Here is a 115,343-nt window from a genome sequence, read left to right as displayed (position 1 = left end):
CATCAACTCGACGCGGCGGTCGAGATTGCGGCCCATCCAGTCGGCGGAGGCGATGAAGATCTCGGGGTCGCCACCGTGGTGGAAGTAGAAGATGCGGGCGTGCTCCAGGTAGCGATCAATGACCGAGACGACGCGGATGTGTTTCGAGTGGCGGGCGTCGCCGGTTTTCAGGCAGCAGATGCCGCGGACGTTGAGATTGATTTCCACGCCGGCCTTCGACGCCTGATAGAGCGCGGCGATGATGTCCGGGTCCTGGAGCGAGTTGACCTTGGCGTAGATGCGCGCCGGTTCGCCCTGGCGGGCGCGCTCGGCCTCGGAGGCGATCAGGTCCAGCAGGCGCGGCTTCATGGCCGTCGGCGCGGGAACCAAGCGCTGGAAGCGCAGAAGCTTCGAGCGGCCGGTGACGGCGTTGAAGAAGAGCGAGGCATCCGCGCCGTACTCGGGGCGGCAGGTGAGCAGGGAAATGTCCGTGTAGAGGCGGGCGGTGCTTTCGTTGTAGTTGCCGGTGCCAAGGTGAACGTAGCGGCGCAGGCGGCCGTCTTCGCGGCGGACGACGAGGCAGATCTTGGCGTGGGTCTTGAGGCCCTTCACGCCGTAGACGATCTGAGCGCCGGCACGCTGGAGTTCTTCGGCGCGGAGCAGGTTGCGCGCTTCGTCGAAGCGGGCCTTGAGCTCGACCAGGACGGTGACGGCCTTGCCGTTTTCCGCCGCGCGGATCAGGGCATCGATGATGCGGGACTGTTTCGCGGTGCGATAAAGGACCTGCTTGATGGAGACGACCTGTGGGTCGTCCGCGGCTTCCTCGATGAAGCGCATCACCGGCTCGAAGCTCTCGTAGGGGTGGTGCAGCAGCACATCGCGGCGGCCAACGGCATCGAAGATGGAATCACCGGGTTCAATGTCCGGCGAGGGCTGCGATGGCCAGTCTTCGTCGCGCAGGTTATCGAAGCCCGGGGTGAAGGCGAGGTCCATGAAGCCGGAAAGAGCGAGCGGCCCGGCGACGCGGTAGGTGCCTTCGGAGGGGGCGCCGCAGACTTCCTGAATCACCTTCGCCAAGTCGCGCGGCAGGCTGGCGGGAAGCTCGAGACGCACGGTGTCGGAGAGCTTCCGGGCGGCGAGGACTTCTTCCATTTCACCGGCGAGGTCGGCGGCATCGTCCTCTTGTACGGCGATGTCGCCATTGCGCGTTACGCGGAAGCAGGCGGTGGCTTCGACATCCTCACCGGGGAACAATTCACTGGCATGGCGGGCGACCACGTCCTCGATCAGGACGAAGGAGACGCCATCGCCATCGCTCACGGAAACGCGGCGCGGGAGACCATCGGGGATGGGGATCAGGGCGTGGCGGATGGCACCGGTCTCGCTGTCGGCGATGCGGCAGGCGACGATCAACTGCAGTGCGGGCACCAGCGGCGGCTCCTCGCCCGATACGACCGCCAGCGGCGTGAGCAGCGGTGAGATGGAATCGTGGAAGGCCTCCGCGACCTTGTTCGCCTGCGCTGGAGAAAGATTCTTCGAGTCTACCAGACGGATGCCGGCCTCCTGCAATGCGGGGCAGAGGACCGTGGTGAAGAGCTTGTATTGATCCTCGATCATCCGCTGCATGCGCTTGCGGATCTCGGTGAGCTGTTGGACAGGCGTGAGGCCTGAAGGATCCGGATTCTTGCGGCCGCTGCGGCGCAGCAGCATCAGGCTGCCGACGCGGACCTGGAAGAACTCGTCGAGGTTCGAGGCGGTGATCGCGAGGAACTTCACCCTCTCTAACAATGGCAGGTCGCCCCGCAGTGCCTCGTTGAGGACGCGCTGGTTGAACTCCAGCCAGGACAGCTCGCGGTTGATGAAGGGAATCGACATGGGAAAATTCTGTTAGCCTGCGTCATCGATCACGACCTCAAGGCCGAAGACTTGTTCGAACAGGTCCGCCTTGGATGCCATCGCGAGGCGCTCCACGGCGGCATCGTTCAGGCCGGGAAGGGTGAGGCGGAGGCGGCGGTCGTCGCGGCGGACGATGATTTCGTGCACCCGCTGGTCGTGGGTTCGCTCAAGGGCATCGGCGACGCGGAGGATCGCGGAGAGCTTGGCGACGCGGATGCGGTCGACGGTGTCGAGGTCGCGGTAGTTCGGGTGATCGATGCGGGGCCCGGAGTGGCGGTGATAGCGGGCGATCATCGCGATCATGTCGATGTCCAGCCGGTCGAGTCCGAAGATCTCGCTATTGAGAATGATGTATTCCGAGTGCTTGTGATGGGCGCGCGGGCTGACGAAGGTGCCGACCTCGTGGAGGATCGCGGCGACCTGGAGCAGCATGGCATCGTGCTTCGTCATGCCGTGCAGGTCCTGCAGCTCGGTGAAAAGGTGGTGGCAGAGTTTTCCCACGTGCTCGCCGTGGCGCGGGTCGGACTGGTAACGGGAAGCGAGGATCTTCGCCGAGCGCAGCACTTCCTGGTCCAAGGTGCCGGCGAGGCTGCCGGAGACTAACAGATCCAGCAGGATGCCCTGCTCGTAGTCGCTGGCGGGAACGTGCAATTCCTTCAGGCCGAAGGTTTCGGCGATGGCGAGATTGGTTTCCAGGGCGGGTAGCAGCGCTTCTGCGGTCTGGTAGTCGATCTGGTAGCGATTGACCAAATCGAGCTCGCTCATCTGGGAGGCTTCGATCGAGAGCTTCTGGAGCGCCTTGGTGGAAACGGCGGTGCCGGCGGCGCCTCTGGTGAGCTGGCGGGCGATCTGTTGGATCTCGTAGCCGATGACCACCAGTCCTTCGAGCTCGATATCGTGGTAATCGAAGCGCATCTGGGCGAGATTGCCGGAGGTGTGCTCGCGGATGACGCGGAGCATGGAGGGGCCTTCGGCGTGGGAGGCATCGGTCGCCTCGCGGGTGCGGTGGGTGCCGAGGCGGTAGCTGGTGTAGCGGGTGATGGCGCCGTCCTGAAAGAGGAGCGCGCGGGTATTGCCGGGGCCGACGTGGACGACCAGCGCGCAGCGGCGCTTCATGGCCGGGGTGTCCTTCAGGCGGCGGCGGGTCTTGAGATAGATCAGGCGCGTCATCTCGCCGTCGTCGATCGGATTGATCGAGAGGCCGCAGGCGATGCGGATGCGATTGAGGAAGATATCGTGGTTGGTGGCCTCGATCAGGATGTTCGTGGCCACGGCGCGGGTGATCTTGCGGCCGTCGGCACCATATTCGGCCAGCGCGTTCTGGTAGTCGTGGAGGATTTCGACGATGCGCTCGGTGGTCTCGGCACTGACTTTCCCATGGCGGAAGACGTCGCGGGCGAGGGGAGCGGGCTGCTCGAGGAAATCGACCGCCTTGTGGGTGCCGTCCGGCTGGGTTTCCGCGACCATCATCGACACGGAACTGGCCCCGACGTGGATCGCGGTGACGAGCGAACCGGTGGCGTCGGAAGCGGGCGAGTCAGGCATCGCCCGAAGACAGCGCGGGAGCTCCCGGCTTTCAATGACGAATGTGTGACGGAGCCTACCGGAAATGGAAATGAGTCCATGCTTGCCAGTGCGGGGGCGCGCCCGGAACATGGAGCCCGATGAAAATCGGCGACGCGCTGAAACGCTACCGGGTGAAGCCCGGCGAGAAGTTGGACCTTTCGGCCATCGATGCCGGTGACTTCTCGCTTTTTCCGGAGGGTGGCAAGGCGGCCTCGGTGGAGCTCTTCGACCAACTGCGGGATGAGCTCCAAGCGCTGCAGAAGGTGCTGTATGCGCAGAACAAGCACCGCATCCTTATCGTGCTCCAGGCGATGGACACCGGCGGCAAGGATGGCTGCGTGAAGCATGTGTTCTCGCGGGTGGATCCGCAGGGCGTGAACGTGAAGGCCTACAAGAAGCCGAGCGAGGAAGAGCTGGCGCATGATTTCCTGTGGCGCGTGCATCCGCATGTGCCGGGCAACGGGCAGATCGTCATTTTCAACCGCAGCCACTACGAGGACATCCTCGCGGTGCGGGTGAAGAAGCTTTTCGGCGACGATGTCTGGAAACGCCGCTACCGCCATGTGATCGAATTCGAGCGGATGCTGGCGGAGGAGGGGACCACGATCATCAAGATGTTTCTCCACATCTCGAAGGACGAGCAGAAGCGTCGGCTGGAGTCGCGATTGGCCAATCCGGCGAAGTACTGGAAATTCAATCCGGATGATCTCTCCGACCGGGCTCGCTGGGATGAATTCCAGAAGGCCTACGAGGACCTGATCGAGAAGACCGCCACCGAGCAGTCGCCGTGGTTCATCATTCCCGGCGATCGCAAGTGGTATCGCAATCTGGTGGTGGCGCGGATCATGGTGGATGTGCTGCGTGGCCTGAAGATGGACTTTCCGAGCGTGACCTGGGATCCGAAGTCGGTGGTGATCGAGTGACATGAAGCGGCGCTCGTTCTCAGCTCTCGCGTTGACCCTGGTGCTCGCGGCTTGTGGCGGCGGCATGAAGCCCAAGCCACCGCCGGCAGAGGAGGAGCTGGATCCCTATCGCCCGGTGATGGCGAACCGGATCAACACCGTGATCTACTCGAAGCGCTCCAAGGAGCAGATGCTGCTCGATCTGGGGGCGCTCGGGGTTTCGGTGGGGATGAAGTTCGTGGACTTCAAGAAGGACAGCAAGATCGACGACTGGTTCGGCGAGCAGTCGGAATTCCTGCCGACGCGCTATACTTCCCTGACTTGCGGGCTTTCGCCGGTGGTCGATTCCGAGGGCAGGATCGTTGCGCTCTACCGGAACCGGAAGCTGATCGACGGGAAGATGCACGAGGAGACGGTGCTCAAGCCAGAAGGCTGAGCGGTTGGCTTCCATCGGTAATCGGGATGGGAACATCGTTTTTTTTGGCGGATGGATTTGCCCGGGCCGCTGTGTATCTTCCCCCGGTATGGTAGCCTGGATCGTCTCCCTGCGGCGTCGGCGGCTCCGGCGTTTCCTGATCATCACCGCGGCTCTCGGCTTGGGTGGCTGTGGCGCGACGACGGAGTGGGTTTCCCATGCGATCGTGCAGCCGGCTCGCAAGGGTGTGGGGGCGCATGTGCCGGATGATTTGGCCGCGCGGACTTTCGTGCTGCCGGACAAGGTGGAGATGCGCGTCTGGGAGGCACGGCCGAACGAACTGCCGAAGGCGGCGATCCTGGTCCTGCACGGGGTGGCGGACTCGAAGGCGAGCCAAGTGGAGACGCTGCGTTTCCTAGCGAGGCGAGGGGTGTATGCGATGGCACCGGATTTCCGGGCGCATGGGGACAGCGGCGGGAAATTCGCGACCTATGGCTATCTGGAGAAGAAGGATCTGACCTCGCTGCGGCGGGCGGTGGAGAAGGAGTTCCCGGGCATCCGTGTCGGGCTGTGGGGAACGTCTTACGGCGGTGCGGTGGCCTTGCAGGCGATGGGCGCGGACAAGGAGTTCGACTTCGGGATCATCGAGAGCACCTTCGCCGACCTGCGTGAGGTGGCGCGGGATCAGGTGACGATGCGGACGACGTTGCCGGTAAGCGGGCTCGGTCCGTATTTCATCAACGCGGCGGGCAGGATGGCTTCATTCGATCCCGGGGAGGTGGCGCCGGAGAAGGCGATCGAGAATGTCCATGTGCCCGTACTTCACTTGCACGGTGAAGCGGATCCGCTGATTCCGATTTCGCAAGGCTGGCGGATTGCGAGCCATGCGAACAAAGGGCCGAACTACCACTTCGTGCCGATCGCCCACGGGGGACACTATAATTTGCGGGAGGGTGATCCGGCGACGTATGAGCGCGAGGTGAATGGGTTTCTGGACCGGATGGTGGATGGGAAAAGGGATTGATTGCCTCTGGGCTCGCTGGGGAGATGTCCGCTCAACCTGAGGGCGGCCTGTCCGGTCTCGCGGCCCTTCAGGCCGCACATGGTTTGCGTCTTCTGACCCAGGGCGACGCTGCGCTTGCCCCGGGCTTAGGGATGTCGCCCCGTTGGGGCTGTTAGAGATAAGAAAACGCCCCCGAGGCTAGCAGTGAGCCAAGGGGGCGTTTGGAAGTTCAGATGAGCTTTGGCTCTCTTGCTTACATCGGCATCGGGAAGGCGCGATTGAAGGCGAAGACCTTGTCGCGGATGGCGTGGAGCTTGGCTTCGTCGCCGATGGCGGCGAGGGCTTCGGCGATGAAGTCGGCGACTTGCTCGACGTCCTTTTCCTTCATGCCACGGGTGGTGACGGCCGGGGTGCCGATGCGGATGCCGCTGGGCTTCATCGGGGTGCCGGTGTCGAAGGGGATGGAGTTCTTATTCACCGTGATGCCGGCTTCATCGAGCGCGTGCGAGGCATCGGAGCCATTGAGGCCCTTCGGACGGAGGTCTACCATCATCACGTGGTTGTCGGTGCCGCCTGAGACGATGCGGAAGCCGTGATGGGTGAGGCGTGCGGCGAGGGCCTGCGAGTTCTTCACGATCTGCTCCTGATAGGCGCGGAAGTCGGGCTTGAGCGCTTCGCCGAAGCAGACGGCCTTGGCGGCGATGACATGCATGAGCGGGCCGCCCTGGATGCCGGGGAACACCTGCGCGTCGATCTTCTTCGCGAACTCTTCCTTGCACAGGATGATGCCGCCGCGCGGGCCGCGCAGGGACTTGTGGGTGGTGGAGGTGACGAAGTCGGCGTGCGGCACGGGATTCGGGTGCACACCGGCGGCGACGAGGCCGGCGATGTGGGCCATATCGACGAAGAGATAGGCACCGACCTCGCGGGCGATCTGGGCCATGCGCTCGAAGTCGATGATGCGCGAGTAGGCGCTGGCACCGACGGTGATGAGGGCGGGCTTCACTTCACGGGCGAGCTCGGCGAGGTGATCGTAGTCGATGCGCTCGTCGTCCTTGCTCACGCCGTAGTGGGTGACGTCGTAGAACTTGCCGGAGAAGTTCGCCTTGTGGCCGTGGGTGAGGTGGCCGCCGTGCGAGAGGTCCATGGTGAGGATCTTGTCGCCGGGCTTCAGCACGGAGAAATAGACGGCGGTATTCGCCTGCGAGCCGGAGTGAGCCTGCACGTTGACGTGCTCGGCACCGAAGATCTGCTTGGCGCGGTCGATGGCGAGTTGCTCGACGACATCGACGTTTTCGCAGCCGCCATACCAGCGCTTGCCGGGGTAACCTTCGGCATACTTGTTGGTGAGCACGGAGCCTTGGGCTTCCATGACGGCGGGCGAGGCGAAGTTTTCCGAAGCGATCAGCTCGATGTTATTCCGCTGACGCTTTTCCTCGGCGACGATGGCGGCGTAGAGATCGGGATCGGTCTCGGCGATGCGGGAGCCGGAGGACTTGCAGACGCGGCGCTCGTGGCGGCCACCTTCGAAGGGGGTGGCGAGGAAGGCATCGATCATCGCCGTGGCGGTCGCGGTGTCGACCGTCTTGCCGCCGAGGCAGAGGACGTTGGCGTCGTTGTGTTGGCGGGTGGTGGTGGCTTCCTCAACGGTGCGGACATTGGCAGCGCGGACGTGGCGGTGGCGATTGGCGGCGATGGAGACGCCGACGCCGGAGGTGCAGCAGAGCACGCCGAAATCCTGGGTGCCGTCCGAAACCGAGCGGCCGACGAGATTGGCAAAGTCCGCGTAATCGACCGACTCATGACCCTGTGTGCCGAAGTCGGTGACCTCATGGCCGGCGGCCTTGAGGTGGGCGACGAGGGCATCCTTGAGGTCAACTCCGCCGTGATCGGCGCCGAGGGCAATACGCAGGGACTTCTGGCTCATAGGGAATGGCTTGGGGCGGGAGGGAAATGGACCGTGGGGGCGGGAAATGCAACCCCCGAGACGACCAGAATCCCGCCCGTGACCGGATGATGTGCCGGATGACGCGGAAAGGGTCAAAGGAGGGTCCGGGGAATGGCGGGAATTCCGGCTTTCGGGTGTCGCGTCTGCCGTTCTTGGCGCTTGGCACTGCGGCCGGGCGGCTGCACCTTCCGGCCGTGATTCCGCCGACCTGCCGCGACCGCGTCATTTCTCCCTCCCTGCTCGCTTCCGACTTTTCCCGCATCCGCGAGGAAGTGACCCGCGCCATCCATGCCGGGGCCGATTGGATCCATCTGGACGTGATGGACGGCCACTTCGTGGACAATATTTCCTTCGGTCCGGCGGTGGTGCAGGCGGTCCATGAAACGAACGACATTTACCTGGATGTGCACCTGATGGTCTCGCGGCCGGATCATTTCCTGCCGCGGTTCGTGGCGGCGGGGTCCGACCTGATCACCGTGCACGTGGAGGCAGATCACGATGTGGCGGCGACGCTGCGGGCGATCCGCCACGCCGGTTGCAAGGCGGGGCTGGCGCTGAATCCGGCGACTCCTTTCGAGGCGGTGGTGCCGTATCTGGACCAGATCGACCTGCTGCTGTGCATGACGGTGGTGCCGGGTTTCGGCGGTCAGTCCTTCATGGCGGAAGTGCTGCCGAAGATCGAAATGGCGGCGAAATGGCGGGAGGAGCATGGTCTTAGCTACCACATCGAGGTGGACGGCGGGATTGACGCGCTGACCGCGGCCCGTTGCGCGAAAGCCGGGGCGAATGTGATGGTGGCCGGCTCGTCGACCTTCCGCGCGCCGGACATGGCGCTGGCGGTGAAGGAGATCCGCGAAGCCTGAAACCGACGAATTTTGCGGGCGGCGGCGCTTTTATCGTGTCCATTAGTCCCATGAAACCCGTTGTCGCCACTGCCATCGCCCTGCTGAGCTTCGCTGCCGGCTGGGTGCTCAAGCCTGCTCCGGACGCAGCTCTTGCGAGCGGATCGACCGCCGCGGGAGGCGGCGGAAAGTTCTCCGGCAAAGGTGGGGAGAGTGACGGTGGCGCCGCTGCTGACGGGAAATACAAGGATCGCGGCCTGGTGCTCCCGAAACGCGGGGGGAGCAAGGCGACGGTGGAGGTGGACGTTCCCTCGGCCCAGCAACGATTCGAGGACACCTTCGGCAATGCCGCGGAACGGGCGGAGACGGCGCGGCTATCGCGGCTGTCCGAAGCGCTCGGCCTGAGTGTCGATCAGAAGGAGACCCTGCGGGTGCTCTTAGCGAACCGGCGTGATGGCTTCCGTGAGCTGGCGGGCAGCAACAATGATCCGGCCGCGGCGATCCGGCAGGCCAGTATTTCCGAGAAGAACTTCATGGAAGACATGAAGAAGGTGCTGGATCCCGAGCAGGTGACTGCCCTGGAGAATTTCAAGCAACGCGAGAAGGACAACGACATCGAGGCCAAGGCCCAGCGCGATGTGGCCGACCTGATCGGGCAGGTGGATCTTTCCGAAGAGCAGCGCGACCAGGCGCTGGAGGTGATGCGCAAGCTGAGCGAGACCTCGGCAGCCAAGCGGCCCGAAGGGTGGGGGCTGATGAACGAGGGCTTCGGACTGCTGGGTGGCAGCCAGGGATCGGTGCTCGAAGACCTCGGCGACGTGATGGACGACCCCGCGATCATGAAGGATCCGCAAGCGATCCAGCGCCGTCTGGTGGAGGCACAACGGACGACTGCGGAAGCCCGGATTTCCTCACTGAAATCCATCCTCACTCCCGGCCAGCTGAGTCAATACCGCGCCACGCTGGACGCTCGCTCGGCGATGATGGAGAGCTTCACCCCGCCGCCGCTCAGCAAGGACCGTTGACCCCATGCCACGCGTCAATGGCGAGCCGGTCGATCCCGCGCTGATCGAGGACACTTTCATCCGTCTCAAGGCTGAGGCGGAATTGGCGAGCGAGGTTTCGTGCTGCGAGCGGGATGACGAGTTCCGCGAGCGGGCCGAAGAGGAAGTGATCGATGGGATCTTGCTCGCGCAAGAGGCGGAGCGCCGGGTGCCGGAGCCGTCTGCGGATGAGGCGCGGGCGGCCTTCGAGGATACGCTGCGTGAATGGCGTCGCCATGGGGCGTCGTGGGATTTGCTGGATGCCCAGCGCGAGTCACTGCGGGCGGAGACGATTTCGAATCTGCGCATGCAGCGCTTTACCGACAGCTTGTGGAAGGAGCTGCCGGAGCTCACCTACGATGACCTTCGTACTTGGTATGGTGAAAACCTTGTCCGCTTCCGGACGCCTGCGGCGGCGAAGGTGCTGCACCTCGTCCGTTTTCCAGAGGGGGCGGACCCTTGGGACGACTACGCCGCGATGCTGGATTTCCGCCGCCGGGCGCTGGAGGGCGAGGATTTCGCCGAGCTGGCCGTGGGCAACACGCAGAAGAAAGGTGGCGAGATTGATCTTGGGTGGATCGACCAGCAGCGGTTGCTGAATCCCTTCGAGGCGATGCTGTTCTCGCTGCGGGAGGGTGAGATCAGCCCGGTCTTTCACTACGAGCAGGCGTATCATCTGGTGAAGGTGACTGAGGCACGCGTGGCTTCGGTGCAGCCTTTCGAGGAAGTGGCGGAGGGCATCCGGGAGGAGGTCGAGCGCGCGCGCCGGTTGCAGGTGCTGAAGGACCTGGCCGCCGAGCTGCGGGCCAAGGCGGTAATCGAGCGGGATTGAAAGGCTCGCCAAGGCTCGCGGGCGCCATTAGCAAAGCCGTGATGCCCAACCGCTTCTACGGCGCCTTCGATACCGAGCGTTTCTCCGGGAAAACGGACGCCGCGGATTTCCGCACGCCATTCCAGATCGATCGCGACCGGGTGCTGCACACGCCTGCCTTCCGGCGCTTGCAGAACAAGACGCAGGTTTTCTGGAGCGGTGAGTATGATTTCTACCGGACCCGGCTGACGCATTCGCTGGAAGTCGCGCAGATCGGACGCTCGATTTGCCACTGGCTGCAGTCGCGGGGCGAGCTGCTTTCGGAGGACTTTTTCATCGATCCGGATCTGGTCGAGGCGGCCTGCCTTTCCCATGACCTCGGGCATCCTCCCTTCGGTCACGCCGGTGAAAGGACGCTCAATCACCTGATGGCTCCCTATGGGGGCTTCGAGGGGAATGCGCAGACGCTGAGGATGCTCACGGAGCGGATCTTTTCCGCGAGGCGCACGGGGATGGACCCGAGCCGCGCCTTTCTGGATGCGGTGCTGAAATACAAGTCGCTGTGGAGCGAGCTGAAGTCGGGCGACAAGCTGCCCGAGCACCATTTCCTCTACGATTTCCAGCATGCGTGGCTGGACTGGGCGATGGCGGGGAATGACTTCCCTGCGGAGTTGCCGCCGGGCAAGGCGCGCGACTCCTTCAAGTCGATCGAGTGCCAGGTGATGGATTGGGCGGACGATACCGCCTATTCGCTGAATGATCTGGCGGACAGCGTGCGTGCGGGCTTCCTGCGGATCGAGCGCATCGAGGCGTGGGCGGAGAAGCATGGCGAATCGGTGGGCGAGGGTAGTCCGTTGGGGGAGCTCATTGCATCGATCCGCAAGCGCAAGGTGGATCCCTTCGTGGGCAAGCGCATCGGCAAATATATCCGCGCTGCCACGCTGACCACCGATGCGAATTTCCTGAGCGCGGCGAGCAATCGTTATCGCTTCCGTCTGGTCGTTGATCCCGAGGTGAAGGCGGAGTCGAAGCTCTTCAAGAAGCTGGCCTTCGAGGTGGTGTTCCTGTCGCCGCAGCTCAAGCAACTGGAGCACAAGGGGAATCATCTGCTGCATGGGCTGTGGGATGTGCTGATCAAGCGCTATGTCACCAGCGACAATATCGATGGGCAGAGCTTCCAACTGCTTCCCGAAGATGCGGCGAGCGAGATCGAGCAGGCGGATGGTGAAGAGAAGAAGGCGCGGCTGGTTTGTGACTTCCTGGCGGGGATGACGGATGGGTATGCGGCGCGGATGTACAAGCGGCTCTTTACCCCGGACTTCGGGTCGATCGGGGATTTGATCGGATAGCGGCGACTTGCGGGATGCCGGGTTTTGGGGCATGGTGGGTGTTGCCATGAAATGGAGCCACGCTCATCGAGAGCCGATTCGCTACGGGCTCACGCCGGCAGCGTTTCCGGAGTTCGGGCTGCTCTTGATCGTGGCGGTTGCGTTTGGGGTGTCCTGGCTGTTCGAGTTGATTTCCGCGTGGTTGGGCTCTTGAGGGTTTTTGAGGGAACCCCTGCTTGACCCGTGGTGTGGATTCCGTTCATCTGAACACATTCCGTGCCTGCTGTGCCCGCTAAAGTTCTCGTCCAGACACCGCTTGAGGCGCTGAAGAAGCATTTCGGGCATGGGGGCTTTCTCGATGGGCAGGACCGGGTGATCGAGCAGATCACCTCGGGGCGGGATGGCCTGGTGGTGATGCCGACGGGTGGGGGGAAGTCGCTATGCTACCAGTTGCCGGCGCTGTGCTTCGAAGGGGTGACGCTGGTGGTTTCGCCGTTGATCGCGCTGATGAAGGATCAGGTGGATGCCTTGGTGGCAAAGGACATCCCGGCGACGCTGATCAATTCCACGGTGCCGTGGGAGGAACAGAAGGAGCGTCTGGACGGGATGAGGACGGGGAAGTGGAAGCTGGTCTATGTGGCGCCGGAGAGGTTCCGCGCAGAGTCTTTCCTGAGCGCGTTGAAGGGCGTGGAGGTTTCGCTATTCGCGGTGGATGAGGCGCACTGCCTCAGCCAGTGGGGACATGATTTCCGGCCGGACTACATGCGGCTGGGCAAGGCGCTCGACAAGATCGGGCGGCCGCAGTGCGTGGCGCTGACGGCGACTGCGACGCCGGTTGTTAGAGCCGATATTCTGGAGGTGCTGAAGCTGCGCGAGCCCTTCGAGGTGGTCAGTGGTTTCTCGCGGCCGAACCTTTCGCTGGCGATCACGGCGGTTGAGAAGAAGCAGCAGAAGTACGACCGCATCCGCGATATCATCGGTGCGCACAAGACGGGCATCATCTATTGCGCGACGCGAAAGAAAGTGGAGGAGGTGGCCGAGGTGCTGGCTTCGTGGCGGCTCAAGTCGGTGGCCTACCATGGTGGCATGAGTGATGCCGAGCGGAGCGACGCGCAGAACATCTTCCTCGCGAAGAAGGCGGATGTGGCGGTGGCGACGAATGCCTTCGGCATGGGCATCGACCGTTCCGATGTGCGCTTCGTGATTCACTTCGAGGTGCCCGGCAGCGTGGAGGCCTACTATCAGGAAGCGGGGCGTGCGGGTCGTGATGGCGAGGCGGCTTCCTGCGAGCTGCTTTTCAACTACGCCGACACGCGGACGCAGGAGTTTTTCATCGATGGCGCGAATCCCAGCGCGCAGACGATCCGGGAGGTCTATCAGTATCTGCTCAACAGCGCTGACAAGGAGTACGAGATTCATCGTAGCATCGAGGACATCGCTGAAGGTGCCGGGGTTGGGAATTCGATGTCGGTTAGCAGCGTGCTCGCTACGCTTGCCCGTGCGGGTTACATCGAGCGCTTCGATGTGCCCGGGAAACGGATGCGCGGGACGCGGCTGAAGAAGCCGGATGTGTTCGCGCGGGCGCTGGAGATCGATGAAGAGGCGCTGGAGGAGAAGGATCGGCGTGACCGGGACAAGCTGAAGTCGATGGTGGAGCTCTGCTATTCGCGCGTCTGCCGCCAGCAGTGGATCCTCGCCTACTTCGGCGAGGAGGATGCCGAGCCTTGTGGGACCTGCGACATCTGCCGCAGCGAGGAAAGCCACGAACGGCGTGCTCCCGATGCCGAGGAGGAACTGATCGTCAGGAAGGCCCTCAGCGGCGTCGCCCGCATGTCGCGGAAGTCAGCGCATGGCTGGGAAGGGAAGTTCGGGCGCGGCAAGATCGTGCAGATGCTGTGCGGCAGTCGCTCGCAGGAGATTCTTTCGGGAGGTCTCGATCAGCTGAGCACCTACGGGATGCTGAAGACGCAGGGCACGGGCTATCTCAATGCGCTGTTCCGGGCGATGGGCGATGTGGGATTGGTGCGGGTGGATAGCGGCGAATACCCGCTGCTCACGCTTACCGAGCTTGGAGAGAAAGTGATGCGTGGCGCGGCGAAGTATCGCCTCGCCTGGCCGCCACCGTCGGCTTCCTCGGGTCATGTCGAGTCGCTGTCAGATCAGGGCTTTGACGGGAAACTCTTTGCGGCACTCCGCGATCTGCGCGCGGGGATCGCCAAGCGCGAGAGCGTGCCGCCGTATGTCATCTTCAGCAACAAGACGCTGGAAGCGCTGTGCCGCTACCGGCCTAAGACCACGCAGGAGGGGATGGCGGTTCCCGGGATCGGCGAGTCGAAGGCGCAGCGCTATTTGCCGGTGTTCTTGGAGGTATTGAGGGAGTGGCAGTGAGATGTTTTGCAAGTGCGAGGATTGTACTTATGAGATTGGATTCACGTTCTGACCTGCGCTTTCTCCTAACAGTATGGGGCGTTACGTTGGCTGCTGCAGCGGCTGCTCCTCCGCCGGCGGGAATTACCTTTCGCAAGGTAATCGATTCTAACGGGGTGCTGCCTGGGCAGATTGATGTGATCGGCGGATTCTTCAATCCTGCGTTGTCGGGAACCGACGTGGCCTTTCTCTCTTTTGAGCGCGCGTACAAACGCTTTTCTTTGAATGCAGAACTTGGCGGGACGCTGCGCCGGATCGCCACCAGCGGCGAAACTGAATTGCCGAACGGACAGGGAAAGGTGTCGATGTCAGTGACCAGCATGTCCCATCCGCTAATCCGAAATGGCAACGTATGGTGGGAGACTGAAATATCGGGCGCCCAAGCCTCGTCTCCGGGTGTCATTCAATACTCCCAAGGGACCCTGAGTCTTCTCATTTCTGATGCGGGCGTCGATGCGCTGGCTGGCCAGAACCTGGAGTGGCCAAGCGGGAACGAAGCTAGATTGACCGACGACGGCCGGGTGGCACGTCTTCTCGCTGACTCGGGAGGCCGGGGGTGGTTGATTGCTTGTGATAGCAACGGGCTCAAGCTTCTCAACGCGACGGGAGGCTTGAGCCCGCAGAATGTTCCGATTACCTACGATTGGTCGGTGTACGCGGAAGGATTTGCGTTTCACTATGGCAGCAACCCGCCGCGCTTTCGCCGCCAACATCTCGGCGTGGTTCAAAGCTTGGAGGCCGGGTACAATACGCTTTTTCCCACTGGGGCGATTTTAGGAGTAGATGCCATTCACGGCGATGGGCGTCGGCTTCTGGTTCAGGCGTGGCATTATCACGCTGGTAACTTCTATTCCGGTATCTATGGGTGGTCAGGAGGGCGCTGGTTTGTCGTCGCGCGTCAAGGTTACACTCTCCCTGATGGAGGGCTTTTGAACGCGTTTTCCGATACTGAGGCCGACCGCCATAGCCTCGATGGGAACTCGTTTCTGCTGCTGGGCGGGATAGATGGCAAGCGATCGATCATTCTTTATCGGGATGGAGTGCTCCGGCGCTTGCTCAGCGTTGGGAACGAGCTGGAAGACGGCGTGTTGTCGGATGTGATGATTGATCGCAATGCCTTGGATGGTGACCGGTTTGCCTTTCACGCAACATTCCAAGGTGGTCGCTCGGGCATCTATATTGGAGATTTCTCCTCACTTGTTCCCGCCTCTCAGAAAACGTTGGAAAATACCTTCGAGTCGGGACCCGGCGCACGAGGGTCGTTCGGCGTTTCGGGACGGCCCAATTGTTTCTACCACTTCCATCGAAGCGACGATCTCAAGCAGTCGTTTGTGGTGGAGTCCAAGGCGGGAGATGGGACGCCTCTGCGATTTAGTTTTGACGATGTGGGAAGTGATGCGCGGCGGCGCTTCTATTGGGTCGAAGAAGTGCGCTATCTCCCTGCGCCGTGAAGACTCGCATTCAAGTCGAAGCGCTGGCGGAGAGCTTTGTGAACTGCTTTCCTCGCTCGTCGAAATTGGCGGGATCGAGCCAGCGGTGGAAGGCTTCGCGGTGTGATGGCCATTCCTGGTCGGTGATGGAGAACCAGGCGGTGTCGCGGTTGCGGCCTTTGACGATGATGGCTTGGCGGAAGATGCCTTCGAAGGTGAAGCCGAGGCGCAGGGCTGCTGCGCGTGAGGGGGCATTGAGGGTGTCGCACTTCCATTCGTAGCGACGATAGCCGAGGTCGAAGGCACGTTGCATCATGAGGAACATCGCTTCGGTTGCGATGGTGGTGCCTTGAAGCAGAGGCGAGTAGGCGATGTGACCGACTTCGATGGAGCCGGCGCGAGGGTCGATCCGGAGGTAGCTGGCGACGCCGATGGCTTGGCCGCTTTGCCGGTCGACGATGGCGAAGAAGAGGGGATCGCTCTTCTGGCTCACTTCATCGACCCAGGTGCGGTAGGAGTCTTCCGATTCGAAGGGGCCGTAGCCGAGGTAGGTCCACATCCGCCCTTCTGAATCGTGTGAGTTGGCGGCGTAGAGTGATGCTGCGTGACGGTTTGCATCCAGCTTCTCCAAGCGGCAGAAGCGGCCTTCCATCGGATCGGATGAAGGAGGCGGTGGCGGGGTCCAGCCGGTGACGGGAAAGCCGACGGGCTGGCCGAGTGGATTCAGGTCGTGCGGAGGAGTGGTGCTCACGGGCGGCGAATCCTTGAATAGACCCGTGTGTCCCGCAAGCCGCCGGAGAGATTGCGCCGGTCGTTGCGGAGGATGCCTTCGAGTTCGAAGCCAGCTCGCTCCGCGAGTTTCCAGCTTTGGACATTGAGAGTGTCAGTGGTGAGGAAGACCCGGGTTGCTCCCAATAGATGCAGGGCATGATCGGCCAAGGCACGGACACCTTCCGTGATCAGTCCCTTTCCGGAGAAACTACTGCGTCCCCAGTAACCAACTTCGAAGTGGCGGAGATCCCAATTCGCATCGTGGAGTCCGCTGCCTCCGACGAGTGTGCGGCCGTCCTTGAGGAAGAAGAAAGCCATCAGGTCTTCGTTGCGCAGGAATCTCTCGTGAGCGCGGCGGCAGGAGTTTTCCGAGTCTTCGGGCGTGGGTGGCGGTGTTACCCAGCCGAGCCATGGGGCGAGTTGCGCCAACGACTCGGTGATTGCCTCGTGGAACACCGCGCCGTCACCCGGTCGCGCGACGCGGATGATCAGGCGATCGCTTTCGATTTGCGCGGGAAGGGTGGACTCCATGAGTTCAACGCCACCCTAACAACCGGTGATGATCGAGGCAATGTCATGCATCCGGAACCTCGGCGCCGTGGTCGAGCCAGAGGCGGAATTGCTTGGTGAATTCCTCGTGGGTGAGAGGGGGAAGGGTGCGGCCGTCGCCGGGGTTCCAGCCCCAGAGGACGAGCTTGTCCTCGTTGACGTGGTGGAAGAGTTGCTCGAGGTCTTTGCCGCCGTTCTTCTTGGGGTCCTTGAGTTGGGTGGCGAGCTCGGTGGGGGACTTGCCTTCGAAGACCATGGGCATGTTGCGCGGGGGGAGGTGCCAGTTGGGATTGCCGGGGGGCATGTTGTTGCCGGGGAGGTTGGCTTGCTGGTGGCAGTTGGCGCATTTGAGAGCGTAGATGCCTTTGCCTTCGGGCCCGGCGGTGACGTTCATGGCGTGCGGGTGGCTGTCGTCGCCTTGGAGCGGGGCTTTGCCGGCGGGGTGGCAGTTCATGCAGCGCGGGTGCATGAGGACCTTGTAGACTTCGCGGAAGGCGGCTTTGGAGACGGCGGGGTCTTTGGTCTTCGGTTTGACCTCGTCCTGGCCGAAGGCGTGGAAGGTGTAGCTGCCGAGAATCACGGCGGTCGCGCCGAGGAGTGAAATGGTGGATTTCGCATTCATGGGACCGTGGTGTTAAGCAAGTTGGCGGACGGGTAATTCGCGGACGCGCTTGCCGGTGGCGGCGGCGATGGCGTTGCAGACGGCGGCGGCGAGGGGCGGGACGCCGCATTCGCCGGCACCGCCCATTTTTTCGGTGCTGGGGACGATGTGGGTTTCGATGAGGGGGCCCTCGTGCATGCGGGCGACCTGGTAGTCGTGGAAGTTGCGTTGTTTGACGGTGCCTTTCTCCAGGGTGATCTCACTGTGAAGGACCGCGCCGAGGCCGAAGATGATGCCGGATTCCATCTGGGCTTTCACGCCATCGGGATTCACGGCGAGGCCGCAGTCGATGGCGCAGGTGACCTTGTGGACCTTGGGGATGCCGTCCTTGGAGACGGAGACCTCGGCGACTTCGGCGACGGTACTGCCGAAGCTTTCGTGGACGGCGATGCCGTGGAAGTGGCCTTCGGGGAGGGGCTTGCCCCAACCGGATTTTTCGGCGGCGAGATTGAGCGCGGCGAGGTGGCGTGGGTGGTCCTTTAGCAAGGCGCGGCGATACTCGACGGGATCCTTGCCGGCGGCTTGGGCGAGCTCGTCGATGAGGCTTTCCATGACGAAGCCGGTGTGGCTGTGGCCGACCGAACGCCACCAGAGGACGGTGATGGGATACTTCGGCGAATGGAGATCGACGCGGTGATTCGGGACGGACTTGAGGTAGGGCGAATCCGAGACGCCTTCGACCGAGGTGGCATCGATGCCGTTCTTCACCATCGCCGCTTCGAAGGGGCCTCCAGCGAGGATGGATTGGCCGACGATGGTGTGCTTCCAGCCGACGGGCATGCCGCTTTCATCGAGCGTGATCGAGGCGCGATGGAGGAAGGCCGGACGGTAGTAGCCGCCGCGGATGTCGTCCTCGCGGGTCCACATGACCTTGACCGGTTGCTTCACGGCCTTGGCGACGTGGACGGCATCGGTGACGAAGTCGCACGTCGGATTGGCGCGACGGCCGAAGCCGCCGCCGAGGAAGGTGGTGTGGACTTCGACCTGCGATGGCTCCACGCCCGCGGCCTTGGCGGCGAGCTGTTGATCCATGGTTTGGAACTGGGTGCCGGCCCAGATTTCCACCTTGTCGCCGGTGATGCGGGCCGTCGCATTGAGCGGCTCCATGGTCGCGTGGGCGAGGTAGGGGACGAAGAACTCGGCATCGATGGTCCTGGTGCCTTTCGCAGCGGGCAGGTCACCGGCCTGGGCGGCGACGGCGCCTTCGGTGGCGGCGAGCTTGCGGAACTCCTCGAGGATGGTGGCGCTATCGAGTGGTGGGCCGGGGTTCCACTCCACCTTGAGCGCATCGCGGCCGAGCTTGGCGGCCCAGAAGTGATCGGCCACGACGGCGATGCCGCTGGGGACTTGCACGACCTCGCGGACGCCGGGGATCTTTTTGGCGGCGGTGGCGTCGAAGGATTTCACCGAGGCACCGAAGCCGGGTGGGCGGGCGACGACGGCGGTGAGCAGGCCCTCGAAATGGACATCGATGCCGAAGATGGCGGTGCCGTTGATCTTGTCGGGGCAATCGAGGCGCTTGGTTGCCTTGCCGATGATTTTCCAGTCCTTGGGGTCCTTCAACGTGACGTTTCCGGGAAGGGGAAGGCGGGCGGCGTCCTGAGCGAGTTCGCCGTAAGAGGCGCGTTTGTCGCCGGAGATGACGAAGCCGTTTTCGGTGCGGCAGTCGTCGGGCTTCACTTTGAATTTGGTGGCGGCGGCTTGGACGAGCATAGCCTTGGCCATGGCACCGACCTGCCGGTAGCGATCGAACTCGGAGTGCGTGGACGTTGAGCCGCCGGTCATCTGCATGCCGAAGGCGGTGTGAGCATACTGGGGAGCGGCCGGTGCGTGCTCGGCGGAGACCTTTGACCAATCGGCGTCGAGTTCCTCGGCGATGAGCATGGGCAGGGTGGTCCAGATGCCCTGGCCCATTTCGGAGTGGGCGAGGAGGACGGTGACGCGGCCATCGGCGCCGATGCGGAGGAAGGCATTGGGCGCGGGGAGCGCGGCGGGTTTGCCGGGTGGGGAGTCGGCGGCTGCTGCGCGCTTTGGCAGCGGGACGAAGAAGCCGAGGACGAGGCCGCCGGTGGAGGCGAGGAAGCGGCGGCGACCGAGAGAGGTGGTGTTCACTTGGCACCTCCCTTCGCCTTGGCGGTGGCCGCACGATGGATGGCGCAGCGGATGCGCTGGTAGGTGCCGCAGCGACAGATATTGCCGCTCATGGCGAGGTCGATGTCCTCATCGGTGGGATCGGCCTTCTCGCGAAGGAGCACGGCGGCGGACATGATTTGACCGGATTGGCAGTAGCCACACTGCGGGACGTCCTCGGCGATCCAGGCGTCCTGAAGGGCCTTGCCGAGGGCATCGGTGGAGATGCCCTCGATGGTGGTGATGCTTTTCCCGATGGCGCGGGAAACGGGGGTGACGCAGGAGCGGACGGCCTCGCCATCGAGGTGGACGGTGCAGGCGCCGCACTGGGCCATGCCGCAGCCGAATTTGGTGCCGGTGAGATGCAGGAGGTCGCGCAGTACCCAGAGCAGGGGAGTGGAAGGATCCGCATCCACGGCGTGATCCTGTTGGTTCACTTTGAGGGAGATCATGGCGGGAAATTTTTCGGGAATCCGGCACGATGGAGCAGAAGGGGAAGTTTTCCAGCGAATCGGTGGAGCGTTTTTTGGGGTGGCCGGGAGGCTCACAACCGATTGGCGGAGCGTTGGAAATGGGTAACTGACCGCTAACGCGATCGCGTAAGGACGGGATTCCGAGTTGATCAGTTCGTCGGAAGTTGTTAATTTTCAATTCATGATCCCGCTCACCCCCCGAGCGGGAGGATCCCCCCAATCCTCCCCCCGGTTTCTCTCCCGTTGCCTTGCCTTGGCATTATGCATTTCGTCCGTGTTTGCTGGCGGACTGGATGCGCCGCAGCCGGTTGGCGCGTACTTCAATGGCGTCTTTCCCGCGACTGCGCCGGGATCGGCGACCGGGTGGACGAGTCAGAACGCTTTCCCGAACCTGACGTTCATCGATCCGATGTGGCTGGCGGAGATCCCGGGCACCAATGAGTTCCTGCTGGTGGGGAAAAACGGACAGCTCTGGCGATTTCCCAACAATCCGGCGGTGACCCAGGAGCAGGTGGTGAAGGTGCTGGATGTATCGGCGAAGACGCAGACCTCCGAGGACCAGGGCTTCTACCGTCTGGCGTTCCATCCGCAGTTCGGGCAAGTGGGTTCGCCGAACGCGAACTACGTCTACGTGACCTACAGTCACAAGCCGGCGCTGGCCGGTGCGGATGCGGATCATAGCTACTGGCGGCTGTCGCGATTCACGTGGCTGCCGGGGAGCGGGACGATCGATCCGGCGAGCGAGATGGTGCTGATCAACCAGTATGATCCGCACCGCTGGCACAATGGCGGCGGCATCTTCTTCGGAACGGATGGTTTTCTCTACACGGTGGTCGGCGATGGCAGCGAGTGGATCGATAGCAACAACACCAGCCAGCACATCGACCAAGGCCTGTTGAGCGGGATTCTCCGCATCGACGTGAACAACGACCCGGCGAAGTCGCATGCGATCGCCCGCCAACCGGTCGAAGATCCGATCTGGGGCAAGCCGGTGGGATGGCCGCAGAGCAGCACACAGGGCTACGGGATTCCCAACAACAACCCATGGCAGAACCCGGGCAACGTGCTGGAAGAGTTTTATGCGATCGGTTTCCGCAGTCCGCACACGATGCACTACGATGCGGTGACCGGTGACATCTACGTCGGCGATGTAGGGCAGGGGACGCGAGAGGAACTGACGCGCGTGACCGCTGCGGGCGCGAATGCGCAGTGGGGCTATCAGGAAGGCACGGTGGCTGGACCAAAGGCGAAGCCGGTGCCGTTGATTGGCGTGGATCAGGTGCCGTTGGTGGATTACGGCCGGGACGTTGGCGGGTGCATCATCGGTGGCATGCGCTATCGCGGCGCGAAATGGAACAGCCTGCTCGGCGGGAAGGTTTTGTATGGCGATCACCTGACCGGCGAGGTGTGGAGTGCCACGCTGGATTCGGGCGGTGGCGCGCCGGTCATCGAGGAATTGGTGAGCGGTGGATTCATCGTGGGCAACAAGGCCGGGCTCGCGAACTTCTGCACCGACTCCACGGGCGAGGTCTACATGATGAACCTCAACGGCACGAATCAGGACGGCGGGACGATCCTGAAGCTCACCACTGCCGGTGTGTCGGTGGAGCCGCCAGCGCTGCTTTCCCAGACCGGGGTTTTCACCAATCTGGCCACGCTGCAGACGGCGCAGGGGGTGATCCCGTATGACGTGGCGAATCCACTGTGGTCGGATGGCGCGGCGAAGAAGCGCTGGATGATCCTGCCGAATGATGGGACGCATGACACGCCGCACGAGGACATCGTTTTCAGTGAGGAGGGGAACTGGGTGTTTCCTGCTGGCACGGTCTTCGTGAAGCACTTCGAGATCGGGACGGATGAGAACAATCCGGCGGCGGTGAAGCGGCTGGAGACGCGCTTCCTGATCTGCACCGCGGGCGGAGGGAAATACGGAGTCACCTACAAGTGGAATGCCGCGGGCACAGATGCTGTGCTACTGACGAGCGGCGTGGACGAGACCTATAATGTGGCTCTCGCCGGTGGCGGCACGGAGACACGGACCTGGAGCTATCCCTCGCGCGCGCAGTGCTTGCTTTGCCACAATGCGGCTTCGGGCCAGGCACTCGGGGTACGCACGCATTCGCTGAACCGCAGCTTCCACTACAACCTCACCGGCCGTGATGCGAACCAGCTCGAGACTTTCAATGAGCTCGGGATGTTCGACCAGACGCTGACCGCGGAGGATCTGGCGAATTTCATCGAGGCCCGCTCGCTTGATGACGAGACCGCGCCGCTGGAGCACCGGGTGCGATCGTATCTCGATTCGAATTGCTCGCACTGTCATCGGCCGGGTGGGCCGGTGAGTTACTTCGACGCTCGTCTTGGCACCCCGCTGAATGTGCAGGGGCTGATCAACGGGATGATCCAGGGGCATTTCTCGATGGGTCCCGATGGGCGCTATTTGAAGCCGAGTGATCCGGAGCTTTCCGCGCTGCACGTGCGGCTCTCGAACGTGGGCAATGGTGCGGCGATGCCACCGCTGGCGAAGAACGTGGTGGATCAGAAGGCGGTGGATCTCTTGCAGGAGTATCTGGAAAGCCTGACCGCGGAGGAGTTCACGCTCACCCCGTCGCCACAGGCGCGCTACATCATGCTCTCCGCCTATAGCGAGGTGCATGGCTATGACTTCACCTCGGTGGGTGAGTTTTCCGTGCTGGATGGGAATGGCGTGCCAATCCCGATCTCGGAGCAATCGATCGCCTTCGTGAACAGCGAGGAGCTGGTGGATGCCTATTCGCCGGCGTCCCGGATCATCGATGGCAATATCGACAGCTTTTGGCACACCGCGTGGGAGGGCACCGGCCTGGGGCCGCTGAATCCCAACTACGTCGGCATCGACCTGGGCTCGGTGCGTTCGATTGGTGGCTTCGTTTACACACCGCGGCAGCAGCCGGTGGGCGGGCCGGTCACCGACCAGAACGGCCGCATTGCCAGCTACGACGTGCATTACAGCAACGACATGGAGACGTGGACGCAGATCGACCACGGCACGTGGCCGAACAGCAATGCCGCGCAGCGCTTCGATGGTCTGGCCGGGAAACGCAAGGCGCGCTGCCACATCGGCGGGCCGGTCGGGGCGGTGAACGGGCCTTTCGACGTGACCATCGTGTTCGACATGGACGTCGCGGATTTCACGGCAGCCGATGTTCAGGTGGCCGGAGGCACCGTGACCGGATTGCGTGGCAAGGGCTACTACTACGTGGCTAGTATCTCGCCGATCCAGCCATCGGTGACGGTAAGCGTGCCGGCGGACAAGGCGAATCTCGGCGGTCTCGGTAGCCGGGCATCGAACTCGCTCGGCATCAGCTATGAGGACCTTGTTCCGCCGGCTGCCGTGCTCACGGGAATGCCGGTGCAGGTGTCGGGAGCCTTCCTGCTCCACCTGAGCTTCGGCGAGCCGGTGACAGGGTTTGCCGCGCCGGATCTGGTGCTGACGAATGCCACGCTGAATACGATCGTGCCGGACGGTGACGAGTATGTGCTGAATCTCACCGCGACTGCGGAAGGCGCGGTGATGGTCCGCGTGGCGGACGGCGCGGTCACGGACATCGCGGGCAATCCTTCGACGGGTACCGCGGCGACGACGGTGAACTTCACCCGGTTGCTGGCTCGAAATGCCAACGAGTATTTCTACATCGGCGGTGGCATGCAGATCGTCACCAGTGCGGGTTCGCCGGTGGGGCATTACATGGTGCTGCCGGATGGCGATTACCCGAACAACCAATTGCTGCCGGTGAAGACGCAGCATCGGGCGGAGTATCGCTTCGTGGTGCCGTATGCCGGGCAGTGGCGCTTGCGCGGATTGGTTCGTCCGGCGAGCAGCAGCTCGGATTCCTTCTGGATCGAGATCGACGGCAACCAGGCGGCGGGCACGGTCTATCAATGGGACGCCAACCCGCTCGGCTCGGCCTACGTGTGGGATCTGGTGAGCAACTTCGGGGGGGCGGATCCGGTGGTGCTGAATCTAACGGCGGGCCAACACACGGTGACGGTGTATGGCCGCGATGATGGGACCCGCCTGGCTCGCCTGGAGCTGGAGAGCGTGCGTCCATTCGCCGCTCTCACTGGACCGACGGGAGGTGTGGATGGCCCGTTCCAAGCGACGCTGGAATTTTCTGAAAGCGTGACGGGTCTTGGTATCGGCGACTTCGCCGTGAGCGGTGCCACCGTGACGGCGGTGAATGGCTCGGGGAGCAGCTACACGGTATCCCTGACGCCACTAGCTCCCGTGATGACGATCTCGCTCGCTCAGAATACGGTCACCAGTGGCACTGGTGCGGGGAACTTCGCCTCGAACTCGATCCTCGTGGTGGGTTCCAGTGCCTACCAGCAATGGGCTGCGCTCCATGGCTTGGACGGCTTGGCGGGGACGCAACTGGCGGATGAGGACGGGGACGGTATTCCAAAGCTGTTGGAGTTCGCCTTCAACCTCGACCCGACGAAGGCCAAGGTGTCGATCTACAATCCGGCGCTGCTTCCTGCCTCGGGGCTGCCGCGGATGTTCCTGGCTCCCGGTCCGGTGCTAACCCTCCAGTACATCCGCCGGAAGGGGGACACGGGATTGACCTACACGCCGCAGTTCGGGTCCTCGCCGGGTGTCTTTACCAATGCGATCGGAGTTCCCTTGGTCGAAAGTCTCGATGCGGATTGGGAGAGGGTGACCATTCCGGATTCCGGTGCACCGGGTGCCACGAAGCGCTTCGGGCGGGTGCTGGTGACCTTGGCAGCGCCCTAAATCGGGTGACGATTTTGTAACGGGTGAACCGGACCGAAGCGCCGGTTCGCCCGGGAAGCCTTGCGCCGGGCGTGTTGGCCGCGCCTTGCGTAGGAACCCTACCCCATTGAGTGGCAGGCAAGCGCAGGAAATCTTTTGAAAGGTCACAGGGGGTTCGCTAGTCACTTCCGCATGATCCCGGAGAAACCCAGAAGCCGGGGGCTCGCTCGAACCACTCTCCTGGTCGCGGCATGTTTGTGGACGGGCTTTCCGTCGCATGCAGCCGCTCAGACGGGAGGGCTCGATGCGCCCCAAGCGGTCGGTGCCTTTTTCAACAACACCTTTCCCCAGTCGGCTCCCGGCTCCGTGAGCGGGTGGCAGGCGGTGAACGCGTTCCCGAACCTGACGTTCGTGGATCCGCTTTCGATGAGGGAGATTCCGGGGACGAACCAGTTCCTGCTGGTCGGGAAGAACGGGCAGCTGTGGCGCTTCGACAACAACCCGGCGGTGACGCAGGGCCAGGTGGTGAAGGTGCTGGAGTGGGTGGCGAACACGCAGTCCTCGGAGGACCAGGGGTTTTACTCGGCGGTGTTCCATCCGCAATTCGGGCAATCGGGATCGCCGAACGCGAACTACGTCTACGTCTGCTACAACAACAAGCCGGCGCTTTCCGGGGCCGATGCGAATCATAGCTTCTGGCGCGTCTCGCGGTTCACGTGGCAGCCGGCGAGCGGCACGCTCGATCCGGCGAGTGAGTATGTGCTGATCAACCAGTATGACCGCTGCCGCTGGCACAATGGCGGTGCGATGTTCTTCGGCAACGACGGCTTCCTTTACGTCGACTGTGGTGATGGTGGCGACAGTGCCGAGGGTGGAGGATTGAACGGTGCCGATGGTGCGCTCAGCCGCACGCAGCGCCTGGACTGGGGTCTCTTCAGCGGGGTCTTCCGGATCGACGTCAACAACGACCCGACCAAGTCGCATGCGATCCGGCGTCAACCGCAGAGCCCGACCAACAAGCCGGCCGGTTGGCCCGCGAGCTTCTCGCAGGGCTATGGGATTCCTAACGACAATCCGTGGCTCGATGCGGGTGGCTCGCGGCTGGAGGAGTATTGGTCGCTCGGCCTGCGCAGTCCGCACACGATGCACTACGATGCCACGAATGGTGACATCTGGATCGGCGACGTGGGCGAAGGTTCGCGCGAGGAAATGACCCGCGCGCCCAAGGGCAGCAATGCGCAGTGGGGATTCAAGGAGGGCTCGATCAATGGACCGGGTGCGGTTCCAGCGCCGGTGATCGGGACGCAGGAAATCCCGGGGTACGATTATTCGCACAGCGAGGGTAGCTGCATCATCGGTGGCATGCGCTACCGCGGGGCGAAGTGGAATAGCCTGCTCGGCGGCAAGCTGCTCTTCGGTGATCACGTGCGGGGACGGATCTGGACTGCCACGCTCGACAGCGGTGGCGGCGCGCCGGTGGTGGAGGAGATCGTCAGCGGCTTCCATACCGGCGACAAGGCGGGGCTGGGGAACTTCTGCACGGACAGTGCGGGCGAGGTCTATCTGATGGATCTCAATGGGACCAACAATGCCGGCGGCACCATTCGCAAGCTGACCACTGCCGGCATCGCCAATGAGCCGCCGCAGTTCCTTTCGCAGACGGGTGTCTTCACCAATCTCGCGACGCTCACGACGGCTGCGGGTGTGATTCCCTACAGCGTGGCGAATCCGCTGTGGTCGGATGCCGCGGCGAAGAAGCGCTGGATCATCCTGCCGAATGACGGCTCCCATAACACGGCGGCGGAGAAGATCACCTTCAGCGAGGAGGGGAACTGGGTGTTCCCTGCCGGCACCGTCTTCGTGAAGCACTTCGAAGTGGCGCTGGACGAGAACAATCCGGCGTCGGTGAAGCGGCTCGAGACGCGCTTCCTGATCTGTACGGATGCGGGCGGGAAGTATGGCGTCACCTACAAGTGGAACGCCGCGGGCACGGATGCCGAGCTCATGACGAGCGGGCTTTCGGAGAGCTACAATGTGGCCCTTGCCGGTGGCGGGGTGGAGACGCGGAACTGGAGCTACCCGTCGCGTGCCGATTGCTTGCTCTGCCACAATGCGGCTGCGGGGCAGGCGCTTGGTGTGCGGACGCACGCGCTAAACAAGACCTTCCATTACAATGCGACCGGGCGCGACGCCAACCAGCTCGCCACTTTCAATGCGCTCGGGATGTTCGATGTGACGCTGACAGCGGCGCAGATCGAGAACTTCATCGAAGCCCGGGCGATCGACGACACCACCGCACCGATCGAGCATCGCGTGCGCTCGTATCTCGACTCGAACTGCTCGCATTGCCACCAGCCGGGATCGACCGTGCCGTATTTCGATGCACGGCTGGGGACGCCGCTGAAGGTGCAGGGGCTGGTGAACGGGGTCATCCAAGGCCACTTCGATCTCGGTCCGAATGGCCGCTACATGAAGCCGGGTGATGCGGATCTCTCCGCAGTCCATGTGCGGATGTCGAATGTGAACAACGGGGCCGCGATGCCGCCGCTGGCGAAGAATGTGGTGGATCAGAAGGCGGTGACTTTGGTGCACGATTATCTCCAGGGTCTCAATAGCGCGGAATTCATCCTGACGCCTGCGTCGCCGATGGCGCGCTACGTGAAGCTGACTGCGGGAACCACCGCTGCTGACACGGAGGTAAATGGCAATGCGTGGAGCTCGGTGGGCGAGTTCAGCATTCTCGGCGGCGATGGCGCTGCCATCCCGATTTCCGTGCTCTCCGTCTATCAGGTCGATAGCGAGGAGACGGTGAATGAGATGGCTCCCGCGACCCGCGCGATCGATGGTGACCCGAATACCTTCTGGCACACCGAGTGGGGTGGCCCCGATCCAGTCGGCCCGCACTTCATCACGATCGACCTGGGGTCGCTGCGCAGCGTGGGTGGCTTCATTTACACGCCGCGCCAGAATTCCCAGAACGGGAGAATCAAGGCATACAAGGTGGAGTACAGCACCGACGCGACGAACTGGACGCAGATGACGAGCGGCACGTGGCCGAATAGCACGGCGTCGCAGACCTACACCGGCCTGGTGGGTCACCGGAGGGCTCGCTGCCAGATCGCGGGTCCATCCGCCACGGTCAGCGGTCCCTTCGATGTCACGGTGGTATTCGACTACGATGTGACGGATTTTACGGCGAGCGACCTGCAAGTTACGGGTGGCACGGTCACCGGCCTGCGGGGCAAGGGCTACTACTATGTGGCTCGTATTTCACCGACGGCGGCGAATGTGACCGTGTCGGTGCCGGCCGATGCGGTGAATCCGGATGGCCTTGGCAGCCGGGCATCTTCCGCGCTCGCGGTGGGATATGTCGATAACCAGCCACCGGTGCCGGTGTTCACGAGCGTGCCGGCGCAGGTGAACGGGTCATTCCAGGTCAGCCTGAATTTCGGCGAGGCGGTGACGGGCTTGAATGCCGCGGACTTCACGGTGATCAATGGCACGCTCGGATCGATCGTTCCGAATGGCGCGGCCTACACGATCACAGTGACCCCGTCGGTATCCGGTGCGGTGGGATTGGAGCTGCGTGATGGGGCGGTGACCGACTTGGCGGGCAACGTGATGGGCGAAGGCAAGGTGGCTTCGACAATGTTCGTGCCGTGGCGCACGGTATTCGAGGCCGAGAGCGGGACCATCACCGGAGGATTCGTCCAGGTGGCAGATGCCTCAGCCAGTGGCGGGAATTACGTGTGGGTGCCGCAGGACAGCAGAGCCGGGGTGACGACGCTGAACACGGCGCTGAAGATCAGCTACAACGTGATCATTCCGCGGACCGGCCAGTACCTTGTGCACGGTCTGGTGAGGTCCGATGACCAGAGCAGCGACTCGCTCTACATCGGCTTCGACGGTGCGACGCCTTCCGACTGGCACACGAATCAAACGGCGGGCCAGGTGGGCTCGTTGCAATTCCTGTGGGATGTGGCGAACAGCTCGCGGGCTCCGGCGACGAATCCGACGATCTTCAACCTGACGGCAGGTTCCCACACGATGGAAATCTATGGCCGTGACGATGGCACGCGACTCGATCGACTGGAGATCCGGTCGCTTCGTCCGCTGCCATTGTGGAGCGGTCCCGCGCTGGTGATCGGGGGACCGTTCAATGCAACGCTGAGCTTCTCGGAGACGGTCACAGGATTGGTGGCCGGAGATATTTCCATCACGGGAGGGCAGATCCTTTCCGTGACGGGCAGTGATGATACCTACACGGTGCAGGTGCAGCCGACCGCGTCGACGGTCACGATGATGCTGCCTGACAACTCGGTCCTCGATTCGGGGGGCAGCGGCAACCATGCGTCGGAGAACTATTCGGTGATCTTCCGGACTACGTACGAGGAGTGGGCGCTCAGCCACGGGGTGAACGGATCCGCGGCCTCGCAGCTCGCGGACGAGGACGGTGATGGCATCGCCAAGCTGCTGGAGTTTGCCTTCAACCTCAACCCGACGGCCTCCGATCGCTCGACCTACAATCCCGCCGTGCTCCCGGGCTCGGGGCTGCCGCGGATGATCGTGGGAAGCGGGCCGACGCTCTCGCTGCAGTACCTGCGGCGGAAGGGTGTGGCGGGGCTGAGCTACACGGCGCAGTTCGGGGCGACGCTGGCTGATTTCGCGAATGCGAGCGGCACGGCGGTCGTGGAGAGCATCGATGACGACTGGGAGCGGGTGACCATTTCCGATTCCGGGGCTGGCGCTCCGAGCCGTTTCGGGCGGGTGGTGGTGACCTTGGCTCCCTGAGTCTCAGCGGGGAAGGGGAGGGAAATCGTGCAACTTTCCCTTTTCCCCGGTGCTGCTCCGAGAATCTTGTAGGGGAATCCCCAACTTGATGGGCTGCGCGGGGGTTTGGAATTGATAGAAAGGGAACTCGGGGGGATACCTGCCCCCGTTCCTCCGGAGCGCTTGGGTCGACTCACCCTTCGCTCCGCGCCCCCACCCCCCAGCATATGAGTTGTTTGTCCCCCCTGTTACGTACCCTCGCGTGCGCCCTCATGGCCGTTTCTGTGACGGCCAACGCTGCCATTCCCGAATACGGGACCGCGCCGGTGATCAGCGAGTTTCTCGCGTCGAACGGCACCGGGCTCGTTGACCAATTCGGCAGCCACGAAGATTGGATCGAGATCCATAATCCGACCAGGGCTGCGGTGAGCCTCAACGGCTGGTATCTCACCGGCAATATCACCAATCTGAAGAAGTGGAAGATCCCCAACGTGACCCTGCCGGCTGGCGGCTTCACCGTGATCTTCGCTTCCAACCGCGACCTGCGGGCCACGGCGAATCCGCTCCACACTAATTTCAAGCTCGGGGCCTCCGGTGAGTATCTCGCCCTGGTGAAGCCGGATGGAGTGACGGTGGTGTCGGAATTCAATCCGACCTTTCCTGCGCAGGCCATGGACATTTCCTACGGGCTGACTCCCGTGCCAGGTGATCCGACGGTCCTGCTGGAGGCTGGAGCGCGGGCGGATGTGCTGGTGCCGTCCGGTCCGCTTCCTACGGACTGGAAGCTGCCGACCTTCGTCCCGGATGCGTCTTGGAAGAACGGGCTCTCGGGAGTGGGCTACGACACGACTCCGGTGCCCTTCGGCGGAGCGAAGATCCTTTTCGTGGTGGATAAATCCGCGAATGCCGCGGCCAAGGCCGGTGACCAGTCAGTGGTCGATCGGCTAACCAATGTGATGGGCCACATCGTCACGACGGTGGACGACAATGCGGTGGTGGCCGCCGATGCGGCGGGAAAAAACCTGGTGCTGGTGTCTTCCAGCGTCGGGTCCAGTGCGGTGAATACCAAGCTGCGCGATGTCGCGGTGCCGGTGATCAACTGGGAGCGCGGCTTGACCGATGATTTCCTGCTCAGCGTGGCCGGCTCGGCGGTGAACAACCAGACGGACATCTATGTGACCACGGCGGGGTCCACGCATCCGCTGGGTGCGAACTTTTCTCCGGGGCCGCTGACCGTGCGCCCCACTTCGGGCACCTTCAATGCTGCCGATCTTTCGAACCTGGCGCCGGATGCGGTGGTAGTGGCCACGGCGGATACCGGGAAGCCGGTGATCGTGGAAGTGGCGGCGGGCAAGCGGCTGCGGGGCAACGTGATCGCTCCGGCGATCCGCATTCACACGTTCCTCGGCGACGATGGAGTGGCTGCGCTGAATGCGAATGGCGTCGCGCTTTTCGATGCGAGCATCACGCGTGCGCTGGGCGCCAATTTCGTGCCGCCACCGCCTTATCAGGATTGGATCAAGAACAACGTCGAGGCGTCGATGCACAACTTGAGGTCGTCCGCCTGCATGCGCTTCACCTTCGTGCCGGAGTCAGTCTCGCAGCTTCGCTCGATGCTGCTGAAGATGCGTTGTGACGATGGCTATGTCGCGTGGCTGAATGGCGTGGAGATCGCGCGCCGCAATGCACCGACGAATCCGGTGTGGAATTCCACCGCCACTGCGACGAGCCTGGGATCGGACTTGGAGACGATCGATGTCAGCGATCGTCTCGACTTGTTAGTCGCGGGATCGGTCAACGTGCTGGCGATCCAAGGGCTGAATATTTCCGCGACGGACGACGATTTCCTGGTGATGCCGGAATTGGTGGCCGCCACTGGCATGACCACGAAGGAGGAGTATTACACGACGCCGACGCCGGGAGCTTCGAATGTGACCAGCACGCTGGGCCTGGTGCCTGAGGTGGTCTTCAGCAAGGCGCGCGGTTACTTCAATGCGCCGTTTTCGCTCACGCTTTCGACGGCGATGACGGAGGCGCAGATCCGCTACACGACGGACGGCACCGCGCCGACTGCCACCACGGGGACGATCTACACCGCGCCGATCCCGGTGAGCACGACCACCACGGTGCGTGCCTGTGCGTATCGGGCCGGCTATACTTCGCTGCGGCCGGAGACCCAGACGTATCTGTATTTGCAGGACATCATCCAGCAGCCGGCGACGATTGCCGGTTGGCCGAATCCCATGATCAGCACGGGTGGTGTCGCCACCCAGATGCATGACTACGAGATGGACCCGACATTGACCTCGGATCCGGCGTTTCGCGAGGAGCTGATCGAGGGCTTCTCCGACATTCCCACGGTTTCGGTGGTGGTGAAGAAGACTGACATGTGGAACGCGGCGGGGGAAGGTGGCTTCTACCGCAGCACCGACCTCGAGCGTGCGGCCTCGGTCGAATACATCGATCCCGAGCACCCGAACGATAACACGCAGGCTGACTGTGGCATCCAAGGCCATAGCCACGACCGGATGAAGCGATCGCTGCGGCTTTCCTTCAAGGCGGCGTATGGGGACACTAAGTTCGACTCGGCGATGTTCACCGGTGTGCCGTGGGGTGGCGACAGGGGCAACCGCGCGGTGGACAACATCGTGCTACGCGGTGGCAACAACCACAGCTTCGCCCGGAGCTGGAATCCGACGACGAGCACCTACGGCGAGGACGAGTGGTATCGCGCCACGCAGATCGCGATGGGCCGGCCGGGAACTCCGGGGCGCTTCGTCCATCTTTTCATCAATGGCATCTATTGGGGGATGTACAATGCCGTGCAGCGGCCGGATGCGGACTTTGCTGCCAGCGAGTTCGGCGGGGACAAGGCCGAATGGTTCAGCGTGAATCACGGTGGTGTCCACGGCGGTGACAGCACGCGCTGGGACTATCTCCTCACCACGCTGGTGACGAAGAACATGGCCAACGCGGCGAACTACGCCGAGCTGGGCGAGTATGTCGATCTGCCGGCGTTCGTGGATTACTTGCTGTGCTCTTTCTACAGCGGGATGGATGACTGGCCGGCGAATAACTGGTGGGGTGCCAATCGGAACACTCCGGCAGGGCCCTTCGAGTTCTTCGGCTGGGATGGCGAGACGGCGTGGGGTGCTGGCAATGGCGCCAACCTGACCGCCTGGGTTCATCCGACCTTCCGATCGCTCAATCCCGTTTCGAGTGATGCACCGGCGGTGAAGATCTGGCACGCGGCACGGGCGAATCCGAACTTCATCGCCCTCGTTGGCGACCGCTTGCAGAAGCACATTTCGGCTGGCGGTGCGCTCAGCACCACGGAAGCTGTCTCGCGGTGGAACCGCATCAACGGCTACATCCAAGATGCGATCTATGGCGAGTCCGCGCGCTGGGGTGACACGCTTCAGGAGCCACCGTCGCGCCCGACCGTGGAATGGCAGAATGAAGTGAACCGGGTGCGCAACGTCATGCAGACCGGCACCTCAGCCGGCACGGGCACCACCGAGAACTCGGCCATCTTGAAGAACGCGATGCGTGCGCAGGGATTCTATCCTTCGATCGATGCGCCCACGTTCAGCCAGGAGGGCGGGGAAGTGGCTCAGGGTTATCAGCTCGGGATGGTGAATCCGAATGCCGGCGGCCTGATTTACTACACGCTGGATGGGACCGATCCGCGGCAGTCCAATGGCAATAATGGCGTTGCGCCGTCCGCGATTATCTACAGCGGTCCGGCGGAGATCGGCTACTCGCTCACGGTGAAGGCCCGGGTGAAGCAGGGGAGTGTGTGGAGCGCGCTGAACGAGCGGAGCTTCGTTTCGGAAAGCCCGGCTCCGCTGCGGGTGACGGAGATCATGTATCATCCGGCGCCGCCGAATGCCGACGAGCTGGCCGAGGGTTTCTCCGATGGCGATCAGTTCGAGTTCCTCGAATTCAAGAACATCGGGACGCAGGGGATTGATCTGACGGGAGCCAAGTTTTCCAGCGGTCTCACCTTCACCTTCGGCGAGAAGGTTCTGGCACCCGGTGGCACGGTCTTGCTGGTGGGGAACGCGGCCGCGTTTGTGGCCCGCTACGGCACCGGGATCGCCATTGATGGTGTGTATGAGGGCAATCTTGATAACGGTGGCGAGCGACTGCGCTTGAAGAGCGCCGCGGGTGAAACGCTTTTCGACGTCACCTACGACGATGCATGGCATCCGGGGACCGACGGAGTGGGACACTCGCTGGTCGCAGTAGATCCCACGGCCCCGCCGTCGGCATTCGAGTCCGCGGCCGGATGGCGACCGAGTTCGTATGTCAATGGTTCGCCGGGCGAGACGGATCCGCCGCCGCCGCCGGTGGATCCCCCTCATTTGACCTTGGAGTCGTGGCGGTTGTCCGTGTTTTCCTCTGAACAGTTGGAGAATGAAGCCATCAGTGGCGCGGAAGCGGATGCCGATGGGGATGGCCTGGCCAATGTGATGGAGTACGTGATCGGGACGGATCCGCTGGTGCCGAAGTCGGCTCGTGCGGGCTATGCCGAAGGCGCCGTGACCCGTGGCGCGCCGGATCTGATCCGGACGGCAGAGGGATGGCGTCTGGTATTCTGCCGGCGGAAAACGCCGATCGAACTCGAAGGGCTTACGGTGACTCCGCAGTCCGGTCATCAGTTGAATGACTGGGCGGCGCTTGTGGCAGGGCCGGTCGTGCTCGGAAGCGATGCCGACGTGGAGGTTCTTGCCGTGGATGTGCCGCTGGATAGTTCGCCCGCGGCGTTCTACCGGCTGGCCGTGACGGTGAATGCGCCGTGATGACTTGGGTGCCGGTCCCTTGGGGCCGGCAGTTAGGGACCATTCGGCCGGCCTGGAGACCGGCGCTCCCGGGGCTTGGCGCTCCGAGGGGTGCCGGACTTAATCCAAAGGATACTCGCCGTCTTCACCGATGCCGATCCACTTCAGGCGGCCGAAGGCGCGGAGGATGGCAGGGGCGAGTTCCTCGGCTTCGTCTTCCGAGTGCTCGATGGTGGCGGAGCTGGTGAGGCCGCGCATGGACTCGATGCTGATCACCGTGCGCGAGCCTTCGAAGTGGATCCAATCGCCCCAGTTCTTCGACTCGTGGCGCGGGTAGAGCTTCTCCTTGCGGAGCGCGTCGACGACCTCCTTGATCGTGCAGGGTTCTTCGGAATCGGGCAGTTGCAGGACGGTTTCCATGTGCGGGTGACGAACGTGGTGGGATTGTTTGCGAATGGAAACTCCACCGCGCCGCGAATACAAGTCGTCTCTCGCTAACAAATTTTCCCGGCTGTGGGTGTAATTACGTGCAATGGTTTGTTGGCGGGCACGACTGGTTTTGGTAGTGGTGATGTGGGGTGGTGTTGCTGCGGCGCACACGACCCGGCCATTGCAGGATTTCATCGCGATCGGCTCCGCCCTGAAGATGTTCAAGGTAGATGCCGGGCGATATCCGACCGAAGAGGAGGGGCTAAGGGCTCTTGTGGAGGGGCCTGTCAATTGGCCCAAGGAAAGGAAATGGCCGCAGGTTATGAAGAAGATTCCCACGGATCCATGGGGACATCCCTACTTCTATATCGCCTCGCCCAGTGCTGGTGAGGATTATGGTCTCTACTCGGGTGGTAAGGATGGTGTCTCGTATTCAAAAGGGAACGATCCCGATGATTGGAACACTTGGTCGGACCATGATCCGGAGGAGCATGGGTGGCGGGATTCGTGGATGAATCGGCTGAAGAAGAATCCGGTGCCGTTTTCTTTGGCGATTGTGTTGCTGGTTTTTGCGGTGGTGGAAGTGATTCGTGTGCGGCGTGGGTTGAGCCGGAGGACGTAGCGATAGAATATAGGGCGTCGCACGTGCTTCAGTCCGGCTGAAGCCGGGACTACGTACCCTTGAAGGCGGGCCGTGTTTAGTTATTCGCGAATGGAGGCTTCGCAGAGGCGGGCGTAGAGGCCGCCTTTGGCGAGGAGGTCGTCGTGTTTGCCTTTTTCCACGAGTTGGCCGTCTTCGAGGACGCAGATGAGATCGGCCTTGCGGACGGTGGAGAGGCGGTGGGCGATGACGAAGGAGGTGCGGTCGGCGCGGAGGGTCTCCAGCGCTTGTTGGACGAGGCGTTCGGTTTCGTTGTCGAGAGCGGAGGTGGCTTCGTCTAACAAGAGGAGGGGAGGATTCTTGAGGAGGGCGCGGGCGATGGAGAGGCGTTGCTTTTCACCGCCGGAGAAGCGGACGCCGCGTTCGCCGGCGACGGTGTCGAGTTGCTCGGGGAGTTCGCGGACGAAGCGGGCTGCGTTGGCGTTTTCGAGGGCTGCCCAGATTTCGTCATCGGTGGCATCGGGCTTCGCGAGGCGGAGGTTCTCGCGGAGGCTGCTGTTGAAGAGGAAGCTCTCCTGGGTGACGTAGCCGGTGTGGTCGCGGAGCCATTCCTTGGAGAGGGACTCGATCTCGTGGCCATCGAGCAGGATCTTGCCGCGGTCGGTTTCGTAGAAGCGCGTGAGGAGATTGAGGACGGTGGATTTTCCGGCGCCGGTAGGGCCGACGAGGGCGACAGTCATGCCGGGTTCGGCGAGGAGGGAGACTCCTTGAACGGCGGGCGAGTCGGGATCGTAGGAGAAGCCGGCGTCCTGGAACTCGACGCGTCCGGAGAATGTTGAAGGGCGTTCGCCTTCGGTGAGGTTCATCTCATCCGGGAGGTCGAGGATGTCGAAGACGCGCTTCGCGGCGACTTTGCCGCCGAGGAAGGTTTGAGTGAGGGTGTTGATCCGCGAGATGGGATCGAAGAGGAACCCCCATGCGACGAGGAAGGCCATCGGGGTGCCTGCCTCCATCTTGCCGTGGAGCACCCACCACGCGCCGGAGCCGAGCATGAGGATGATGCCGGACTCGGCGAGCAGCGATACGCCGGGCCAGACGATGGCCTGGCCTTTCATCACGCGCATGTGCTTCTCGCCGACGCGACGGCTGGCGGCGTCGAAGCGATCGAGCGCTTCCGGTTCCACGGTGTAGGCCTTGATCTGGCGAATGCCGGCGAGGTTGTCGTGAAGCAGGGCATTGAGATCGGCGGATGCTTCGGAGGATTCGCGCCAGCGTGGCTCGGCGCGCTTCGAGTAGAGGGTGGTGATCAGGCCGATGATCGGCAGCGGAGCGAGAGTGACGAGGGTGAGTTCCCAACTGTTGTAAAACATCCAGCCGGCCATGATCGCGAACTGGAGCACGGCGGGGATTGCCTGGTCGATGGTTTCAACGATCACGCGGTCGGTGGTCGGGACATCGCTGGCGACGCGGGACATGATTTCGCCGGACGAGTTCGTATCGAACCACTTGATGGGGAGGCGTTGGAGCTTGTTGTAGAGCGCGGTGCGGAGGTCGTGGATGAGCCGCTGTTCGAGGGCGTTGTTGCCGTAGGTGCGAAAGGTGAAGAGAATCTGCCGCAGGAAGATGGCACCGATGCCGAGTGCTCCGGTCTTGAAGAGCAGGTCCTGCCGCCCCTTTCCGATCACATCATCGACCAGCACCTTGGTGACGGTGGGAAGCACCAGCACGAGGATGGTGCAGATGACCGCCATGAGCAGGGAGATGAGCGCCCGCCACGGATAGGCGAGGGCCAGTTTGAAGACACGGAGAAGGACGGACATTTCTCCAACAAGAAGCCGCCATAATGGCGCTCGTGCAAGCGCCGCGTTCATAAGCCTGCTGCCAAAGCAGGTTGAAGCGCTTATTGATCCCCGTCGTAGCCTGCGTCGAGGCGGTGGCGGTAGCTTTCCACGGCCTGGGTCCAGGTGGAGTGGATGCCTTCCGCAGGGCGCAGCCACACGGCGCGGTGGAGCATGAGCATGCCGGGGGCGTCGTAGAGGAGTTCGTTCTGCTCGGCCTTGGTGAGGGTCTGCCAGCCATCCATGAGGCAGCGTTCGACGACGGCTTCCTGGCCGGGAGTCATTTCGCCGGGCTCCAACAGCGAGACGTGGACGCCATTGACATAGGGGTCCACCACGGCAGCGACAACGCCATGGCGTCCGGTGGCGGTGGCATCGAGCGCGGGATCGATGGAGGCCTTCGCGACGTCGGCGAGCTGCATCACGCTGGGGGGATTGAGTTCCTCCGGGGTGGCGAGGATCTTGCTTCTGAGCAGGGCCTTCCCCCAGCGGGCGCGGCTGGTCCAGACGGAGACGGGAATGCTGAGGATGAGGCCGGAAAGGATGGGCGCCATCCAGGCGGCGAAAGTGGGGCTGATGTGCCAGGCGAGGGCTGCCCAGGCGAGGCCGAGCAGGGTGGGCATGGCATGGACGGTGGCGGCCTCGCTCCACGAGGTGCCATCGGTATCGCGATTCTGGGTGCCCCAGCCGACCGCATGGCCGAGCACGATGCTAGCGACGATGGCGGTGTGGGCGACCATCACGCAGGGCGCGAGCAGCATGGAAAGCAGGGTTTCCATCAACGAGCCGATCACCAGCGGGATCATGCCGCCGAATGACTTGCGGACGCGGGAGCACAGGATGGAGCCGATCACCGCGAGGATCTTCGGCAGGAACAGCAGCAGGAAGATGAAGCCGGTGAGGATCAGGCTCTGGGTATTACCATCGATGTGCAGCAGTCGGTCGACCGGGGTGCCGTCGTAGGCGTAGTTGCTCAGGCGGCTGCCGGCGCGATCCCAGGCCACCCACGTGCCGAAGATGAGGAACAGGAACCACAGCGGGCTGCCGAGGTAGGCCATGATGCCCATGAACAGGTGGGCACGGACGGTGAGTGGCAGCTTCCGCGCGAAGATCAGCCAGAGGTGCTGGAGATTCCCCTGGCACCAGCGGCGGTCGCGCTTGAGGTGGTCGATCAGCGTGGGCGGGGCTTCCTCGTAGGTGCCCTCGATGTCCCAGGCGAGCCAGACTTCCCAGCCCTGCGAGACCATGAGTGCGGCCTCGACGAAGTCGTGGGAAAGGATCTTGCCGCCGAAGGGCTCGCGGCCTGGAAGGTCGGGAAGCTCGCAGAAGTCCGAGAAGGGCTTGAGGCGAATGAGCGCATTGTGGCCCCAGTAGCTGCCGCCGCCGAGCTGCCACCAATTGAGGCCGCGGATGAAGAGCGGCCCGTAGAGGCGCATCGCGAACTGTTGGAGGCGGGTGAAGATGGAAGCACCGCGGATCAGCTTCGGCGGGGTCTGGAGGATGCCGAGATTCGGATACGCCTCCATGACGCGGGTCATCTTGAGGATGTCCGCGCCGTCCATGAGGCTGTCGGCATCGAGGACGACCATGGCCTCGTAGCCGCCGCCCCAGGTGCGGACGAAGTCGCCGATATTGCCGGCCTTGCGGTTCGAGTTGATCTTACGACGCCTGTAGTAGATGCGGCCGAAGCCGCCGAGCTTGCGGCAAAGATTGGTCCAGGCTGTTTCCTCCAGCACCCACAGGTCGAGGTCGCGGGTATCGCTGAGGATGAAGAAATCGAAGGCCTCGATGTGGCCGGTGGCTTCGATCGAGCGGTAGATGGCCTCGATGCGGGCGCAGAAGCGGCTGCTGTCCTCATTGTAGACCGGCATCACCACCGCGTAGCGGCGGGTGAGGGGAATATCGCCCGCTTCCTCGGCGAGCTTGGTAATGCGCACCGCCTGCTTCTTTCCTAACAGGATGTCCCATGCGCCGAAGATGGCGTGGAAGGAGCCGAGCACGAGCAGGCCATTGAGGACGAAGAAGACGATCAGCAGGAGGCCGTGGGCGCGGTGCACGCCGAGGCGCTCGAAGAGGTCGTAGAGCCAGTAGGTCGCGATGAGATTGACGACCGTGACGCTGCCGAAGAACACCAGCCGTCGCAGCCCCGCGCGGAACGGGCTGAAGAACGGGCGGACCTGCTTGGGTGAATCTGGAGAGGTCTCAGCCATGGATCACATCCGGAAGATGAACCAAAGGATGCCGCCGATGAACGCCAGCAGGAAGAGGACGAACATCTTCCGCACGATCGGGCGGCGGTCCATGGTTTCCCACCACTGGGCGGCGCCTTCGCCGATCACGTTCAGCTCGAGCGGCTGGGGCAGCATGGTGAGCTGGGCGAACTGCGGGCCGGCGGCGAGGTAGGACTTGCGCATGGCCTCGGTGAAGGCGGGCGGCCACGGCTGCGGGGTGAGGAAGACGCCCTGCCATTTGCCAGGCATGTCGGCGAGCAGCAGCGCGAGACGGCCACGGGCGGCGAGGCGGCGGTTTTCCAGCGGCTCCTCCAGGACGTCCTGGGTCCAGCTCGCGATCTCGGTGAGGGTTTCCTCCATGGCCAGCACACGGGCCGGGATGCCGGGCTCGCGGGTGCCGCGGGCGGAAGCGCGCCAGAGGATGGCGCGGACCAGTTCGGCCACGAGCAGCCGGTTGCGAAGGCGCAGTGCCTGCAGGTAAGCCTCCACGGCCGCGTAGGCTTCTTCCCATTCCGAAAGCTCGGATTCGCTCAGCGGCCGCAGCGTTTCTAGGGGATGATGCGGTAGGCCCATGTCTCGGTCAGGAAATCCTCGCCTTTTTTCAGGCTGCAACGCAACTCCTGCGGCCCTACGTCCGCGAGTTTACCGCCTTCCGCGGCGGGAGCAATCTGGAAGGCGACGCGCCAGCGCCCCTCGGGCAGCGACTGCACCGTGGTGCCCTGGATCTTGATCTTGGTGCCTTCCTCGCCCTGGGCGGTGACGACGGCTTCCGGCGGATCACCCTCCCACTTGTCCAAGCGGCCGCCGGCGAACTCGATCGCCACGGTGCGCTGCTCCGGCTGCCAATCGTGCACGCCGGTGCGGGTCGCCACGACGCGGCCGCCCGCGTCAGCCGGATCCTCGGCCGTGGTCCAGTGCTGCTTGTAGGTGAATTCGATGCGCTCGCCGGGCTGCGGCGTGTGCGAAGGCTCCCACATCGCCACGATATTGTCGGCGACCTCATTGTGGGTGGGGATTTCCGTCAGGACCACCTTGCCGGAGCCCCAGTCACTGGTCGGCTCGATCCACAGGGAGGGACGCTTTTCGTAGGCGGCTTCCTGGTCCTCGTAGGCGGCGAAGCGACGGTCGCGCTGGAGCAGGCCGAAGCCGCCGCACTTGTCCATCGGGAAGACGCTGAACTCGAGGCGGCCGGTGTCATTGGAAATGGGGCGCCAGATGCGCTCGCCGCTGCCCATGCGGATGGAGAGGCCGTCCGAGTCGTGGACTTCCGGGCGGAAGTCATCGAAGCGGCGGCGGGAATTTTCGCCGAACCAGAACATGCTCGACATGGGCGCGAGGCCGAGGCGCTTGACTGCCTGGCGGGCATAGAGGACGGCGCGCACGGTCATGACCGTTTGCTCGCCGGGCTGGACAATGAATCCGTAGGCGCCGGTGTAGGATGGGCCGTCGAGGACGGCGAAGAGCATGGCGGCCTTGTCCTCCGCGACCGGCTTGCGCAGCCAGAACTCGCGGAAGCGCGGGAACTCCTCCTGGGTGCCATCGACACCGGTATCGACCGCGACGCCGCGGGCGGAGATGCCGTAGCGCTGGTTCTTCCCGAGGGCGCGCCAGTAGCTGGCACCTTGGAAGACGGCGAGCTCGTCGAAGTAGTCCGAGCGATTGAGCGGGTAGTGGAGGCGGACGCCCGCGTAGCCGGCATCCGGTGGCAGGTCGCCGCGCTGGCCGACCAGCCCGCCGTAGCTGAAAAAGGCGTCCGTCAGCCGGATCCGCTGGACGTGGGTCTCGGTGAATTCATTCACGCCGACCGGCTCGCGGAAGAGGTAGCCGGGGTGGAACAGCATCGCGCGGAAGGGGAGGTTTTCCGCTGCCCACAGGGCGCGCTCCGGCACGAAACGGATGTCGCGATACTGGTCGTAGGAGAGATTCTTCATCCATGCCGGGAGGGCCTCCTTGTCGGGCGCGGCATAGGGCTGGGCAGCCAGATCGCGGGCGCGCTGATCGATCTTCTCGAAGGTCACATCCTCGCGCTCCCAATCCTGCGCGGAAGCGAGCGGTGCCAGGGCCAGCGCGGCCGTTAGATGGATGATGCGGTGAAGCACAAGCCAGCGGATATCCGGTCGCGGATTTCTGTCAATCCGCGGTTGTGAGGGCAGCTGTAAGACATCCGGAAATTTCGCGTAAGGGCGGCTTGCCTTGGCCGGGTTGTCTCCCTGTCGACATGGCCGATTTTGCGTGTTCGGGGTGCTGCTGCCGGTGGCGGGACCATCCATGCATCATTCAACGGAGCGAGGGGTGTGAATTGTTGAAAATAAGAGGTTTGCGTCTGATTGTTTCGAGGGTGCGACGGCTTCAGTCGCCATTTTCCCAGTGGGACGCGTCCACGTCCTTGCTCTCGGGTGAGCCATTCTGACGGAGGAAAATGCTGAGCACGACGATGGCAAGGACGGCGAGGAACTCGCTTTGCCAGTTCTGGAAGGACTGAAACCAGAACTCCGCGTCGGTGAGGAATTCCCCGAGGGTGGCGGGCGGCTCGCCGTGCAAGAAGCGCTCGTCATTGAATTCCCGCCAGCCGCCGGTGGCGTGGATGACGAACGACAGCGCGAACAGGACGAAGAGGGCAAGGGACAACGAGTGGCTGTAGAGCCAGCTGGTCTCCTTGGCCTTTCGCTCCCGCTTCAGTTTTTCCGCGTCGTCCGGATTGTGCGACTCGGCCGATCCGCGTTGGAAGAAATAGGTGGTGAGAACGACATAGGCGCCCATTTGCAGGAACTCGCTTTCCCAATTCTCGCCAGTGGCTTGCCAGAAGTGTGCGCCGGTGAGGTAGCCGGTGTAGTCTTCAGCGGGCTGTCCGTGCTGGTGCTGTTCTTTCTGATACACGTGGAAACCGGTCACTGATTGGGCGGCCCAGAAGATCAGGAAGGCGAGCAGCAGCACGATGCTGAGGCCATTCTCGTGGAAGAGGCGCTTCATCGGCGATCGAGTTTTGCCATGCAGGGGAAATCATCGCAGGCGCCGTGCCGGGCGAGGATTTGCGCTGCGACGAGCCGTTAGTCGTCCGAGGAGGTGATTTGATCTGCAATCTGACCGGGGCGTTTGCAAATGGCAGCATTTGGCGTCTCCACTTCGACGTCGTTGGAAGAAGGAGTTGTTCAGGGCGAGGGTGGCGGATGGATTTGGTTTCATCACAGCCGTTCTGGCTTCTGAAAAATGGATTGCCGGCGCTGTATCCGTCATTGGAGCGAGACGTTCGCTGCGATGTGGCGATCATCGGTGCCGGGATCACAGGGGCGCTGGTGGCGGAGAAACTGTCCAGCGCGGGTCATGAGGTGGTGGTGCTTGATCGCCGCGACGTGGCGACCGGTAGCACCAGCGCGAGCACCGCCATGCTTCAGTATGAGATCGATGTCCACCTGACGGATCTCGCGGAGCGCCATGGGGAGGACCTAGCCCGGATGGCCTATCTCGCCTGCTACGAGAGTATTCTTCTGCTCGAAGAACGGGTCAGGCGGCTGGGGCTCGATGGCTGTGGCATGGAGCGAAGGGACAGCATCTATCTGGCCTCAAGCAGGCGCGATGCCAAGCGGCTGGAAGCGGAAGCGGAGGCGCGCAGCCGAGCGGGAATCGAGGTGGAACTCTGGCAGCGTGCGGATTTGATCGAGCGACTGGGCATCGACCGGCCGTGTGCGATTCATTCCACCCGCGCGGCCCAGGTCGATCCGTACCGGCTGGCCCACGGGCTTCTGGCGGAGGTGGTGAAGCGGGGCGGCTGCGTTCATGACCGGACAACGGTTAGCGCGGTTGAGGTGAGCCGTGGCGGCGTCGTCTTGCGCACGGATCGTGGTCCGGTCGTGCGTGCGAAGCGGTTGGTGATTGCGGCGGGGTACGAGGCTGGGAAGTTCATCGATCTGCGCGGCTGCGTCGATCTGAACAGCAGCTTTGCTCTCGCGAGTGAGCCGCTGCGGCCCGAGTCCCGATGGTGGCGGGGCGCGATGATCTGGGAGTCCGCGCGGCCTTATCTCTATGCCCGGGAGGATGCCGATGGCCGGGTCTTGATCGGCGGTGAGGATGTGCCATTTCGCGCGCCGGCGGCTCGCGATGCGATGATCCCCGCGAAGGCTGCAAAGCTGGAACGTCGCTTTCGCAAGCTGATGCCTTCCCTGGCGTGGGAACCTGCGTTTGCGTGGGCGGGCACCTTTGCGGAGACCCGCGACGGGCTGGCATACATCGGTGCGCATCGCGATCACCCGCTCTGCTATTTCGCGCTGGGCTTTGGGGGAAACGGCATCGTGTTTTCGCTCATCGCCGCGGAAGTCATCGCTGCCGATCTCGCGGCAAAAGTGCATCCGTGGGCGGGGCCGTTCCGCTTCGATCGCTGACCTCGACCAGGAGGGAAGAGATGGATTCATGCATTGGCACCTTCGCTGCGAATGATGTGGCGATGAACCATCCATCTTCTTCCAACAACCCTTCGCAAGAGCCCGTGCCGCCATTGTCAGATCAAGCAGCAGGGGTGGAGCGGGAATCCGCCGCTGAAGCTGCCTGCGATGCTTCCGCCTGCTGTGAGTCGATGATCCGCTTTGTGAAGGAGCATCCTTGTCTGTCGGTGGGCCTCGCGTTGGCGATCGGCTTGATCGCGGGACGCTGTGTCGCCATCGATAATTGAATCGCCGGCGAAGGGGGCCAGCGAATCTCCGGGAGGTGGCCTGTTAGGTGGATGCTCCACTCTCAGGCAAAAAAAGTGAGCCGGGCGGATGCCGGGGCCTCTGATCGAGAGAGCTTGCGATCAGGCGGGACCCGGAATCGTCCGGCTCTGTGGAAGCTTCGCGCCGGAATCGCAGCGAGCAAATGGATTTTCAACGGCGCGCGAGTTGGGCTTTTGGGGCTTGGATCTTTGCCGCGTTGCGACCGGCGTGCCACCAAAAGAAGAAGCCATTCCCCGGTGAGGGGAATGGCTTCTTGGCGATACGAACCGAATTACCCGTCAGAAATTGAAGCGGATACCGGCGCCGAGGCCGACGTCGTCGAGGTCGTCGATGCTCGTGCCCAGGAGGCTGACATCATCGATCCACATGTAGCGCGCACCGGCATAGATCTCGAAGTTCGGTGTGACGTTGTAGACGACGCCAGCGAAGGCCTGGGCCATGAAGGACCAGTCGTCTCCGCTCGCCAGTCCAGCGCTCACGTCCACGTTTGCAGCACCGAGGCCGAGGCCGGCGTAGACGCCGAAGTGATCATTGAACATCCACTCGTACTTGTAGTTGATCGTGACTGGCACGATGTCCACGTCAGCAGAGAATGGAAACAGAAAGGAGGCATCTTCTTCCTCTCCGATCCAGCCGGATTCGAGGAACAGCGATGAGCCGTTACCAAAGTCATAGCCAACGTGACCGTTGTAGAACGGTTCCTCGGCATCGAACATGTAGTCGACGCCAGCACCCAGATACCAGCCTTGGTGCTGGGTCGTGGTCATCGGAGCTTGGTAGGACTGGGTATTGGTTGAAACGGCTTCTCCCGCTTTGAGCCCCGAGGGGATTGCGAAGAGTGCGGCCGCTGCGAGGAGCGTGTTGTATTTCATAGCGTCGTTTACTTTTGAGGGCTCTCATCCATCGTCAAGGGACCATTATTTGCGGTCTGTGTCAGCCTTTGCAAAAAGCACAGGCTAACATGAAACAAACGTCACCCATGCCTACGCGAATGGCATAGACGGGGGCGATGTCTTGCTTCTGGTAAACAAGTGGGCCACGACGATCGTGTTTTTGTTAGATCAGAACCCGGCGAGGCGCGAGGTCTTCGCCGGGTTCAAGAAGGCGTTCACTCATCGGCGACAATCTTGATGGAAGGGACGTTGATTGCTTCCACGACCTTGTAGTCGCGATCGACGGCGACGACGTTGCCGCCTGCGACGTAGTAATGAACGTCGGCCTGCGCTGGAGGAAGAACGCTGATGAGATCCGGCGGAGCGTCGACCAGGAAGCTGCGCTCTTTTTCAGCGATCACGACGCCGGGAGCGATGGTGGTCCTCCACGTGGTGGGGATGTCCTTCACCTTGACCTTGGTGACCCACGCTGACGGAAGACCGTAGCGTTCCGTCTTGTGAGGCTCGAAGTACTTCACGACCTTGGTCTTCACTTCCGGGGTGAAGGTGGTGGTGGTGGTCGTCGTCTTCTTCTCGGTGGTGGTGCCGTCCGCGTGTTCCCGCACCTCGGTCTTCTTGTGGGTCTCGGTTACTTGGGCCGTCACAGGAAGAATGATTCCCAGAGCGGCTGCTCCCATTGCAGCGATTGTCGTTTTCATGGTTTGATTTCGGTTGTCGGTTTTCGGCCGCTCACGGCGATCACTCGTGATGCCGTGCGGGTGGCGTGCTTTCGCAGGACATATGCCGTGCTCTTCCGAGTTGCGGCGTAACCGCCGCGGGCAACCAGCCGCTAGCGCCCGAGGCTAGAAGCACTTGAATTGAGGCGGTCTTGCGAAGCGTGCCCGCAAGTCGATAGACCGATCAATTTGCAGTGAGCGTTTGCAATATGAGAGGCCAAGCTTCGCCGAGAGCGGGATCGTGGCGGTGTGCCTCAAAAATTGCGGGCAGCGCTTTGTGCACTGCAAGCACGCTGCAACTGTCTTGGGCACTTTGCAAAGGAGGTGCAGGCATTGGCGATACCTTGACCTTTGGGTTTTCTTGGAAAACCGGGGCTTGGGCGCGGTGGACCCATGGCTGCTGGAACCGCCGCCCGGGATCGAAGCAGCGGTTGGCGCGGTTGCCTGCCGCTCGAATCCCCGGGCACAACAAGAACGACAACCCAACCATGAAAACGCATCTATTATTCGCACCGCTGTTGCTGGCCACGCTGATCCCCTTGCACGCAGAGATCTTGCAGATCGATCTCTCTCCCGCCGGCACCAGTGCCGCGGTAGGCCTGAGCCCGGCCAATGAAGTTCCCGCGGCGACGGGTACTGGTAGTGGTGGAGAGATCCTTTCGGGCATTACTTACGATACCGACACGAACGTGCTGTCGGTGGCCCTCGGCTACGGATCCTTCGCGGGCTTCACCAATCTAACAGGTGTGGCGACGGCGGCGCACATCCATGGTCCTGCCTCGGTGACGGGTACCGCACCGCCAATCCACGACTTCATCACCGCGGGCCAGCATCTCCTGGCACCCGTGCCGACCAATGGTGGAGTGATCATTGGCTCGGCAACGCTGAGCGCGGCCAATGAAACCAATCTCCTCAACGGCCAGCTCTACATCAATGTCCACACCGCTTCCAACGCGAACGGCGAGATCCGTGCGCAGCTGGTGCCTTCGACCGGCCAGCCGACCGTGACCTGCCCTGAGGCAGCCGAGATCGAGTGTGCCTCGCATGACGACACGCCGGTAGAGCTTGTGGCGAATGTGGCAGATTCCGATGGCGATGCGCTGATCGTGGTGTGGACCATCGATGGCGTGGCGAAGCCTTCGATCAATGTCCCCTCCGGTGGAGCGACTACCAGTGCGGAGGTTTCCTTCGAAGGTGAACTTGGCTTGGGCGAGCACACGGTTTCGGTGGCTGTGACGGATGGGACGAGTGTCTCGGTCAGCTGTGAAACCACGATCACGGTGGTGGATACGGTTGCGCCGGTGATTACCAAACTCAAGGCGACTCCCGATTCGCTGTGGCCACCGAATGGCAAAATGAAGACCGTGAACCTCGATATCAAAGCGAAGGACGCTTGCGGTGATGTGACCACCCGGATCGTCTCGGTGGTTTCAAGCGACGGTGGCACCGCGGACTTCGAGATCGTGGACGAGAATACCGTGAAGCTCCGCGCCAAGCGCTCGGGGCAGAGCGAGCGGGTCTATACGATCACCGTGGAAGCCAAGGATGAATCCGGCAATACGGCCACGAAGACCGTCCAAGTCAAAGTCCCGCACGATCGGGGACACGGCAGCCGTGACTAATGCCAAAAGTGGTGGTGCCCACGGACCAAGCCCGGGGCAGCGCCGGATAGGATTTACCCCCAGCCCCCTGAACCGAGAGCCGCTTGCCGCTGGGCAGGCGGCTCTTCTGTTTTTGGTGGCAGATATTGGAGGTTATTTCGGGTATAGATTGCGAATTTGGCGCGTTTGATGATTGAAAATGCGTTTGTAAGCGCATTTTATATTGAAATTAGCGATTTATATGACGTTTTGGTGAGTACCGAGTGTCCTGTAAGTCTAATGTGGCTGGCTGGCGCTCCGTTCACGCTCCCGTTTCCATGAACTCTCGTCCCAAGCTGCGGCCTCATGGCCTGATCGAATCATTTTGCCTCGTGGCTCTCTCGCTTCTGGGCCTGGGGCCGAGGGCGAGCGCGCAGTACCACTACTTCAATGTCCCGAGTAACTCCGACTGCATCATGCAGGACTATCGGTCACCGGACGTGCGTGGCGGGATCTACGATGCCATCCACGAGGAGAACGTGAGCAGCTCCGATGGTGGCTCGGGTTACTTCTACGGCGGCTACACTCACCAGAACAGCGGAGGGACCAAGACGCTGGTGCAGTATGTGTGCTGGCCGGCAAGCGGCGGCTATGCGCCGTATTCCCAGCAGATCCCGGTGTTCGCGGGGGAGAACATGGTGGGGTATCCACAGATCGGGGAGGGGAGCAGTTGCGCGATCAAGGGGTATTGGCCGCAGTTTTCATCCAGCCAATGGACGCGCTCGGTGGTGCGCTTCTGGCAGCCATCGGATGGCACGCCGCACGTGGGCTACCAGGGGATGTGGATGAAGGAGCCCGCGAGCGGGAATTGGTACCACCTTGGCACCTTCATGTATCCCTTCGCCGTCACCGGCGTGAACGGGATGTCCGGCTGGCAGGAAAACTTCACGGGCTACACCGGGGACTACACGGTGGAACACGCCAATGGCTACTACCACAAGAGCGGTGCGTGGCAGCGGGCGAACCAGATCCAATTCACTTCGCGGGGACTGGTGACGTTGCAGGAGAGCAATACGGTCGCGCGTTCCCAAGTGGGGCCGACTTACAGCTCATCCTACAATGTGCCTCTGACGGTGACGCTCAGCGGGCAGCCGGCAGCGCCGACGTTTGATCCGATCGTGGTCAGCAGTTCTTCCGCGGCGGTGTATGGTTCGCAGCTGCTGGTGAAGTGGGACATGCCGCTGACCAGCGCCCCTCAGCTCAGCTACAAGATCGAGGTCTTCAACAATTCCTCTTACACGGGATCGCCCGCGCTGACCTTCAACGAAACGGAGCCGGAGACGCGACAGAAGATGCTGAACCTGGGCAGCATCACGACGCCCTACGTGCGGCTGACGATCACCGACATCTTCTATAACAACGGCACGCCGATCCTGATCACGCCGGCGGCGGCTTCGCTGAATGCGGCGACGAGCGTGGCAGGTACGGTCGGCGGGCTGGGCTACCGCTACTATCAGGCGGCATCAGGAACGTGGACGGTGTTGCCGGATTTCAACTCGCTCACGGCGACGCGCCAAGGAGCGGTTGCGATTCCGGATGCGACACCACGGTTGAGGCGGACGAATTATGGGTTCGCCTATTCCGGCTATTTCAATGCGGTATCGAGCGGGCTGTATGCGTTCACGCTGCGCTCTGGAGATGGCAGCTCGCTGGTGATCGATGGGACCACGGTGATCAATTTCGACGGGCTGCATGATTCGACGCAGTTCAAGAGCGGCAGCGTCGCGCTGGCGGCGGGCAAGCACTCGGTGGAGCTGAAGTATTTCCGCGGCGCGCCGCCGGCGGTGAATACGACGGCTTACAATGATGGCATCGGCCTGACCTACGAGGGGCCGGGGATTGCGTTGGCGGATGTGCCTGCCTCGGTCTTCTCGCGGGTGCCCGGATCGGGCGAGCCGACGATCACGATGAGCTCGCCGGCTAACAATGCGACGGTGGTGAACTCGAGCCCGGGTCTGGGTGCTTCCGTCACGGCGAACGGTGCGACGATCGATCGCGTGGAGTTCTACATGACGGGCGACAAGTCCTACTACCCGAAGCCCGACAAGTCGGCAGGGTATTTCATTGGCCAGGACACGACCGCGCCCTACAGCTTGAACTCCATGGTGTGGACCGCGCCGGTGAACCTAGTGCGTGCGCGGCTGGTTTACAATGGTGGCTCCACGATCGACTCCGAGCCGATCACCATCACCACCGTCAATCCGGCGCTCGGCGCGTGGAACTGGAACCCGCTGGAGATGCACAACTACTCCACCGGTGCCAGCGTGCAGGGCAACACCGTCTCAATCACGGGCGACGGGATGAACATGATGAGCCGGCAGGTGACTGGCGATTGCACATTGATCGCGCGGCTTGCGGACATCACGCCGTCCACGGCGAGTCCGGACGGGATTTCTCCTTCCAGTGATTGGCGCGCGGGCATCATCCTGCGCAGCACGGCGAACACGACGATTGGCGAGCCCCTGGGCAATGGTAGCTCGACTCGCTTTGTGGCGCTTTTCAGCTCGGTCGGCGGTGGCACCTATTTCCAGGACGACTCGATGCGGGCGGGCAATGGCGACGCGAACGTGTGGTCCTCCAATCTGGGCGGGAGCAACAAGTGGTACAAGCTCCAGCGCACCGGGAACCTCTTCACCAGCTACGTCTCGGTGGATGGTGTGAACTGGACCCTGGCGAACAGCATCACGATCGCGAACTTCGGCACTACCATCCATGCGGGCGTCTTCACGCATGCGATGCAGTCCTTCAATCCGGGCGTCCATCGCGCGACGTTTGATTCTTACAGCCTGACCGGCGCGAGCGTGAGTGGCCCGGCGAGTGTTTCCGCGAGTCCGGAAACGCAGTCGGTGGTGACAGGCCTGCCGGCGACTTTTTCCGCTTCGGTGATTGGGCCGGTACCGGCTAGCTATCAGTGGCAGTTGGATGGCGTGGATATTCCGGGCGCGACGGGATCGACCTACACGATTGCCAGCGTGAGTGCGGGAGATGCCGGCAGCTACACGGTGACGGCCAATGGGGTGACGAGTGCTCCGGCGACGCTGCTGATCGCATCGCCGGCGGGCTCGGGCGAATGGACGAATGTGAGTGGTGGTTCATGGGCTACCGCGGGGAATTGGGATGGTGGGGCCATTGCAGGAGGAGCGGATTCGGTTGCGGATTTCAGCATGCTTTCCCTTTCTGCGAATCGGACGGTGTCCCTCGATGGCTCGCGCACGGTGGGCACGATGCTCTTTGATGACTTGGCTTCGCTGCAACACAGCTGGGCCATCAGCCGCGGCACTACCGGGACTCTCACGCTGGATGCAACCGGCACTCCGAACATGGCGGTGAAGACGGCGACGACCATCAGCGCGGTGGTGGCTGGCACAAAGGGCTTTAACAAGATGGGCGATGGCACCCTGGTGCTGAGCGGCAGCAGTACCTTCACCGGCACGGCGCGCGTGAGCGCGGGGACGCTGGAGGTCCAGGCCAAGTCGGGTGACACTCCTTATGCGGTGGCCCAGGGGGCGACCTTGAAGATCGGCTATAGCACCGGAGGTGGGTATGCGAATACGAACCTGGTGATCTCGGGCGATGGGACTGCGGCTACCACCGGCTTTTATTTGGCGGGAGGGAAGACTTACAACTCCAGCGGCCAGATCGTGCTCCAATCGGCGCCGACGACGATCCGCCAGTATGGCTCCGGCCTCGCGAAGATCGGCATTTTCGACGTCAATGGAAACGGCCTGTGGTGCAAGGGGGAAGCATCGGGTTCGGTGCTGGATTCCAACATCCAGTTCGTGAGTTCCGGCTATGGGATGTCGGTGGATGTGGATCCGGGAGTCGCGACCGCGACGGGCGATCTGGTGGTCCAAGGTGGATTGAATGCGGGCAATCTCGGCTTTTACAAGCGCGGGACCGGTTCGATTCTTCTCAATGGTGCCGCGACGTCCGGCAATATCGCGGTGAAGGCGCTGGAAGGGTCGGTGCTGTGCGGCGTAGCCAACTGCTTGGGCTCGACTGCGGCGGTGCCGGTTTCGTCGGGGGCGACCTTGGCGCTGAGGGGATTTGATCAGACGACGTCCGGCGCGCTGACGGCTTCCTCGGGTAGCACGGTTTCGCTGGGCACGGGGACGCTGACGGTTTCCAGTGCCTCGCTTGCGGGGACGTTGCGGATTTCGCTGAACAAGGGTGGGTCGCCTGCGAGCGGGAAGCTGGTTGTGAGTGGCGGTGCGCTTGCGTATGCGGGATCGCTGGTGGTGGATGCGACTGGAGCGAATGCGTTTGCTTCGGGGGATAGCTTCCAGCTGTTCAGCGCCACGGGATATTCGGGATCCTTCACTTCGGTGAGCTTGCCGCAGCTTCCGGTGGGCTTGATCTGGAACACGGTTGATCTGGTTACCTCCGGGTCGATCAGCATCGGCCTCGCGGGCACCAGCCAGTGGAACGGTGCGGGTGGTGACAGCCAATGGAGCACGGCGGCGAACTGGAATGGCATCGCACCGGGCAACGGGCAGGTGATCACTTTCTCGGGCACGACGCGCCCGACTTCGACGAATGATCTGCTGACTTCGGTGGGCCGCATCGTTTTCGCGAATGGCGGCTTCAGCCTTTCGGGAAATGCAGTGACGCTCCAGTGGGGCCTTTTGAACCAAGCGGGCAACAATGCCTGGTCGATCGCTTCCACGCTGGTGGCACCGCAGTCCTTCACGAGTGATGCGGGCACGCTCACGGTGAGTGGCACTGTTGCCAATGGCGGGAATACACTGACTCTGGATGGTGCGGGTAATCTCACGATTTCGGGTGTCGTTTCCGGAGTGGGAGGTTTGGTGAAATCCGGAGCGGGCACTGCCTCGGTATCCGTGCAGCAGACCTTCACCGGAGGAACGGTGGTCAACGGCGGCGTCCTCAATCTCAGTGGCGGCGGTGGAGGTAGCGGCACCATCCGTGGAACAGTGACCGTCAATACGGGCGGTACCCTGAGGCTCTCCACGGGCGATGCCACCGGCTACAATGGTGGCGCGAGCGCGCTGACCTCGATCAACGTCAATGGTGGCACGCTGAATGTGAACACGGTGTCGAACCAGACGCTCGGAAGTGCCGCGCTCAATCTAACGGGAGGCTCGATCACGGGCGTTGCAGGCGGGAACATCGACTTTTTTGGCGGTGGTTCTTCGCTCAATACGTTCGCTTCCCCGGTCACATCCACCATCAGCGGGGTGACGCTTTCGCCGCTGCGTCAGGGGAGCACGACCTTCACGGTGGCGGCGGGAAGCACGGTATCGGGGATCGATCTCGACATTTCCTCGGTGCTCAAGACCGCGGGCAGCGGTGACGCTGCTGCGGCCACATTGATCAAGGCTGGAGCAGGTGTGCTCGCGCTGAGTGCGACGAATACCTATGCGAAGCCGACCGTTGTAAATGCCGGCACGCTGCTGGTGAACGGGTCCACGGCAGCTGGCAGCGCTGTCACCGTCAACACCGGTGCGACTCTTGGCGGTTCCGGCAATGTGAAGGGTGCGACGTCGATCGCGGCCGGTGGTATCTTGTCGCCCGGCTTCAATTCCATCGCGAGCTTCTCGATCACCAATATGCTTTCTCTCGCGGGCACGACCCGCATGGAACTCGGGAAGACGGGAGTGACGCTTAGCAATGACAAGGTGCTGGGCCTTACCACGGTGACCTATGGCGGCACGCTCGAGGTGGTTTCGAATGGACCCGCCGCGCTGGCTGCGGGGGATTCCTTCCAGCTCTTCAGTGCGACCACGCGGAGCGGTTCCTTTGCCACCATCAATTTGCCGGTGCTGGCCTCCGGGTTGGTCTGGAATACCTCGGGTCTCGCCACGAGCGGCACGATCGTCGTTCGCGCACTTCCCTTGGCTGTCGATGATTCCGCGACCATCGCGGAAGACAACGTCGCGACCATCGCGGTGAAGGCGAATGATTCGGATGCCGATGGTGACAGCCTCACGATTGTCTCGGTGACGCAGGGCGCGCATGGGACTGCTGCCATCAGCGGGAACAATGTCACCTATACCCCGGCGGCGAACTGGTCTGGCACGGATGCCTTCACCTACACGATTTCCGACAGCCATGAGGGCAATGCGGTCGCCACCGTGACGGTCACGGTCACGCCGGTGAATGATGCGCCTGTGTTCACCGCCGATCCGATCACCGGTAGCGGAGCGACGGAGGGTGTCGCCTATACGGGTTCGCTTGCCGGACTTGCCACGGATGTCGATGGTTCCTCGCTGACCTATTCCAAGACTGCTGGCCCCGCTTGGCTCGCAGTCGCGGCGGATGGCACGCTCTCGGGAACGCCGGGCGCGGGCGATACCGGTTCGAATTCATTCACGGTGCGCGTCGAGGATGCCTCGCATGCCTATGATCTGGCGACGCTCCAGATCGAGGTGGTGGCTGCCGCTGTCGATCCCTATGGGCACTGGGCATCGGGATCGCTCACCGCTGGAGTCAATGATGGCAAGGAACAGGATCCGGATGGGGATGGCATGGCCAATCTCGGTGAATTCGCTTTCAACCTGAATCCGGTCTCCGGGGTGAACGAGGGCAAGATCGTTGCAAAACCCGCGGTCATCGGTGGCGGGCAATGCGTGGTGATCACCCTGCCGGTGCGGAATGGGGCGGAATTCCACGGGACTGTCGCCCAGGTCTCCGATCCGATGGACGGAGTGACCTATCAGATCGAAGGCAGCCCTGACTGCGGGACCTGGAACGTGAGCATCACTGAGCTTACCGGTCCGGCGGCGGATCCGTTCAAGGCGGGGATGCCAGTTCTGGACGGTGGCTGGAGTTATCGCTGCTTCCGCACGGCGGAGAATCTTCCGAAATGCTTCGTGCGGGCGAAGGTGACGGAGAGCCCGTAGCGATCGGAAAAAGAGGAGCTGTGGGCCCAAGCGAGCTTTCAGAGGCTCCTCCAAATGTGAAGCACCGCGTAGCTTCGCCACGGGCGCCAAGGCTGCGACATTGCTTCGGCCTGCTTGGCGCTTACGCCTCCGAGCTTGTTCCGCACGGCGATGTCTTCCTTCGGGAAGGCATCCGGCCAGCGGAGGGCACGCATCGCGATGTAGTGAGCGGTCCATTGGCCGATACCGGGCAGCTCGACCAGTTTTGCGATCGCTGCTTCGGGGTTAGATCCGGCTTCGAGGATGAGGGAGCCGGAGTGGTAGGCTTTCGCCAAGGCAATGATGCTCGCCGAGCGCGCGCTGACGATGCCGAGCTTGGCGACGTCGTCGATGGATGCTGCGGCTACCTTCGATGCGAGTGGCGAGAGTTTCGAGAGGCCGGAGATGGGCGTGTGGATCTCTTCACCGAAGGCTTCCGCGAAGCGGCACGCAATGGTGGTTGCGGCTTTGACGGTGATCTGTTGTCCGAGGATCGCGCGGATCGCCATTTCGAAGCCATCGAAGGCACCGGGAACGCGGAGGCCGGGATGGGCTTCGACGCTTTTGCTGAGGAGGTCGTCTTTTCCCAAGTGCGCGGCGATGAGATCGGGCCGTGCGGCGAGATCGAAAAGATTTCGCAACCTGCCGAGGAGAGCTGGCAGGACCGGCGTCAGCGAATGGGTGAACTCCACGAGCAGCGCATGTTTCTGCGGCGCATGTTTCACGCGCACCCAGCCGGTATGCTTTCCGATGCGGACGGTGCGTGCGTAGCTGTCCTCGGTGACGAATTCCACATCGCGGATGCAGCGTCCGCGCAGGAAGGCGAGGGTGCCTTCCCAATCGTAGGGCGGCCGGTAGCCGAGTTGCAGGATGGAGGTGTCTTCGGCATCGATAGTGGCGACAGTTGCCGCTGCTTCTTTCCGCAAGCGGGTGGGCGGCATGCGATAGCGGGAGCTGAAGGCATCATTGAACCGGCGCAGGCTGGAGAAGCCACTGGCGAAGGCGACGTCGATTACGGGGAGCTTGGTCTCGGTCAGCAATTGTTTCGCGAGAAGCAGGCGGCGCGTTTGCAAGAGCTCGATCGGTGAGACACCGAGCTCCTGCTGGACGATGCGTCGCAGCTGCCGCGAGCTGATGCCGAATTCGCTGGCGATTTCCTCGAGGCCTGCGCCTTCGTCCGCGAGTCCCTCGTGGATACGCTGCACCATGAGGTGGGCGATGCGATGGGCATTGTCCATCGGGGCGTTTCCCGGTGCGAGTTCGGGGCGGCAGCGCAGGCAGGGGCGGAAGGCGGCCTTTTCCGCGGCCTCGGCACTTTCGAAAAAGCGGCAGTTCTCGGGCTTTGGCGTTTTTACCGTGCAGACCGGGCGGCAGTAGATGCCGGTGGAGGTGACGCCCACGTAGAAAACGCCATCGAATCGCGGGTCCCGCGAGGTCATGGCCTTGTAAGCGATGTGTTCTTCGATCATGAATTGCTGCGCCAGACTACTCCAAGGCGGCGCTTTCGCTCGCCATTTTCGGACATGTGAAAATATTCGCTTCGATGTCCGAAAGTGGCCAGCATCTTTGCCAAGCCGGGGCATGCTGCCGACCATGAAAGCGATCAAGACGAGCCACTACTTCAAGACGATGCCTTCACCGGTCGGCGAGCTTACGCTGGTCGCAAGTGACAAGGGCCTCGTTGCGATCCTGTGGGAGAACGATGCGCCGGATCGCGTGCGGCTGGGTGAACTGGTGGAGAGCAGGGAGCATCCGATTCTCTTGGAGGCGGAGCGGCAACTGGGCGATTACTTTGAGGGCCGGTTGAAGAAGTTCACGGTGAGGCTGGATTTCACGACCGGCACGGATTTCCAAAGGAAGGTGTGGCAGGCGCTGCTGACGATTCCCTTCGGCGAGACGCGGAGCTATGCGCAGATCGCGGAGCAGATCGGGCATCCCACGGCGGTGCGCGCGGTGGGTGCGGCCAATGGGCGGAATCCGATTTCAATCATCGCGCCGTGCCATCGTGTGATTGGCTCGAATGGGAAGCTGACCGGCTTCGCGGGAGGGCTGGAAGCGAAGGCGCTTTTGCTGGGTGTGGAAGGCGTGGATAGTAACGGGAGCGGATCCATACAGGGCCAATTCGCACTGTCTTAACGTGCTACCCCTAAAGTGGGATGATGGGGGGGCCGGAATCGGACAGATTCCGGATAACCCAATAACCCATGAAACCCAGCTACTCTTGGGCCGTCGTTTGCCTCGCCGCGACGGTCTCCTCCGTATCGGCCAATCTGGTCGCTTATCAAGGCTTCAACGGCTACACGGTCGGTGCTCTCCCCGGGCAGCCGATTGGCTCCAATACCCAAGGTCTCGACACGGCCGGGATCATCACGAGTGCCGGCACCGGTGCGGCAGCCAACGTCTTCGACGCCACCGGGATGACCTTCAGCAACCTGATCACCAGTGGTGGCAGCGCGCGCTATGCCGATGCGACTGGCAGGCCGTCCTACATCGGCTTCGCTTACACGGGGCCTGCGGTAAGCGGGAATCTGTATACCAGCTATCTGGTGCGCCTGGGGACCGTGCCCTCCAACAATGGTGTGGCTTCGCTGAGGGCCAATACGACGGCGACGAGTGGCGGGGCAGCTGCTTACTTTCACGCGTATGCCGACGGACCAGCGAATGTTTTCACCGGTAGCCAGTACGACGCGAACAATGCGAACACGGCTTCCACACAATCGCTGGCGATCAACACCGACTATGTGGTGATCGGCCGCTTCACGCGGGTGGGGACGGCGCTTTCCGTGGGGAGCCCCGGGGTGGCGACGACCTTCGTACTGACTGCGGCGCAGTTCGATTACTTCAAGGATGGCGGCTTCACGGATGCGGAGCTGGATGGCGCGCTGATCGGCAGCGGTCCCTCGAATGTGACCTCGCGGGTGTCCGATGCTCCGGTGACCACCGGGACGTTCACGTTCAATCCGGGCAATGGCATCCAGTTCGGACCAGGCAACAGCGGTGCGAACCAGACGGTGGCTTATGATGAGTTTCGCTTCGGCACGACGCTCGATGACGTGTTGCCGGTGCCGGCACCGCCGGTCGTCGTTCCGGTGAACGTCACGATCGCTGCGAGCGGCGCGATTTCCCAGGAGCCAACTCCGGGTGCCGAAGCCATCGGCAGCGTTACCCTCACGAGAGATGGCGATACAACGGCGGCACTGCGGGTTTATCTGAACTCGAGTGGCACGGCGACCGCAGGTGTCGACTATCCGGCGGTGCCGGCGTCGGTGTTGATACCGGCGGGTGCTACGTCGTTGGTGGTTCCGGTGCCTGCCTATACGGACTCATTGGTCGAGGGGCCGGAGACGGTGACGCTCACGCTGGTTGCAGATGCCGGCTACAACCTGCCACCCACGACCTCCGCGACGGTGACTTTGAATGATCGTGCGGCAGGGGTTCCATCCACGAAGAGCCGCTTCATCCAGAAGCTGGCTGCGGGCTTGCAGCAGAAGGTGGTCTTCTATGGGACGAGCCTTACCGCGAGCGGCAATTGGCCGACGCAGCTGAGATTGATCTCCGATGCGACGTGGCCGGGGCAGGCGACCTACTATAACCGTGGGAGCAGCGGCATGGCATCCAACTGGGGCATTACCAATCTTCAGACGCAGGTCCTGGCGCTGGTGCCAGACACGGTTTTCATCGAGTTCTCGGTGAACGATGCGGTGGCGCGGCTGGATATTTCACTGCCGGAGGCCCGGGCGAATCTCAACGCGATGATCGATGGGATCCTGGCGGTGAATCCGCAGTGTGAGGTCATCCTGCAAGTCACGAATCCGGTGATCGGTCGCCCGCAGGGCGATGCTGGATGGAGGCCGAATCTGGTGCACTACCAGCAGATCTATCGCGATGTCGCGGCGGAGCGGAACCTGACCTTGATCGATCATAGTCCTGCCTGGCAGGCGCTGCTCGATCAGTCGGAGGTGGACTTCTATACCAACGTTCCCGATGGGCTGCATCCTTCGGTGGGAGGAGAAGCCGTCTATATGGTTCCGGCGTTGCTGGAGAGGACGGGAGCGCCGGCGATCGTTCAGCCGCCGATCGTGGTCGATGAGACCATGGCGCAATTTGAAGGAACCTGGACTTTCAGCACTTCGACGGCGGGAGCGCATCTGAATGGCTACCAAACCGATGGCAATATCGACAAGGGGTTGAAGACGGTGAGCTACTTCCCGGAGATTCCGGCGGCGGGAACCTACCCGGTTTATCTGCGCTGGAGTTCGCTGAACAACCGGGCGAACAACGTGCCGGTCACGATCAACTACGCGGGTGGAAGTACGACGGTCACCGTGGATCAGACGATCAACGGCGGGATGTGGTACAAGCTCGGCGATTTCCCGCTGGCCGCGGGCACCGACAATAGCGTGGTGATCGGAACGACGGGCACCACTGGATTCGTGATCGCGGATGCGGTGGGCGTGGGTGTTCCCGCGGTGAGGCTGCTTGCCAGCAATGGACGCGCCGGGGAACCGGTGACGTCTGGCGGGGCGGCGCGGCCTTCGATCGTGACGGTGACGCGCAGTGGCTCCGTGACCCAAGCGCAGGTAGTGAACCTGACCATTGGCGGTGATGCGGTGAATGGCGGTGATTACGATGCGGTGCCTGTGAGCATCACGATTCCGGCTGGCGCGAAGACTGCGACGCTGACGATCATGCCGAAGTTCGACACTCTTCACGAGGGTGCCGAGACGCTGACGATCGAGGCGGTGCCGCCGTCGGGAATGTATGCGGGAGTGACGACGAAGGCATCGCTGGTCGTCGTTGATCCGGATGACTCGCCGTTCAGTGGCTGGCAAGCGGCGCACTTCAGTGTGGCACAGCTGGATGATGTGAACATTTCCGGCGAGAATGCGGATCCCGATGGCGATGGCATCACCAACCTGATGGAATATTTCGCAGGGTATGATCCGCTGGTGCAGCAGGCTAGCTTTGTGAGCTCAGGCAAGATGGCGGTGGAAGGTGTGGACTACTTTTCCATCACCTATCCTCGTGCACCGGGGACCGGCCTGCTGGGAGTGCCGGAGGTGAGCACCAATCTGCAGGTTTGGAATGCCGGCGACACGTTTCTGGCGAAGAGCGCGGATGCGGATCCTGATGCGCTGCAGCAGGTGCTGGTGAGGTCGCGCACGGCGACAAGTGCGGCGAGCAGACAGTTCCTGCGGTTGAAGGTTACCCGTTGAGAGGTTGAAGAGAGAGCGTGGCGCCGTTCATGGGTTTTTCGGTGCCGCGCTCGCTCGTTTGATTTGAAGTGTTCGCTCTTCCAAGAGGAGGAGCTTCCAGATGGATTGTGGCATGGGTTGCCGGTGTGATCCGCACCCAGCCGGAACGACGCAGTCGTTCCGCTACGAAGATGGAAGACCATTGGTCCTGCTTACTCGATCACTCGCCGGGGAGGTGGACGATGCCGCGGCGGAGGGCGACGGTGACGGCTTCGGTGCGGTCGCGGACCTTGAGCTTAGCGAGTATGTTTTTCATGTGCGACTTCACGGTGAGTTCCGTGATGCCGAGGGCGTCGCCGATCTCCTTGTTCGCTTCGCCTTTGACGAGGAGGCGGACGATCTCGCGCTCGCGCTCGGAGAGGATCTCGCCGCGTTCGCGGGCGGCGAGCTGGCTGGCGACGTCGAGGGGGATCCAGCGCTTGCCCTGGAGCAGGGCGCGAATGGCGGGAGTGATCTGGTCGTCGGAGCTGTGCTTCAGGATGTAGCCCATGGCTCCGGCGGCGAGCGCGGCGTGGATGTCCTCGTCGCCTTCGTAGCTGCTGAGCACGAGGATGCGGGCGTCAGGGTGTTTTTCGCGGATGAGGCGGATTGCTTCGAGGCCATTGCAGAGGGGCATGCGCAGGTCCATGAGGGTGACATCGGGCTGGAGCCGTGAGTAGGTGGTCACGGCATCGCGGCCATTGGCGGCTTCGCCAACGACCTCGAAGTCGGGTTCGTGGCTGAGGATGTCCCGGAGTCCGGCGCGGACGACGAAGTGGTCATCCACGATGAGGATCTTGAAGGTGCGGGCGGGTTTCATGACGTGGGTGAAGCGGTTTCTTCGGGTGGCAAGGGGACTTCGACACGGACGCGGGTGCCTCCGCCCTCGCGGCTCTCGACTTGGAGGGTGGCACCGATGCGATCGGCACGCTCTTCCATGCCCACGAGGCCGAAGTGGCCGCGGCTATCCTGAGGCATGTTAGAAAGGCCGAGGCCGTCATCGCTCACGGAGAGCGAGGCGCTGACGGGTGTGGTGATGAGTTCGATTTCGATCAGCGTTGCCTGGGCGTGCTTGAGGGCATTGGTCATCGCTTCCTGGCCGATGCGGAGGAGGTTGTCGCCGATCATGCCGGGGATCTTGCCGCCTTCGCGGCGCTGATGGAATTCGACGCGGGTGCCTGAGCCGAGGAAGACGGATTGGGCCATGCGGTGAATCGCATCGCCGAGGTCGAAGTTTTCGAGGGCTTCGGCGCGGAGGTCCCAGATAGATTGGCGGACTTCGGTGCGGCATTGCTTCACGAGAGCCCGCATGGTTTCGAGGCGGGTGCGGGTTTCTTGCTGCTCGTCTGGGAGCGAGAGGGTGATGCCGCGGATGTGGAGCTGGAGGCCGGTGAGTCCTTGTTCCAGGGTATCGTGGAGGTCGCGTGCGAGTCGTCCTCGTTCGGCGGCGATGGCCTGGCGTTCGCTGACCTCGGAGCGCAGGCGGGTATTGCGGCGGGCAAGCAGGTAGGCGGCGATGGCGAAGGCGAGGAGGATGGCGAGGGTGATGCAGAGCAGCACCAGCATGCGGCCGACGGTGAAGAAAGGAGCGGCCTGCACCACGCGAATGCCGGCGGCGTCGGGGACGAGGATCTTGAAGTTCGCGGGCTCGCCGGAGGCATCTGTCTGCACGACGCAGATGCCGGTGACTTCCAGCAGGCTGTCCGTTTCCCATGCGTCCGCCATGCTCTTCGTGTAGGGCGCATCCAGCTCCGCGGTGAAGACGCCGCGGGGTGATTGGAGGGCGAGCACGAGGTGTTGCTTGCCGCTGTCGAATGGAGTCTCGATGCGGTCTAGCAGATGGCCGGAGACCGCGACATGGTCGGCGTGGTGGAGGCCGTCGATGAGTTCGGAAGGGGCGAGGTGCTTGGGGCTGAGCTTGATGGCGGGGCCGGTGTCCGGCTTGACGATCACGTCCGAGAACACGGGCAGGAAATCCTGGAGGTCGCGAAAGCCGACCGCATCGATGCGGTCGCCACGTTTCAGCCCGGTGGTATTGCCGCGGATCGCGAGGCCGGCATCGCCATCGTGAAGCCATGCGATGTCGCCCGAGGTCATCAGGACCTCGCCGCGGATGTGGACGCGGTCGCCGCGGGTCTGGCCCGGCTGGTAGCGGAAGACGGAGCGGAGCGGGGTGTAGGGCTTTTCCCAAGGGGAGATCTTTTCGCGCTGGTCGGTGTGGAGTTCTTCCGCGCGCGGAACGAGGATCTGCACCTCGACCAACTGGCCGGTGGCTTCGCGCGAGCGTACCGGGCTGGCGACGCCATAGGCGATGGCCTTGGAGGCGATGAGCTTCTGGGGATCGAGCTTGGAGGCGTGGCTCACGCGCAGGCTGATGCGAGATGCGCCCGAATCCAGCACGACCATGAGGGTTTCCTTGTCGATGAATTCGGCGGTGCGAATCCAGCCGTCGGTCCAGACCCATTCACCATTGAAGGAGCCATTGAGCAGGCCGCCGCCGGAGCCGTAGGGGGCGACGGGCATGCGGGCCTTGCCGATGGGGCGGTAGCTGGTGGCTTCCATCAAGGGGGCGAACGATCCGGGGCGGGCGATTCCCTGGACGTGGAGGCGGTCTCCCCAAGCGGGCCCCTGTTCGCCGGTGTAGTTCACGCGGATGCCGCCGGTGGCATCCTGGAGGTAGAAGAATTTTCCCGCGCCGGGATCGGCCCAGGTCACGAGGCCTTCTAGTGCGACTTGTGAGCCATCGGAGTTTTCTGCGATGGCGGCGGCCTGGAGTTCGCGGATGTCCTTCACGGGAGGTTCCGCGACCTGGCCGAGGGCCGGACGCAGGAGGAGCATGAAGAGTATGGCGAGCCGCCGCATGAGGAAGGGTGGTCGGCATTTATACCGTGGAACCGGGGGCTGGCGTCGCGGAAAAAATTTCGGTCCGCGCTCCCTCGTAAGTGGGATTCGCGAGGGGACGAGGAGCTACAGATTGGGAGGCCTGCGGCTTTCCGGTGCCTGATCCAAGAAGGTGCGTCGCGGGCCTGATCTGTCATGAAACCCAACACGCGTCATTTGTCCCTGCGTAGCTTCATGTTTTTCCTAGCGGCGGTCGCGAGTGCTGATGCGAGCCGGGTGATCGAGACGGATATTTGCATTTATGGCGGCGCGGCCGGTGGCGTGACGGCGGCGGTGCAGGCGGCGCGGATGGGGAAGACGGTGTCGCTGGTGGAGATCGGCGGGCATCTGGGCGGACTGAGTTCGGGAGGGCTCGGCGACACGGACATCGGCAATAATGGCGATGCTTACATCCAGGGGATGTCGCGGGAGTTCTACACGCGGATCGCGACGAAGTATGGGTTGAGCGGGGCAAAGTTCACCTTCGAGCCGAAGGTGGCGGAGGCGGTTTTCAACGAGATGATCGCGGAGGCGCAGGTGCCGGTTTATCTGAACCGGCATCTGATTTCGACTGCGACGGCGGGCGGGCGGATCACGCAGATCACGACGAGCACGGGTGATGTTTTCAAAGCGAAGATCTTCATCGATGCCTCCTATGAAGGCGACCTGCTGAAGCAGGCGGGCGTGAGCTATGCGAGCGGGCGTGAGGCGAACTCGCAGTATGGCGAGACGATCAATGGGATCCAGACAACGACGAGCGGCAATCAATTGCCCAACGGAATTAGCCCGTGGGTGACGGCGGGGAATCCGGCGAGTGGCTTGCTGCCAGGAGTGAATGCTGCGCCGTCAGGTGCGGATGGTGCGGCGGATTCGCTGATCCAGGCGTATTGCTACCGGATGTGCCTGACGAATGTGGCGGCGAACCGGGAGATGATCCCGCAGCCGGAAGGCTACAACGAGGCGGACTATGAGATCCTTTTCCGCTCGATCGCGGCGGGGCAGACGGATCGCTTCTGGAAGACGCGACCGGTGCCGAATGGCAAGACGGACTCTAACAACGACTCGGGGATTTCCTGCGACTTCATCAGCGGGACCACGGCGTCATGGATCGAGGCGGACTATGACACGCGGATCCAGCTCGCGAAGGCGCACGAGAAGTGGCAGCGCGGGCTGGTGTGGACGGTGCAGAATTCGCCGCGGGTGCCGGCGGCGATTCGCAGCGCGTGGAGCCAGTGGGGATTGCCGAAGGATGAGTTCCTGGATAACGGGCATTGGCCGCACCAGCTCTACATCCGAGAGGCGCGGCGGATGGTCTCCGACTATGTGATGACGGAGAAGAATTGCCTGGGCACGGTGGTGGCTGCGGACTCGATCGGGATGGGTGCCTACACGATGGATTCGCACAATTGCCAGCGGATCGTCTCGAACGGGATGGTGAAGAATGAAGGGGACATCCAGCGTGCTGTTCCCGGGCCGTATCCGATTTCGTATCGTGCGATCGTGCCGAAGACGGGCGAGTGCAAGAATCTGCTGGTGCCGTGGAGCTTGTCCTCGACACACATTGCTTTCGGGTCGATCCGGATGGAGCCGGTGTTCATGATCCTGGGGCAATCGGCGGCGACGGCGGCATGCTTTGCGATCGATGATGAGGTGGCGGTGCAGGCGGTTTCTTATGCGAAGCTGAAGGCACAGCTGCTGGCGGATGGGCAGAAGCTGACCAATGCCGGCGGCGATGGGGCGAGCGGGATCGTGGTGGACAATGCGGATGCGACGGGCGTGACGCTGACGGGGACGTGGACGGCGGCATCGGCGACGACGGGATTCAATGGGACCGACTACCTGCATGATGGGAACGTGAGGGACGGAAGCTGCTCGGCGCGGTTCACGCCGAATCTTCCGGCGGCGGGAAGCTATGAAGTCTTCCTGCGGTGGACGGCGCATACCAACCGGGCGACGAATGTGCCGGTGGAGATCCGTTTGCCGGGTGGTGTGGTTCAGAACCGGACGGTGAACCAGCAGGCGAATGGAGGCGTCTGGTACTCGCTGGGGAGCTTCACGTTTGCGGCCGGGTCTTCGACGACGAATGGGAGTGTGACGGTCCGCGATAGCGGGGTGAACGGGTATGTGATCGCGGATGCGGTGAGATTCCTGCAAGGGGCGGATGTGCCGGTGGTGGATCTGTGGGCGAGCGATGCGCGGGCAGTGGAGCCGAGTGCGGGTGTGAGTGCGGCAAAGCCCGCGAAGCTGTGGGTGAGGCGGTCGGCTCCGACGACGGGTGCGCTGACGGTGCGCTATACGCTGGGTGGCAGTGCGACTTCCGGGCAGGATTTCACGGCGCTGAGTGGCAGCGTGGTTTTGCCTGCTGGAGTGGCGAGCGTGGCGCTGCAGGTGACGCCGCTAGTGGATTCTCTGGCGGAAGGGACGGAGGATGTGGTGATTTCGCTGGCTGCGGACCCGGCTTATAACATCGGGGAGTTGGCTTCGGAGACGGTGACGATCCTGGATACGCCGTTCGATGAATGGCGGCGGGCGCGGTTCACGCCGCAGCAGTTGCTGGATCCCGCCGTCTCAGGTCCGGAGGCAGATCCGGACCGTGATGGGACGAAGAATTTGTTAGAGTTCTTTGGTGGCAGCGATCCTCTTACCGCGGGCATGCCGCCGCGGATGAGGATTTATCCGAAGCCGGTGTCGGCGCTGGAGATCGAACGGAATCCGATGGCGAAGCAGCTGTTCGTGAGGATCGAGGAGTCGGGAGATTTGTCGGGCTGGGGACCTGCGGGATTGGTTGTGGGAACGCCGGAGATTTCGGGTGGGGATCCGCTGGAGGTGCTTCGTTACTCACTGGCGGAGTTGGCGGAGCCTGAGGCGTTTTTCCGGCTGGCGGTTTCGCTGACGCCGTTTCCGTAGCGGGCATCGTGTTCCTGAATCGAGTTGACCGTTATTGCGGGTTTGTTATCTGCAGATGGATGAAGATGATCTCCCTCCCGGTCCGGCTTGGTTTGGTGCTTGGCGTTCTTGCTTTCTGCCAGGCCAAAGGCGAGGACTTGAATCTTCTGGCAGAGAACACTTCCGGACAGGAAGGCTCGTCCCAGTCCATCACGCTGGGTCAGGGCGAGAGTGCGAAACTCCTGTATGGCTCACCCGGCTTCAACGCGAGGCTTCGCTGTGAGATTGGCACCAAGACTTTCGATCTGAGCTGCTTCAAGGGAGGCACGTGGGATATCAATCCGATCGTCATCGCCGGGCCCGCGACAATCACCTTGAAAAGCGGCGGTGTCGGCAACGGTGCCTCTTCTGGCTTCGTGACTCTCGGGATCACACGTATCGGCCTGACGAGCGGACCGACTTCCATTCCGCAGGAAGAGGGCTCGACTTTCGAGGTCATCCTTGAAAGCAGCTCTGATCTGGTGAACTGGCTGGTGATCAATCCTGGTGAGTATTCCGGAACCGAGGCACGGAGGTTTTTCCGGATGCGGATCGTGAAGAAAGATCCGCCGTAAGTGTACGCCCGAGGACTCCGGTAATTCGGTATGCCTCTGTAGCGGAATTAGCGGAGTGGTGGTTACTCCCGTATTCCCGTAAGTCTCTATGGTGAATTGCGGGAGTCCGGTGGATTTTCCGGATCAGGGCCGCGTTTTGGTGGTGTGAAGCGCCGCTCTCGACAGGAAGCGGGGCTTTTCGTTATCCACGGGGTGCAATGACTACCGGCGACGAAAACAATCGAGTTCTACAAGCATCCATCGATCACCTCTACACGAGGCTGATGCAGGTTTATTCCGATCTGGTCATGGCGGGCATTGAAGACGCGGACGAGCGAGGCAGGGCGAAGGTGCAGATTGCGGAGGATTGGGTGGAGTCCTACAGCGCCGCAAAGGTGAAGGCTGCGGAAGGTTGAGAGCGTGGGCGATGCGGCTGCGCCCGGTCTGCCGATGGACGAGCTTCTGGTCCGGGCTTTTCGTGCCCGGTTGCCAGTGGCGGAGGCGTTTCGCGTGGAGATGTGCGAGGCCCGTGACCGGCATGGGTTTGGGATACCGGCCACGGGCGTATGCTACCGTTCACACGCACCTGGAAAACGTCGCTGAAGAGATGCATCAGCCCGTGCAGGGATGCAATGAACTCGCAGGGCGGGAATCTACGGATGGCATTTGGCGAACGGGGTCATCGGGAAAATCGAAGTGGGCAGCGCTGTGCCGGTCGGGGTCCGGGAGATGCAGAGTTTTCCGGGACTGGTCCCCGGTGGCCGGCGGAAAGCGGAAAGGGAGGCCGACTTGGCACCCAGGCGGCGAGACGTTAGATCCCGATGCAGGCGTCGTGGGATGTGCTATCGTTCCGGGATGAACGGGAATCAATCGTGGTTCGGGCGCTTTGCGAAGAAGGCGTCTTGCTATACGGGAAAGCCTGCGACCTTCGCGATTGCGATCGGAGGCATCATCGTTTGGGCGGCCTTCGGTCCTTTTCTCGGCTACAGCGACACGTGGCAGCTGATGGTGAACACAACGACGACGATCGTGACCTTCCTGATGGTGTTCCTGATCCAGAATTCACAGAACCGCGATTCGGAAGCGCTCCAGATCAAGCTGGATGAATTGATCCGGGTGCAGAAGAAGGCGAACAATGCCTTCATGGATCTCGAAGATCTGACCGAGGAGGAGCTGGAGAAAGTGCGCGCGGATTTCGTGCGTCTCGCGGAGGAGAAGAGGCGAAGTGATGGAGAAGGTGGAGGAGGCGAGTGATCGGCGTGGGTCCGAATGAAGCACGAGCGACTCCATCTGGCTCCGGGCTGACTGCGGATTCCTCCTTTCCTATAAGTATAGGAAACGGGAAAACGGGAATGCTGCTGGATGTTCCACCAAGGGTGATTGGTGGAGCGGATTCAAGATTCAAGGATCGGTCCCCGGTGAGGCGGATTGAGCCGAGTAGTGGTGAATTTCTGGGGCTTCAGGAAATCCAACATGCAAGGGCTGAACGCCGGGACTCACCGTGCTAGCAGCCTCAGTCATCATCCTTTTCAACCGTGAGATCGCACCAGACCAGCAGGTGATCAGACCGGAAGCGTTTGTGCTCAGACACCCACTCATGATCGGGAAGCTTGGAAGCGTTGAGGGGTGCATGGACGTGCTCCTCTGATTGCTTGAATTCGGGCTGGCCTGTGGGGATGAAGATCCGATCGAAGGGAGCTGGCGGGAGGTTTCTTGAGCCCGGAGGTTGCTTCTCACTGAAGTAAGGATTCATCCAAGTGAGTGCCTCTTTCGCATTGAGGTCAGTGAAGTCTTTCCAGATTTCCTGAACGCTCTTTTCGCCGAGGGTGATGTTGGTGTCGCCCAACAGGACCCAGTCCTTTTCCTTTTCAAAGGGGCCTTTCAGCGAAGGCAGGGCATCGATCAATTGCTGGGCTTCCACTTTTCGCATGTCGATGCCGACACTCTTCTCATCGGAATTGCTCTTCATGTGGAGAGGGATGACTGCGAGGTCGGTTTTGCCCTCTCCCGCGGAGAAGAGGAATGCCTCGGGCCGACGGGTCCAATAGGTGAGCTTGTTGTCTTCGTCGGACGATGCTTCGATCGAGGGATGAGGGTGATTGCCGCCTTTTACCGGAAGCGGTGCTCTTTCTTTCAGGGTGAGCCGTGATGTCCGCCAGAGAACCCCGGTCATTTGGCAGCGGACGTTGTCGGGGCCTGGGCCGGTGAGTTCATATTGCCACTTATCGTTGGTGGCTTTCCCGAGAATCACCAGGATCTCGTCGAGGATCTTGCTCTTCCACGGTGCGGTTCCCGGGGCCTTGTCGGTGGTCTGGTCGTCGTCATGGATCTCCTCCAATGAGAGCAAATCGACATGGCTGGCCAGGATGTAGGCGGCCAGGTCCTCGGCCTTCTGCTGTTTCTCGGGAGCTGCGGTCTCGCCCCCGCGGGCTCCCCTCAGGCCCAGGTTCTCGATGTTCCAGGCGCCGATCCGGACTTGTCCGTCTTTTACCGGAGGGGCGTCGGGTGTTGGCAGGAGCGCGTGGGAATTGGTTGCCAGTGCGCCGCTCAGGATGAGGAGCTGGAGCTTGGAGAGGAATCGGGGGGTATTCTTGTTCATTGCAGGCATCGTCTTGGAGGCGGTGCGGGGTGACAATGTTTAATGCGGGCCAGGGCTGCGATCTTCCGGATGCTTTTGGAGCTGGCTGGCGGTGAATCCGGGTGAGTAATCCGGAACCGAGGCGCGGAGTGGCGGTTACTTCAGTATTCCCGTAAGTGTATGTAGTGAATTACGGGAGTTCGCCGGATTTCCTGTAGCAGAAGCTGTGCTGGGAACTCCGCTACCCCGGTATTCCCAAGAGAGCGGAGTAGCGGAGTAGCGGAGTAGCGGAGTAGCGGAGTAGCGGAGTAGCGGAGTAGCGGAGTAGCGGAGTAGCGGAGTTCGAGACCTGCGGACGGCATTTGCCGAAGGAGGCCATCGGAAAAACCGAAGTGACGCGTGTCTTGCAGGGCGGCGGGATTCGCGGCGATCATCGCAATCCTCTTATGAACTCCCCTGGCGATGATGAACCGCTTTTTGAAGCCCTCTCGAAGGAACTTGCGACCCTAACCGATGCCGACCGGATTCGGATCCAGGAGATCCTCGCTCTAACAACGTCCGCCATTGCGTCGTTGGAGCGCCGGGTGGCGAGCCTTGAGGAGAGGGGCCGCGTGGATGCCGATGGCTAGCCATCGGCGCATCCAGCTAGCAAGCGGCGGGGCATTCGTTCCGCGCCGCCCTCATCCGCCGGTCAAGCTGCTGTCCGGGATCGCGATTCAGGACGGAGTGTCAGGAGGCCAACGCTGCCGGAACATCGATGTTCGAATCCACCACTTGATCGACCGTGACGAGATCCGGCAGCAGTGTCTCGACAGTCGCACCGGCTTGATGAAAACGGTTCTGCATCAGTTTGCCGCGTGCAATCACGATGGGATGGATGCGAATCATGTCCGCGATGACACGAGGGCTGAAGCTGCGCTCATCGTACTGGCAGAGGCCGACGAATTGACCGGGAAATTGCGCGTGCAGCCGGGTTTCGTAGTCCGACAATTCGGCGAGGGCGGAAGGGAGTGTGAGTGCCCAAGACATTTCGCCTGTCGCGCGGAAGGCGGTGTAGCCGAGCCGGATGGATTCGGTGACCTCGTGCATCAGGTCAGCGGTCATTTTTGCTGGCTCGAAAATGCCGTGGCGCAGGTAGGTGTCGTGCTTCGTGGAGATGGTGAGGGCTCCGGATTTTTGAGCGGCCGCCACGTCCACGCCACCTTTCTCCAGTTCGTCGATGATGGTGGCCACGCAGTTCTCTTCGGCAATGTAGAGGCAGCGCTCGCCTCGCTTCAGACCGATCGCGACAAACGGGACGACAACGGCGAGTTGCTCCGCGCGCGTGCGATAGAACAAAGCGGCGTGGTCTCCCCCGCGCAGGTTTTCCATGACCTCATGCATCGTGTCCATGGGGCAATGAATCAGATGGTGGGAGGTGGGGATAGTTGAAATGCTGCTGGGGAATTCGGATCGATTTGGAGGTGGCGAGCCTGGCGTCTGATTGGCATCGGTTTTTCTAAGGGGGCCTTTGGGAAATCCTGAGCCGGTGTGGGGTTCGTCCCGGAGCGGGATGGTGGAGTTCGGCGGAGTCGATGCTGCGGGAGGGCTCTTCGCCGGTTTGCGGACGATGCGTCGCGCGTTGTCGAGTCGCGGCAGATGGCTCCGGAAAATGCTCCATCCGGGAACCGATTCCGTTTGTGGCACCCTCATCCGTGGCGGCAGGATCTAACAAATTCAGAATTCAAGTAACCACCCCAATGGCATACGACCCGAATGGTTTGGTGCGAATGGCAAAGTGCTGACCATGCCTTGCGTCTGTTTCATGATTCTCCTAGCAGTGCCTCGTGAACACTGCATCCAAAGCCGCGCTCGGGGTTGCCGCGCTCTTCGCGGCATTCTCCGGAGGCTTCGCCATCCGGCCTTTCGTCGATCAAGACCGCGATCCCGTCCGGTCTTCTCAAGGCGGCGGCGATGCAGCTTCGAGCGATCTTGCCTATTACGCCTCCCGCAACTCGCATTTCGAGGAGATGAGAACGGCCGGTCCGGTCGTGTTTCTTGGTGATTCCCGTATCGAAGGCGCCGAGTGGTCGGAGCTGATCGGATTCTTCATTTCGAATCGCGGTATCAAGGGTGACACGACCAAGGGAGTCCGCGACCGGCTTCAATCATCAGTCCCGGCAGGGACGAAGATCTGCCTCGTCGAAGTCGGGCTCAATGACCTTTCCGCCGGGGTGCCGCCTGACCGCGTCGCAGCAAACCTCGCCGCGATTGCCAAAGCCGCCAAGGCCAAGGCAGGCCGGGTCATCGTTGCCTCGATTATTCCCACCGCCGCTTCGTCCGCCGATCTCAACGCGAGCATTGCCGAGGCAAATGCCAGGGCTTCCGCACTCGTGAAGGAGGCTGGTGCGGAATGGTTGGATCTTTCTCCCGTCTTCGGAAGTGAATTGCCCGCCAAGCTCAGCAGTGACGGAATCCAACTCACCGGCGCCGGTTATCGTGGTCTCGTTTTTCCAATCCTGGAGGCGGTCAAGGGTCCTTGATCGTCTGGCAGCATGCCGGAGTGTGGAGAGGAAGCTGATCCTGTTCGGGCCAAAGCCGCGCTTGTTCAGATGCGGACCTGACCCCATCTCATTGGTTGCCGCAGGCCATGCGACCGAATGGCTCTTTTCCGGGATGGGTCGCAATCCGGCTCGTGCGGAGGCCGAGCTTTTCTTTTCATAGGGGCAGGATTAGCCTAACATTTTGGCTGGAAGAGCAGATATGACGTCAGCAGCGCTGCCAACATTTGATGAGATTCGTCGAGCTTCCGATAACCAAGGAGCAGCCCTCCGGCAATATGCTGAACTGAGATCATCCCACTTTGGTCTAGAGCGAGCGCGGCAATTCTCAGGTGGACGAGAGATCTTCGAAGCGACGTGGACTGCTTACCGAAGTGAGTGTGTGTCGTTTCGGCCGACCGATATGGCTCTTATTCTTCTAGGAATTTTCTCGATCACCGAGACACAGCAAGTGGTGCAGTATCGTACCTACCATCCCGTGACGCCATCGTCCGATTCTGGCACAGGGAGGATGATGCTCGGAGGGCTGACTGAGGCAGCAGGACTTCTGGTAGGACTTTGTGGGCTGACCTTGATCATTGTCAGCACCTGGAGCCTGATTGCCGATTTTCCGGAAGCGTGGAGATTTCATGTCCCGCTCCTTGCTGGGGGCATCGCACTTACCCTTTGCAGTCGAGCGTTGCTCCGGCAATCGCGAGTCATTCGTATTCCGGAAGAGCTAGCCCGCGACTCGACCTCCCCATTTTACCTGACCCGCATCAGGAAAACCACTGCCCAAGAGTGATGGCGGCACTTGTTAGCGGTCTTGCTTAAAATGGTATGTCTTGCGGACCGTATGGTTAGCGGCTGCTCCGATGAAGGGTGGTCCTGAATGACGATGCGCAGCTTTCACGTCTCGCGGCCCTACAGGCCGCCGGGTCCGGGCTGCTGCAACCCCGCCTGGTGGGCGGGGCTGAGGGCTTGCCGCCCCGTTGGGGCTGGAGAGAGGAATGCGCCGGCGGTTTTGCCGAGGGGGCGATTTTTCTGCCGTGGTCTTGTTGCGATGAAAGGCAGGCTCGCTGCGTTTGGAGGCGTTTCATTTGCGTTTCCCCGCGCTCGAGGGGGAATTGTCCTCCGGACCATGCGGCTAGCGGCTATCGCCGATGAGGGGTGGTCGCGAAGCTCCTTCTGCATTCGAACCCCTAAAGGCATCCTCGCTGTACTCGGAAAGCGTTTCTCGTCCCCCCTCTGGCCGTTGGGGGAAAAGAAAAACCCCAGCGGTGTGGACCGATGGGGTGATTCAATCACTTAAGATGGTGCTCGAGGGGGGACTCGAACCCCCACGGATTACTCCACTAGATCCTTAGTCTAGCGCGTCTACCAATTCCGCCACCCGAGCACTTTGTGATTGGTGGGCCGCGGATTTATGGGGGCGACCCCCGGTTGGCAAGAGAATCTTTACCTGAATTTCGATTTCCTTCCGGGCATGCTTCCCGCTTCGATGGGGGCGCTTCAGGAAACGCTTTTTCTTCCCCAGTCTCATGGATGCCATTCGAGCCGATTCGATCGTCAAACAGTTCGGCAGTGTCAGGGCCCTCGATGGGGTGTCCGTGGAGGTCGCGGCGGGGGAGCTATTTTTCCTGCTGGGGGCGTCCGGTTGCGGGAAGACGACGCTGCTGCGGTGCATCGCGGGGCTGGAGACGCCGACTTCGGGGTCGATTTTCTTTGGCGAGCGGGAGGTGACGAAGCTGCCGCCGCACAAGCGGGAGGCGGCGATGGTGTTCCAGAGCTACGCGCTGTGGCCGCACCTGAGCGTGGAGAAGAACGTGGCCTTCGGGCTGGAGGAGCGGAAGATCGACAAGGCGGAGATCAAGCAGCGGGTGGGCGAGGCGCTGGAGCTGGTGCACCTGGGCGGGATGGGGGAGCGGGGGATTGACCAACTTTCGGGCGGACAGCAGCAGCGGGTGGCGCTGGCGCGGGCGCTGGTGGTGCGGCCGAAGTGCCTGCTGCTGGATGAGCCGCTGTCCAACCTGGACGCGAAGCTGCGGATCGAGATGCGGCGGGAGATCCGGCGGATCGTGAAGGAGGGTGGGCTGACGGGGGTGTATGTGACGCACGATCAGGAGGAGGCGCTCTCGATGGCGGACCGGATGGCGGTGCTGAACAAGGGGCGGATCGAGCAGCTGGGGACGGCGGAGGATGTGTACCGGAATCCGCACACGGCATTCGTGTCCGGGTTCATCGGGGAGACGAATTTACTGAAGGGCCGGGTGGTCGACGTGCGCGGGGAATTCGCGATGGTCGAGACGGCGGCGGGTCCGATGGTGGGACGAGTGACGAAGCCGGATTGGCAGCCGACGGGTGGCCAGGAGGTGATACTTTCCGTGAGGCCGGAGGCGTGGCGGGTGGAGGCCGAGGGCGGTGAGAACGGGGTGGTGGGCAAGATCATCGAGCGGTCGTATCTGGGTCAGCGGATCCAGTATGTGGTGGAGACGCCGAACGGGCCGCAGCAGGTGGTGGAGCTCAATCCGCTGGTGGTGCGCGATCCGGGTGAGACGCCGGTGAAGCTGACCGCGCGTCATGGGGATGTGACGGTGTTGCAAGCCTAACTACCTGATCGCATGCGGCGCTTTCTTCCCATCCTGCTGTTGCTGATCGCGGTGATTGCCGCGCCGATCGTGCTGCGGAAGAAATCCGAGTTGGCGGAGGTGGGGAAGGGGGATGACCGGCTGGTGATCATCACGCCGCACAATGAGACGATCCGATCGGAATTCGGTGAGGCGTTTGCGAAGTATTGGAAGGAGAAGACGGGGCGCTCGCTGAACATTGATTGGCGGGTGCCGGGTGGCACTTCGGACATCGCGCGGGTGCTGGACAGCTCCTTCAAGGCAGCGGATGAGATCAAGAAGCCGGGAGTGGGGATCGATCTGTTCTTTGGCGGCGGCGAGCCGGATTTCGCGGGGCAGGTGGCGAAGGGGCGGTTCATCGAGCTGAATGTTTTCAAGGAGCATCCGGAGTGGTTTGCGGAGAGCGTGATTCCGGCGCACTTCACGGGTGAGACCTTTTATGAGGAGCATCACAAGTGGGTGGGCAGCTGCCTCTCGCAGATGGGGATCTGCTACAACAAGGACGCGGTGAAGCGGCTGGGGATGCCGACGATGCGGAGCTGGAAGTGGGACGATCTGGGCGATCCAGCCCTGGCCGGGTATGTGGCGCTGACGGATCCGACGAAGAGCAGCTCGGTGGGGCGGGCCTTCGAGATGATGATCCAGGAGAAGATGCAGCAGGCGATCCGCGAGAAGGGCGACACGCCGGAGGCGCGCGAGGAGGGGTGGAAGCGCGGGCTGAACCTGCTGCAGTCGATGGCGGCGAACGCGCGCTACTTCACGGACTCCTCCAGCAAGGTGCCGCATGACGTGGCGCAGGGAGATGCGGCGGCGGGGACGTGCATTGATTTCTACGGGCGGTCGTTTGAGGAGAGGCTTTCCAAGCATGGGCATCCTTCGCGGCTGGTGTGGACGGCGCCGCTCGGGGGTGCCTCAATCAGCGTGGATCCGATTGCGATTTTCCGGGGCGCTCTGAATGAGGCGATTGCGCAGGAGTTCGTGAACTTCGTGCTGAGCAAGGAGGGGCAGCTGCTGTGGAATGTGAAGGCGGGTCTGCCGGGCGGGCCGCGCGAGACGTCACCGCGGCGCTTGCCGCTGCGGCGCGATGTTTACTCGACGGAGAATCTTTCGCGCTTCGCCGATCCGGATGCGCTGCCGTATGAGCGGAGTGGAGGATTTGAGTACAAGCGGGAATTGACTGGCCCCGCCTTCAAGGCGCTGGCGCAGATCTTCCGGGCAATGGCGATCGATCCGCATCATGAATTGACGGGGGCGTGGCTGGCGATGCGGGACAACATGGGGGGCCAGTCGTTGCAGGAGACGGAGGCGGGCAGGGTGTTCTATGATGTCTCCCATATTAGCTATGAGCGCCTGATGAAGGAGATCGTGCCACTGATGAACAAGAAGGACCCGCTGGCGACGATGCGTGCGATGTCGACGATTTCCGCGCAATTCCGTGCGAACTACGAGAAGGCGGCGAAGCTGGCGGAGAAGGGAGGTGCGCCATGAACCGGGGTGCGGCGATTGCGGTGACGGCGGTGGTGACCGCGTTGTTCGGGGTGTTCTTCCTTTATCCGGCGTTCTCGGTGATCGGGGAGGCCTTCCGGACTCCGGGGGGCGGGTTCACGATGGATTTCATCGGGGATATTTTCAAAAGCCCGATCTATCGGGAGGGGCTTTGGAATGCGCTGGCGCTGGGGGTGGTGAGCACGCTGGCGACGTTCCTGATCGCGTTTCCGTTGTCGCTGCTTTCTTACCGGTATGACTTCCTGGGGCGCGGGGTGCTAGGGGTTTTGATTTTGATTCCGCTGGTGCTGCCGCCGTTCGTGGGGGCCATTGGCATCCGGCACATGCTGGGGGTGGAAGGATCGCTGAACGCGCTTCTAACAGACATCGGGCTGATGAACCCGCAGGCGCCGGTGGACTGGCTGGCGAAGGGTCGCTTCTGGGGGATCGTGGCGATGAATGCGCTGCACCTGTATCCGATCCTCTACATGAACATCACGGCGGCGCTGTCGAACCTGGACCCGGCGATGGAGCAGGCGGCGGAGAATCTGGGGTGTCCGCCGGCGCGGCGCTTGTTGCGGATCACGCTGCCGCTGGCGATGCCGGGGATTTTTGCGGGATCGGCGATCGTGTTCGTGTGGGCGTTCACGGAGCTGGGGGTGCCGCTGGTATTTGACTTCACGCGAGTGGCCCCCGTGCAGGTGTTCGACGGGATCAAGGATCTCTCGGGCAATCCGGCGCCGTATGCGCTAGTGGCGGTGATCCTGGTGATCTCGGCGCTGGTGTTCGGGGTGACGAAGGCGCTATTCGGCCGGCAGACTTCAGGAGCTCAGCCGCGGCCGAAGGGGAGGGGGGCGGAGGTGAAGCTGACGGGGCTGAAGTCGCTGGGGTGTGCGATGATTTTCGGTGCGGTGTTTGTGGTGGCATCGCTGCCGCACCTGGGGGTGATCCTGCTTTCGCTATCGGATGACTGGTACCAAACGGTGCTGCCGGTCGCGATGAAGTTCGACAACTACCGGGATGCGCTGGGCGATCCGTTTGTGGTGCCTTCGATCAAGAACAGCTTGTTCTATGCTTCCTTCGCGACGCTGGTGGATCTGGTGCTGGGGGTGGCGATTGCGTGGGTGATTGTGCGGAGCACGATCAAGGGACGGGCGCTGTTGGATGCGCTGGTGATGTTGCCGCTGGCGGTGCCGGGGCTGGTGCTGGCGTTCGGGTATCTGGCGCTTTCGCAGGAGGGGCGGCCCTTGAGGTTTTTGATCGGGGCTGGTGGGAATCCGGCGATGCTGCTGATCGTGGCGTATGCGGTACGACGTTTGCCGTACGTGGTGCGGTCGGCGGTGGCGGGCTTGCAGCAGAGCAATCCGGCGCTGGAGGAGGCGGCGAGGTCGCTGGGGGCGGGGTGGTTCAATACGCTGCGGAAGGTTTCGCTGCCATTGATTGGGGCGAATCTGGCGGCTGGGTGCATTCTGGCGTTTGCGTTCGCGATGCTGGAGGTGAGCGACAGCCTGATCCTGGCGCAGCAGGTGGAGTACTATCCGATCACGAAGACGATTTACTCGCTGCTGTCCTCACTGGGGAACGGGCATGAGCTGGCGGCGGCGCTGGGGACGTGGGCGATGGTGTTTTTGTCGATCGCGATCGTGGGGGCGGCGGCGCTTGGGGGGAAAAGGGGTGGGTTGTTTCGGGTGTAGGGAATGGGGAAGGATCACCGCCAAGACGCCAAGTTCGCCAAGGAAAGGCAGCGTGAATTGTGAATGGTGTGGGTCGATTGGATGGGTGAGGTGAGGGGAGGGCACTTGGGTGTTTCCCCGCAGCAGGGCTGCTGGCTTTGAGCGGCAGCGGGCTGCCGCAGTCCGGGTCTCCGACGAGTCGGGCGGAGTTTGGGAGCAGAATTCCACGGGCATGGCTGAGTGGGTCGGTTTTCCCGGCCGGAATAAATTCCGCGCTCCCAGTGGCGTTAGAGTTTCCGGGTTGCTCTGGGTGGGGGGATTTGCCAGCGTGCGCGCCCGAATGAGGTGTTTGTCCCGACTTCTCCTGATGCTTCCTGCCCTGTGGGTGGGGGCGTGCTCTGGCACCGGCGGTGATTCGTCGGCGTCGAAGCCTGCTGCGGAGGCGACGGCTGCGGCGGATCCGGCGGCGAAGCCATTCCGGATGAAGACCGGGGACAACGGCGATGACGATTACGGGAAGATGGCGAACAAGTTTGGTTCGGCCAGTCCCTATGCGACCGGTCCTGACGGGAAGCCGATGGGCGAGTACAAGACGGCGGCTGGGTTCGACAAGGCGAACAGCCAGTTCAACAAGGGCTACGCGGGCAAGGCTTACCAAGCGGGTGAGTACAAGGCGAAGTCGTTCTGGGGATCCAAGGACTACGCCAAGGCGGTTTACGGTGGGAACACGGACGGGAACGGGCTGCGCAAGGCCTCGAAGTTCGATGGGAGCGCGGCGGGGGAGGGTACGAAGACGGCTCGTGATGCGGGCAGGAATTTCAAGACCGGCGACTATGGCACGGGTGCCACGCGTGATGCGGGCAAGGAGATCACGAAGTTCGCGGGCGCGGAAAATGCGCGGCAGAGCGAAATGGTGACGGATGCGGAGATCGTGCCGTGGCAGCAGCAGCACGGGATGACGATCGAGGAGACGAAGGGGAAGATGGGGCGGTGAGTGGAGAGGTGCCGGGTGATCCGTGATCGGTGATCAGTGGAACAGCCGGAGGCAGGCGTTCTTTGGGGGCGCGACTAGGGTTGGCCGCGCCGCACCCGTATCGTCCCCCTTCAGGGGACCGTGGTCTGTCTACGAAAAACCCAGGGCGATGCCCTGGGCTTAGGGATTTCGCCCCGTTGGGGCTTTAGAGTTGTGAGGCGGACGTGAAGCCGAGGAGGCAGCCGTGAAGGTTCAGCGACAGGAATGTCGCTGCTCCTTATGGACTCAACCGGCGGTGGCGGCTTTGACGCGTTCGAGGACTTCGGCGTAGGCTTCCATGACGCCGCCGAGGTCGCGGCGGAAGCGGTCCTTATCCATCTTTTCGCCGGTCTTGAGGTCCCAGAGGCGGCAGCCGTCGGGGCTGATTTCGTCGGCGAGGACGACGGTGGCCGGGTCGGTGGCGAGGCGGCCGAACTCGAGCTTGAAGTCGACGAGCTTGAGGCCGCATTCGGCGAAGAACTTGCCGAGGATGTCGTTCACCTTGAGGGCGGAGGTGCGGAGGAAGGCGAGCTCGTCCGGGGTGGCGAGCTTGAGCTCGCGGATGTAGTCGTCATTGACGAGCGGGTCGCCGAGTTCATCGCTCTTGATGCAGAACTCGATGATGGGCTGGGAGAACGGGGTGCCTTCGGCGACGCCGGTGCGCTTGCAGAAGCTGCCGGCGGCGAGGTTGCGGATGATGACCTCGACCATGAGGATATCGACCTTGCGGACTTCGACGTTGGTGTCGTCGATCTGGCGGACGAAGTGGGTCGGGACGCCTTCTTTTTCGAGGAAGCCGTAAATGAGGGTGCTGATAGCGTTGTTGAGGCGGCCCTTGTTCTCGAACTGGGCCTTTTTCTCGCCGTTGAAGGCGGTGGCGTCATTCTTGAACTCCATGCGCAGGACGTTCGGGTCCGCGGTGGCCCAGAGACGCTTTGCCTTTCCCTCGTAGAGCGGTTCCATGGGGGAGAGGTATGGAGGCGGCGGGCGGGGGTCAAGCGGGGCTTGGCGGATGCCGTAAATCTCCCGGGAAGCGTGGGGGCCGTGCGGGGTAAACTCCTCGACAAGGGGCGTGCTGGATCGTTGGTTGCGTGGGTATCCTCCTGTCCGTGAAGACGTTTTCCTTGTTGCTGTCATGAATGGTCCCGAGTCTTCGGAGCAGAAAAATACTCCGGAATCCCAGGGCGAGGGTGAGCGCTGGTCAGGAGGCCAAGTGGCGGGAGCGCTTGTGGCGGCGGTGCTCTGCGCCCTGTTAGGATCGAGGCTGGGACCCGCGGGAGCCAGCGCTGCAGGCTTGGAGGCGGTTTCGTCCGGGAATTTTGATCTCAGTCCGCTTCCCTACATGTTTTTCGGATTCATCGTCGGCGGCCTGGGACTCTTTATTCTGATGGCGGTCTTCCGGCGGGGCGAGTTCGCTGGACGGATCTTGAATTCGGCTTTGGGGGCGCTGTTCTGCTCGTTTCTTTCGGGATTGATCGGGTACTGGATGGGTCTAAGCAAATGAAGCAGAGAAGGGGCGAGGTTCCACGGGGTGGAGGAGATGGGTTGCCCGGTGCTCCTTCTTCTGGAAGGCTGGCAGGAATGGGAATGAGATTGTCAGGTGAAGGTTCCGTCGAAAGGGGGACAGGCGGACTCGGATCTAACAGATTCAATTTTCAAGGAGTGCCCCCTTTTGTGACTGCTAATCGCTTCTTGTTGTTTTGCTCGGGGTTTTTCCTAGGTCTTTCCTCTTGTTCTGACGATAAGTTGAAAGCTGGGACGTATGAATTTGAAAACTCAAAACACAAATGCGAGCTAGTATTGCTGGGTAATAAGACATTCCAACAAACGGTGTGGATCAAAAAGACAGGCACTCCGATTAAATTGGCAGGTAATTGGGAACAAGATGGTCGGGATGTTACATTTTCACCTTTTTACTACTCCATAGATATCGACACGGGCAAGGAAATCGACAATCCGATTAGATACGAAGGGTCCAGTGGCGACGGAAGAGGTAATGTTATTATTTTTGACGAATCCGCTCATTATTGGTTCAATTTAAAATAGCCGTGAATGGTCTTTTTCCAGATTTGCAGGCCGCTCGGAATCAGCGCGTGTGATCCATTGGTCCCCTGTTTGGTTTGAGGACTTCGTAGGGCGGTTCCATGGGGGGAGAGGTATGGAGGCGGCGGGCGGGGGCAAGTGGGTGGTCCGCGGTTTTGAGAAAATCTGGGGGAAGGGTGCCGAGATTTTTTCCTTCAATCATTTCTCCGGCACGTCCCGATTGACGTGTTGCTTGTCGAGAAAGGCGTTGAAAAGCTCAGGCCCGGCCGAGGATTGAATCGTGAATCCTCGGGGCTTCTCTTGGTCTGAGTCATGGCACTCAACCTTGTCACATTCGAAGCAGATGAGGAGTTCCACCTTCTTCTCGCCCTTGGCGTAGATGATGCCGTGTCGCGGATTGAAGCAACCGCTGACCGTGATGCCTCCGTCTGTGGGAATGCTTGCTCGAATGGACTTAGCGAGTTCCGTGAGTAGCTCCTTTTTCACCTTGGGATCGGTGACCTGAGCGCGGTTCAGGACGGGATAAGAATGAAACTTGGGCGGTTCCTTCGTTTCCGGGTTTTTCTTGTCCTCGTCGACGGGCGGCTTGGAGAGCTGCGATGGATAGAGGGACAGGATTTCGATGGTGCCGTCGTCGGTGGCCATCTCTTCCATTTGTGCCGCGTTTTTTTCGAGATTCGCGATCCACTTCTTCATCTCGTCCTCGGCACGCAGAGGGGCGAGGAATGACAAGCACAGCAGTACATGAAGGATGGATTTCACGGGGAAGGAAAGGCTGTAAGGCTATACCTTGCCTGCGAGGGAACGGGTGGGGCAATGGGAATCGAATCGAGTCCGCAATGGTAGGGTTCCTTCGTCGCTACGCGACGAGATGCTTTGGAGGTTTGGGGACCATGGACTGAAGTCCATGGCTACCGTCCTTGGTCGCTACGCGACCGGGAGAAGGTCACCGGATGCCTCCGGAGTTACTCAGTCGGCGTTGGAGAAGTCGCCGTTGGGGAGGATGTTCTGGCCGTTGGCGTTGCCGGTGGCGGTGTTGGTGGAGAAGACCTTGGGGTCGAGGCCTTTTTCGAGGGCGAGGCCGGGGCCGAGGTTTTTTTCGAGGACGTTGTTCTCGAAGATGAGGCGGGCGGCGGAGGTGCGGACGGCCATGCCACCGAGGAGGTTTTCGCGGCAGTGGTTGGCGTGGACGCGGCCGGAGGCGGCGTTGGCGACGACGATGCCGAATTGGCGGTTGGCGCGGAGGTCGCAGTTGCCGACGACGATGTTGTCGGCGGTGGTGCCGACGACGATGCCATTGCCGCTGTTGTCGCGGGCAACGCTCTGGTGGATGGCGCCGGAGCCGCCGTCCCAGAGGTCGAAGCCGTGGCCGAAATTGCCGGTGGCCTCGCACTCGGTGAATTCGATGCGGCTGCCGGGACCGCGGACGGCGACGCCATCCCAGCCATTGTTTTCAAAGAGGCAGCGGACGGCGATGGCGCGGCCGGCCTCGACGACGGCGAGGCCGTGGCCGGCGGCATCGGCAGCGCGGCAATCGCTGAAGTTGATTTCCGCGCCGCGGACGAGGAGGGCGGAGAAGCGGTCCTTGCCGGCCTCGAAGCCGCGATGGCGGAAGGTGATGCCACTGACGCGGGTGCCGCCGGCATGGGGGCCGAAGGTGGCGGCGGTGCTTTCGCCGGCCTCGACCTCGATGTAGGTCTTGTCGCGGCCTGCGCCTTCGAAGCTGATCGCCTTATCGATGATGACGGGGCCGACGAAGGTGCCCTCGGCGATGGTAATGCGGTCGCGATCGCGGGCGGAGGCGATGGCATCGGCGAGCTTGGGGAAATCCGCGGGGACGTGGATGGTGCGGGTGTAGGAGGCGATCTTTTGGTAGAGCGCGGCGATCTCGGCATCGTCCGGCGAGAGGGCGGCGGCCTCGCGGAGCCACTCGTAGGCGCTGCGGTCGAAGGCACCGGTGTCGCGCTGCTTGGCGGCATCGAAGAGCTGGCGGGCGCGCTGGTGGTCCTTGGCGTCCTTGTCGCGGCCCTCGGTGATTTCGGCGAGGAGGGTCTTGGCCTGGGGGTCGCCGGGGAATGAATCGGCGAGCTGTTTCGCCTTGTACTCGGCCTCTTCCCAGCGGCGCTTCTGGATGGCGGCGGTGGTGGCGGTGAGGAGGGCCTCGCGTGCCTGGGCGGTGCGTGCTTGCTCGGCTTTCTCGAGCAGGTCGGCCATTTCCTTCTGCTCCGGATACTTGTCCAGGACCTTGCGGGCGGAGCCGATGGCGTCTTCCAGGCGGCCGAGCTCGAAGGCGGCGATGGCTTCGCCGGACCAGTAGCCAACGAATTGGCGCTGCTCTTCCTCCATGCCGGCCTCGATGCTGCGGCGGCCGATTTCGACGGTCTTGGTGTGGGGGCGGAGCTGGTCGTATTCGTTGTAGGCGGCGGTGGCTTCGGGCCAGCGGCGGGCCTCGACCATCATGGCGCCGAGGCGCTCGAGGAAGGTGAGGCGTTCATTGGTGCGGAGGTTCTGATCCGCGATCGTTTTGAAATAGAACGCTCCGCCACCGGCGGCTGCGACGAGCAGGATCAGGAAGATCGCGGCGATGCGGCCGGCGATGCCGCGCTTGGGTGGTTCGTCGGAGAATTCGTCTTCGTCTTCTTCGGGCAATTCCGCGACGGGGGCTGGGGGAAGGGGTGGTGTGGAGCCTTCCGGTGCGATCGGTGCCGTCGCCGGGGTAGTGGCGGGCGGGGTGGCGGGCGGAGGCGTTACCGCTACTGGCGCGGGCACCGACGGAGGTTCGGGGGCGGGAGCTGGTGCCTCTGCTACTTGAGGTAGATCTGTCGGAGGCGCGGGGGATGGTGGTGGCGGCGTTGTCGCTACTTGAGCGGGTACTGGCTGGGGTGCCGGGGCTGGTGCCTCTGCCACTGGAGGTAGATCTGTCGAAGGCGCTGGGGACGGTGGTGGTGGCGTTGCCGCTATAGGCGCGGGCACGGGCGGAGGTGCCGGGGTGGGAGACGTGGTCGGAGTTTCCGATGCGGGCGCTGGGGCTGGAGCGGGTGTTGGCGCTGTGGCGGCAGGCGTATCAGGAACGGGTGGAGGGGTGATGGGAGCGGCGATTGTGGCCGGAGGGGGCAGAGTGGCTGTAGCTGGGGGCGGGGCGGATGGGGAGTCGCCGGTGGAGGCGGCGGGTTTGATAGGTTCGGGCGGAATGAATTCCGCGCTCCCAGTGGAGGCGCTCCCAGTTGTTGGCGCGGGTGCGGGTTGTGAGCCGCGGGCTGCGGCCATCCATTCGCGGGCGCGGACGACTTCCTCAGGCTCTTTTTCGGATTCCTCGCGGAGGGCGGCGAGGGCCTTGTCGAACTCGATCAAGCCGTCCTGGAAGCGGAGGGCGAGGGTTTCATTCGGCGCGGCGCGGACCATCTCGGCGATGCGCTCGCGGGCGGCGATGAATTCCCCGAGGCGGTTCTTCACGTCTTCGGTTGCGGAGAGTCCGAGTGTGCGCCGTGCTTCCTCCAAGGTCATGCCGCGAGCGCTGTAGCAGTCCCGCGCCGGTGGGGGAAGGCGCTTTCCGGGAAAACGACTAACAGTGTGGCAGGCATCGTTACCCTGATGCGCCCGCCTTGACCGGACGCTGCCGAAGCGGCAGGGTTCGCGCGATGTCCGCCACGAAATCGGTCCTGTTTGTCTGCACGGGAAATACCTGCCGCAGCCCGATGGCCGAAGGCATGTTCCGCAAGGCGGTGGAAAAGCGCCATGATTTCGAGGTGGCCTCGGCCGGGGTGGCTGCCTACCCGGGCGACAAGCCGAATCCGGAGACGATCAAGTTCCTGGGTGGTCGCGGGGTGAAGCTCGATGGATTTTCCAGCCAGCCGGTGTCGCCGGAGCTGCTGGAGAGTGCCACGCATGTGTTCGCGATGACTTCCGGGCATCTGGAGGCGCTGGAGAACCTTTTCCCGGAGTACTCGGACAAGTTTTACCTGGTCTGTGAATTCGTGGAGATCCCCGGTCGCGGGGTGGCGGCGGATGTGCCGGATCCGCTGGGGATGGGCAGGAAGGCCTATGAAGAGACGGGGAAGACGCTGGATTTGGCGATTCCGACGATCATCTCGTTTATTGATCAGACTTGGCAGGGGTGAGGTTGCAGGGAGGTCTTGGCATTTGTTGCCGGTGCGGTCCGAACCCAGCCGGAACGACGCAGTCGTTCCGCTACGAAGAGGGGGAACGCCGTGGTGTTGGCGCTTGGAAGTTTTGGCGTGGGCCTTTTTGCTTGGGGGGTGAGCGGGATCATCGATCTGGGCAGCGACGAGTATTTCATGGGGCAGGCGCTGCGTGAGGCGAAGAAGGCGTATGCGGCGACGGAGGTGCCGATCGGGTGTGTGATCGTGCGCGAGGGGAAGATCGTGTCGCGAGCGTGGAACCAGGTGGAGACGCTGCGCGATGCGACGGCGCATGCGGAGATGCTGGCGTTGACGGCGGCGCAGAATACGCTGGGTGATTGGCGGCTGGAGAAGTGCACGCTGTATGTGACCAAGGAACCGTGCCCGATGTGTGCGGGGGCGATCGTTCATTGCCGGCCGGAGCGGGTGGTCTTCGGGTGTCCCGATCCGAAGGGCGGGGCGGCCGGTGGCTGGATCAATCTGCTGGATGCGTGCCCGCCGCTGAACCACCGCTGCGAGGTTGTCTCCGGTGTGATGGGGGACGAGTGTCTGGCGCTGGTGCAGGGGTTCTTCCGCGAGGCGCGCGAGCGCAAGAAGGCGGGTGAGGAGAAGCCAAGGCCGCCGGGATTTCTGCCCGATGCGTGAGGGCCTTTCAGGTCGCTCGCCGGTCTAACATGTCGGTTGACAATCAAGTGACGGAGGGATCGTAATTCTCCCGCTATGAAATCAACCCCCTTCCTCCTCCTCGGGCTTGCCCTGCTCGCATTCGCTCCCAACGCCGATGCCAGGCCGAAAAAGAAGATCTCGCCTGCCAAGGTCCAAGTCTTCACGCAGCTCTTCAACGAGGCAAACACCGACGGTAACGATTACCTCGACTTTCAGGAGTTCTCCAACTCCTACGGTGCGAGCACCCGTCCCGTGATCACGGAGATCCGCTTCGACGAACTCGCCAGCTTCATCAAGGTGGGTACCGTGCGCGGTGGGATTGTTATTCCTCCGACCCAGCGTGGCATCTTCCTCGAAGACTTCATCTACGCGAGCGGCGGTCGCGCGATCAAGCCGAGCGATGAAGAGATCTTCTGGGCGGCCGATGACAACAACAGCAACGGCCTGGACATCGAGGAATTCGCCGCGACCCGCGTCTATCCGCCTTCGAACCCGGCGAGCACGGCCAAGGCCTTCGACAAGATCGACAAGAACGACGATGGCATCATCTCGCCGAGCGAGTGGGGCGTCGAGAACCTCGATCCCTGAGATTCCCGGGATGGGCCGCTGCGTGAAGTCGCCCTTCATGCAGCGGTCCGATCCCAACATGCCTGTTGACAATCAGGGGGTGGTGGATGCGTAATTTAATCGCATTATGAAATCCACCCCCATTATCCTCGGACTTGTATTTGCCGCTTTCAGCACCGGTGCCCAAGCCGGTGAGAGAAAGATCTCTGCGGCGAAGATCCAAGTCTTCACGAAACTCTTCAACGAGGCGAATACCGACGGTAACAACTACCTCGACTTCGAAGAGTTCTCCAACTCCTACGGTGCGAGCCCCCGTCCGGTGATCACCGAGTTCCGTTTCGACGAGATGTCCCGCTTCATCAAGAGTGGCATCTCGACGCGCGGTATCATCATCCTTCCTCCCACCGAGCGCGGCATCTTCCTGGACGACTTCATCGAAGCCAGCGGCGGCCGTGCGATCAAGCCGAACAAGACCCAGATCTTCTTCGAGGCGGACGACAATGAAAGCGGTGGCCTCGACATCGAGGAATTCGCGGCGACCCGCGTTTATCCGCCTTCGAATCCGGCGAGCACCGTCAAGGCCTTCGAGAAGATCGACAAGAATGACGATGGCATCATCTCGCCGAGCGAGTGGGGCATCGACATCAAGGTGTAGAATTCCCGGGAGTGGGCCGGCTGCATGAAGCAGGCCTTCGTGCAGCGGTCCAATCCTAACATGTCCGGTTGACAATCAGGGGGTGGTAGATGCGTAATTTGCTCGCACTATGAAATCCACCCCCATCCTCCTCGGACTTGTACTCGCCGCTTTCGCAACCAACGCCACCGCCGGTGAGCGCAAGGTTTCGGCAGCCAAGGTCCAAGTCTTCACGCAGCTCTTCAACGAGGCGAACCTCGACGGGAACGACTACCTCGACTTCGAAGAGTTCTCCAATTCCTACGGTGCGAGCACCCGCCCGGTGATCACCGAGATCCGTTTCGACGAGCTCGCCCGCTTCATCAACATCAAGACCGCGACCGCGCGCGCGATCATTCCGGCCGAGCGCGGCATCTTCCTCAACGATTTCATCTACGCCAACGGCGGTCGTGCGATCAAGCCGAGCGATGCGGAGATCTTCTGGGCGGCTGATGACAATGAGAGCGGTGGCCTCGACCTCGAGGAATTCGCCGCGACCCGTGTCTATCCGCCTTCGAACCCGGCCAGCACCACGAAGGCCTTCGACAAGCTCGACAAGAATGACGATGGCATCATCTCGCCGCTCGAGTGGGGCATCGCGAAGGTGGCCTTGGCTGACTGATCGATAGTTTGACTGAATTTGGAAAGGTGCCCGGCTGTCTCCTCGGCCGGGCACTTTTTGTTTCCCGCTGCTGCGCCCGCCGCGTACACCTCCGGCGTGGCCGCCAAGCCGAACATCTTCGCCATCGTCGGCAGCGACGACGGGCGCGTGAAAGAGGAAGCCCTGCGGCTGCACCGTGACCTGACGGGCGGCGTGGACGATGGCTTCACGCACGAGACGATCGAGGGGACGGCGGACAATTCCGAGGGGGCGTTCCAGATTTGCCGTTCGGTGGTGGAGGCGCTGCAGACCTTGCCCTTCTTCGGGGAGAAGGTGGTGTGGCTGAAGAATGCGAGCTTCCTGCTGGATGATGTGACGGGGCGCTCCGAGCGGACGCTGTCCGGGGTGGAATCGCTGAAGAGCTGCCTAGAGGGTGGGCTGGCGCCGGGGATCACGTTCCTGATGAGCGCGACGGGGATCGACAAGCGGCGGGCGTTCTGGAAGTTCCTCGAGAAGGGGGCGCAGGTGAAGGCGTTCGACAAGATCGATACGTCGCGGGACGGGTGGCAGGACGAGGTGGCCGCGCTGGTGGAGAAGAAGGCGAAGGAGCTGGGGTTGCAATTCCATGACGATGCGCTGGAGCTCTTCATCATGCTCGCGGGTGAGGCGACGCGGCAGATCGGGAACGAGCTGGAGAAGATCGACCTTTATCTGGGGCCGGAGCGGCGTGAAGTGACGACGGATGATGTGCGGCGGATGGTGCCGCTGAGCCGGGCCGGTGTGGTTTTCGAGATCGGGAATGCGCTGCAGAATGGGGATGCGGCGCGGGCGCTGGAGTTGATCGACCAGCAGCTGGAGCGCGGGGAGAATGCGATCGGGCTGATGCGGGCCTCGATCATTCCGACGGTGCGGAATCTTTTCATGGCGAAGGTGCTTTCGGACAAGAAGCTGCCGACGCGGAACTACAAGGACTTTGCGGCGGCGATCGATCGGCTGCCGGAGATGGAGCGGCTGTGGCTGCCGCAGAAGAAGGCGGGTGGGGTGAATGTGTATCCGCTGTTCCTGTGTTTGCGGGGGGCGGATCAGTTTACCTTGGATGGGCTGCGCGGGGCGATGGAGTCGGCGCTGAAGGCGGACCGGTCGCTGGTGACGACGGGATTGGATCACCGGTTGGTGTTGCACCGGTTGGTGGCGGAGGTGACGGCGGCGGGGAAGAGGAGGTGAGGGGAGAGGCAGGCAGCATTGAAGAGCTTGTTCCGCCTATGGATCGGGCCTTCAGCCCTCCAACATCATCTGAACGCAGGTTCCTAGGCCTGCGGCCTAGGCTGGTATGGGCAGGGCCTCTGGCCCACGGGAAATCAACGTCCGCGCTCTACACCGTGCGCTCCACATCGTGTCGACGGAACGTCGACACCCCTTATTGCGCGCCGTTGGCGCTTTTGAGAGCTGGCTTACCAAAACAAACGGCCGCCGGGGTGCCGGCGGCCGTTGTGAAAGGTGAGGCTTCTTTTTGGGGCAGCTGTTAGTAGACGTCGCGGAGGTAGCGCTTGTCTTTCTTGAGCTGGTTGACCCAGGCGGCGGCGTCGTCCTTGGAGAGGCCGCCGTGTTGCTCGGCGATGGTGTGGAGGGCGGCGTCGACGTCCTTGGCCATGCGGGAGGCATCGCCGCAGACGTAGAAGGCGGCGCCATCCTGGAACCACTTCCAGAGCTCTGCGCCCTGCTGGACCATGAGGTTCTGGACGTAGACCTTTTCCTTCTGATCACGCGACCAGGCGAGGTCGAGCTTGCCGAGGGTGCCGTCCTTCTGGAAGGCGGTTAGTTCGTCGGCGTAGAGGTAGTCGGTCTTGCTGTAGGGATTGCCGAAGAAGAGCCAGTTGGCGCCCTTGGCAGCGGTGGCCTTGCGCTCTTCGAGGAAGGCGCGGAAGGGGGCGATGCCGGTGCCGGGGCCGACCATGATGACGGGCGTGTCGCCGTTTTCGGGAAGGCGGAAGGCCTTGTTCGAGTGGACGAAGACGCCGGGCTGCACGCCATTGGCGCGGTCGGAGAGGAAGGTGGAGCAGATGCCGCCGCGCTTCCGGCCGAAGGTATTGTAGCGGACGATGCCGACGCAGAGGTGGACCTCGCCGGGGTGGGCCTTCGGGCTGGAGGCGATCGAGTAGAGGCGCGGCTGGAGCTTCTTCAGGGTGGCGACGAAGTCCTCGGCATCCGTGAAGTCGGCGGGGTGATCGATGACGAGGTCGATGAGGTCGCGGCCCCAGCAGAAGTCGTCCCATGCCTTCTTGTCATCGGCTTGGACGAGCGAGCGCAGGAAGGGCGAACCGCTGCGGGCCTGCCACTTTTGGATCAGCGACTTGTTCAGCGTGCCGATGTCGTAGGTCGAGATCAGGGCATCGCGGAGGGTCGACTCGCCGCCATCGGGAAGCGGGACGGAGACCTTGGTATTGAAGGGGAGCGCGGCGAGGATTTCGTCCACCACGGATGGCGGATTCTGCGGGTAGACGCCGAGGGCATCGCCGACTTCGTACTCCAGACCGGAGCCTTCGAGCGAGAGGGCGACGTGGTTCGTCTGCTTTTCGCCGGGACCGTTCAGGTTGAAATTCTGGACGATCGGAGAAGGGAAGGGGTTCTTCTTCGAGTAGCCGGTTTCGAGTTGCTCGACGGCGGCTCCGTTCGAGGAGGGAGCGCCGGCGGGAGCGAGCAGGCCGACGATGCCGTCCGACCACTGCTTGAAGGGGCCGTCGTAGTCGACGTCGCTATCGATGCGGCTGAAGAAACGGGTCGCGCCGAGCTGCTCGAGGCGGGTATCGAAATCGATGCCGCACTTGCAGAAGTCCGGGTAGTTCGTGTCGCCGAGGGCGAGGACGGAGAACTGGACGCCTTCCAGACGGGGCGGAGCCTCGCTGAGGAGCCAGTTGTAGAGCTCGGCGGCATTGTCAGGCGGTTCGCCGTCGCCGTAGGTGGAAGTGATGATGAGCAGGTTTTTCTCCTGCGGGAGGCGGCCCTTGTCATAGGCGGCCATATCGAAGACTTCCGGCTCGAAATTTCCCTTCTTGAAGGTCTTCACCAGTTTCTTGGCGAGGCCCTCGGCATTGCCGGTCTGGGAACCCCACAGAATCGTCACCGGGACGGCCGGACCAGCGGGTGCGGCGGCACCTGCACCGGCGGTGGCATTTGCCAGCAGGTTGGAAAGAAACTGGCCGAGCCACACGCGCTGCTCGGCGGAAAAGGGGGCGTCTTCGGGGATCTGGATGGATGAGGACATTGAAGCGAAACAAGGGCTCCCGGAGCCGGGGCGCGGAAGATGGAGCGGGGGGCGGAGCGGTTCAAGCGCGTTTCATGCCACCGGTCCCCGGGGAGGATGCAGAATGCTCTAGGGAAAAGTGAGGCGGTCTCATGGATCGGGCCAGCTCCGGGGTGGGGCGAAAAAGCCGTTTTGACCGGCCTGAAAGCAGGGGGAAATCGACAAAAAAGCCCGGAGCGACGTGTGCGCCCCGGGCTTTTTTCAAGTAGTTGGCTTATTCGCCGGCTGGCTTTTCGCCACCGCCCTGGCCACCGTCTTGACCGCCGCGGCGGTTCGGACGGCCTTCGCCGCCGGGGCCGCCTTGGCCGCGTCCGCCACCCATCGGGCGGAATTGAGGAATTTCTTCGCCAGCGTCGCGGGCGGCCTTGATTTCCTCGGGGCTGAGCTTGCCGTCCTTGTCGGCGTCGTACTTCTCGACGAGTGCCTTGTGCTTGGCTTCGAGGTCGGCGCGCATGGCCTTGGTTTCCTCTTCGCTGAGCTTGCCGTCCTTGTCGGTGTCGTACTTCTCAAGGCGCTTCTTTTCAGCCTCGGCGCGGCGGGCCTGCATGGCTTCGCGGGCGGCCTTGGCTTCGTCGTCGCTGAGCTTGCCGTCGCCGTCCTTGTCGAACTCCTTGACGACTTGTGGCGGGAGTTGGCGACCGCCGCGGCGCTGTCCGCCATCGGGGGCGGGCTCTTGGGCGTGAACGGCGAGAGTGCCGGCGAGCGCGAGGGCGATCATGCTGAGGGTCGTATTCATCGTATCTTATCGGTTGGTTGGTTTCTGGGAATCGTTACGGGCGGCCGTCCGTTGTTGAGCGGGAAAACCCGGTCTTTATTGCAAGGTTGCGCTACCGAATGAAATTGCCTCGACCGGCCCCGGCGTCTTGGATGCGCGCGGATGCCAAGCCCAGCCCCGGATAATTCAAAACGTGCCGTTTTCCTGCGCCGCAGTGCGAGCACGCTGGGGCTGTGGGGAGTGGTGGCGGCGGGCTTCGCGAGCCGGTGGGCGTGGGCCTACGTCGGACTGATCGGGGTGCTCACTCTGATCGCCACGGTGGAATATTTCCGGATGCTGAAGGCGGGCGGGGTGAAGTGCTTCCCGCGCTACGGCATCCTGCTGGCGGCGGTGTATTCCGCGGTGCTCTACTGGATGCTGTTAGCCACGGATCATGTAGCGGCGACGGGGATGGATCTGACGGGTGCGGCGCGGCTGAGGATCGCCGCGCTGCAGGAGTGGTTCGACGGGGCCGCGATTTTCGCCGCGCTCGCGGGGTCGTTTTTCCTCCAACTCCGGTATCCGATCCGTGGCTTGGAGGGGCTGCAGACGGTCGCCTCGAATTTGCTCGGATTTGTTTACCTCGCCTTTCTTTTCAACTTCGCGGCGCGGTTGGTTTTCCTGGTGCCCGGGCCGGGTGAAGTTCCCGGGGCGATGGTGCTGCTGTGGATGATCGCGGTGACGAAATTCACGGACATGGGCGCCTACATCGTGGGCTCGATGATCGGGAAGCATAAGATGATCCCGCATGTGAGCCCGGGGAAGACGTGGCAGGGATTTGGTGGTGCGATCTTCTTCGCGCTGCTTGCGGGTTGCGGGCTGTATGCGCTCTTCAAGGAGGACATGCCGAACTTTGCCACCGGGCTGCATGTGCTCGGTAGCTGGACTCATGTGATCGTGCTCAGCATCGTGCTGTGCCTGCTCGCGGTGGTGGGCGACCTCGCGGAGAGTGTGGTGAAACGCAGCCTCAACGTGAAGGACTCCGGGGCCATGCTGCCGGGGATTGGCGGTGCGCTCGACCTGATCGACAGTCTCTGCTTCACCGCGCCCGTGCTTTATTTTTATCTCAAATGGATGACGCCCTGAACGCCGCGCCGGCACGCAAGAAAGTGGTCCTGCTCGGTTCCACGGGATCGATCGGGCGCTCGACGCTGGAGGTGGCGAGATTGCTGCCGGAACGGATCGAACTCATCGGCCTGGCGGCGAATGGCAGCGTGGAAGCGCTGGCGGCGCAGGTGCGGGAGACGGGCGTGAAGCGGGTGGCGCTGTGCGATACCACTAAGGTGGAAACCTTGCGCGGGCTGGTGCCATCGGATGTGACGATTTTGGCAGGTCCCGAGGGTCTCGCGGAACTCGCGACGATGGAAGAGGCGGACGCGGTGCTGGTGGCGATCATTGGCACGGCCGGTCTCAAGCCCGCGCTGGCGGCGATCGAGGCGGGGAAGGATCTCGCGGTGGCTTCGAAGGAGATCCTGGTGATGGCGGGCGAGATCGTCACGACCGCGGCGAAGGCGAAAGGCGTGACGCTGCTGCCGATCGATAGCGAGCACAACGCGATATTCCAGTGCTTGGACGGGCATCGTGGTGGGGAGAAAGAAGTCTCTCGGCTGATTCTAACAGCGTCGGGCGGTCCTTTCCGGACTTGGCCGGCGGAGAAGCTGGTGGAGGTGACGCTGGAGCAGGCGCTCAAGCACCCGACGTGGGACATGGGGCGCAAGATCACGATCGACTCGGCGACGCTGTTCAACAAGGGGCTGGAGATGATCGAGGCGCGCTGGCTGTTTGGGATCGGGATGGAGCGGGTGGACGTGGTGGTGCATCCGCAGAGCATCGTTCACTCGATGGTGGAGTTCATCGATGGCTCGGTGCTGGCGCAGATGAGCAAGACGGACATGTGCTTCCCGATCCAGTATGCGCTGACGTGGCCGGAGCGGGTGAAGGGTGGCTTGCAGCCGCTGGATTTCGCGAAGCTGGCGAAGCTGGATTTCGAAGAGCCGCGGCATGGGGATTTCCCGGCGCTGGGCTTGGCGCGGGAGGCGGGTCTAACCGGTGGGACGCTGCCGGCGGTTTTCAACGCGGCGAACGAGGTGGCGGTGGATGCGTTTATCGAGGGGAGGATCCGGTTTCCGGATATCTGGCGGATCGTTGGGGAGACGATGCATGCGCATGAGGTGGCCCCGGCGTGTTCGCTGGATGGGGTGATTGAGGCGGATGCGTGGGCGCGGGGGATGGCGGCGGGGATTTTGTAGGGGTGGGCCGTGCACGTCTCGCGGCCCTACAGGCCGCCGTGCGTGGCGTTCGAAAACCCAGCCCGATGGGCTGGGCTTAGGGCTTGCCGGGCCGTTGGCCCTGAAGAACTTTAATTGAAGGCGGCGACTCGTATTGAAGCCTCGCCCTGCCGGAACGGCGCAGCCGTTCCGCTACGGCGTCAGGCGACAGTCGTGGCGCGTTCCTTGAGCCACTTGCTGAGGAGCTGGAGGTCCGGGGGTTTGACGAGGTGTTCGTCGAAGCCGGCTTGGGCGGCGAGGGCGCGGTCTTCATCGCTGCCGTAGCCGGTCATGGCGACGACGAAGGCGTCCTGCATGCCGGGCATGGTGCGGAGGCGTCGCACAACCTCGTAGCCATCCATGTCGGGGAGGCCGATGTCTAACAGGACGACCTCGGGCTTGAAGCCGGGGACGGCTTCGAGGGCTTCGGGGCCGGAGTGGGTGACGCGGGTGACGTGGCCATCCAACTCCTGGAGCATGGCGAGGGTGACGGCGGCGTCCTGATTGTCGTCCACGATCAGGAGGCGCAGGCTGCCGGCTTCGCGGGTGGGTTCCGGTTCCTCGATGTGAGTCGTTGCGGGAGTGATAGTGGGCAAGCGCACGACGAATTCACTGCCATGTCCCAAGCCATCGCTATGGGCTTTCACGCTGCCACCGTGGAGCTTTACGAGGCGATGGACGACGGTGAGGCCGATGCCGAGGCCGCCGTGGGCGCGATCGAGGGTGCGGCTGGATTGGACGAAGAGATCGAAGACGCGTGGCAGGAGGTCCGGTGCGATGCCGGGGCCGTTGTCGCGCACGGTCACGCTGACCTCGTCGCCGTGTTTCTCTGCGCTGAGTTCGATGCGGCAGTCCTTGCCTCCGTATTTGCAGGCGTTGTGAAGGAGGTTGCCGAAGACTTGTTCGAGGCGTGTCGGATCGGCATCGAGGACTACCGGCTCGGAGGGAAGATTGACGATGAGCTGCTGGCCGTTTGCGTCGGCGACGGGGCGCACGAGATGGACGGCGGCATTGAGGATGGTATCGAGCCGCACCGGGGTCCGGCGCAGTTCGATCTTTCCTTCGGTGATGCGGGAGACGTCGAGGAGGTCATCGATCATCCGGCTCATGTTCTCGATCTGACGTTCGAGCACCTGGTGGGCGCGGTCGCGGTCCTCGGGCTTGATATCCTGTGAGCGGAGGATTTCGGTGACGTTGCGCATCGGGGCGAGCGGGTTGCGCAACTCGTGGGCAAGCATGGCGAGGAACTCGTCCTTGCGGCGATCGGCTTCGGCGAGCTTGGCATTGCTCTCGGCGAGGGCCTGGCGTTGGCGGGCAAGCTCGAGGAAGGTGGCGGCCTTGTTCAGCAGGCTGTCCGCGTCGATGGGCTTGGCGAGGAAATCGACGGCGCCGGTTTCGTAGCCACGGATGCGGCGTTGGGAATCGACCGCGCCGGCGGTGAGGAAGATGATGGGGACCTTGCGCGTGCGCTCGGTGCCGCGCATGAGTTCGGCGAGTTCAAAGCCATTCATCTCCGGCATCTGGACATCGATCAGGGCGAGGGCGATATCGTGAATGAGCAGGAGTTCCAAGGCTTCGGGGCCGGAGCGGGCGGTGAGCAGCTCCAGTCCATCGCGTTGAAGGAGTCCGGTCAGCGCGACCAGATTGGCTTCGCGATCATCGACCAGCAGGAACTTGATCGGAGGCGGGGCTGTCATGGCGTGGAGGTCACGGGTTGCGACGTGGAAAGGAGAACCAAGGAGATTTCCTCGAGGGTGAAGGCGCGTGCTTCCGGGCAGGCGGCGAGGGCGGCGAGAGGCATCGCCGAGCCTTCGGCGGTGTCGGGAGCTTGCACCATGGTGAAGCCACCGGCGGCGTGGACGGCTTGCAGGCCACGGGCGCCATCGGCGCTGGCACCGGTGAGGATGATGCCGGTGAGTGAATCCCCGTAGGCATCCGCGGCGGATTCGAAGAGGACATCGATCGCGGGGCGCGAGTAGAGGACCGGCTCATCGCTGGAGAGGGAGAGCGTGAAGTCTTCTTCGACGAGGAGGTGGTAGTCTGCCGGTGCGAAATAAACCGTGCCGGGGCAGACGGGTTCCTTGTCTTCTGCCTCCTTCACCGTCACGGCGCAGCGGGAGGCAAAGAGATCGGCCAGGGCGCTGCGCTTGTCGGGCGGGACGTGAACGGCCACGAACACCGGCAGCGGATAGTTTTCCGGGAGCCGGGGGAGGATGATCGAAAGCGCCTGAACGGCACCGACCGAGGCGCCGATCACGACGGCTGAAGGAGGGGTCGGGTTCATGCTTTCTGGTAGATGCGTTGTTCGCGATCGAAGTCGGTGAAGGCGGTGGCGTGAGCGGAGAAGCGGAGGCTTTCCTTGGCACCAATGCCGAGGAATCCACGGCGCGCCAGCGAGTCCTTGAACAGGCCGATGGCGCGGTCCTGGAGCTCGCGGTTGAAATAGATCATCACATTCCGGCAAGAAATGAGGTGGGTCTCGGCGAAGACCGCGTCCGAGACCAGGCTGTGATCCGAGAAGACGGTGCGGGCGCGAAGGTCCTTGTCGAATTTCGCGTGGCCGTAGGCGGCGGTGTAGTAGTTCGAGAGGGATGCCTTCCCGCCAGCCTTGCGATGGTTTTCGGTGAAGAGCGCGAGGCGGTCCAACTCGTAGACGCCAGCCTCGGCCTTCTTAAGCGCGTCCACATTGATGTCGGTGGCGTAGAAGATGGTGCGGCTTTCCAGGCCCTCCTCGCGGAAGAGGATGGCGAGCGAGTAGAGTTCCTCGCCGGCGCTGCAGCCGGCGACCCAGACCTTCAGCGAGGGGTAGGTCCGCAGGTGGGGGATGACCTGAGTGCGCAGCGCCATGAAGTACGATGGATCCCGGAAGAGCTCGCTGACCTGCACGGTGAGGTAGGGCAGGAGCTCGGCGATGAAGCTGGGGTCATGGAGCACGCGGTGCTGAAGCTGGGAGAAGCTGGCGCAATTGAAGCGGTCCCTGGCCTGCACCAGCCGCCGCTTGAGCGAGGCGTGCGAGTAGTCGCGGAAGTCGTAGCGGGACTTCTCGTGGATCGCTTCGAGCAGCAGGCGCAGCTCGAGATCGTCGGACTGGGTGGCTTCGGATCTCATGGCATCAGCGCGGCATCCAGACGCGGATCAGTGACAGCAGCTTCTCCACGTCCAATGGCTTGGAGAGGTAGTCATTTGCTCCGGCGGCGAGGCATTGTTCCTGATCGTCCTTCATGGCTTTCGCGGTGAGGGCGATGATGGGCAGCTTGGCGAGTTCGGGGCGCTTGCGGATTTCGCGCATGGCGGTGAAGCCGTCCATTTCCGGCATCATCACGTCCATGAGGACGAGATCGATGGGAGGATGATTGCGGTCGAGTGCGGTGAGGGCTTCGCGGCCATTGCGGGCGACCTGGAGCTTCACGCCGCGGCCTTCGAGCAGGCTGGTGAGGGCGAAGATGTTCCGGACATCGTCCTCGACGATGAGAATCTGGCGGCCTTCAAGGGCGGCATCGCGGTTTGGCGATTGGACGATGATGCGTTGCTTTTCCGGGGGCAGATCGGCGACGACCTGATGGAGGAAGAGCGAGACTTCATCGAGGAGGCGCTCGGGGGATTTCGCGCCCTTGATGATGATGGAGCGGGAGTAGCGGCGGAGCTTCTGCTCTTCATCCGCATCGAGTTCGCGACCGGTGTAGACGATGACCGGTGGGAAGGAGTAGATGTCCTCGGTGCTGAGGGTTTCCAGCAGATCGAAGCCGGAGGAATCGGGCAGGCTGAGGTCGAGGACCATGCAGTCGAAGGTGGAACCCTTGAGCTTTTCGAGGCAGTCGGCGGCGGTGCGGACGGCGACGGTTTCCACGTCGTGCGAGCCGAGGAGCTTCTGCATGGCGTCCGCTTGCACGGCGTCATCCTCCACCACGAGGACTCGCTGCATTTTTCCGGTCAGGCGGTCTTCGAGCTGGCGGAAGGCTTCCACCAATTGCTCGCGCTTCACGGGCTTGAGCATGTAGCCGGCGGCACCCAGTGCCATGGCGGTCTGGGTGTAGTCGCTGCCGGAGACGACGTGCACGGGGATGTGGCGGGTGCGCGGGTCGCCTTTCAACTGCTCCAGGACCAAGAGGCCGGAGTCATCGGGCAGGCCGACATCGAGGAGAACCGCGCCGGGACGGTGCTCGCGTGCGAGCTTGAGCGCGTCCTTTGCTGTTGGTGCGACGAGGCACTGGAAGTCCATCTCATGTGCGAGATCGACGAGGATTTGGGCGAATTTTTGGTCGTCCTCGACCACGAGGATCAAGCGTGCGTTGTCACTGAGTGCTTCCCGGTCATCCGTGGTGCGAGAGACTACAACGAGGGGCTCGCGAGTGGCGGGTGGTGCGGGCTCGGGTATCAAACGCGCGACTTCCACGATTCGCGGGCCGGAGTGAACTTCCGGGATGATCACGGTGAAGGTGCTGCCTTTGCCCGGTTCGCTGATCAGGGTCATCTCGCCGCCTAACAGGCGGGTGAGTTCGCGGGAGATCGAGAGGCCGAGGCCGGTGCCGCCATACTTGCGCTCGGTGGTGCTGTCGGCCTGTTGGAAGGGCTCGAAGATGAGGCGCTGCTGTTCCGGGGCGATGCCGATGCCGGTGTCTTCCACGGCGAAGGCGATGCGGCCCTGGCCGGCTGGCTTCACGGTCAGCGAGACGTTGCCGTGCTCGGTGAATTTCAGGGCGTTCGAGAGTAGGTTCTTCAGGACCTGCTCGAGGCGCTGGGAGTCGGTGTCGAAGGTCGCCGGTGTGCCCGGTGCGACCTCCATGGTGAGGTGGAGCGAGCGCTGGCTGGCGATGGGGTCGAAGGTGCCGCGGAGGCTGGCGACGAGCTCGGTGGGGGAGATGGTGACCGGCTTGATGACCATGTGGCCGGCCTCGATCTTGGCGAGGTCGAGGACGTCATTGATGAGTTCGAGGAGATCATTCCCGGCGGACTCGATGGTGCGGGCGTATTTGACCTGCTCCTCGTTGAGATTGCCGACGCGGTTGTCGCCCAGAAGCTTGGCGAGGATGAGGGAGGAATTGAGCGGCGTGCGCAGCTCGTGGGACATGTTCGCGAGGAAGTCCGACTTGTAGCGGCTGGCCTGCTCGACGGCGCGGGCCTGGATTTCGAGGGCGTCCTTGCTGCGCGTGAGCTGTTCCTTCTGGTCCTCCAGCGTGGATGCCTGTTCCTCGAGCTGGGCATTCGTCTGCTCCATCTCGATCTGCTGTTGTTCCAAGCGGGCTTGGGATTCGCGGAGGGCGCGGCCTTGCTCTTCGAGTTCCTCGTTGGAGACGCGGAGTTCCTCGCCTTGGGCCTGGAGTTCTTCGGCCTGTTGTTGGGTCTCTGAAAGCAGGGCCTGGAGGTGTTCGCGGTAGAGTGCGGACTTCACCGCGACGCCGACGGGCTCGGAGATCTGGCGGAGGAATTCCTCCTGACGGCCATCGAGGGAATGAAGGAAGCCGAGTTCGATCACGGCATTCACGAGGCCATCGGTGGAGGTGGGGAAGATCAGCAAGTGGCGCGGTGTGCCCTGGCCGAGGCCGGAGCCGACGGTGAGGTAATTCGGCGGAACGTCGTCGATGCGGAGTGTGGTCTTTTCCTGCACCGCGCGGCCGAGGAGGCCTTCGCCGGTGTCGAATTTTTCCGGCACCCCGGCATTGAGCGGCACGCCCATCATGGCGGTGCGCTTGAACTGGCCATCACGCCGCGCGAAGAAGGCTCCGGCGTGGGCACCGACGTAGCGGGTGAGGAAGGTGAGGATGATTTCGCCCATGGCGTGCAGCTCGCGCTCGCCGGAGATGGCCTCGGTCAACTCCAGCCTGCCGGCCTGCAGCCACTCCTGGTGACGGCGCTGGATCATCGCGCGCCGGAGGAGCCACGTCACGGAGACGGCGAGGACGATGCCGAGCATGGCGGTCGCGATGCCGCTGGAAATGGCGATGTGGTGGGCATTCTCCATCTCCGCGATGCGCTGCTGGCGGACGCGGTTTTCCTCCTCCTCCATCGACGCGATCTTCGCGCGAAGATCATCCATGGTCAGCTTGCCGCGATTCGTCATCACCATGGCGCGGGCGGGGTCGAAGCCCTGGTCGCGGCGCAAGGCGATGGTCTCGGCCAGTTCTTTCATCTTCGCCTCCACCAGCACCTCGACGTCCGAGAGGAAGCGTTTCTGGACGGTATTGTCCTTCACGAGGTCCCGTAGCCGGGCCATCTCGGAATCCAGCGCGGTCCGGGCGGCGTGATAGGGCTGAAGGTAGTCCTGATCCCCGCTGATCACGAAGCCCCGCTGGCCGGTTTCCGCGTCCTTCATCAGGGTGACCATCTTTTCGAGCGCGGAGATCACGTCGTGGGTGTGGGCGACCTGCTGGAAGCCTTCCCGGAGTGCCTCGGTGTTCCGTCGGGCATTGTAACCGCTCAGGACGAAGAACAGCACCGCGGCGGCGAGGCCGATATAAAGCGGCAGCCTGCCTTGTCTGGAAGTGGGGGATGAGGAAAGACCGGGGCGGGGAGCTGGCTGATTGGGCATTTGGACAGACGGAGCACGCAAATGAGCCCATTTGCCCTCTCTCGTCAAATTTCGTGGAGATTCGTTGCAGAAAGACCGGTTGGGGGGCGTCGTGTCCGGCTCAGCATTTGACGGGCGGGGCGGCATCGGCTCCCATCCCGCGCATGCCGACAGCGGAGCGGGAAAAGAAGAAGGGTAGCGGAAAAGACGGGCTGATGTGGGTGCTCGGCTACCTGCGTCCGCACCGGAAGATTTTCGTTCCGTCGGTGATCGCGCTGTTTGTAACGGCGGCGCTATCGATGGCGTTTCCGCTGTTCCTCAAGGATCTGATCGGGGATCCGGCGGATTCGTGGAAGAACGGGCTCGATAGCGCGGCGACCCAGGCGAAGGCGGACAAGACGATCCTGATCCTGCTCGGGGTGCTGGCGGTGCAGTCGTTCATCGCTTACTGGCGGGTGAAGGGCTTCACCCGCTCCGGCGAGGCGGCGCTGAATGACCTGCGGCGCGAGCTTTTCGGGCACCTGATGAAGCTGCCGGTGCCGTTTTTCCAGGACCAGCGCGCGGGCTCCGTGAGCAATCGCGTTTCGGCTGACCTTGGGACGGTTCGCGATACCTTGCTGAATACCCTGCCGCAGGCGGCGCGGCACAGTGTGATCCTTTTCTGCAGCCTCATCGCCGTCTTCTTCTTCTCGTGGAAGCTCTCGCTGGTGATGCTGGCGAGCGTGCCGGTGGTGGTGCTGGCGATTGCGATGTCAGGACGGCGGGTGCGGCAGCACTCGCGCGATGCGCAGGAGGCGCTGGGCGAGTCGGGGATGGTGATGGAGGAAAGCGTGCAGGGGATCGCCGATGTGAAGGCGTTTTCGAACGAGCCTCATGAGCTCGCGCGCTACAATCGTTCGCTGGATCGATTCTTCGATGTGACCTTGAAGGGAGCGAGGGCGCGGGCGGCGTTCCTTTCGTTTATCATCTTTGCGATGTTCGGCACCATTGGCGGGGTGGCTTGGTTCGGCTCGCACATGCTGGCGAAGAAGGAGATCGATAACCGGGACTTCATGGCGTTCGTGCTGTTCAGTGTCTTCGTAGGTGCGTCGCTGGGGTCGATGCCGGAGATCATTTCGCAGATCCAGGCGATGTCGGGAGCGACGGAGCGCCTGCGCGAGCTGATGGCGGAGAAGCCGGAAGCGAGTGGCAGCCGCCGGGTCGAGAGGCTGCATGGGGAGCTGGCGTTCGAGAATGTGGGGTTCCGTTATCCTTCGCGGCCGGAGGCTCCGGTGTTGCATGAGCTTTCGTTTCATGTGGCGCCGGGCAAGCGCGTTGCGCTGGTGGGGCCGTCGGGGGCGGGGAAGTCGACGGTGTTTTCGCTGATCCTGGGCTTTCATCAGCCGGAAGGTGGACGCGTGCTTTTCGATGGGGCGGATGCGTCGGAGCTGGAGCTTTCCTCGCTGCGCAAGCAGATCGCGGTGGTGCCGCAGGAGGTGATGTTGTTCGGCGGGTCGATCCGGGAGAACATCGAGTATGGGCGACCGGGGGCGAGTGCTTCGGACATCGAGAACGCGGCAAAGCAGGCGAACGCGCACCAGTTCATCAGTTCGCTGCCGGAGGGGTATGATACGCTGGTGGGGCCGCGGGGGACGAAGCTGTCCGGCGGGCAGAGGCAGCGGATTGCGATTGCGCGGGCGATCCTGGCGGATCCGCGGATTCTTTTGTTAGATGAGGCGACGAGTGCGCTGGATACCGAGAGCGAGCGTCTGGTGAACGAGGCGCTGGAGCGGTTGATGGCGGGGCGGACGAGTCTGGTGATCGCGCACCGGCTTTCGACGGTGAGGCATGCGGATACGATCCTGGTGATGAATCATGGGCGGCTGGTGGAGAGCGGGACGCATGAGGAGCTGGTGGCGAAGCAGGGGACGTATCATTTGCTGGCGGAGACGCAGTTGTTGTAGGGCGTTGGGGTGATGGTTTGAGTCGGTGGGAGTTTGGCGGGGCGTGCCCAGCATGAGGCGTCCCTACAGGACGCGTTTGGTTGGTGGGCTGACCCGGCACTTCGTGCCGGGCTTTTATGAGTGGTTCCCGTTGGGACCGGGAGGTGGGGTGGAGGAGTGGTGCCGGAGGTGAGGTCTGCGGTGAGGGACCGTTCTGCACTGTCACCAGTGCGCTTGGCGGCGGTTGGAAATCGGGGGCGATCCTGCAATCGTCACGTCAGCGGGTTCATGCATTCTTGCGCTCTTTTCCGAGCTATCTAGTTTCGCAATCCACCATGAAAAACTGGCACTACCACAGCGCATCCGGTTCGTCGGCTTCCACCTCCGAGGAGAACCTTTCCGAACTTGTCGAAGGTGGCACGATCACTCCGCAGACGCTGGTCTGGACCCAAGGCATGGAGGGGTGGGAACCGGCGGCCAAGGTGTTGCCGGATCTCTTCAAGGGTGCCGGCTTGCCGCCAGCGCTGCCTCCTGGGAGCCCGCCGCCGGTGGGCAAGCGTTCGCATCAGATCGACTACGAGATCATCGGCGAGTCGATCCAGATGGTGGAGATCGAGCTGGATCCGGGTGAGACGGTGATCGCGGAGGCGGGGGCGATGAACTACATGGAAGATGGCATCGGCTTCGAGACGAAGATGGGCGATGGCTCGACGCCGGACACCGGCTTCATGGGCAAGCTGATGGCGGTGGGCAAACGCGCGCTGACGGGTGAGTCGATCTTCATGACTCACTTCACGAACCGCGGTGGTGGGAAGAAGAAGGTGACCTTTGCTGCGCCATATCCGGGCACGGTGGTGCCGGTGGATCTGTCACAGCAGGGTGGGGAGTTGCTTTGCCAGAAGGATGCCTTCTTGTGCGCGGCGCTTGGGACGCAGCTGGGGATCGCTTTTAACAAGAAGCTTGGGGCGGGGCTTTTTGGTGGGGAGGGTTTTATTCTCCAGCGCTTGAATGGCGATGGGATGGCCTTCGTTCACGCTGGCGGGACGGTGGTGCGGAAGGAGCTGAAGGGGGAGAAGCTGTATGTGGATACGGGCTGTCTGGTGGCCTTCACGAAGGGGATCAGCTATGACATCGAGCGCGCCGGGAATCTGAAGTCGATGGTGTTTGGTGGAGAGGGCTTGTTCCTCGCCACGCTGCAAGGTCATGGGACGGTGTGGCTGCAGAGCATGCCGTTCGCGCGCTTGGCGCAGCGGATTACGAGCATGTATTCGGCTGGCCGTGAGCAGGGGTCGGCGCTTGGCGGGCTGGGGAATTTGTTTGGGGATTGATCGCGCTTTGAAAATTGATCGACCGGCTTCGGCTTGTTGCTGAAGCCGGTTTCTTATTTTACCGATCAAGCTGCGAAAGCATCCGCCCGACTCGCGTAGAGCGAATCATGAAGAAGTCGCTCAAGCATGCCTTGCTGCTGGCGTTTACGGTATTGGGATCCGGCCTCTCTTTTGCTGGCGGTCGCGAGGAGCCGATGGCTGATCCAAAGACCCTTCTCAAGATGGTCGAAGGGCTCGAGAAGTCGGGAGATGAACGATTCACGTCGAGCAAGCCGCCGAAGGAGAACGGTATCAGCTACCAACTTTCTTCGATCGAATTCATTGGAAGCGTCGAGCGCGGCAAAGAGCGGTTCCTGATTGCCTCCGCCTTTTACATCCGGTCACGTAATCCGGGCCGCGATACGCCTCCTGCCCGTGGTCACACATTCATGATCGTTTTCCGGCCTGACTTTTCAATCGCCGCCGGGAGTCGTGCAGACATCTCTGGCTGCCGCATGGACGGTAATCGCCTGATGGGTGAGGATGGGGTGGTGGCCGACTTTGACTCCCGGGATGTTTCGGTTCGCCACCACGGCTATGCCGGGCTTGACGACTTGCCCTATTTCTTTTCCGACCGCATCACTGACAAGCAGTGGGAGGATGACGAGTTCATCAAGCGTGAGGTCGAGGCGGAGGAAGCCCGGAAACGCAAGGTGGAAGAGGAAGAGCGGAAGCGTTAGAGCATTGAGGGATGGTCTTTTGAGACGCGTCGACGGAACGTTGTCCGGAGTAGATGAATGGGCCCGGACCACTTCCGCTTCGCTCCACTTGACACCCCTTAAGGCTCAGGCTGGCTGTTGCTGGGAGATGCAGTGGAGGGTGCCGCCTTCTTCGACGAGGTCGAGGCAGTCGATGCCTAGGACCGTGCGGTCGGGGAAGAGTTCGCGGATTTGGCCGAGGGCCATGTCGTCGTTGCGGCTTTGGCGGAAGGTAGGGACGAGGACGCCGCCATTCACGATGAGGAAATTGACGTACGATGCGGGTAGTACTGGCAGGCGCCAGCCGGGGACTTCGCAGGCTTCGGGGAGGGCGATGTGGACGACTTCGAAGGTGCGGCCGTCGGGGCGGGTGAAGGATTTGAGGTGGGCGAAGTTGTCCTCCAGCACGGGGTAGTTCGGGGAGCCGCGGTCTTTTTCCACGCAGGCGATGATGGTGGTGTCATCGGTGAAGCGGGCGAGGTCGTCGATGTGGCCGTCGGTGTCGTCGCCTTCGATGCCTTGCTTCAGCCAGAGGATGTCGCGGACGCCGAGGGTGTCGCGGAGCTTTTGTTCGATGTAGCTGCGGGAGAGCTTGGGGTTCCTGTTAGGGTTCAGCAGGACGGCTTCGGTGGTGAGGAGCTGGCCGAGGCCGTTGATCTCGATGGCGCCGCCTTCGAGGATCATGCCGCCTTCGAAGCGCTTCAGGCCGAGGGCATCGGCGATGCGGTGCGGGATGGCATTGTCGAGGTCGTAGGGCGGGAACTTGCCGCCCCAGGCATTGAAGCCCCAGTCGCTGACGGCGAGTTCGCCGGTCTCGCGGTGCTTGACGAAGATGGGGCCGTGGTCGCGGCACCAGACGTCATTGTGCGGGTGATCGAAGAGTTCGACGCGCTCCGGGACGGCCTTGGCGCGGTTGCAGGCGTCGAGGATCATGGCGTGGTCCGCGCCGGGGGCATTGATGCGGACGGTTTCGAAGAGGGTGATGGCGGCGGCGATCTCGGCAAACTTGTCGCGCATGAGGCCGTGCTTGGCTCCGCCCCAGTGGCGTTCGTCATTGACCGGCCACGACAACCAGACGGCGGTCTGGGGGGACCATTCGGGGGGCATTGCGTAGCCGAGGGCGGCGGGAGTCATGGGCGCGACTCTGAACGGTGGAGGCGGAACGTCCAATCATGAACGCACAAGGCGCTCGCGGTTTTGCCGGGCACTGGCTAACAGCTTCGCATGGACTCCGAACGAAGTGCGCGGGCGCGGGTGGTCTTGGAAGGGCTTTCGGTGGGTGATGCTTTCGGCGAGCTTTCCGCCTACGCGAGCGATCGTGTCCGGCATCGGGTCGAGATGGGAATCGTGGGTGGTCCCTGGTGGTGGACCGACGATACAGCGATGGCGCTGGGGATCATGGAGTGCCTGGAGCGCGAGGGGTGCATTCGCGAGGAGATGCTGGCGGGGATTTTCGCGAGGAATTTCAAGAGGGATCCGGATCGTGGCTATGGGAACATGGCGGCGAGGATTCTGCAGAGGATCGGGGAAGGGCAGTCGTGGGAGGTTGCGTCGAAGGCGGCGTTCAATGGTGGCTCGATGGGCAATGGAGCGGCGATGCGGGTGGCGCCCTTGGGGGCGTGGTTTGCGGATGACCTTGATCGGGTGGCGAGCGAGGCGATGAAGTCGGCGCGGGTGACGCATTGGCATCCGGAGGGGATTGCCGGGGCGATTGCGGTGGCGGTGGCTGCGGCTTGTGCGTGGCGGACGAGGGAACTTGGGGCGGTGGAGGCGCGGGAGGTGATCGCGAAGGAGGTGCTGCAGAGGACGCCGGAGGGAGATACTCGGGATGGGATTGCGGTGGCGGTGGGGCTTGAGCCGCTGCTTTCACCGGAGGTGGTGGGGAGGCGATTGGGGAATGGCTCGCTGGTGACCTCACCGGATACGGTCCCGTTTGTGATCTGGTCGGCGCTGCGTTCGCTGGATGATTTCCAGGAGGCGATCATCGCGACGGTGGAGGCGGGTGGGGACTGCGATACGAATGCGGCGATGGTGGGCGGAATCATCGCGGCGCGGCTGGGGATGTCGGCCATTCCGGCGGAGTGGCTGGAGGCGCGTGAGGGGTTGCCTCTTTAGCCAAGAGGGTGAATTTGTGGGTTTTTTGAGATGAAAATGTCGATTTTGTGACGTATGGAGACGTCATGAAACGGCGTGGATTCCTTGGCAAAGTGGTTGGTGGAACGGTAGCCGGAGCGGCGGGAGTGGGTTCCGGGCAGGAGAAGGAGGCGGCAGCGGCGAGTGGTCCGCTGATGAAGACGCCGGCGGTGATCATGGCGCCGCGGCAGGATGGGGTGGAGGTGGTGTGGGCGGTTTCGAAGCTCTCGCGGGGTCGGGTGGAGTGGAAGGGGGAGGATGGCAGCAGTGGGACGGCGGCGGCGGACCGGTTCGGGTTCGTGCCGCAGGGAGATGAGATTTTGCGGGTGAAGGTGGATGGGCTGAAGCCGGGCGGGAAGTATCAGCTGCGCGCGATCGCCGAGGCGGCGGATGGGAGCGGGAAGGAGGAGGGGCCGTGGAAGAAATTCGGGACGCTGGATCCGGCGGCGAAGGAGACGAGCTTCGTGATCTGGAACGATACCCACCAGAATGCGCCGACGATCCAGAAGCTGCATGCCTCGACGCCGGGTGGGGATTTCCTGCTGTGGAATGGTGATACCTGCAATAACTGGGATCAGGAGGATTGGCTGGTGCCGACGCTGCTGCATCCGGCCGGGCAGGATGTGAGCGATGGCCGGCCGCTATTGCTGGTGTGGGGAAATCACGACGTGCGCGGGAAGTGGGCTTTCAAGATGCCGGAGATGGTGGCGACGCCGGGTGGGCGGCCATTCTATGCTTTCCGGAGCGGTCCGATGGCGGTGATCTGCCTGCACACGGGTGAAGACAAGCCGGATGATCACCCGAGCTTTGGTGGGCGGGTGGCATTCGAGAAGCTAAGGAAGGAGCAGGGGGAGTGGCTGAAGGAGGTGATCGCGCGGCCGGAATTCCGCGATGCGCCGTATCGGGTGGTGTTCTGCCACATTCCGTTGCGATGGAAGGAGGAGGTGGCGGATGCGGGGTATGAGAAGGGCGGCTACGATGCCTTTAGTAGATTCAGCCGCGAGGTGTGGCACGATGCGCTGGTGGCGTGGAAGACGCAGATCGTGATTTCCGGGCACACGCATCAGGCGGCGTGGATTCCGGGGACGAAGGAGTTTCCGTATGGGCAGCTTGTGGGAGGAGGGCCGCAGCCGGAGCGGGCGACGTGGATCGAGGGGAAGGCGGATGCGAAGGCGCTGACGTTTGTGATGAAGAATCTGGAGGGGAAGGTGGTGGAGAAGGTGGAGTTCGGGCCGGTGGTGTGAGGGAAGACCGGCCTGACCGGTATCGCGTCCCTACAGGCCGCCATGGCTGGTGTGGGGAAACCCAGGGCGACGCTTCGCTTGCCCTGGGCTTAGGGATTTCGCCCCGTTGGGGCTGGGAAGCTCCTTACGCCCAGCTTGTCGGTGGTGGTCCACACGCGTCGACGGAACGTCGACACCCCTTATTGCGGGGACGGCGCTTTGTTCAGCGTGCGGATTCGCTGGCTTCCACCTTGGCGTGCTCCATGGGCTTCGGGGCGGCCTTGTCGCGGAACATGAAGAAGACGGCGCCGCCCATGCAGAGGGCGGCGTAGAGGTAGTTCAGGGTGATCTTTTCCTTCAGGTAGAAGACGGCGAAGGGGACGAAGACGGAGAGGGTGATGACTTCCTGGAGGATCTTGAGCTGGCCGGTGGTGTAGGCGCTGGCGCCGATGCGGTTGGCGGGGACTTGGATGAGGTATTCGAACAAGGCAATGCCCCAGGAGAAGAGGGCGGCGATGATCCACGGTTTTTCCCGCATGTCCTTCAGGTGGGCGTACCACGCGAAGGTCATGAAGATATTCGAGAGCGTCAGGAGGCCGATGGTTTTGAGCAACGTCACTCGTCCCGAATAGCGCGGGTCGTGACGCGGTCAAGCGACAGTCACGGGTGCCGTCAATGGGCGCCGCACATGCAGCCTTCGACTCCGCCTGGCGGAGTCTCGGTGGAGAGGGGTCCGAAGGTAACGGGCGCAGCGAGCGGTGCGGGGGCGGCGGCAGGTTCGGTGGTCAGGCGGTAGAAGGCCTTTGGAAGGCCGGAGGCAGCCGATGAGAATTGCTGGGTGGAGCCATTTCCCGCCTGGGTCGAGAGGTCAGTCCATGAGCCCGCTGCGAGGGACGGGCTGCGCTGGAGCCGGTAGGTGAAGCCAGTGGTGCTGGGCCATGAGAAGACAAGCGGGCTGCCGGTGGGCCTGGGTTTCGGGGAGGTGAGATTCAGCGGTGGATCGAGTTGCCAGCCGACATCGCGCAGGGCGGCGAGATCGATGTCGGTTACCACCAGGTTGTTGGTGCTGCCCGAGGGAACGACTGGATCCATGAGTCCGACCTGCACGAGTCCGTGTGGAGAGCCAAACGAGCCGTAGGCCTTGCTGGGGACCCCCGGGTCGCCGTTCTTGTCGTCCTTCCAGTGGCCAGGACTCAAGGTATCAAGCGGGACGTTTCCGCCGTATACCTGCACCGCACGGGCGCCGGTGAAATTGCTGCCGGAGACCTTGGCGGTCCATGAAGGACACGTACCGATGCCGAGTGCGTGGCCGAGTTCATGAAGCGCGACGGAGAGGAAGGGGACGCCGCTGGCCGTGGGATTCGTCATGGAGAAGTTCCAGGACATGCCGGTATCGAAGCTGACGTATCCACCCCAGGGTCCGAAGTCGGTGGCGGGCGAGGCAATCGCGCCTGTCTGCCCACGGCAGCGGACCAGCGTGATCCAATCCGAGTCGCCGGAGATGCTGACTCCTCCATAGCCGCCCTTTCCGGCAGCACCGCCGAGAGCGCGGCCACCCGCGAAAATCACGATGGTATCGGCAGGGACGACAAAGCCCGGGACGACAAAGCTGGCAGTGCCTGTCCCGGGATGCTCGATCTTGCCGCTCCAAGTGTAGCCACTGGCGGCGGGGTTGATGGTGCCGAGCGAATCCTTGATCAGCGGTTCGTAGAAATCGGCGGCGGCCCTGAGGACCGTCTTGGCCTGAGGATTGGCTGTAAAAAACCCGTTCGTGTCGTAGTCGTAACGGATCTCAATTTTGATCGCGGAGGCACTGCCAGTTAGGGCAAGCAGCGCCACAGCCGGGAGGTGATGGCGGAATTTCATGGGAAGGGTAAAAGAACACCCCACTCAATCCCAACGACATCCTTAGGAAAATCTAATTTCTGACGTTTGCAGAAATTGCAGACTTACGGATCATATCCGGGCACTGTCTCGCGGATTTTTTTGGAGAACTCCGGATCATCTTGAGCGTGCATCGCGCGATCATCGACGTGGCCGCGCTCCTTGAGTTCGGGGAGGGGCATGTCCTTCACGGCGAAGAGGCCGCGCTCGGCGAAGAGTTCATCGAGCTTGCCATTAATGATGAGCCGTTTGTCGGGGATGAACTTCTTTTCGACGTTGAGCTGCGAGCGGATGGCGGTGGTGCAGTTCGCGGTGAGGACGTTGTAGAAGCGCGGCTTGGCGGCGAGGGCCTGGATCTGGGTGACGTACTCAAGAAAGCGCTCGCGGGCCTTGTCCGGCGGCGTGGCGAGGCGGAAGAGGTAGGCGTCCTCGCCCTCACGGATATTGGTGCGGACGCGGATGAAGTCGCGCTCGTCGCCGACGAGGTAGGTGAGTTCGTAGAGTTTATAGAGGCCGCCGAGGGCGGTGTAGGTCTCGCCCTTTTCGCGACGGGTCTCGATGGAGAAGGCGACCTGTCCTTCATCGCCGAAGTCGAAGGAGAAGATGGGGTGGGCGATCGATGGAGAGCCCCAGTAGTTGAGGAAGAAGTCGATGCCGCGGAGCTTGGACAGGTGGACGGTGCGGGTTTCCCAGCGCTCGGTGACGGTGCCATCGAGGGTGTAGCCGAAGTTGCGGAAATTGGTGAAGGTGACGGCGTCGCCCTCGACCTTGGCATTGGCGGTGCGGGCGTATTCCGGTGACCAGTCGCGGTCATTGCGGGGCTTCTTGAAGGACCACGGGATGATGACGATGGCGAGGCCGGCGGCGAAGGAGAGCCAGCGATCGCGCTTCGAGCGGGCGCGGAAGAGGAGGAAGACGGTGAGCGCGACCCAGAGGATGCCGAGGATCATGTTCCCCGATCCGGGAAAGGGGCCGTCGAAGTAGATCGCGCCGAAGCACCAGAGTGCGGGGATCAGCATCAGCAGCCGCAGCAGATTGCGGCCGATGAAGCAGAGGACTTTCACGGGGCCGGAGCGATGGCGGGAGGATGTGGACGGCGTTTCCATTGCATCAGGAGATTGGCGGCGAGGATGAGGGAGCCCCCTGCGACGAGTGAGAAGGTGAGGGATTCGTTCGGATAGCCGCTGTGGACAAGTTGACCTAACATGGCTGGCAGGAACAGCACGAAGGCGGCGGTGAAGACTGGCTCGGTGGTGTAGATGAGGCCGGCCTCGGTGGCGGAGACGCGGGGCTGCCAGGTATTCATGAGGCCATAGGCGCCGACCGAGCAGACGAGGGCGAGGACGAGGATGAGGGTGAAGGCCTGCCAGGTCGCGCCGGGTGAAATCAGGTGGGCGGGAGTGGGGGCGAGGAAGGCGACGACCGGGAGGAAGATCACGGCGATGGCCGCGCACATGGCGAAGGTGACGGGGATGCCGCGGTTTCCGTCATACTTCGGATTTTCCAGTGTGAGGATCTGGAAGGTGAAGATGAAGGCGGCGGCGAGGGTGGCGGCCTCGCCCCTGCCGATCTTGAGTTCGCCGGGTTTCACGCCGGAGAGGATGGCGCCGCCGATGATGACGAGCGCGGTGGCGGTGAGCACTTTCAGCGTCGGGGCACGGCGGGTCTTGATGCAGGCGACGAGCGGGAGGATCACGCAGTAGGCTTGGGTGAGGAAGGCGGAGGTGGAGGCTTCGGTGTAATTGAGTCCCCATGCTTGGAGTGCCATGCCTAGTCCACCCCAGAGGCCGAGCCGGGTGCCCTGGATGAGTTCCTTGCGCGTCGGCAACTGGTGCGCGATGAGCGGGATCATGATGGCTGCCGCCAAAGCGAAGCGGGCCATCTGCAGCCAGATCGCCAGAAAGGTCTCGGAAGCTCCCGGCAGCCGCGCGGTTTGCTCGAGGTTCAGCGCCTTGATGACGGGGAAGCTGACCGCCCACAAGACGCAGGCGAGGATGAGCATGGCGACGGGCACGCGGGAGCTTTGCCTAGCCGATCGATTCCGGGAAGTCCGGACAATGGAGCGACTTCCCGGCGGCTACCGAAGGGGCATCGCGCAGGAAGAAGGACATGCGTCCCTTGGTGTCGCAGAACCAGACCTCGTCGGCTCCGGCTTGGAAGAGAAGGGAACGCTTCTCTTCCATTTCGTTGCGGGTATTGCCGGGCGAAATCACCTCCACGCAAATCTCTGGAGCAATCACAAGGACTCCACTGCGGAGGGCTTGCGTTCGCCGTTCGGCCGAGATCCAGACAGAATCAATGCCGCGGATCCCTTTGGTCGTGGAGACGGGGCACTCCGTGGAGGCTCCGTCATGTCCCAGATGTTCGCCAAGCAGGCGTGCGATTCGATACTGGAATTGTGAATGCTCGAATGCCGGGGGAGGACTCATGAGGATGTGACCGTGTGCATCCGACTCGACCCGGCCTTCGATGGTGCGCACCTGAGGGTCGGCGCAGATTTCCTGCCAGCGCGCCAGATTGAAGGCGTGCCGGTCGCCGATTTCGGGGAGATCCAGAACGGCGTTCATGCCTCATCACTCTAGCGGAAGGGCTGGATGGTGCAAGGCTGCGGGTCTCTGGGGTGCATGGATAAATTTGTATGACAAATGTGGCTTGCCGTTCTGTGGAGTCGTTTGGCAGCGTGGGGATTCCATGAAAGCCCTGTTTGCCGCGTTGTTGGTTTTTGCTTCGGTGTTTCCGGCGTCGGGGTTGGAGGAGAGGGTTGATTGGCGGTCCTTTCTCGCGGGGCACGATCCGGTTTGGAACCGGATGGGGAAGGAGTGGTGGGAGGCTCCGTTCGTGGGGGATGGCGAGCTGGGGATGATGGCGCGGCTCGGGGGAGAGCGGGTGATGAGTTTTCAGGTGGGGAGCAATCGGGTGCATGATCATCGGACGGATGATGTGTGGCAGGGGAAGGTGCTGGATGCGATCGAGGTGCAGAACCGGGGGCGGCTTCCGGTGGGGAGCTTCGAGTTGAAGACGGAGGGGAAGATTGATGCGGGGAAGAGCACGGCCCGCATTGATCTGTGGAATGCGGAGGCGCGTGGGACGGTGGTGACGGATCGCGGCGAGATCGCGTGGCGGATGTTCATTCACGCGACGAACGGGACGGGCGTGATCGAGTTGAAGCGGAGTGGCGGGGAGAGCGGTGCCACGCTGGAGTTCGTGGCCGAGCCTTCGGTGAGCCCGCGGGAGAGCAAGCTGCCGGCGGAGTTTCGCAAAGAACGGGTTCCGAATCCTTCGCTGAAGTACGAGGGAGATCGTAGCAAGGGGCATTTGGATCAAGCCCTTGCTGCCGGGGGAGGATACGTCACGGCGTGGGAGGAGAAGGAGGGCAGGTTGTTTTGGACGACGATGTACGATCTCAAGGAGGTCCCTGTGGCATTCGCGCAGGAACGGGTGAAGGCATCGGCATCGGCTGCTTTTGCTTCGCTTGAGAGTTCGCACCGCGAGTGGTGGCACCAGTGGTATCCGAAGAGCTTCTTCAGCTTCGGTGATCCCTATTGGGAGTCCTTTTACTGGATCCAGGTTTACAAGATGGCGTCGGCGACGCGGGCGGAGCGGGGTTTGATCGACAATAGCGGGCCGTGGTTCCAGCCGTCGGGTTGGTCGGCGACGTGGTGGAATCTGAATGTGCAGCTCAGCTACTCACCGTTTTATTCATCGGCCCGTTATGCGGAGGCGGGGGCGGTGCCGAGGCATCTGGCGGCGGGGCTGGATGGGATGATCCGTTCGGTGGAGGAGAAGTATCGGGCGGACTCGGCGGCGCTGTGCCGAAATACGGGGCCGGATCTTTTTGGATGGGCGGGGGAGCCGGGCGGACGTGCGATCCGGGAGCGTGCGGATATCGGGATGGAGGCGGGGAACCTGTTGTGGATGTGCCACAATCTCTATCGGCACTATCGGGTGTCGATGGATGAGAAGATGGGGAAGGAGCAGCTTTTCCCGCTGCTGAAGCGGGCGGTGAATTACCACCGGCATTTCCTTGCCGAAGGGGCTGATGGCTTCCTGCATCTGCCGAAGACGCATAGCCCGGAGTATGGCGAGGCGCCTGATGCGAACTACGATCTCGCGGGGCTGAGGTGGGGTTGCCGGACCTTGTTAGAGCTGGATGGGAAATTTGGCACGAAGGATCCGCTGGTGCCGGAGTGGAAGCGGATCCTTGAGAAGCTGGTGCCGTTTCCGAAGAATGAGCATTCGTATTTCATCGGGGCGGGGATGCCGTTTGAGAAAAGTCACCGGCATTGGTCGCACCTGCTGATGATCTATCCGTATGGGCTGGTGACGCCGGAGAGCGATGGGGCGGAGTGGATCAAGTCGAACCTGGATCACTGGCACTCGAAGAAGGGGGCGCTGCAGGGATACTCCTTCACCGGAGGCATCGCGATGTCGGCGATCCTCGGGGATGGGGCGCGGGCGCAGGGCTTGCTTGATGGCTTCCAGAAATTCATTCAGCCCAACACGCTCTACAAGGAAGGCACCGCGCCGGTGATGGAGACGCCGCTGCATGGTGCGGCGGTGTTGCAGGAGATGGCTTTCCGCAGCCAGAATGGGGTGATTCATGTCTTTCCGGCGTTGTCGCCGAAGTGGGAGCGGACGGTTTTCCGCGGCTTCACGGCAGAGGGTGGTTTCGAGGTGAGTGCCGCGGCGGGGCAGGGGAAGGTGCGGTGGATCATCCTGACTGCGCCGCATGGTGGGGAGGTGGTGCTCGAGGCCAAGGGTGTGGGCGCGTTGAAGCGTGAGGCGAAGGACATGAGCGCGGAGGTTCTTTCGCCGGACCGGCTCAAGCTGGTTTGCCAAGCGGGTGGAAGGATCGACCTTTATGATGGCACGACTCCAGTGGTTGAGGCGGTGGGAGGGAAGGGTACGAATCCTTTCGGATTGAAGTGAGGGAGGCTATAGAGATCGCTTCTTGAAGAAATCCGAAGCATTTTGTTGCATAAAGTTGCATTATTTGGATGTTGGGTGCGTATGAGCGACAGGGGGCCAGTCGGCGGCCTTCCCGATCCTGCATTATAGGATACGCTTTGAACGACCTGACTGATGAAACACCCGATCCTTTCCACTCTATTCTGCGCGCTGGGCTTACTGGTTCCCCAAGCGGCGAAGGCGGCGACGTTCAGCGCGTCCGGCTTCGTGCAGGAGACGATCTATCAGGGCAATGGCATGATCTCGATGCGCTTCGATTTCGCGGGGCGCTTGTGGGTGTGCGAGAAGCAGGGGCGGGTGCTGGTGCTTTCGCCGACTTCGGCGACGACCTTCGGGGCGCCGGTGGTGTTCGCGAATCTGGTATCGCAGGTGACCACGACTGCGGAGAGCGGGATGACGGGGATGACGCTGGATCCCGATTTCCAGAACAACCGCTACCTCTACGTGCTCTACGCGACCGCGACGGACCAGCGGATCGTGCGTATGACTTCGAACGCGGCATTTACCGCGGTAGTGCCGGGTTCAGAGGTGATACTGCTCAGCGGGCTGCCGAACACGGTGGGGATTCACAAGGCGGGGGACATCGCTTTCCATCCCAACGATCCGCACAATCTCTATGTGATGATCGGGGACGACGGGAACCGTGATCTGGTGGGCGACCTGAGTCTCTACAACGGGAAGATTCTCAAGATCAGCTCTTCCGACGGGAAGGGGCTGGCGACGAATCCCTACTATGCCGGTGATGTGAATGCGGTGCGGGCGAGGATCTGGTCGGCGCGCTACCGGAATCCTTTCCGCTTCACCTTTGACCCCGCCGCGCCGATTCCGGATGTGCTCTACGTTTCGGAAAATGGCGACGGGACGGACCGCATCACGCGCATCGAGAAAGGGGCGGATGGCGGTTGGCCGGACCAGTTCACGGGCAACTCCGGCGATGGCAAGCGGAAGGTCCTGGACACTTCCTCGCCCTCGAAGACGGGAATCGCGATCATCCGCAGCGGGCCGCTTTCGGTCGGTGGCGCGCCGACGCTCTACAATTCGCGCCATAGCAGCGAGGTGCGGCGGTGGACGCTGACGGGCGCGAACCTGGATACGCTGACGCCGGTGCCGGCGGATGGGGGCGGTGCGTTTGCCGACAACTTCGGTCACAATATCGCGAGCTTCACGGCGGGTCCGGATGGGGCGCTATATTACACCTCGTGCGATCAGGGTGCGGCGACTGGCACCGATAACCGGCTGGCGCGGATCCGGTTTGTGGGTGGGACGCAGCCGGTGGCGGCTTTCACGGCGACGCCGCAGAGCGGGCAGTCGCCATTGCAGGTGAGCTTTACGGATGGTTCGACTGCGCCGGGGAGCAGCGTGAGCTCGTGGAGCTGGAATTTCGGTGATGGCGGTGTTTCGGCTGCGCAGAATCCGGTTCACACTTATACGGCGCCCGGGGTTTATGAGGTGACGCTGACGATTGCGAACGCGCAGGGTTTGCAGGACTCGGAGGTCAGGACGGTGACCTCGTATCATGCGACGACGATTACTCTAACAGGTCAGATCGAGGATGGGCGGACGCTGCCGGCGAGCGGACTCGCGGCGGCTACGGAGCTGCGTTTCTATCAGAAGGATGGCGTGACGCCGTTGGCGGTGTCGGGAGGCACGGGCGGAGCAGGCAATGCGCTTGCGGTCGCGGCGGGCGGGGGGATCAATGTGACTTTCTCGGCGCAGATCACGGGCAACGCGA

Annotated in this window: 83 protein-coding genes, 1 tRNA gene and 1 pseudogene (2 of these 85 cut by a window edge); 48 read left to right on the top strand and 37 right to left on the bottom strand. The window is 62.6% G+C overall.

The window, feature by feature from the left end:
* Together ppk1 and WKV53_RS02705 are read right to left on the bottom strand one after the other, a co-directional pair.
* Positions 1–1,854, bottom strand: partial view of a polyphosphate kinase 1 gene (gene ppk1, locus WKV53_RS02710; protein ID WP_341402807.1) — the 5' portion only. Its footprint begins 237 nt before the window's first position; the window shows 1,854 of its 2,091 coding nt (coding positions 1–1,854); its start codon is at positions 1,852–1,854; its stop codon lies off the left edge, out of view.
* 12 nt (positions 1,855–1,866) lie between these two features.
* Positions 1,867–3,420, bottom strand: coding sequence for a Ppx/GppA phosphatase family protein (locus tag WKV53_RS02705; RefSeq protein WP_341402806.1), 1,554 nt, complete (start codon positions 3,418–3,420; stop codon positions 1,867–1,869).
* Positions 3,421–3,539: 119 nt separating this feature from the next.
* On the opposite strand from WKV53_RS02705, the gene WKV53_RS02700 reads away from it, so the two are divergent.
* The 3 genes from WKV53_RS02700 to WKV53_RS02690 all read left to right on the top strand — a co-directional run bounded on the left by WKV53_RS02700 (position 3,540) and on the right by WKV53_RS02690 (position 5,782).
* On the top strand, positions 3,540–4,364 hold the full coding sequence (locus WKV53_RS02700) for a PPK2 family polyphosphate kinase (RefSeq protein ID WP_341402805.1): 825 nt from the start codon (positions 3,540–3,542) through the stop codon (positions 4,362–4,364).
* Between the two features lies 1 nt (position 4,365).
* Complete coding sequence (locus WKV53_RS02695) at positions 4,366–4,779, top strand: hypothetical protein (protein ID WP_341402804.1); 414 nt, start codon at positions 4,366–4,368, stop codon at positions 4,777–4,779.
* A gap of 88 nt (positions 4,780–4,867) precedes the next feature.
* Complete coding sequence (locus tag WKV53_RS02690) at positions 4,868–5,782, top strand: alpha/beta hydrolase (protein WP_341402803.1); 915 nt, start codon at positions 4,868–4,870, stop codon at positions 5,780–5,782.
* A gap of 232 nt (positions 5,783–6,014) precedes the next feature.
* On the opposite strand, the gene rpiB is transcribed toward WKV53_RS02690, so the two are convergent.
* Positions 6,015–7,688 carry a ribose 5-phosphate isomerase B gene (rpiB, locus tag WKV53_RS02685; RefSeq protein WP_341402802.1) on the bottom strand — a complete coding sequence of 558 codons (1,674 nt, stop codon included), beginning with the start codon at positions 7,686–7,688 and terminating at the stop codon, positions 6,015–6,017.
* 215 nt (positions 7,689–7,903) lie between these two features.
* Here rpiB and rpe point away from each other — a divergent pair, with 215 nt between their 5' ends.
* The 6 genes from rpe to WKV53_RS02655 all read left to right on the top strand — a co-directional run bounded on the left by rpe (position 7,904) and on the right by WKV53_RS02655 (position 15,611).
* A complete protein-coding gene (gene rpe / locus WKV53_RS02680) occupies positions 7,904–8,572 on the top strand; it encodes a ribulose-phosphate 3-epimerase (protein WP_341402801.1) in 669 nt (222 codons plus the stop codon).
* 50 nt (positions 8,573–8,622) lie between these two features.
* On the top strand, positions 8,623–9,576 hold the full coding sequence (locus WKV53_RS02675; RefSeq protein ID WP_341402800.1) for a hypothetical protein: 954 nt from the start codon (positions 8,623–8,625) through the stop codon (positions 9,574–9,576).
* A 4-nt stretch (positions 9,577–9,580) separates the two neighbouring features.
* Positions 9,581–10,426: a peptidylprolyl isomerase gene (locus WKV53_RS02670; protein WP_341402799.1), complete on the top strand. Its 846-nt coding sequence runs from the start codon at positions 9,581–9,583 to the stop codon at positions 10,424–10,426.
* A 41-nt stretch (positions 10,427–10,467) separates the two neighbouring features.
* Positions 10,468–11,754, top strand: coding sequence for a dGTP triphosphohydrolase (gene dgt, locus WKV53_RS02665; protein ID WP_341402798.1), 1,287 nt, complete (start codon positions 10,468–10,470; stop codon positions 11,752–11,754).
* Positions 11,755–12,009: 255 nt separating this feature from the next.
* Entirely contained in the window at positions 12,010–14,121 is a 2,112-nt protein-coding gene (locus WKV53_RS02660) for a RecQ family ATP-dependent DNA helicase (protein ID WP_341402797.1), read from the top strand.
* Between the two features lie 29 nt (positions 14,122–14,150).
* Positions 14,151–15,611 (top strand): hypothetical protein, encoded by a 1,461-nt coding sequence (locus tag WKV53_RS02655; RefSeq protein ID WP_341402796.1) that lies wholly within the window; start codon positions 14,151–14,153, stop codon positions 15,609–15,611.
* A 10-nt stretch (positions 15,612–15,621) separates the two neighbouring features.
* Here the strand turns inward: WKV53_RS02655 and WKV53_RS02650 are convergent, their stop codons facing one another.
* The 5 genes from WKV53_RS02650 to WKV53_RS02630 are packed head-to-tail and all read right to left on the bottom strand — an operon-like array spanning position 15,622 to position 20,153.
* Positions 15,622–16,341 carry a GNAT family N-acetyltransferase gene (locus WKV53_RS02650; protein WP_341402795.1) on the bottom strand — a complete coding sequence of 240 codons (720 nt, stop codon included), beginning with the start codon at positions 16,339–16,341 and terminating at the stop codon, positions 15,622–15,624.
* Positions 16,338–16,892, bottom strand: coding sequence for a GNAT family N-acetyltransferase (locus WKV53_RS02645; protein WP_341402794.1), 555 nt, complete (start codon positions 16,890–16,892; stop codon positions 16,338–16,340). The genes WKV53_RS02650 and WKV53_RS02645 overlap by 4 nt, the downstream gene beginning before the upstream one ends.
* A gap of 43 nt (positions 16,893–16,935) precedes the next feature.
* Complete coding sequence (locus tag WKV53_RS02640; protein WP_341402793.1) at positions 16,936–17,532, bottom strand: hypothetical protein; 597 nt, start codon at positions 17,530–17,532, stop codon at positions 16,936–16,938.
* Positions 17,533–17,544: 12 nt separating this feature from the next.
* Positions 17,545–19,683 carry a xanthine dehydrogenase family protein molybdopterin-binding subunit gene (locus WKV53_RS02635; RefSeq protein ID WP_341402792.1) on the bottom strand — a complete coding sequence of 713 codons (2,139 nt, stop codon included), beginning with the start codon at positions 19,681–19,683 and terminating at the stop codon, positions 17,545–17,547.
* A complete protein-coding gene (locus WKV53_RS02630) occupies positions 19,680–20,153 on the bottom strand; it encodes a (2Fe-2S)-binding protein (protein ID WP_341402791.1) in 474 nt (157 codons plus the stop codon). Before WKV53_RS02630 ends, WKV53_RS02635 begins: the two co-directional genes overlap by 4 nt.
* A 295-nt stretch (positions 20,154–20,448) precedes the next feature.
* Here WKV53_RS02630 and WKV53_RS02625 point away from each other — a divergent pair, with 295 nt between their 5' ends.
* The 3 genes from WKV53_RS02625 (at position 20,449) to WKV53_RS02615 (ending at position 34,502) form a co-directional block, all read left to right on the top strand.
* On the top strand, positions 20,449–24,948 hold the full coding sequence (locus WKV53_RS02625; protein WP_341402790.1) for an Ig-like domain-containing protein: 4,500 nt from the start codon (positions 20,449–20,451) through the stop codon (positions 24,946–24,948).
* Positions 24,949–25,119: 171 nt separating this feature from the next.
* Positions 25,120–29,718, top strand: a complete 4,599-nt coding sequence (locus WKV53_RS02620) for an Ig-like domain-containing protein (RefSeq protein WP_341402789.1) — start codon at positions 25,120–25,122, stop codon at positions 29,716–29,718.
* A gap of 251 nt (positions 29,719–29,969) precedes the next feature.
* On the top strand, positions 29,970–34,502 hold the full coding sequence (locus tag WKV53_RS02615) for a lamin tail domain-containing protein (protein WP_341402788.1): 4,533 nt from the start codon (positions 29,970–29,972) through the stop codon (positions 34,500–34,502).
* Between the two features lie 99 nt (positions 34,503–34,601).
* Here WKV53_RS02615 and WKV53_RS02610 read toward each other — a convergent pair whose 3' ends face one another.
* Positions 34,602–34,901 carry a hypothetical protein gene (locus WKV53_RS02610; RefSeq protein WP_341402787.1) on the bottom strand — a complete coding sequence of 100 codons (300 nt, stop codon included), beginning with the start codon at positions 34,899–34,901 and terminating at the stop codon, positions 34,602–34,604.
* Positions 34,902–35,013: 112 nt separating this feature from the next.
* On the opposite strand from WKV53_RS02610, the gene WKV53_RS02605 reads away from it, so the two are divergent.
* Positions 35,014–35,532: a type II secretion system protein GspG gene (locus tag WKV53_RS02605; protein ID WP_341402786.1), complete on the top strand. Its 519-nt coding sequence runs from the start codon at positions 35,014–35,016 to the stop codon at positions 35,530–35,532.
* An 80-nt stretch (positions 35,533–35,612) separates the two neighbouring features.
* Here the strand turns inward: WKV53_RS02605 and WKV53_RS02600 are convergent, their stop codons facing one another.
* The 5 genes from WKV53_RS02600 to WKV53_RS02580 all read right to left on the bottom strand — a co-directional run bounded on the left by WKV53_RS02600 (position 35,613) and on the right by WKV53_RS02580 (position 42,550).
* On the bottom strand, positions 35,613–37,331 hold the full coding sequence (locus WKV53_RS02600) for an ABC transporter ATP-binding protein (RefSeq protein ID WP_341402785.1): 1,719 nt from the start codon (positions 37,329–37,331) through the stop codon (positions 35,613–35,615).
* 80 nt (positions 37,332–37,411) lie between these two features.
* A complete protein-coding gene (gene mdoH / locus WKV53_RS02595; protein ID WP_341402784.1) occupies positions 37,412–39,559 on the bottom strand; it encodes a glucans biosynthesis glucosyltransferase MdoH in 2,148 nt (715 codons plus the stop codon).
* A 3-nt stretch (positions 39,560–39,562) separates the two neighbouring features.
* Entirely contained in the window at positions 39,563–40,153 is a 591-nt protein-coding gene (locus tag WKV53_RS02590) for a hypothetical protein (protein WP_341402783.1), read from the bottom strand.
* Positions 40,129–41,679 carry an OpgD/OpgG family glucan biosynthesis protein gene (locus tag WKV53_RS02585; RefSeq protein WP_341402782.1) on the bottom strand — a complete coding sequence of 517 codons (1,551 nt, stop codon included), beginning with the start codon at positions 41,677–41,679 and terminating at the stop codon, positions 40,129–40,131. The genes WKV53_RS02590 and WKV53_RS02585 overlap by 25 nt, the downstream gene beginning before the upstream one ends.
* Before the next feature lie 250 nt (positions 41,680–41,929).
* Positions 41,930–42,550 carry a DUF6766 family protein gene (locus WKV53_RS02580; protein ID WP_341402781.1) on the bottom strand — a complete coding sequence of 207 codons (621 nt, stop codon included), beginning with the start codon at positions 42,548–42,550 and terminating at the stop codon, positions 41,930–41,932.
* A gap of 44 nt (positions 42,551–42,594) precedes the next feature.
* Between WKV53_RS02580 and WKV53_RS02575 the strand changes: the two genes are divergently transcribed.
* Positions 42,595–43,956 carry an NAD(P)/FAD-dependent oxidoreductase gene (locus WKV53_RS02575; RefSeq protein ID WP_341402780.1) on the top strand — a complete coding sequence of 454 codons (1,362 nt, stop codon included), beginning with the start codon at positions 42,595–42,597 and terminating at the stop codon, positions 43,954–43,956.
* Between the two features lie 20 nt (positions 43,957–43,976).
* A complete protein-coding gene (locus WKV53_RS02570; RefSeq protein ID WP_341402779.1) occupies positions 43,977–44,243 on the top strand; it encodes a hypothetical protein in 267 nt (88 codons plus the stop codon).
* Positions 44,244–44,561: 318 nt separating this feature from the next.
* On the opposite strand, the gene WKV53_RS02565 is transcribed toward WKV53_RS02570, so the two are convergent.
* Both WKV53_RS02565 and WKV53_RS02560 read right to left on the bottom strand, forming a co-directional pair.
* Complete coding sequence (locus WKV53_RS02565; RefSeq protein WP_341402778.1) at positions 44,562–45,155, bottom strand: outer membrane protein; 594 nt, start codon at positions 45,153–45,155, stop codon at positions 44,562–44,564.
* Between the two features lie 236 nt (positions 45,156–45,391).
* Positions 45,392–45,874, bottom strand: a complete 483-nt coding sequence (locus WKV53_RS02560) for a hypothetical protein (RefSeq protein WP_341402777.1) — start codon at positions 45,872–45,874, stop codon at positions 45,392–45,394.
* Between the two features lie 506 nt (positions 45,875–46,380).
* Between WKV53_RS02560 and WKV53_RS02555 the strand changes: the two genes are divergently transcribed.
* A complete protein-coding gene (locus tag WKV53_RS02555; protein WP_341402776.1) occupies positions 46,381–47,514 on the top strand; it encodes a CHRD domain-containing protein in 1,134 nt (377 codons plus the stop codon).
* A gap of 296 nt (positions 47,515–47,810) precedes the next feature.
* A complete protein-coding gene (locus tag WKV53_RS02550) occupies positions 47,811–54,395 on the top strand; it encodes a beta strand repeat-containing protein (RefSeq protein WP_341402775.1) in 6,585 nt (2,194 codons plus the stop codon).
* 38 nt (positions 54,396–54,433) lie between these two features.
* Here WKV53_RS02550 and WKV53_RS02545 read toward each other — a convergent pair whose 3' ends face one another.
* A complete protein-coding gene (locus WKV53_RS02545) occupies positions 54,434–55,882 on the bottom strand; it encodes an AlkA N-terminal domain-containing protein (RefSeq protein WP_341402774.1) in 1,449 nt (482 codons plus the stop codon).
* A gap of 124 nt (positions 55,883–56,006) precedes the next feature.
* On the opposite strand from WKV53_RS02545, the gene WKV53_RS02540 reads away from it, so the two are divergent.
* Both WKV53_RS02540 and WKV53_RS02535 read left to right on the top strand, forming a co-directional pair.
* Complete coding sequence (locus WKV53_RS02540) at positions 56,007–56,549, top strand: methylated-DNA--[protein]-cysteine S-methyltransferase (protein WP_341402773.1); 543 nt, start codon at positions 56,007–56,009, stop codon at positions 56,547–56,549.
* Positions 56,550–56,617: 68 nt separating this feature from the next.
* Complete coding sequence (locus WKV53_RS02535) at positions 56,618–59,629, top strand: golvesin C-terminal-like domain-containing protein (RefSeq protein ID WP_341402772.1); 3,012 nt, start codon at positions 56,618–56,620, stop codon at positions 59,627–59,629.
* Between the two features lie 199 nt (positions 59,630–59,828).
* Here the strand turns inward: WKV53_RS02535 and WKV53_RS02530 are convergent, their stop codons facing one another.
* Together WKV53_RS02530 and WKV53_RS02525 are read right to left on the bottom strand one after the other, a co-directional pair.
* Entirely contained in the window at positions 59,829–60,467 is a 639-nt protein-coding gene (locus WKV53_RS02530) for a response regulator (protein WP_341402771.1), read from the bottom strand.
* Positions 60,464–62,485, bottom strand: a complete 2,022-nt coding sequence (locus tag WKV53_RS02525) for a sensor histidine kinase (RefSeq protein ID WP_341402770.1) — start codon at positions 62,483–62,485, stop codon at positions 60,464–60,466. The genes WKV53_RS02530 and WKV53_RS02525 overlap by 4 nt, the downstream gene beginning before the upstream one ends.
* A gap of 198 nt (positions 62,486–62,683) precedes the next feature.
* Between WKV53_RS02525 and WKV53_RS02520 the strand changes: the two genes are divergently transcribed.
* The 4 genes from WKV53_RS02520 (at position 62,684) to WKV53_RS02505 (ending at position 67,260) form a co-directional block, all read left to right on the top strand.
* Complete coding sequence (locus WKV53_RS02520) at positions 62,684–65,434, top strand: FAD-dependent oxidoreductase (RefSeq protein WP_341402769.1); 2,751 nt, start codon at positions 62,684–62,686, stop codon at positions 65,432–65,434.
* A 65-nt stretch (positions 65,435–65,499) separates the two neighbouring features.
* Positions 65,500–66,027, top strand: coding sequence for a hypothetical protein (locus WKV53_RS02515; protein ID WP_341402768.1), 528 nt, complete (start codon positions 65,500–65,502; stop codon positions 66,025–66,027).
* 197 nt (positions 66,028–66,224) lie between these two features.
* Complete coding sequence (locus WKV53_RS02510) at positions 66,225–66,422, top strand: hypothetical protein (RefSeq protein WP_341402767.1); 198 nt, start codon at positions 66,225–66,227, stop codon at positions 66,420–66,422.
* A 439-nt stretch (positions 66,423–66,861) separates the two neighbouring features.
* Positions 66,862–67,260: a low affinity iron permease family protein gene (locus tag WKV53_RS02505; protein WP_341402766.1), complete on the top strand. Its 399-nt coding sequence runs from the start codon at positions 66,862–66,864 to the stop codon at positions 67,258–67,260.
* A 259-nt stretch (positions 67,261–67,519) separates the two neighbouring features.
* On the opposite strand, the gene WKV53_RS02500 is transcribed toward WKV53_RS02505, so the two are convergent.
* Positions 67,520–68,605 carry an exonuclease/endonuclease/phosphatase family protein gene (locus WKV53_RS02500; RefSeq protein ID WP_341402765.1) on the bottom strand — a complete coding sequence of 362 codons (1,086 nt, stop codon included), beginning with the start codon at positions 68,603–68,605 and terminating at the stop codon, positions 67,520–67,522.
* Positions 68,606–69,030: 425 nt separating this feature from the next.
* On the opposite strand from WKV53_RS02500, the gene WKV53_RS02495 reads away from it, so the two are divergent.
* Positions 69,031–69,213, top strand: coding sequence for a hypothetical protein (locus WKV53_RS02495; protein WP_341402764.1), 183 nt, complete (start codon positions 69,031–69,033; stop codon positions 69,211–69,213).
* A gap of 100 nt (positions 69,214–69,313) precedes the next feature.
* Here WKV53_RS02495 and WKV53_RS02490 read toward each other — a convergent pair whose 3' ends face one another.
* Positions 69,314–69,976 (bottom strand): MEDS domain-containing protein, encoded by a 663-nt coding sequence (locus WKV53_RS02490; RefSeq protein ID WP_341402763.1) that lies wholly within the window; start codon positions 69,974–69,976, stop codon positions 69,314–69,316.
* A gap of 434 nt (positions 69,977–70,410) precedes the next feature.
* Between WKV53_RS02490 and WKV53_RS02485 the strand changes: the two genes are divergently transcribed.
* Together WKV53_RS02485 and WKV53_RS02480 are read left to right on the top strand one after the other, a co-directional pair.
* Positions 70,411–71,106 (top strand): GDSL-type esterase/lipase family protein, encoded by a 696-nt coding sequence (locus WKV53_RS02485; protein WP_341402762.1) that lies wholly within the window; start codon positions 70,411–70,413, stop codon positions 71,104–71,106.
* A gap of 421 nt (positions 71,107–71,527) precedes the next feature.
* Complete coding sequence (locus WKV53_RS02480; protein WP_341402761.1) at positions 71,528–71,908, top strand: hypothetical protein; 381 nt, start codon at positions 71,528–71,530, stop codon at positions 71,906–71,908.
* 509 nt (positions 71,909–72,417) lie between these two features.
* Here the strand turns inward: WKV53_RS02480 and WKV53_RS02475 are convergent.
* Positions 72,418–72,502: transfer RNA gene (locus WKV53_RS02475), tRNA-Leu, on the bottom strand.
* Positions 72,503–72,644: 142 nt separating this feature from the next.
* Between WKV53_RS02475 and WKV53_RS02470 the strand changes: the two genes are divergently transcribed.
* From WKV53_RS02470 to WKV53_RS02455, 4 genes are all read left to right on the top strand, one after another.
* Positions 72,645–73,712 carry an ABC transporter ATP-binding protein gene (locus WKV53_RS02470; protein ID WP_341402760.1) on the top strand — a complete coding sequence of 356 codons (1,068 nt, stop codon included), beginning with the start codon at positions 72,645–72,647 and terminating at the stop codon, positions 73,710–73,712.
* 12 nt (positions 73,713–73,724) lie between these two features.
* Positions 73,725–75,218, top strand: coding sequence for an ABC transporter substrate-binding protein (locus WKV53_RS02465; protein WP_341402759.1), 1,494 nt, complete (start codon positions 73,725–73,727; stop codon positions 75,216–75,218).
* Positions 75,215–76,909 carry an ABC transporter permease gene (locus tag WKV53_RS02460; RefSeq protein ID WP_341402758.1) on the top strand — a complete coding sequence of 565 codons (1,695 nt, stop codon included), beginning with the start codon at positions 75,215–75,217 and terminating at the stop codon, positions 76,907–76,909. The genes WKV53_RS02465 and WKV53_RS02460 overlap by 4 nt, the downstream gene beginning before the upstream one ends.
* 346 nt (positions 76,910–77,255) lie before the next feature.
* Positions 77,256–77,882 (top strand): hypothetical protein, encoded by a 627-nt coding sequence (locus tag WKV53_RS02455; RefSeq protein ID WP_341402757.1) that lies wholly within the window; start codon positions 77,256–77,258, stop codon positions 77,880–77,882.
* A gap of 264 nt (positions 77,883–78,146) precedes the next feature.
* On the opposite strand, the gene purC is transcribed toward WKV53_RS02455, so the two are convergent.
* Complete coding sequence (gene purC, locus WKV53_RS02450) at positions 78,147–78,863, bottom strand: phosphoribosylaminoimidazolesuccinocarboxamide synthase (protein ID WP_341402756.1); 717 nt, start codon at positions 78,861–78,863, stop codon at positions 78,147–78,149.
* 537 nt (positions 78,864–79,400) lie between these two features.
* On the opposite strand from purC, the gene WKV53_RS02445 reads away from it, so the two are divergent.
* Positions 79,401–79,946 carry a hypothetical protein gene (locus WKV53_RS02445; RefSeq protein ID WP_341402755.1) on the top strand — a complete coding sequence of 182 codons (546 nt, stop codon included), beginning with the start codon at positions 79,401–79,403 and terminating at the stop codon, positions 79,944–79,946.
* Positions 79,947–80,141: 195 nt separating this feature from the next.
* Here the strand turns inward: WKV53_RS02445 and WKV53_RS02440 are convergent, their stop codons facing one another.
* Together WKV53_RS02440 and WKV53_RS02435 are read right to left on the bottom strand one after the other, a co-directional pair.
* Positions 80,142–80,705: a hypothetical protein gene (locus WKV53_RS02440; RefSeq protein WP_341402754.1), complete on the bottom strand. Its 564-nt coding sequence runs from the start codon at positions 80,703–80,705 to the stop codon at positions 80,142–80,144.
* A 207-nt stretch (positions 80,706–80,912) separates the two neighbouring features.
* Complete coding sequence (locus WKV53_RS02435; RefSeq protein WP_341402753.1) at positions 80,913–82,712, bottom strand: right-handed parallel beta-helix repeat-containing protein; 1,800 nt, start codon at positions 82,710–82,712, stop codon at positions 80,913–80,915.
* Between the two features lie 26 nt (positions 82,713–82,738).
* Here WKV53_RS02435 and WKV53_RS02430 point away from each other — a divergent pair, with 26 nt between their 5' ends.
* The 7 genes from WKV53_RS02430 (at position 82,739) to holA (ending at position 87,813) form a co-directional block, all read left to right on the top strand.
* Positions 82,739–82,906, top strand: a complete 168-nt coding sequence (locus tag WKV53_RS02430; protein WP_341402752.1) for a hypothetical protein — start codon at positions 82,739–82,741, stop codon at positions 82,904–82,906.
* Positions 82,907–83,581: 675 nt separating this feature from the next.
* Complete coding sequence (locus tag WKV53_RS02425) at positions 83,582–84,061, top strand: low molecular weight protein arginine phosphatase (RefSeq protein ID WP_341402751.1); 480 nt, start codon at positions 83,582–83,584, stop codon at positions 84,059–84,061.
* Between the two features lie 147 nt (positions 84,062–84,208).
* Positions 84,209–84,727, top strand: coding sequence for a tRNA adenosine(34) deaminase TadA (tadA, locus tag WKV53_RS02420; protein ID WP_375341825.1), 519 nt, complete (start codon positions 84,209–84,211; stop codon positions 84,725–84,727).
* Positions 84,728–84,802: 75 nt separating this feature from the next.
* Positions 84,803–85,336 carry an EF-hand domain-containing protein gene (locus WKV53_RS02415; RefSeq protein WP_341402749.1) on the top strand — a complete coding sequence of 178 codons (534 nt, stop codon included), beginning with the start codon at positions 84,803–84,805 and terminating at the stop codon, positions 85,334–85,336.
* Positions 85,337–85,442: 106 nt separating this feature from the next.
* Positions 85,443–85,970 carry an EF-hand domain-containing protein gene (locus WKV53_RS02410; RefSeq protein WP_341402748.1) on the top strand — a complete coding sequence of 176 codons (528 nt, stop codon included), beginning with the start codon at positions 85,443–85,445 and terminating at the stop codon, positions 85,968–85,970.
* A gap of 109 nt (positions 85,971–86,079) precedes the next feature.
* Entirely contained in the window at positions 86,080–86,610 is a 531-nt protein-coding gene (locus WKV53_RS02405) for a hypothetical protein (protein ID WP_341402747.1), read from the top strand.
* Positions 86,611–86,706: 96 nt separating this feature from the next.
* Positions 86,707–87,813, top strand: coding sequence for a DNA polymerase III subunit delta (gene holA, locus WKV53_RS02400; protein ID WP_341402746.1), 1,107 nt, complete (start codon positions 86,707–86,709; stop codon positions 87,811–87,813).
* Positions 87,814–88,111: 298 nt separating this feature from the next.
* On the opposite strand, the gene WKV53_RS02395 is transcribed toward holA, so the two are convergent.
* Both WKV53_RS02395 and WKV53_RS02390 read right to left on the bottom strand, forming a co-directional pair.
* The gene (locus WKV53_RS02395; protein WP_341402745.1) at positions 88,112–89,851 is read right to left on the bottom strand and encodes a diflavin oxidoreductase; all 1,740 of its coding nucleotides are present in this window, start codon (positions 89,849–89,851) and stop codon (positions 88,112–88,114) included.
* A 253-nt stretch (positions 89,852–90,104) separates the two neighbouring features.
* A complete protein-coding gene (locus WKV53_RS02390; RefSeq protein WP_341402744.1) occupies positions 90,105–90,626 on the bottom strand; it encodes an EF-hand domain-containing protein in 522 nt (173 codons plus the stop codon).
* Between the two features lie 141 nt (positions 90,627–90,767).
* Between WKV53_RS02390 and WKV53_RS02385 the strand changes: the two genes are divergently transcribed.
* Positions 90,768–91,730 carry a phosphatidate cytidylyltransferase gene (locus WKV53_RS02385; RefSeq protein ID WP_341402743.1) on the top strand — a complete coding sequence of 321 codons (963 nt, stop codon included), beginning with the start codon at positions 90,768–90,770 and terminating at the stop codon, positions 91,728–91,730.
* On the top strand, positions 91,715–92,893 hold the full coding sequence (locus WKV53_RS02380) for a 1-deoxy-D-xylulose-5-phosphate reductoisomerase (RefSeq protein WP_341402742.1): 1,179 nt from the start codon (positions 91,715–91,717) through the stop codon (positions 92,891–92,893). The genes WKV53_RS02385 and WKV53_RS02380 overlap by 16 nt, the downstream gene beginning before the upstream one ends.
* 179 nt (positions 92,894–93,072) lie before the next feature.
* Here the strand turns inward: WKV53_RS02380 and WKV53_RS02375 are convergent, their stop codons facing one another.
* Genes WKV53_RS02375 through WKV53_RS02360 form a run of 4 tightly spaced genes read right to left on the bottom strand, consistent with a single transcriptional unit; the run spans position 93,073 to position 99,437 of the window.
* Positions 93,073–94,608: a response regulator gene (locus WKV53_RS02375; protein WP_341402741.1), complete on the bottom strand. Its 1,536-nt coding sequence runs from the start codon at positions 94,606–94,608 to the stop codon at positions 93,073–93,075.
* Positions 94,605–95,195 (bottom strand): chemotaxis protein CheB, encoded by a 591-nt coding sequence (locus WKV53_RS02370; RefSeq protein ID WP_341402740.1) that lies wholly within the window; start codon positions 95,193–95,195, stop codon positions 94,605–94,607. The genes WKV53_RS02375 and WKV53_RS02370 overlap by 4 nt, the downstream gene beginning before the upstream one ends.
* Positions 95,192–96,019: a CheR family methyltransferase gene (locus WKV53_RS02365; protein ID WP_341402739.1), complete on the bottom strand. Its 828-nt coding sequence runs from the start codon at positions 96,017–96,019 to the stop codon at positions 95,192–95,194. Before WKV53_RS02365 ends, WKV53_RS02370 begins: the two co-directional genes overlap by 4 nt.
* Positions 96,020–96,023: 4 nt before the next feature.
* Positions 96,024–99,437 carry a response regulator gene (locus WKV53_RS02360; protein ID WP_341402738.1) on the bottom strand — a complete coding sequence of 1,138 codons (3,414 nt, stop codon included), beginning with the start codon at positions 99,435–99,437 and terminating at the stop codon, positions 96,024–96,026.
* A 143-nt stretch (positions 99,438–99,580) separates the two neighbouring features.
* Here WKV53_RS02360 and WKV53_RS02355 point away from each other — a divergent pair, with 143 nt between their 5' ends.
* The 4 genes and pseudogenes from WKV53_RS02355 to WKV53_RS02345 all read left to right on the top strand — a co-directional run bounded on the left by WKV53_RS02355 (position 99,581) and on the right by WKV53_RS02345 (position 103,385).
* Positions 99,581–101,359, top strand: a complete 1,779-nt coding sequence (locus tag WKV53_RS02355) for an ABC transporter ATP-binding protein (protein WP_341402737.1) — start codon at positions 99,581–99,583, stop codon at positions 101,357–101,359.
* 116 nt (positions 101,360–101,475) lie between these two features.
* Positions 101,476–101,811: pseudogene (locus tag WKV53_RS28610) on the top strand (DUF4339 domain-containing protein); the annotation flags it as partial.
* Between the two features lie 75 nt (positions 101,812–101,886).
* Entirely contained in the window at positions 101,887–102,666 is a 780-nt protein-coding gene (locus WKV53_RS02350) for a TIGR00266 family protein (protein ID WP_345789635.1), read from the top strand.
* Between the two features lie 107 nt (positions 102,667–102,773).
* Positions 102,774–103,385, top strand: a complete 612-nt coding sequence (locus tag WKV53_RS02345; protein ID WP_341402735.1) for a hypothetical protein — start codon at positions 102,774–102,776, stop codon at positions 103,383–103,385.
* Between the two features lie 105 nt (positions 103,386–103,490).
* Here the strand turns inward: WKV53_RS02345 and WKV53_RS02340 are convergent, their stop codons facing one another.
* Complete coding sequence (locus tag WKV53_RS02340; protein ID WP_341402734.1) at positions 103,491–104,537, bottom strand: agmatine deiminase family protein; 1,047 nt, start codon at positions 104,535–104,537, stop codon at positions 103,491–103,493.
* A 90-nt stretch (positions 104,538–104,627) separates the two neighbouring features.
* On the opposite strand from WKV53_RS02340, the gene WKV53_RS02335 reads away from it, so the two are divergent.
* Together WKV53_RS02335 and WKV53_RS02330 are read left to right on the top strand one after the other, a co-directional pair.
* Positions 104,628–105,518, top strand: coding sequence for an ADP-ribosylglycohydrolase family protein (locus WKV53_RS02335; RefSeq protein WP_341402733.1), 891 nt, complete (start codon positions 104,628–104,630; stop codon positions 105,516–105,518).
* Between the two features lie 65 nt (positions 105,519–105,583).
* Positions 105,584–106,780, top strand: coding sequence for a metallophosphoesterase family protein (locus WKV53_RS02330; protein ID WP_341402732.1), 1,197 nt, complete (start codon positions 105,584–105,586; stop codon positions 106,778–106,780).
* Between the two features lie 202 nt (positions 106,781–106,982).
* On the opposite strand, the gene WKV53_RS02325 is transcribed toward WKV53_RS02330, so the two are convergent.
* The 5 genes from WKV53_RS02325 to WKV53_RS02305 form a co-directional block, all read right to left on the bottom strand.
* Positions 106,983–107,378 carry a DMT family protein gene (locus WKV53_RS02325; RefSeq protein ID WP_341402731.1) on the bottom strand — a complete coding sequence of 132 codons (396 nt, stop codon included), beginning with the start codon at positions 107,376–107,378 and terminating at the stop codon, positions 106,983–106,985.
* Between the two features lie 53 nt (positions 107,379–107,431).
* On the bottom strand, positions 107,432–108,625 hold the full coding sequence (locus WKV53_RS02320) for a matrixin family metalloprotease (RefSeq protein WP_341402730.1): 1,194 nt from the start codon (positions 108,623–108,625) through the stop codon (positions 107,432–107,434).
* Positions 108,626–108,708: 83 nt separating this feature from the next.
* Positions 108,709–109,749, bottom strand: coding sequence for an Lnb N-terminal periplasmic domain-containing protein (locus tag WKV53_RS02315; RefSeq protein WP_341402729.1), 1,041 nt, complete (start codon positions 109,747–109,749; stop codon positions 108,709–108,711).
* Entirely contained in the window at positions 109,704–110,645 is a 942-nt protein-coding gene (locus WKV53_RS02310; protein WP_341402728.1) for a DMT family transporter, read from the bottom strand. Before WKV53_RS02310 ends, WKV53_RS02315 begins: the two co-directional genes overlap by 46 nt.
* A 25-nt stretch (positions 110,646–110,670) precedes the next feature.
* Positions 110,671–111,210, bottom strand: a complete 540-nt coding sequence (locus WKV53_RS02305; RefSeq protein ID WP_341402727.1) for a Uma2 family endonuclease — start codon at positions 111,208–111,210, stop codon at positions 110,671–110,673.
* A gap of 124 nt (positions 111,211–111,334) precedes the next feature.
* Here WKV53_RS02305 and WKV53_RS02300 point away from each other — a divergent pair, with 124 nt between their 5' ends.
* Entirely contained in the window at positions 111,335–113,572 is a 2,238-nt protein-coding gene (locus WKV53_RS02300; RefSeq protein ID WP_341402726.1) for a glycosyl hydrolase family 95 catalytic domain-containing protein, read from the top strand.
* Between the two features lie 153 nt (positions 113,573–113,725).
* On the top strand, positions 113,726–115,343 hold the 5' portion of the coding sequence (locus WKV53_RS02295) for a putative Ig domain-containing protein (protein ID WP_341402725.1). It continues 3,086 nt past the right edge of the window; only the first 1,618 of its 4,704 coding nucleotides appear in the window; it begins with the start codon at positions 113,726–113,728; the stop codon falls past the right edge of the window.

This window comes from Luteolibacter sp. Y139, assembly GCF_038066715.1.
Taxonomy (GTDB): Bacteria; Verrucomicrobiota; Verrucomicrobiia; order Verrucomicrobiales; family Akkermansiaceae; genus Haloferula; species Haloferula soli.
Note: the sequence above shows the minus strand (reverse complement) of the source record. Positions and strands in the feature narration are given on the sequence as shown.

Excerpts from the sequence above, each read along its gene's own strand:
- WKV53_RS02390 (WP_341402744.1), bottom strand. The coding sequence starts at position 90,626 with ATGAATACGACCCTCAGCATGATCGCCCTCGCGCTCGCCGGCACTCTC.
- WKV53_RS02610 (WP_341402787.1), bottom strand. The coding sequence starts at position 34,901 with ATGGAAACCGTCCTGCAACTGCCCGATTCCGAAGAACCCTGCACGATC.
- WKV53_RS02520 (WP_341402769.1), top strand. The coding sequence starts at position 62,684 with ATGAAACCCAACACGCGTCATTTGTCCCTGCGTAGCTTCATGTTTTTC.
- WKV53_RS02570 (WP_341402779.1), top strand. The coding sequence starts at position 43,977 with ATGGATTCATGCATTGGCACCTTCGCTGCGAATGATGTGGCGATGAAC.
- WKV53_RS02550 (WP_341402775.1), top strand. The coding sequence starts at position 47,811 with ATGAACTCTCGTCCCAAGCTGCGGCCTCATGGCCTGATCGAATCATTT.
- WKV53_RS02305 (WP_341402727.1), bottom strand. The coding sequence starts at position 111,210 with ATGAACGCCGTTCTGGATCTCCCCGAAATCGGCGACCGGCACGCCTTC.
- WKV53_RS02705 (WP_341402806.1), bottom strand. The coding sequence starts at position 3,420 with ATGCCTGACTCGCCCGCTTCCGACGCCACCGGTTCGCTCGTCACCGCG.
- WKV53_RS02375 (WP_341402741.1), bottom strand. The coding sequence starts at position 94,608 with ATGACAGCCCCGCCTCCGATCAAGTTCCTGCTGGTCGATGATCGCGAA.
- WKV53_RS02605 (WP_341402786.1), top strand. The coding sequence starts at position 35,014 with ATGGTTTGTTGGCGGGCACGACTGGTTTTGGTAGTGGTGATGTGGGGT.
- WKV53_RS02545 (WP_341402774.1), bottom strand. The coding sequence starts at position 55,882 with ATGATCGAAGAACACATCGCTTACAAGGCCATGACCTCGCGGGACCCG.
- WKV53_RS02510 (WP_341402767.1), top strand. The coding sequence starts at position 66,225 with ATGACTACCGGCGACGAAAACAATCGAGTTCTACAAGCATCCATCGAT.
- WKV53_RS02310 (WP_341402728.1), bottom strand. The coding sequence starts at position 110,645 with ATGCTCATCCTCGCCTGCGTCTTGTGGGCGGTCAGCTTCCCCGTCATC.
- WKV53_RS02320 (WP_341402730.1), bottom strand. The coding sequence starts at position 108,625 with ATGAAATTCCGCCATCACCTCCCGGCTGTGGCGCTGCTTGCCCTAACT.
- WKV53_RS02500 (WP_341402765.1), bottom strand. The coding sequence starts at position 68,605 with ATGAACAAGAATACCCCCCGATTCCTCTCCAAGCTCCAGCTCCTCATC.
- WKV53_RS02670 (WP_341402799.1), top strand. The coding sequence starts at position 9,581 with ATGCCACGCGTCAATGGCGAGCCGGTCGATCCCGCGCTGATCGAGGAC.
- WKV53_RS02645 (WP_341402794.1), bottom strand. The coding sequence starts at position 16,892 with ATGGAGTCCACCCTTCCCGCGCAAATCGAAAGCGATCGCCTGATCATC.
- WKV53_RS02580 (WP_341402781.1), bottom strand. The coding sequence starts at position 42,550 with ATGAAGCGCCTCTTCCACGAGAATGGCCTCAGCATCGTGCTGCTGCTC.
- WKV53_RS02690 (WP_341402803.1), top strand. The coding sequence starts at position 4,868 with ATGGTAGCCTGGATCGTCTCCCTGCGGCGTCGGCGGCTCCGGCGTTTC.
- WKV53_RS02330 (WP_341402732.1), top strand. The coding sequence starts at position 105,584 with ATGAAACGGCGTGGATTCCTTGGCAAAGTGGTTGGTGGAACGGTAGCC.
- WKV53_RS02300 (WP_341402726.1), top strand. The coding sequence starts at position 111,335 with ATGAAAGCCCTGTTTGCCGCGTTGTTGGTTTTTGCTTCGGTGTTTCCG.
- WKV53_RS02655 (WP_341402796.1), top strand. The coding sequence starts at position 14,151 with ATGAGATTGGATTCACGTTCTGACCTGCGCTTTCTCCTAACAGTATGG.
- WKV53_RS02590 (WP_341402783.1), bottom strand. The coding sequence starts at position 40,153 with ATGGGCCTACCGCATCATCCCCTAGAAACGCTGCGGCCGCTGAGCGAA.
- WKV53_RS02535 (WP_341402772.1), top strand. The coding sequence starts at position 56,618 with ATGAAACCCAGCTACTCTTGGGCCGTCGTTTGCCTCGCCGCGACGGTC.
- dgt (WP_341402798.1), top strand. The coding sequence starts at position 10,468 with ATGCCCAACCGCTTCTACGGCGCCTTCGATACCGAGCGTTTCTCCGGG.
- WKV53_RS02695 (WP_341402804.1), top strand. The coding sequence starts at position 4,366 with ATGAAGCGGCGCTCGTTCTCAGCTCTCGCGTTGACCCTGGTGCTCGCG.
- WKV53_RS02365 (WP_341402739.1), bottom strand. The coding sequence starts at position 96,019 with ATGAGATCCGAAGCCACCCAGTCCGACGATCTCGAGCTGCGCCTGCTG.
- WKV53_RS02525 (WP_341402770.1), bottom strand. The coding sequence starts at position 62,485 with ATGCTCCTCCTGCGTCCGGCCCTCGGCCAGGTCGCGGAACCTCCCGTG.
- WKV53_RS02355 (WP_341402737.1), top strand. The coding sequence starts at position 99,581 with ATGCCGACAGCGGAGCGGGAAAAGAAGAAGGGTAGCGGAAAAGACGGG.
- WKV53_RS02700 (WP_341402805.1), top strand. The coding sequence starts at position 3,540 with ATGAAAATCGGCGACGCGCTGAAACGCTACCGGGTGAAGCCCGGCGAG.
- WKV53_RS02425 (WP_341402751.1), top strand. The coding sequence starts at position 83,582 with ATGTCCGCCACGAAATCGGTCCTGTTTGTCTGCACGGGAAATACCTGC.
- WKV53_RS02560 (WP_341402777.1), bottom strand. The coding sequence starts at position 45,874 with ATGAAAACGACAATCGCTGCAATGGGAGCAGCCGCTCTGGGAATCATT.
- WKV53_RS02345 (WP_341402735.1), top strand. The coding sequence starts at position 102,774 with ATGAAGAAGTCGCTCAAGCATGCCTTGCTGCTGGCGTTTACGGTATTG.
- WKV53_RS02640 (WP_341402793.1), bottom strand. The coding sequence starts at position 17,532 with ATGAATGCGAAATCCACCATTTCACTCCTCGGCGCGACCGCCGTGATT.
- WKV53_RS02315 (WP_341402729.1), bottom strand. The coding sequence starts at position 109,749 with ATGGAAACGCCGTCCACATCCTCCCGCCATCGCTCCGGCCCCGTGAAA.
- WKV53_RS02370 (WP_341402740.1), bottom strand. The coding sequence starts at position 95,195 with ATGAACCCGACCCCTCCTTCAGCCGTCGTGATCGGCGCCTCGGTCGGT.
- WKV53_RS02360 (WP_341402738.1), bottom strand. The coding sequence starts at position 99,437 with ATGCCCAATCAGCCAGCTCCCCGCCCCGGTCTTTCCTCATCCCCCACT.
- WKV53_RS02530 (WP_341402771.1), bottom strand. The coding sequence starts at position 60,467 with ATGAAACCCGCCCGCACCTTCAAGATCCTCATCGTGGATGACCACTTC.
- WKV53_RS02460 (WP_341402758.1), top strand. The coding sequence starts at position 75,215 with ATGAACCGGGGTGCGGCGATTGCGGTGACGGCGGTGGTGACCGCGTTG.
- WKV53_RS02540 (WP_341402773.1), top strand. The coding sequence starts at position 56,007 with ATGAAAGCGATCAAGACGAGCCACTACTTCAAGACGATGCCTTCACCG.
- WKV53_RS02380 (WP_341402742.1), top strand. The coding sequence starts at position 91,715 with ATGGATGACGCCCTGAACGCCGCGCCGGCACGCAAGAAAGTGGTCCTG.
- WKV53_RS02455 (WP_341402757.1), top strand. The coding sequence starts at position 77,256 with ATGCTTCCTGCCCTGTGGGTGGGGGCGTGCTCTGGCACCGGCGGTGAT.
- WKV53_RS02470 (WP_341402760.1), top strand. The coding sequence starts at position 72,645 with ATGGATGCCATTCGAGCCGATTCGATCGTCAAACAGTTCGGCAGTGTC.
- WKV53_RS02565 (WP_341402778.1), bottom strand. The coding sequence starts at position 45,155 with ATGAAATACAACACGCTCCTCGCAGCGGCCGCACTCTTCGCAATCCCC.
- WKV53_RS02445 (WP_341402755.1), top strand. The coding sequence starts at position 79,401 with ATGAAGCAGAGAAGGGGCGAGGTTCCACGGGGTGGAGGAGATGGGTTG.
- WKV53_RS02410 (WP_341402748.1), top strand. The coding sequence starts at position 85,443 with ATGAAATCCACCCCCATTATCCTCGGACTTGTATTTGCCGCTTTCAGC.
- WKV53_RS02490 (WP_341402763.1), bottom strand. The coding sequence starts at position 69,976 with ATGGACACGATGCATGAGGTCATGGAAAACCTGCGCGGGGGAGACCAC.
- rpiB (WP_341402802.1), bottom strand. The coding sequence starts at position 7,688 with ATGAGCCAGAAGTCCCTGCGTATTGCCCTCGGCGCCGATCACGGCGGA.
- purC (WP_341402756.1), bottom strand. The coding sequence starts at position 78,863 with ATGGAACCGCTCTACGAGGGAAAGGCAAAGCGTCTCTGGGCCACCGCG.
- WKV53_RS02415 (WP_341402749.1), top strand. The coding sequence starts at position 84,803 with ATGAAATCAACCCCCTTCCTCCTCCTCGGGCTTGCCCTGCTCGCATTC.
- WKV53_RS02405 (WP_341402747.1), top strand. The coding sequence starts at position 86,080 with ATGAAATCCACCCCCATCCTCCTCGGACTTGTACTCGCCGCTTTCGCA.
- WKV53_RS02395 (WP_341402745.1), bottom strand. The coding sequence starts at position 89,851 with ATGTCCTCATCCATCCAGATCCCCGAAGACGCCCCCTTTTCCGCCGAG.
- WKV53_RS02600 (WP_341402785.1), bottom strand. The coding sequence starts at position 37,331 with ATGTCCGTCCTTCTCCGTGTCTTCAAACTGGCCCTCGCCTATCCGTGG.
- WKV53_RS02620 (WP_341402789.1), top strand. The coding sequence starts at position 25,120 with ATGATCCCGGAGAAACCCAGAAGCCGGGGGCTCGCTCGAACCACTCTC.
- WKV53_RS02555 (WP_341402776.1), top strand. The coding sequence starts at position 46,381 with ATGAAAACGCATCTATTATTCGCACCGCTGTTGCTGGCCACGCTGATC.
- WKV53_RS02515 (WP_341402768.1), top strand. The coding sequence starts at position 65,500 with ATGATCTCCCTCCCGGTCCGGCTTGGTTTGGTGCTTGGCGTTCTTGCT.
- WKV53_RS02465 (WP_341402759.1), top strand. The coding sequence starts at position 73,725 with ATGCGGCGCTTTCTTCCCATCCTGCTGTTGCTGATCGCGGTGATTGCC.
- WKV53_RS02505 (WP_341402766.1), top strand. The coding sequence starts at position 66,862 with ATGAACGGGAATCAATCGTGGTTCGGGCGCTTTGCGAAGAAGGCGTCT.
- WKV53_RS02615 (WP_341402788.1), top strand. The coding sequence starts at position 29,970 with ATGGCCGTTTCTGTGACGGCCAACGCTGCCATTCCCGAATACGGGACC.
- WKV53_RS02675 (WP_341402800.1), top strand. The coding sequence starts at position 8,623 with ATGAAACCCGTTGTCGCCACTGCCATCGCCCTGCTGAGCTTCGCTGCC.
- WKV53_RS02335 (WP_341402733.1), top strand. The coding sequence starts at position 104,628 with ATGGACTCCGAACGAAGTGCGCGGGCGCGGGTGGTCTTGGAAGGGCTT.
- WKV53_RS02495 (WP_341402764.1), top strand. The coding sequence starts at position 69,031 with ATGAACTCCCCTGGCGATGATGAACCGCTTTTTGAAGCCCTCTCGAAG.
- WKV53_RS02480 (WP_341402761.1), top strand. The coding sequence starts at position 71,528 with ATGGCTCTTATTCTTCTAGGAATTTTCTCGATCACCGAGACACAGCAA.
- WKV53_RS02385 (WP_341402743.1), top strand. The coding sequence starts at position 90,768 with ATGCCAAGCCCAGCCCCGGATAATTCAAAACGTGCCGTTTTCCTGCGC.
- WKV53_RS02340 (WP_341402734.1), bottom strand. The coding sequence starts at position 104,537 with ATGACTCCCGCCGCCCTCGGCTACGCAATGCCCCCCGAATGGTCCCCC.
- WKV53_RS02630 (WP_341402791.1), bottom strand. The coding sequence starts at position 20,153 with ATGATCTCCCTCAAAGTGAACCAACAGGATCACGCCGTGGATGCGGAT.
- mdoH (WP_341402784.1), bottom strand. The coding sequence starts at position 39,559 with ATGGCTGAGACCTCTCCAGATTCACCCAAGCAGGTCCGCCCGTTCTTC.